This window comes from Streptomyces sp. NPDC053076, assembly GCF_044546845.1.
In the GTDB taxonomy this organism is placed as follows: domain Bacteria; phylum Actinomycetota; class Actinomycetes; order Streptomycetales; family Streptomycetaceae; genus Streptomyces.
The window spans coordinates 446,919-560,596 of the sequence record NZ_JBITZL010000005.1; the positions used below are offsets into that span (position 1 = coordinate 446,919).

Below are 113,678 nucleotides of genomic sequence, written 5' to 3' on the forward strand. Positions count from 1 at the left end.
CGTTCTCAGTCTGGCAAGGGCGTTTCGTGGGGTTCGCCGTGGCATGGCGGCTCCTAGCGACTGGGGTGGCCGAACGTTACCGCCGGTATCCCCCGGTTTAAAGATGAACATGCGTCACTTTCGGGAGTCAGCAAGCGCAGACGGAGAAGCGATGGAGCCGAATCGCCTGTCGATACGTCTATTCGGCGACGTCCGTGCGACGACGCCGAAGTGACCGAAGTGCAGGTGCAGGTGTGACGGAGGTGCAGGGCGATGGCAGGTTTCCGGAGTCTGGCGAGACAAGTACGCGATCCCCGCTGCGATCTGGCGCTGCGGCGCTACTCGCTGCGCAAGTGCCTGGAGAAGTTCGCCCCTTACGGGCATCGGGCGACCTGGGACCATCTGTGCTCCCGGGCGGGTTTCGGGCCCGAGGACCGCTCCCCCGATCCAGCGCGGCTCGTGGCCGCGCTGGAGGAGCTGGAGGAGGCGCGTGACGTCTGGCTCGCCTACGAGACCGACTTCACCGAGCGGCGGCGGAAGGAGAAGCACGACGGGCTGCGCCGGCCGGGCAGCGTGGACGACTGGCACCGGATGACCTGGGGCGGGTTCGGGGTCGCCTGGTGCGACGACCCGCGGGTCCACCCCGAGGAGCCGCTCGCGGAGGTGCTGCGACGGCTGATCGCCGCGCTGGAGCGGGAGCCGGGTTCGTCGTGCCCGGTCTGCGGCGGGGAGCGGCTGGTCTGGAAGTACGGCCTGGACCACGAGCCGTCGTCCGGACCGGTCTGCGCGGACTGCGGGATCCTGGTGCCGCGGCCCGTCCTCAGCCCGCGGGTCCTGCAGTACGCCAGGCGGGAACGCCTGTTGATGTCGGCCTGAGCGGCCGGGTGGGCACCGCGTGCGGCTCGAGTGGCGGGCCGGCACCGGTGCGGGGGTGCGCCGGGGATGCCGCACCCCTTCCGCGGATCGTTCCTGGGCCCGTTGTCATTTCCGCGGGATTCCCCGGGGCCGTTGTCCGTGGGGACTGGCACCATCGAGGCATGGTGCAGGTGTGTCTCAACGGGCGCCGCTCGGCCGCCGACGGTGCGGGGGTGCCGATGTCCCCGGAGGGCCTGGCGCGTTCCGCCGTGGAAGCGGTGGCGGCCGGTGCCACCTCCGTCCATGTCCATCCGAAGACGCCGTGCGGCCACGACAGTCTCTCCCCGCGCGTGCTCGCGCCGGCGCTGGAGGCGCTGCGCGCGCAGGTACGGGTCCCGGTCGGGGTGACCACGGGCGCCTGGGCCGAACCGGACCCGGCGGCCCGGCTCGCCCGGGTGCGTGCCTGGTCGCCGCTGCCCGACTTCGCCTCGGTCAACTGGCATGAGCCGGGCGCCGAGGAGGTCGCCGGTGAGCTGCTCGCCCGGGGCGTGGCGGTGGAGGCGGGCATTTTCTCCGGCACCGACGGCGCGAGCCGGTTCGCGGCCTCGCCGCTCGGGCCGAGGGTGCTGCGGGTGCTGGCCGAGGTGACCGACCCGGGCCCGGCGACCGCCGAGGCGTCGGCGCGGGCGCTGCTGGCCGAGCTGGGCACGGCGCACGGCCGCCCGGTGCTGCTGCACGGCGAGGAGGGCGGCACCTGGCCGGTGCTCCGGCTGGCGGGCCGGCTCGGCCTCGCCACCAGGATCGGCCTGGAGGACACCCTGCTGCTGCCGGACGGCCGCCGGGCCGGGTCCAACGCCGAGTTGGTGGCGGAGGCACTGGTCCAGTACGGGTGAGCCCGGCACTCGACGCAGGGGAAACCCGTCGGCTCGGCGCAGGGCAGACCCGTCGGCTCGACGCAGGGCAGAACCCGTCAGCTCGGTTCGGCGCGGATCCCGGTCGGCGGGGGCCGAGGTTAGCAGCCTCGAATTCCCTCGCTCCAGCGCTTTCCCGTCCGGACAGTAGGGGGCGATGAGACCGGACCGATGAACGGGGAACTCCCATGTCCACGCTGCGCGTCACCGCCGAAGTGCTGACCGTCCACGAGCATCCGAACGCCGACGCACTGGAGCTGGCCCAGGTGGGCCTGTACCGGGCGGTCGTCGCCAAGGGCGCGTACCGCACCGGTGAGGCCGCCGTCTACATCCCGGAGCAGGCCGTCCTCCCGGCCGGACTGATCGAGGAGCTGGGGCTGACCGGGCGGCTGGCGGGCGGTGAGGCCAACCGGGTCAAGGCGGTGCGGCTGCGCGGCGAGCTGTCCCAGGGCATCGTGTGCCGGCCGAGGGCACTCGCCGACGTCGACCTGGTGCGGGCGGCGGCCGAGGGGACCGACTTCGCGGAGCGGCTGGGCGTCACCAAGTGGGTGCCGCCGATCCCGCCCACCATGAACGGCGAGGTCGAGTCCGCGCCCGAGCTGCTGCCCTGGGTCGACATCGAGAACATCCAGCGCTATCCGGACATCTTCCTGCCGGGCGAGCCGGTCGTCCTGACGGAGAAGCTGCACGGTTCGGCGTGCCTGCTGACGTATGTCGCCGAGGAGGGGCGGGTGCATGTCTCCTCCAAGGGCTTCGGCGCCAAGTCCCTGGCGCTGCAGGAGGAGCCGCGCAACCTGTACTGGCGGGCGGTGCGCGGGCACGGGGTCGCCGAGGCTGCCGCGCGGCTCTGCGAGCGGCTGGGTGCCACGCGGGTCGGCGTCTTCGGCGAGGTGTACGGCGCCGGGGTGCAGGATTTGACGTACGGCGCGGACGGGCGGCGGCAGACGCTGGGGTACGCGGCGTTCGACGTCTCGGCGGAGGTGGACGGGACCGTGCGGTGGCTCGACCCGGCCGAGGTGCTGCAGGGCGAGGTGCCGACGGTGCCGCGCCTGTTCGCCGGGCCCTACGACATCGAGCGGGTACTGGAGTTCGCCTGCGGCCGGGAGACCGTGTCGGGGCGGGAGCTGCATCTGCGGGAGGGCGTGGTGATACGGCCCGCAGTGGAGCGGTACAGCGCGGTGACGGGTGGCCGGGCCATCGCCAAGGCCATCAGCCCGGCATACCTGACACGCAAGGGCGGCACCGAGTTCGAGTGAGGCACCGCCGGCTACGTCCGCAGTCACTCACCGGCGCCCCCAGGGCCGCGGAGAACTGCACGAGCGCCCACCACACCCCCCGGTCACCCGGCACCACCAGTTCCCCACAACCCACAGCACCACCACCCCCCAGGGGCGCGAGGAACGGCGCGACCAACCACAACAGACCCGCACCCGGCAGACGGCACAGAAGCCCCCCACATCCGCCGAATACCCCAACCGACAGCACCCCACAACCCACAGCACCACCACCCCCCAGGGGCGCGAGGAACTGCGCGACCAACCACGACGGACCCGCACCCGGCAGACGGCAGACGGCGGACGGCGGTGCCGGCGGCAGCCGTCAGCGCCGCTCCGCCATAAGGCGCGACCCCGTCAGCCGTTCGCCGAACACGTCGTCCGGGTTGGACAGCACACACGTCTCCAGCGACAGGCACCCACAGCCGATGCAGTCGGTGAGATGGTCACGCAAACGGTTCAGCTGCTGGATCCGCTCGTCCAGTTCCGAACGCCACTTCTCCGACAGCCGCGCCCAGTCCTCCCTGGTCGGCGTCCGTTCCTCGGGCAGTTCGGCCAGGGCGTCCCGGATCGTGGCCAGCGGGATGCCGACCCGCTGGGCCGCGCGGACGAAGGCGACCCGGCGCAGGGTGTCACGGCTGTACCGGCGTTGGTTGCCGGAGGTGCGCCGACTGGAGATCAGCCCTTTGGACTCGTAGAAGTGCAGGGCGGACACCGCGGCTCCACTACGCGCGGCCAGTTGGCCGACGGTCAGCTCGTGGATCTTCTCAGGAATCTGGGGCACTCCCCAGAGATTACAGAGACCTCTCGGGCCGCCCGGCCGGTCATCCGTTGACATCGACCCCCCGCCCGACCATGCTAAGCAGTTGCTTAGAGACGCGAGCGAGAGGCCGGGAACATGGCAGAACCGAGGACCTTCACCTCCCCCGACGAGCTGAAGGCGGCCGTGGGCGAACAGCTGGGCACGACCGACTGGCTGGAGGTCGACCAGAAGCGGATCGACCTGTTCGCCGAGGCGACCGGGGACCACCAGTGGATCCACGTGGACCCCGAGAAGGCCGCCGCCGGCCCGTTCGGGACCACCATCGCCCACGGCTATCTCACCCTGTCGCTGCTCCCGATCTTCGGGCCGCAGCTCATCCGGGTCGAGGGCGTGAAGATGGGCGTCAACTACGGAACGAACAAGGTCCGCTTCCCTTCCCCCGTCCCCGTCGGGTCCCGGCTGCGCGCCACCGCGAAGATCACCGGCGTCGAGGACGTCACCGGCGGTGTGCAGGTGGCGCTCGCGTTCACCGTGGAACGTGAGGGCGGCGAGAAGCCGGTGTGCGTGGCGGAATCGGTGGCCCGTTACTACCTGTAGCCCCTGCGGGCCGTGGCCGGCCTACCCGGCCCCGACCATGCGCAGCACGAGGTCGGCGTAGAGCGCGCCGACCTCCTCGGGGGTGCGCGGGCCGTCCACGGTGAACCAGCGCGCCACGTCGATGCACAGCGACAGCACGGCGAGCGTGGTCCCGTGCACGTCCAGGACGTCGAACTCGCCCGAGGCCACGCCGTCCTCGATGATCCCGCGCACCTCGGCGTCCACCTGGCGGCGCAGCGCGACGATCTCCGCGCGGGCGTCGGGTCCGAGGGCGTCGAGCTCGTACTGCACGACTCGGGCGGTGGTGCGCCGGCCGGCGTGCCAGCGGACGAAGGAGCTGACCGCGTCGGCCAGCCGCTCCCCGGCTCCGCCCTCGCGGCGGGCCGCGGTGCGCAGGATGTCGAGGGCCTTGTCGTGGCCGATCCGGCTGATCCGGTGGAGCAGCTCTTCCTTGGTCTTGTAGTGGATGTAGAGCGCGGCCGGGCTCATGCCGGCGCGGCCCGCGATGTCCCGGGTCGTCGTCGCGTGGTAGCCACGCTCGGCGAAGGCATCCACGGCGGCGACCAGCAGCCGCCGGGCCGCGTCAGGGGTGACCTCTTCCCACGGCTCCACTTCGCCGCCGGTCGTCTCCTCCGCCGTACTCATCGCTCGCTCGCCCCTCTCGGTCAGGAGCACCACCATACCGCCGACGATGAGCGAGCGCTTAGCGCGGCCGGGCAGAGCTTTCCGGCGGGGCGGCGGGCGGAGCCTTCCACCGGGGCGCGGTGACGGGCGGCGGACGTCAGAACGCCGAGACCCCCGTCAGGGAACGGCCGATGAGCAGCTTCTGGATCTGGCTGGTGCCCTCGTAGAGCGTCATCACGCGGGCGTCGCGCAGCAGTTTGCCGGCCGGGTACTCATCGATGTAGCCGTAGCCGCCGAAGACCTGAAGGGCGTTGTTCGCGGCGCGGACGGCGGCCTCGGAGGCGAACAGCTTGGCCTTCGAGGACTCGACGGCGAACGGCTCGCCGCGGTCGATCAGGTCGGCGACCCGCCAGGTCAGCAGCCGGGCCGCGTCCACGTCGACGGCGATGTCGCTGATCAGCTCCTGCACCAGCTGATGACGGGCGATGGGCTTGCCGAACTGCTCGCGCTCACCGGCGTACCGCACGGCCGCGTCCAGCGCCGCCTGGGCTATCCCGACACAGCCGGCGGCCACCGACATCCGCCCCTTGGCCAGCGCGGACATGGCGACGGAGAAGCCCTTGCCCGCCTCGCCGAGCATCGCCGAGGCGGACACGCGCACGTCCTGAAGCACCAGCTCGGCGGTGGCCTGGCCGCGCAGGCCGAGCTTGCCGTGGATGGTACGGCGGGTCAGGCCGGGGGTGTCGGTGGGAACCAGGAAGGCGGACACGCCCTTGTGGCCGGGGGCGTCGGTGGAGCGGGCGAAGAGCAGGACGACGTCCGCCCAGGTGCCGTTCGTGATGAACATCTTGGTGCCGTTGATGACGTAGTCGTCACCCTCACGCACGGCCCGGGTGGTGAGGTTGCCGGCGTCGGAGCCGGTGCCGGGCTCGGTGAGCCCGAAGCAGCCGACGTACTCACCGGCGGTGAGCCCCGGCAGCCAGCGCCGCTTCTGCTCCTCGGTCCCCCAGGCGGCGATCGACTTGGCGACGAGCCCGAGGGAGACGGAGACGATCCCGCGGACCGAGGAGTCGCCGCGCCCCAGTTCCTCGGTGACCAGGCAGTAGGCCAGGTGGTCGCCGCCGGAGCCGCCGTACTCCTCGTCGACGGTCAGCCCGAGGAAGCCGACCTCACCGAGCTTCTTCACGATGCCCCGGTCGACCTCCTCGGCACGGTCCCAGGCGACCACGTGCGGGGCGATCTCGCGCGCCACGAAGTCCCGGGCGAGCTGCCGTACGGCCGTCTGCTCCTCGCTGAGCCCCAGGTTCACCACGAGATCACCCCATACCAAACGGATCCATCGCCGGATCTTGAAAACCGTACATTTAAATTAGCACTGCTAGTTTCTGTCCGCAGCCCTACTATGTGCGCCATGGCCCGACCACGCAAGCCCCTCCTCAGCACCGACCGGATCGTCGAGACGGCCCGGGAGCTCGTGGACCGGGAGGGCCTCGCGGCCGTCTCCACGCGCCGGCTCGCGGCCGAGCTGGGGGTGAGCGGGCCCTCGCTCTACAACCACTTCCGCACCAAGGACGACATCCTGGAGGCGGTCGCGGACTCGGTGAGCGCACTGGTCGACCTGTCGATGTTCGAGGACGGCCGCGCCTGGCGCACCGCGCTGCACGACTGGGCCGTGTCCTACCGGGCCGCCCTGCGCGACCACCCGAACATCGTCCCCGTCCTCGCCCGCGGCCCCGGCCGCCGCCCCGCCGCGCTGCGTCTTGCCGACGCGGTCTACGGCGCGATGGTCGACGCGGGCTGGCCACCGGCGCAGGCCACCTCCATCGGCGCGCTGATGCGGTACTTCATCATGGGGTCGGCGCTCGGTTCGTTCGCCGGCGGCTTCGTGGACGACGCGAGCGCGTACGACCCCGCCGACTACCCCCACCTCGGCCAGGCCCACCTGCTCGCCGAGCAGCAGGAGAAGATCGACGAACGGGCCTTCGAGACGGGGCTCGGCGCGCTGCTCGACGGGCTGGCGCAGCAGTACGAGCAGGTACGGGTGTGAGGACGCTTCGGCCGTCACCGAAGCGTCGATGCCGCATGCTGAACGCATGGGAATCGAGAACCCCCAGGCCGCGGGCCTTGCCGCGCTGGCCGGGCTGATCGCGGACCGGACCCGGGCAGCGTGTCTGCTGGCACTGCTGGACGGCCGGGCGTGGACGGCCGGTGAGCTGGCCCGGCATGCCTCAGTCGCCGCGTCCACCCTCAGCGAGCACCTGGGCAAGCTGGTGACCGGCGGCCTGCTCACCGAGGAACGCCAGGGCCGGCACCGGTACGTCCGGCTGGCCGACGCGCGCGTGGCACAGCTGGTCGAGGATCTCGCCGCGCAGGTGTCTCCGGCGGTGGCGCGGCACGCTCCACGCGGCCTGCGGGAGTCCGGCGCCGGGGCCGCCATGGCCCGGGGCCGTACCTGCTACGACCATCTCGCCGGGCGGCTGGGCATCGCGGTCACCGACGCGCTGACCCTGCGGGGGCTGCTGCGCCAGGACACCGGGTTCGCGCTCACCGACGCCGGGGTCGAGTGGTTCGGTGCGGCGGGCATCTCCCTCGACCTCTCCGGCCGGCGTCCCCTGGCCCGCGCGTGCCTGGACTGGACGGAGCGGCGGCCTCATCTCGCGGGGTCGGCGGGGGCGGCCTTGTGCGGGCATGCGCTGGACGCGGGGTGGTGTGTCCGGATCGGCTCGCAACGGGCCGTGAAAGTGACTCCGCCGGGAGAGCGTGCGCTGTCCGACCTGCTGGGCATCCCGCCCAGCGCCCTGCGCTGAGTGCGGCCACCAGGGCGGCCGCACGCCCGTATGCCGGGCGCGGGCCGGCCGTCCGGCCGGTGCCGGGTGCCGGTCCGGGCGCAGGCCCGGGGCCGTCCGGCCGGTGCCGGGTGCCGTGGCCGATCGCGTGGTTCCCACGCCCTGGGCGGCTCGTCACCGCGACCCCGCGGCACCGGGCGCCCCGTCCGCCACCCGCCAGCCGTGAGACCTGTTCGTATCTAACCTCGGGAGCATGATGAGCACCGACCGGAACCGCCCCCGCATACTCGCCACCGGCGCCGCCGCCGTCACCGTCGTGCTGTGGGCCTCCGCCTTCGTGTCGATCCGGAGCGCGGGCGACGCGTACTCCCCCGGTGCGCTGGCCCTCGGCCGGCTGACGGCGGGCGCCCTCGCCCTGGGAATCGTCTGGGCCGTACGCCGGGAGGGACTGCCGCCCAGGGCCGCCTGGCGCGGGATCCTGCTGTCCGGGGTGCTGTGGTTCGGTTTCTACATGGTCGCCCTCAACTGGGGCGAGCAGCAGGTGGACGCGGGGACGGCGGCGCTGCTGGTGAACGTCGGCCCGCTGCTGATCGCCCTGCTGGGCGCCCGGCTGCTCGGCGATCCCATGCCGCCGAGGCTGGTCGCGGGGATGGCGGTGTCCTTCGCGGGCGCGGTGACGGTGGGGCTGTCGATGTCGAGCGGTGGCGGGTCCTCCGTGCTCGGCGTGGCGCTGTGTCTGGTCGCGGCCGTCGGGTACGCCTTCGGTGTCGTCGCGCAGAAGCCCGCGCTCGGCCGGGCGAGCGCGCTCCAGGTGACGACGTTCGGGTGTCTGGTGGGCGCCGTGGCCTGTCTGCCGTTCGCCGGGCAGCTGGTGCACGAGGCCGCCCACGCCCCCGTGTCGGCGACCCTGAACATGGTCTACCTGGGCGTCTTTCCGACCGCGCTCGCGTTCACCACCTGGGCCTACGCGCTCGCCCGCACCACCGCCAGCCGGATGGGCGCGACGACGTACGCCGTGCCCGCGCTGGTGGTGCTGATGTCGTGGGTCGCGCTCGGCGAGGTGCCGGGGGTGCTCACGCTGGCGGGCGGTGTGCTGTGTCTCGCCGGGGTGGCGGTGTCGCGGTCCCGGGCGCGCCGCGGTCGGGCGGCGGCTCGGGCCACGGCCCCGGAGCCGCGGCCCGAGAGGGTGCCCTGAGCGTCAGAAGACCACCAGCGCCCGGCCGCCCTTGCCCGCGAGCATGTTCTCGAAGGCGGCCGGAATGCCTTCCAGGCCGATCCGTTCCGTGACCAGCACGGACAGGTCCAGGCGTCCCTCGCGTACGTGCGCGGCGAGAACCGGCAGGTCACGGGCCGGGTCGCTGTTGCCGTAGACGCAGCCGGACAGTGTGCGGCCCCAGTGGAAGATCTCCAGGGCGTTGAAGGTGACCTGCTGGTCCTTGCCGCCGATGCCGACGACCGTCGTACGGCCGCCCCGGCGGGTGGAGTCCCAGGCCGCGCGGATCGACACGGCGCGGCCCACGCACTCCACGGCGACGTCGACGCCCTGCTTGCCCGTCAGGGCGCGGATCTCCCGGGGGGTGTCCTCGGAGGCGAGCACGTAGTCGGTGGCGCCGGCCGCGCGGGCCAGCTCCTCCTTGCCGGGCGAGACGTCGACCGCGATGATCCGGGACGCGCCCGCGATGCGGGCCGCCTGGAGGGTGGCCAGGCCGACCCCGCCGGCACCGAACACGGCGACCGTCTCGCCGGGTCGGACGCCGGCCGAGTGGTGGACGGCGCCGTAGCCGGTGAGTACCGCGCAGCCCAGGAGGGCGGCGTCCACCAGCGGCACCCCCTCGGGCAGCGGCAGCACACAGGACGCGGAGACCACCGTCTCCTCGGCGAACGCGGCGACGTTCAGGCCGGGATGCAGGTCGGTGCCGTCGGCGGTGCGGGCGTACACGTCGGCGGCGCCGTTCAGCGCGTTGGCGCACAGCCAGACCTCACCGAGCGTGCAGGCGTGACAACTGCCGCAGGACGGAGCCCAGTTGAGGAGGACGGGGGCGCCGGGTGAGACATGGGTGACGCCCTCGCCCACGGCGACGACCGTGCCGGCGCCCTCGTGCCCGAGGACGGCCGGGACCGGCACCCGCATGGTGCCGTTGGACAGCGACAGGTCGGAGTGGCAGACACCGGCGGCGGCGAGGCGGACCCGGACCTGACCGGGACCCGGATCCGGAAGGTCGATGCCGGTGATCTCCAGCGGCGCGCCGATGGCGGGAAGGACGGCGGCTCGTACGGCCATGGGTCTCGGACTTCCTTAGAACTGGAGGGACTTGGTCTGGAGGTACTCGGCGAGTCCGTGCGAGCCGAGTTCCCGGCCGACGCCGGACTGCTTGTAACCACCGAAGGGCGCGAGGGGGTTGAACCGGCCGCCGTTGATGTCGACCTGGCCGGTGTCCATGCGGCGCGCGAAGGCCACCGCCTCGGCCTCTTCGGCGGCCCAGACGGCGCCCGCGAGGCCGTACACCGTGCCGTTGGCGATGCGCAGGGCGTCGTCCTCGTCGTCGTACCGCAGGATCGACAGCACCGGGCCGAAGATCTCCTCCTGGGCGATCGTCATCTCCGGGGTGACGTCGGCGAACACGGTCGGGCTGACGTAGTAGCCCTGCTCGCGCGGGGCTTCGGGGCCGCCGGCGACCAGCCGGGCGCCCTCGGCGAGGCCCTTCTCGATGTACCCGCGCACCCGCGCCTGCTGCCTGGCGCTGACCACCGGCCCGATGCGGTCGCCGTACTTGGCGGCGGCGGCTCCGGCCAGCTCGACGGCCTCGTCGTACCGGTCGCGGTGCACCAGCATGCGGGTCCAGGCGCTGCACGTCTGGCCGGAGTTGGACATCACGTTGGCGACGCCGACGTTCACCGCCTTGGCGAGGTCGGCGCTCGGCAGGATGACGTTGGCGGACTTGCCGCCCAGTTCCAGGGCCACCTTCTTCACGGCCGCGCCGGCCACCGCGCCGATCTGCCGGCCGACCGCCGTGGAGCCGGTGAAGGAGAGCAGGTCCACGCCCGGGTGCTCGGCGAGGGCCTGCCCGGCGACCGGGCCGAGGCCGGTGACCAGGTTGAACACGCCCGCGGGTACGCCCGCCTCGTGCACCGCCTCGGCGAACAGCTGGGCGGTGAGCGGGGTGTCCTCGGCGGGCTTGAGGACGACCGTGCAGCCCGCGGCGAGGGCCGGGGCGACCTTGGCGACGATCTGGTGGAGGGGGTAGTTCCAGGGAGTGATGGCGCCGACCACGCCGATCGGCTCGTGCAGGACCGTGGAGTTGCCGACTTTCTCCTCGAAGGGGTGGGTCGCGGCCAGCTCGGCGTAGGAGCCGGCGACCGCGATCGGTACGCCGGCGTGCACGGCCTGGGAGAACTGCGGGGGCGAGCCCAGTTCGGCGGTGACCGTCTCGGCGATCTCGTCCTTGCGTGCCACGAGGGCGTCCCGCAGGGCGGCGAGGCGGGCGGCGCGCTCGGCCGGGGGCGTGGCGGCCCAGGCGGGCAGGGCGGCGCGCGCGGCCCGGACGGCGGTGTCGACGTCCAGTGCCCCGCCCGCCGGGACGCGGCCGATGACCTGCTCGTCGGCGGGGTTGACGACCTCGATCACGTCCCTGCTCTCGGCCGGGCGCCAGGCCCCGTCGATGTACAGGCCGTCATGTGCCTTCATGCTGTTTCCTCCCGGCGGATCCGCGTCGTCCGGCACAACAAACTAGCGGTGATAGTTTTGTTGCGCCAGACATTCCTGGGCCGCGGACGTACCGGGACATCATCCCGAACGGCCCGGCCGGTGCGGGCACCGCGTCCGCACCGGCCGGTCCACCGGTCATTTCGTGGCGGTGAGATGGGCGAAGACCACCACATTGCTGGTGTAACCGGTGCGCCGGCTGAACAGGCCACCACAGGTGATGACCCGCAGCTCCGGGCGCCCGGTCGCGCCGTACACCTCCTTGTCGGGGAAGCCGAGCTTGTCGAAGACCTTCACCCGGTCCACGGAGTAGACGGCGGTACGCCCGTCCACGCGTCCGACCTCGACGGTCTTGCCCGGCTTGGCCTGGGCGAGCCCGGCGAACACGGCCGGTCCGGTCCTGGTGTCGCGGTGGCCGACGGCGATCGCGGTGCCGGCTTCACCCGGCGTGGGGCCACCCTCGTACCAGCCGACCAGCTTGGGTCTGTCGACGGGCGGCGTCTCCAGCTGCCGGTCCCGGTCGAGCCGGAGAGGGATGACCGGGGCGTCGATCCCCAGGGAGGGCACACGGAAGGACGTCGGCCGGGACCGGGGCAGCGGGCGGGGCGGCGGCGGAGGAGGGCCGGTGGGCGTGGGGTCGGCCGTGCCGGACCCTTCCCGGCCAGCGGCCCGGCCGGAGTCCGCGCCGGCGGCCGCCACGGTGTGGCCGCCCGCCCGGCCGGGCCCCGCCGGCCCGCACCGGGACCACATGGTCGTCAGGACGACGACCAGCACGGCCGTCCTGGCGAGGCGGTAGGCGCGGGTCCGGTACCAGGGCCTGCGTCGATACCTACGCTGCACCATGGGGACGCCGGCGGATCAGCCGGAAGTACACGGCACCGCAGACGGCGACCAGACCCACGGCCGCCGCCGCGGCCACCGGCGAGTACGCGGCGGCCGTGTCGATGAGGCCGCCGCCGCCCGCGTGCACGCCGCCCTTCGGGGGCTGCTGGTCGTTCTGCCCCCAGGTGCCGTTGCCCTGCTGGTGGTCCTCGATCTGTCCGCCCGGGCCCTGAGCGCCGTCGTGCTCGCCCTCGCGGCAGTTGACCCGGAAGACCTTCTCCTTCACGGCGGCCGGTGTCCCCACGGTCCAGCTGATCTTGTACTGCCCGTCCGCCAGTCCGAGCGCGTCGGTGTGCCCCGCACCGCCGGCGAGCTGGATGACACCCGTCACGGTGGCGGCGGTGGGCAGCGGGGGCTGCGGCGTGACGGTGTAGGCGATGGTGGTCAGGTCGTCGAAGTTGACGGCCTCGAGGAAGAACTTGCAGACGACCGGGTCGTCCTTCGACGAGCCCGTGAGCGACGTCACGAAGGGCACGCGCGCGTTGTGGATCCGGATGTCGCCGTTCTCCCCCTGGGCCACCGCGCTCGGCGCCGCCACCCACGACGCGCCCGCCGCGGCGAGGGCGGCGAGGACGACTGTGGAGCCCGCGCGGGAGCCGATGGCACGTGGGGGTGTCAGGGTGGGCATGCGCAATCCTCCGAGTTCAGACGATTTTCATACAAATCGCTCTTTCGCCTGGACTCTCCTTCATGGGCCGCGCAGCCTCCGGCAGCGACGCCCGGCGCGCCGTCAGATTTCGCTCGCGCGGCGCAATCCCGGGCGCTGGGACCGCTCCCGCGTCACCCGCTCGGACGCGTCCTCAGGGCGTCCCGGCGACCGCAGCGACACGCCCGACGACACCAGCAGCAGGGCTCCCAGCATCACGAACGGGGCCGCCACCCCCGCCAGACCGGCGAGCAGACCCGCGGCGGCGGGAGCGGCGACCTGGCCGAGCCGGTTGCCGGTCAGACGCAGGGCGAGGGCGGTGGAGCGGGCCTCTGCGGGTGCGGCCCGCACCACCGTCGTCATCGACAAGGGCTGGCCCACACCCAGACAGAAGCCGAGGACCGTCAGCAGCGCGCCGAGCGCCCACACCGGCACCGGCAGCGCGACCGACGCGCACAGCAGGGCCGCCAGCAGGCAGGTCACGGTGAGCAGCGCGGACCGTCCGAGCAGCCGGAGCAGCGGGGTGAGGACGAGCCGGCAGGCGATGGTGGCGCCGGCCCGGAGGCTGAGCAGGACGCCGATCACCGAGGGCGCGATGCCCCGGTGCTCGCCGACCACCGGCAGATAGGCGGTGAGGACGTCGGTCGCGGACAGCGCCGACAGACTGATCAGCATGCCCGCGGGCACGCCCCGGGCGCGCAGGATGCCGGCGACAGGAACGCGTCCGCCGTGCGGGGAACGGGAGTTGACGGCCGTGGGGTCCTCGATGCGCCACAGCGAGGTGAACGCGATCGCCGCGCCCACGCCCGCCGTGACAAGGGCGAGCGCGCTGCTGTGCGCCATGTCGGAGCCGCCGATGAGGCCGCCCGCGGCCACGGGTCCGACGAGCTGGCCGAGCGAGGCGCCGATGGTGAAGTGGCCGAAGTTCCGGTCCTGTTCGCGCGGTGCGGACTGGCGGGCCACCAGCGACTGGGCGCCGATCACGAAGCACAGGTGGCCGAGTCCCATCACCCCGCTCCACAGCGCCATCGCCCACAGGGAGTTCACGACTCCGCTGAGGACGCAGCCGCCGGCGATGAGGACCACGCCCGCCGGCAGGAGGGGCGCGCAGCGACCGTGGTCGGTGCGGCGGCCGAGCGGCACGGCGGCGAACAGCGGCAGCAGGGCGTACACACCGGCGATCACCCCGACCGCCCGTTCGTCGGCGCCCAGCGCGAGGGCCCGGTAGGAGACGGCGGGCCGGGCCATCGACACCGCCCCCTGCGCGCAGCCGAAGGCGATGACGAGACGGAGCAGCCAGCCGCGGTTCCCGCCGGGCGCCATGGGTGAGGTCCTTTCCGGAGGCTCAGACGATGCCGAACAGGATCCCCGCCCCGAGGACCACCAGTGAGGTGAGCGCGGCCCACTTGACCACGAACCGGGTGTGGTCGCCGAACTCCACCTTGGCCATGCCGACCAGGACGTAGACGGCCGGGACGAGCGGGCTGGACATGTGCAGCGGCTGGCCGACGATCGAGGCGCGGGCGATCTCGAGGGAGGAGACGCCGTGCGCCTGGCCCGCCTCGGCGAGCACCGGCAGGATGCCGAAGTAGAAGCCGTCGTTGGACATGAAGTACGTGAGGGGGATGCTCAGCACGCCGGTGACGAAGGCCATGTGCGGGCCCATGCCGGCGGGGATGTTGTCCACCAGCCACTTGGCCATGTGGTCGACCATGCCGGTGCCCTGCAGGACGCCGGTGAAGACGGCGGCGGCGAAGACCATGCCGGAGACGTTGAGGACGTTCTCCGCGTGGGCGGCGATACGGGCCTTCTGGTCCGGCATGTGCGGGAAGTTGACCGTCAGGGCGAGGGCCGCGCCGATCAGGAACAGTACCGGGATCGGCAGCCACTCCGTGATCATGGCGGTGAGCAGGGTGACCGTGAGCAGCGCGTTGAACCAGTACAGCCCGGGGCGCAGGGTGGGGCGGTTCGGGTCGAGGCCCTGGAAGCCGTCGCCCTCGGGCTCGCCGGCCAGGTCCACGCCCGGGCCGTGGCCGCCGGCCTGCTGCGTCTCCTGGCCCGAGCCGCCGGCCTGCTGCGCCTCCTGGCCGGAACGGGCGGCCGGCTGCGCCTCCTTGCCGGAACCGGCGCCGACCAGCACCGGCTCGGTCTCCTCCACCAGCACCGCGTCCAGCGTGAGCACGCCGAGCCGCTTGCGCTCGCGGCGGCCGAGGACGTAGGCGAGGACGAGGACGAACACCAGGCCCATAGCGAGGGCCGGGATCATCGGCACGAAGATGTCGCTCGCGTCCACCTTCAGCGCGGTGGCGGCCCGGGCGGTGGGACCGCCCCACGGCAGCGTGTTCATCACGCCGTTGGCCATGGCGGCCACACCCGTCATCACGACCAGGGACATCTTCAGACGCTTGTACAGCGGGTACATCGCCGAAACGGTGATCATGAAGGTGGTGGAGCCGTCGCCGTCCAGGGAGACGATCGCCGCGAGCACCGCCGTACCGACCACGATGCGCAGTGGATCGGCCTTGCAGAACTTCAGGATGCCCCGCACGACCGGGTCGAAGAGGCCGACGTCGATCATCACACCGAAGTAGACGATCGCGAACATGAGCATCGCCGCGGTGGGGGCGAGGCCGGTGACACCGTCGATGACGTAGTCGCCGAGCCCGGCGCCCTTGCCCACGAACACGCAGAACAGCGCGGGGACGAGCACGAGCGCCGCGATCGGCGACATCTTCTTCAGCATGATCAGGACCAGGAAGGTCGCGATCATGACGAAGCCGAGGATGGTCAGCATGAATGGATACCTAACGTTCGCCCTTGAACATCCCACCTGGGGGTCGGCGGTGCGATGACGTTAGGTCCGTTCGCACGGCGTTAACAAGATGTTGACGCGCGAGCAATAAGCGCAAAAGTCCAGGTCACGGCGATGCCACGGATGCGGTCAGCTCGACGGGGACGCCGTTGAGCACCGCGTTGCCCGAGAGCGGGTCGAGCAGACTGCCGTCGAGCAGCTGGTTGACGTTGACGCCGGGGTCGGCGCCGGCGTGGCGCAGCCGGGTGCCGGGCCGGTCGTGGCCCCAGCCGTGCGGCAGGCTCACCACTCCGGGCCGGACGCCGTCGGTGACCTCGGCCGGAACCACCACCTCTCCCCCGGCGCCCTTGACGCGCACGTCCGCGCCGTCCCGGATGCCGAGGCGGACGGCGTCCTCGGGGTGGATGTGCACGGTGCAGCGGTTGCTGCCGCCGGTGAGGGCGGGCACGTTGTGCATCCAGCTGTTGTTGGAGCGCAGATGGCGGCGGCCGACGAGGACGAGGCCCGCGGGCCGTTCGCGCAGGGCCGCACGGAGCCGGGGCAGATCGCCGGCGATCGGCTCGGGCAGCAGCTCGACCTTGCCGCTGCGGGTCCTCAGCGGCTGCGGCAGACGGGGGCGCAGCGGGCCGAGGTCGATGCCGTGGGGGTGGTCGAGCAGCCTGGCCAGGGTCAGCCCGTCGGGCCGGGCGCCGAAGCCGTCGCCGTACGGGCCGAGGCGCAGCATCAGGTCGAGCCGCCGTTCGGGGCCGTTGTCACCGGTGAGCCGGGCCGCGAGGTCGTGCGGGTCGCGGCCGTGCACCGGCGAGTGCTCGTCCCGGACGGCCTTGCCGAGGGTCTGATCGATGACCATGGTGTCGACGGCGGCCGGGTCGGTGCCGTGCATCCCGCTCGCGGCGAGGATCAGCCGGGCGAGGATCTCGCTCTCCGCCATGCGGCCGGGCTCCAGCGGGACCGCGGGGCGGGTGTAGCGGACCTGGTTGCGGACGGCGAGGGTGTTGAAGGCGAAGTCGTGGTGCGGGCTCTGGGCGGGCGGCGGCGGGGGCAGGACGACGTCGGCGTGGCGTGCGGTCTCGTTCAGGTAGGGGTCGACGCTGACCATGAAGTCCAGGGAGTCCAGGGCCTTGTCGAGCCGGTCGCCGTCGGGCGCGGACAGCACGGGGTTGGCGGCGACGGCGATCAGGGCGCGGACCGGTGTGCCCGTGTCGGTCGCGGTGTCGATCTCCTCGGCCAGCGCGGAGAGCGGCAACTCCCCCTTCGCCTCGGGGTGTCCGCTCACCCGGGAGTGCCAGCGGCCGAGCGCGAAGCCGCGGCCCGGGCCCGCCGGACGGGGTGTCCGGTCGGTGGCGGCCTGCGGGAAGAGGGCGCCGCCGGGGCGGTCCAGGTTGCCGGTGAGGATGTTGAGGACGTCGACCAGCCAGCTGGCCAGGGTGCCGTGCGGGACAGTGCAGCTGCCGATGCGGGCGTAGACGGCGGCGGTGGGCGCGGCGGCGAGTTCGCGGGCGAGGGTGCGGATGACACCGGCGTCCAGGTCGCAGGCGGGGGCCACGGCTTCGGGCGTGAAGTCGGCCAGTGCCTCGCGGAGTTCGCCGAGACCCTGGACGTGCGGGGCCAGGTCCTTGAGGTCGGCCAGGTCTTCCGCGAAGAGGGTGTGCGCCATCGCGGCGAGCAGCAGGGCGTCGGTGCCGGGACGGATCGCCAGGTGCCGGTCGGCGAGCCGGGCGGTGCGGGTGCGGCGGGGGTCCACGACGGTGAGCCGGCCGCCGCGGGCCCTGAGGGCCTTGAGCTTGCCGGGGAAGTCGGGGGCGGTGCACAGACTGCCGTTGGACTCCAGGGGGTTGGCGCCGATGAGGAGCAGGTGGTCGGTGTGGTCCAGATCCGGTACGGGGATGGCGTTCGCGTCCCCGAACAGCAGGCCGCTGGAGACGTGCTTGGGCATCTGGTCGACCGTGGAGGCGGTGAACAGGCTGCGGGTGCGCAGGGCGCCGAGCAGGACCGGCGGGTAGAGGGCGCCGGCCACGGTGTGCACGTTGGGGTTGCCGAGGACCACGCCGACGGCGTCGGGGCCGTACCGCTCCACGACCGGGCGCAGGCCCGCGGCGACCGCGTCGAACGCCTCTTCCCAGGTGGCCTCGCGCAGTTCCCCGTCCGTGCGGACGAGGGGGCTGCGCAGCCGGTCGGGGTCGCCGTCGACGGCACCGAAGGAGGCGCCCTTGGGGCAGATGAACCCCTTGCTGAAGACGTCCTCCCGGTCGCCGCGGGCGCCGGTGACGCGGGCACCCTCGATGGTGAGGGTCAGCCCGCAGGTTGCCTCGCACAGGGGGCAGATTCGCAGGGCGGTGCGGGACACGGGTCCTCCCGGAGGTCGGCGGCGGGCTCGCCCGAGCGCGGACAGGCCGGGGGTGAGCATACCGACCGGTATGGATGCTGGGGAGGCCCTTGAGCGGGACCGTTCAGTCCAGCAGGCGTCCCAGATAGGCGCGCAGCAGTTCCCGGGTCTCGGCGATGATCGCCTCGTCCCCCTGCGGATCGACCCGGAAGGCCAGCTGGACGAGGGTGTCGGCGCTCTCCACGGCGATCAGGAAGGCCCGCCGCAGGTCCGCGTCCGGGGTGCGGGCGAGGTAGCCGGCGAGCAGATCGATGAGCCGGTCGGCGACCCGGGTGTTGGGCTCGCCGTGGCGGGAGCCGACCGGGATCTGATTGCCGAAGTCCACCAGGGAGAAGCCGGGCGCGGTCCGCTTCATGGCGAGGTACTCCTCCAGGACGGCGTCCATCGCGGCACGCCAGTCCCCCTGGCCGGTCTCCTTCAGCCGATCCGTGACGCGCTCGACGTACCGCTCCAGGTTGCGCTGGGCGAGGGCGCCGGCCATCTCCCGCTTGTTGCCGAAGAAGCGGTAGACCGAGCCGATGGGGACCTGGGCGCGCTGGGCGACCGCGCGCGTGCTCAGGGCGTCGTAACCGACCTCGTCGAGGAGGTCGGCGCAGGCGTCCAGGATCCTGGTCAGCCGTTCGGCGCTGCGCCGCTGGACGGGCGCGCGGCGGAGCGATGTCGCGTGGGGCACGGGCTTCATGATGCCTTTCCGCCGGGGCCGGGTGAACCTCACCCCACGGTACGAAGACGGGTGGCCTGTGCACTCATTCGCCGGTGGCCCTCGTTCACCGACGGTCCTCCCTTGCGGACACTCCCCGTTCACCGGCCGCGCTCATTCCCCGTTGACCGGCCGCGCTCATTCACCGACGACGGCGGACGCGGCTGTGGCCGGCGGCTCCGCGGCGTCCGTCTCCACGTCGGACACCGTGATGTCGGCGGTGCTCTGGACCGGTTTGCCGCGCACGGCCCACACCGTGCCGTCGTCGGCGTACAGGCGGGCGGTGATCTGGTGGGTGCCGTGCGGGACGAGGCCGGCGGCCAGATGGTAGGCGGGGGTGCGCAGCCGGGCGATCCGGCGGCCGTCCACGAAGAGGTGGGCGAGCCCGCGGCCGATGGCCGCCGCCGGCCGGGCGCCGGGCGCGGAGCACCGGAAGTGACGGAACGCCAGCCGGACGTCCCAGCCTCCGGCCGAGTCCGGGGTGACCTCGACGGCGACCTCGGGAGCGTTCCGCTTGGGCACCTCGCGCAGATTGCGGCCGGTCTCGTCCGTCTCGTCCAGGACCTTTCCCACGGGCGAGGGCGAGACCGTACCCCCGTGCGCCTCACCGGTTGAGCAGGCCACCGCTCCGCACGACAGCAGGACGCACACCGCGAGCGCGGCGAGAGGTCCACGCCTCCATTTCCTCCACGACATGACCGGGAGCGTAGAACAGCGCCCCGTCACCCCGGATCCCCCTGAAGTCTGGTTCGCGCCCTACCCCGCCGGGGGGACGCCGGGCCCCCTTGCGCGGACCTCCGCTGATTCCTACGGTGTCGCATAGGAATCGAAAGCACGAGGAGCGAGCATGAGCGGGGACGCACGGAAGACCGCCGAGGGGCTGTCGTATCTGACCGGCTTCGGTAACGAACACGCCTCGGAGGCGGTGCCGGGCGCCCTGCCCGAGGGCCGCAACTCGCCACAGCGCGCGCCGCTCGGCCTGTACGCCGAGCAACTGAGCGGTACGGCGTTCACCGAGCCGCGGGCGGACAACCGGCGCTCGTGGCTCTACCGCATCCGTCCGTCGGCCGCGCACCCGGCGTTCATCCGCACCGACAACGGCGCGCTGCGTACGGCCCCCTTCGCCGAGACGGTGCCCGACCCCAACCGGCTGCGCTGGAACCCGCTGCCGGAGCCCCCGGCCGGCACCGACTTCCTCGGCGGCCTGTGGACGCTGGGCGGCAACGGCGACGCGGCCCAGCGCTCCGGCATGGCCGTGCACCTGTACCACGCCAACGCCTCGATGGACCGGGTCTTCTCCGACGCCGACGGGGAGCTGCTGATCGTGCCCGAGCGCGGCGGGCTGCTGCTGCACACGGAGTTCGGTCGGCTGCATGTGGAACCGGCACATGTGGCGTTGATCCCGCGCGGGGTGCGCTTTCGTGTGGAGCTGCTGGACACCACAGCCGAGGGCGGGCAGGGCCCGACGGCCCGGGGCTATGTGTGCGAGAACTATGGGGCGCCGTTCCGGCTGCCCGACCTCGGGCCGATCGGCGCCAACGGGCTCGCCAACGTCCGGGACTTCCGGGCGCCGGTCGCCGCGTACGAGGACGTCGAGGGCCCGGTGGAGGTGGTGAACAAGTTCTGCGGCAACCTCTGGACGGCGACCTACGACCACAGCCCCCTGGATGTGGTGGCCTGGCACGGCAACCATGTGCCGTACGTCTATGACCTGCGCCGTTTCAATGTGATCGGCAGCATCTCGTACGACCACCCGGATCCGTCCGTCTTCACGGTCCTGACCTCCCCGTCGGACACCCCGGGCCTGGCCGGCGTGGACTTCGTGGTGTTCGCGCCGCGCTGGCTGGTGGGCGAGGACACCTTCCGGCCGCCGTACTTCCACCGGAACGTGATGAGCGAGTACATGGGCCTGATCGAGGGCGCGTACGACGCCAAGGCGGAGGGCTTCGTGCCCGGCGGCGGCTCACTGCACAACATGATGTCGGCACACGGCCCGGACCGGGAGACCTTCGACAGGGCGAGCGCCGCCGAGCTGAAGCCGCAGAAGATCGACGACGGCCTGGCCTTCATGTTCGAGACCCGCTGGCCGGTGACGCTCACCCCGCACGCGGCCCGGGCGGACCATCTCCAGCAGCGCTACGACGAGGTGTGGCGGGGGCTGGAACGCCACTTCCGGGCATGACGGCAGCGTTGCGCCGGATGTTCTTCGCCAGGTACGGATAGCCGCGTGACCTCTTTCGCTCCGGATTCGATCGTCCTGAACCGCAAGCTGCCGCTGTGGTACCAGGTGTCGCAGTCGCTGCGCGCCTCGATACTGGGCCGCTCGCCCGAGGACCCGCTGCGTCTGCCCACCGAGGAGCAGCTGGCGGAGCACTACGGCGTGAGCGTGCTGACCATGCGGCAGGCACTGAAGGAACTGGAGGACGAGGGCCTGATCAGCCGGCACCGGCGGCGCGGCACCTTCATCGAGCCCGGGGTCCGGCGCGGGGCACCGGTGCGGTTGCTGGGCTCGGTGGACGCCATCGTGGCCCAGCAGTCCGGGATGACGACCGAGCTGCTGGACCACGGCCGGGTGCCGGTACCCGCCGGGCTCGCCGAGTACTTCCCGGACCTCGCGGAGGTGGCGGCGTACCACCGCCTGCGCAGCGACGAGAAGACCGGCGAGCCGACCAACCACGCCGTCAACCACGTCCGTCCCGATCTGGCCGAGCGCATCGACCCGGACGATCTGGTCCGCTGGCCGATGACGAAGGTGCTGCGGGACGTGGTGAAAGCGGACATCAGCCGGATCACGGACACCGTGGAGGCGCGGCTCGCCGACCCGGAGACGGCCCGGCTGCTCGAAGTGCCGTTGCTCAGCCCGATCCTGCACTACACGGGCGTGACGTACGACACCGAGGGCCGGGTGCTGGACGTGGCGGTCATCCACTACCGGGGCGACCGCTTCTCGTTCACCGTGACCTTGGAGGCGTGAGCGCTCCGCCGGTGCGGCGCCTCGTGGAGAGCGCTGCCGTACCATGCCGAGCGTGACGCACGACGACGCTCCGCCGCTGGCGGACCTCATGCCGTGGTCCGTCGCCCCTCTGCGGCTGGGCCGCGCCTGGCCGGCGGCACCCGATCCGGCCTCGCCGAAGGCTCGCTGGGACGCCCTGCTGAAGGCCGAAGGCCCGGATCGGGAGGCCCTGTTCGAGCCGACCCGCGCCCGCACGCTCCAGTCCGCGGTGGGCCAGCTGCCCGGCCAGTCCACCGGTACGCGGCGGCTCGCACGCGCCGAGGGGCCCTGCGCCGAGCCGGTCCGGGTGCTGGCCGCCCCGTTCGACGAGCAGTGGCTGATCCCGGACCACCGGCTGATCGACACGGCCCGGCCGGAGCTGTGGCGGGTGGCGGACGCCCGTCAGGTCTTCACGGTCGAGACGGGGGACGCCGACCTCCCGCTGCTGGCGACCGCGCTCCTGCCCACCCTGCGCACCGGCCGCGTCCGCCCGCTCCACCGCCGCCCCGGCGGCAGGGAACCGAACCTCGCCCCGGGCCTGCTCGACCATCTGTCGGCCCGCCTGGGCGTGCGCCCCACGGCTCCGGACGTGCTGGCCTGGATCCTGGCGACGGCACGCCCGGACCTCACCGTCCCGCTCACCGACGACCCCAGACTGTGGGCGTCCGGCGTGGAGCTGGGCCGCCGGGCACGGTGGCTGATGCTTCGCGACGGCGAACGCCCCAGGCTGCCGGGCGGTCGCCGGCCGTACGTCCGCGCACCCCTGCCGAGCCGTCCTCTCGGCCTGCGCTACGACCGGGACGAGGAGACCCTGCACCTGGAAGAGGGCCGTGTCTCCCCCGTCCCGCCCGAGGCGTGGGACTACCAGGTGGCCGGAGCCCGGGTGCTGGAGTCCTGGTTCGCGGCCCGCACCGGGCCGGCCGAACTGGGCACGCTCGCCGCCATCCGCCCGCTGACCTGGCCGCAGAGCTGGACGTCGGAACTGCTGGAACTCATCACGGTCCTGACCCTGCTGGCGGAACTGCGGTCGGCCCGGGCCGACTTGACGGTGACGTCGTCGGTCACGGCGGCCGACCTGCGGCAGGCGGGCGTCCTGCCGGTAGCGGAGTCGTCCCGCCGTCCCGCCTCGGTCCTGGACCATCACGAGGAGGGCCCGGACGGGCAGTTCGCCCTGCTCTAGGGCCTGTCGTCCGCCGACGGCCGCGGTCACCCGGCCCGCCGCACCTGCCCGGCTAGCGCGGCGCGAACGCGTCGAGGACCCGCTCCACCGCCCGCTCGAACACCGCCTCCAGATCGATCGGCCCGGCATCCTCCCGGAACGCCGCCGCCATCCGCGGGTACGCGCCGGAGGCGAGCCGGCCGCCCAGATAGGCGATGCGTACCGCGTTCTCGTCCTCCTCCGACCAGGGCAGGGTACGGGCCCGCTCGGCGGTGTCGAGTTCGTTGCGGACGTACGTCGTCACGACGCCGTTCAGCATGGCGATCAGCTCGAACTTCGTGCCGTACGCGCCCCCCAGCGGATCCAGGCAGGCCAGGCAGTGTTCCAGGAAGCGCAGGGCGTGCGGGCTGAAGCCGTAGACCGGGGACATCAGGCGCGGCACCCACGGGTGGCGCCCCATCAGCGCGCGGGTCTGGTACGCCACCCGGCGCAGATCGGCCCGCCAGTCGCCGCTCGGCTCCCACAGTTCGTGCTCCGCGCTGACCGCGTCCACCATCAGCTCGTACAGGTCCTCCTTGCGGGGGACGTAGTTGTACAGCGACATGGTGCCGCAGCCCAGCTCGGCCGCGACGTGCCGCATCGACACCGCGTCGAGCCCCCGCGCGTCGGCGATCCGCACGGCCGCGGCGGCGATGTCGTCGCGGGTGTACGCCGGCTTCGGGCCCCGGCCGGTGCGCTCGGGGCGCGCCCAGATCACCTCGGGGACGGCCCCTCGATCTGCCATCGGTCATCACCTCGGTCACCATCCTAGTTACGTACAGCGTACGTAGTGCGCTATGGTGCCCGCATGACTACTACGTACGCCGTACTTAGTGAGGGTCTGGAGAAGCGCTTCGGTGCCGTGCACGCCCTGCGCGGGCTGGACCTGGCCGTCGCCGAGGGCACGGTCTGCGGGCTGCTGGGGCCCAACGGGGCGGGAAAGACGACGGCGGTGCGGCTGCTGACCACGCTGCTGCGCCCGGACGGCGGGTCGGCCCGGGTCGCCGGGCACGATCTCGTCCGGGAGGCGGCGGCCGTGCGCCGCCGGATCGGGGTCACCGGGCAGTACGCCTCGGTCGACGGGGACCTCACCGGCCGGGAGAACCTGCGCCTGTTCGCCCGGCTGCACCGGGTACGCGGCCCGGCCGGCCGCGCCGAGGAACTGCTGGAACGCTTCGGTCTGACCGAGGCCGCGAACCGGAGGGCGTCGACGTACTCGGGCGGCATGCGGCGCCGCCTGGACCTCGCCGCGAGCCTGGTCCGCCGCCCCGACGTGCTCTTCCTGGACGAGCCGACCACCGGACTCGACCCGGCCAGCCGCGCCCGCATCTGGCAGGCGGTGCGCGAGCTGAAGACGGACGGCACCACCGTGCTGCTGACCACCCAGTACCTGGAGGAGGCCGACCGACTCGCCGACGGCATAGCCCTGGTGGACCGGGGCCGGGTCGCCCGCACCGGCTCGCCCGCCGAACTGAAGGCGCTCGTCGGGTCGCATGTGGAGGCGGTCGTCGCGGACGCCGGCGCGCTGCCGCGGGCGGCCGCCGTGCTCGACCGCCTGACCGGCCGGGAGCCGGTGTTCGACCGCGAGCGGAACGCCGTCGGCGCGGTCACCACCGATCCGACCCTGACCCTGCCCCGCCTGGTGCGCGAACTCGACGCGTCCGGCGTGCCCTTGCTGGACGCGGGCATCCGGCCGCCCACCCTCGACGACGTCTTCCTGCGGCTCACCGGGGAGACCACCGGCAGCAAGGAGCGTGTGGCATGAGCGCGCTGGCGTACGACGGACTGGCGATGACGGGCCGCCAGCTGCGGCGGGTCCGCAACAATCCGGGGCTGGCGATCCTCACCCAGATGATGCCGGTCAACATGCTGCTGTTCTTCGGCTACGTGTTCGGCAGCGCCCTGGCGATGCCCGGCCGCGAATACCGTTCCTTCCTCGTGCCCGGGCTGCTCGTCGCGACCGCGGCCGGCGGGCTGATGACCGGCATGTTCCAGGCCGCCCAGGACACCCACCGGGGTGTGACGGACCGGTTGCGCACCATGCCGGTGAGCCGGGCCGCCGTACCGCTCGGCCAGGCCGTCGCGGATCTCGTCGTGACGGCCGTCGGGACCGTGCCGCTGCTGCTGGCCGGGCTCGCGGTGGGCTGGCGGATCGAGGGGTCCCCGGCCGCGGCGGCCGGTGCCGTGGGGCTGCTGCTGCTCTTCCGGTTCGCCTGCACCTGCGCCGGCGTCTTCCTGGGTCTGCTGACCCGCAGCGAGGAGGCCGCCGGACAGCTCGGCGCCTCCTCCTTCGTGCTGCCGCTGCTGTCGAACGCCTACATCCCGACGGACGGTCTGCCGGGCTGGCTGCGCACGCTCGCCGAGTGGAATCCGATCAGCGCGGTGACCACCGCCCTGCGGGACCTGTTCGGCAACGCGCCCGTCCCGGCGGGCGCCGCCTGGCCGGTGGCCCACCCGGTCGCCGGGGCGCTCGGCTGGTGTCTCGTCCTGACCGCCGTGTTCCTGCCGCTCGCGGTGCGTGGGTACGCGCGGGCCGAGTGAGCCGGCACCGCCGGCGCACTGCTGACAGAACCGCCGCTCAGGGGCCATGATCCGGTCATGGATCAGCCGATGGATCAGCCCGTGCGTCAGCAGCCCCTGCCCCTGGAGGGCATCACCGTCGTCGCCGTCGAACAGGCCGTGTCCGCGCCCTTCGCGACCCGGCAGCTCGCCGACCTGGGCGCTCGGGTCATCAAGGTGGAGCGGGTCGACGGCGGCGACTTCGCACGCGGATACGACACCGCGGCCCGCGGTCTCGCCTCGCACTTCGTGTGGTGCAACCGTGGCAAGGAGTCCCTCGCTCTGGACCTGAAGGACCCGCGCGGGCTGGACGTCGTGCGGCGGCTGGTCGCGGACGCGGACGTGTTCGTGCAGAACCTCGCGCACGGGGCGGCGGCCCGGCTCGGCCTGGACGCGGCCACGCTGTGCGCCACGCACCCGCGGCTGATCGCCGTGGACATCTCGGGCTACGGCGGCTCGGGACCGTACGCGGACAAACGGGCGTACGACATGCTCGTGCAGTGCGAGGCGGGGCTGGTGTCGGTGACCGGGACCCCGGAGCAGCCGGTGAAGGCGGGCATCCCGGCGGCGGACATCGCGGCGGCCATGTACGCGTTCTCCGGTGTGCTGGCCGCGCTGGTGCGGCGCGGGACGACCGGGCGGGGCGGGCCGGTGGAGGTGTCCATGCTGGAGGCGCTCGCCGAGTGGCTGGGCCATCCGCTGCACCATGCGATGCACGGAGGCGAGCCGCCGGCCCGGACCGGTCTCGCGCACGCCGTCATCGCCCCGTACGACGCCTATCCGACGGCGGACGGCGGGCGGGTGCTGCTGTCCGTGCAGAACGACCGGGAGTGGCGGCGGCTGGCCGAACAGGTCATAGGCCGCCCCTCGTTGGCCACGGACCCCGCCTACGCGACCAATGCCGCGCGAGTGGCGCACCGGGAGCGGACCGACGCCCTGGTGGCGGAGGCGCTGCGAGTCCTGGGCACCACGGAGGCGCTGGCCCGGCTGGAGCGGGCCGGGATCGCCTGTGCCCGGCTGCGGGATCTGCACGAGCTGGCGGAGCATCCGCAGCTGGCGGCCCGGGGGCGATGGCGCCAGGTGGGATCGCCGGCCGGACCGCTGAAGGCGCTGCTGCCCCCCATCACACTGCCGGGCGGGGGCGAGGCACGGATGGGTGACGTGCCCGCGCTCGGACAGCACACCGGAGCGCTGCTGCGTGCCGTGGGAATGACAGACGACGAGATCGCAGCGCTACGCCGGGACGGTGTGGCAGCCTGAGCGCGGGCATCCCCGCGCGGGGTGACCGGTCGGTGACCCTGTTCGGCAGCCGGTCAGTGATCGCCGAACAGTGAACGGCGCAGCCTGCGCAGCGGCGCGAAGAGGGAGACGCGGCTGACCCGCCTGCCCCGGTCGCTGCGCTCGTGCACGGAGTCACGCGCTGTCAGCTCGCGCATCAGCGAGGTCGCCTCGATCGTCTCCCGCTGCGGTATGGCGGGACCCGCCAGCACCGACAGATGGCGGTCGAGACGCGAACTGGTCGCGCTGCTTCCGCAGGTGATCGCAGGGACCCTGGCCCTGCTGCGCACTGTTATCTGTTCCATGTCACTCCCCACCCGTACGAGTCACCCGGCCCGGGCAGGGTAACCCTATCGCCCCATGGGGGCACGCGTGTATCTCGGCCACAGGATTCACCTTCCCCGTAAGGGTGTTGACCATCCCCTTACGACTACTCTCCGAATCCAACCGATTTCAGGGTGAGTTGGACAAGCGGCTGGCTGGTCGGTTGTGCTGAGCCGCCGTCCGGCTCGACGGTTACGGCGAGTGACGTCGAGGAGGTGTCGAGACCCTTCGCCACCAAGGGCGTGTCGCCCGCGAGCAGGCCCAGGGAACGCGGTTGTGCACGGGGGCGCATGAGCCAGAGCTGGTGTACGTGCCCGCCGGGCGGGGTGCCGTATCCGCTGAGGGTGACGACTGCCTCGTGCGCGGAGGCGGAAGCGATCACTCCGATACTCCGGCCGCCTCCGTCCTCGCTGCTCGCCGTGCGGGCGTCGGGAGCGGCCAGAACGTGGGCGATCTCACGTGCCCGGGCCTGCTCGGCGGTGAGCCGGTCCTCGGTGCGGTGCGCCTGGACCGCGAAGAGGGAGGCGACGACGAGGGCCGCGGCGGCGGTGGCCGTGGCGAACGGGGCGAAACGGGGGCGCCCCCGGGGCGTACGCACGCGTCCCGGCGGGGGCTGGGTGCCCCAGACATGCGGCGGCAGCCGGCGCGCGCCCCGCCGGGCCGGCGCCTGCTCCTGCGGGGTGGCGCGGTTCCCGGCCGGCGCCCGCTCCTGCGGGGTGGCGCGTACGGCGGCCAGCACCCGGTCGCGCAGGGCGGCGGGCGCGGGGGCGGCGGCGGACCAGGCGAGGCGGACCGCGTCCTCGGCCAGGTCCCGTATCTCGGCGGCACAGCGGTCGCAGCGCGCCAGGTGCTTCTCGAAGCGGCGCCGCTCGTCCGGTTCGAGGGCGTCGAGCGCGTAGGGCGCGGCGAGGGAGTGCGGATCCTCCCGGCGCAGCAGCCGGCCGAGGATGCTCATGCGGCGCCTCCCAGGCACTGGCGCAGCCGGGTGAGTCCGTCGCGCATTCGCGTCTTGACCGTACCGAGCGGCAGCGAGAGCCGTTCGGCCACCTCACGGTAGGTGTAACCGTCGTAGTAGGCGAGGGTCACCGACTGGCGTTGCAGGGCGGTGAGCCGGTTCAGACACCGGCGCACCCACTCGCGTTCCAGACCGGCCTCGACCTCCTCGGCCACCTGGTCGAACGCGGGTTCCCCGGCGCGCAGGGCCTCGCGCTGCTCGCGTTCCCCGGCCGCGCGGGCGCTGCGCACCCGGTCGACGGCGCGGCGGTGGGCGAGGGTGAGGATCCAGGACAGGGCGCTGCCCCGGCCGGGATCGAACCGGGCGGCGGAGCGCCACAGTTCCAGCAGCACCTCCTGGGCGACCTCCTCGGACTGGGCGGGGTCGCGCACCACCCGGCGTACCAGCCCGAACACGGGCCCGGACACCAGTCCGTACAGTTCCTCGAACGCCCTCTGGTCGCCGTCCGCCACGAGGACCAGCAGTTCATCCGCCTGTCTGCCGGCCCCCTCTCGGTGGCCGCAGCCGGCTCTTCCCCGCGTACCGCGCATCCGCACCGCACACACCTCCCCGAGGTGATACGGATCTGCGGGCCGAAAACGCGGGTCCGGGACAGGGAAAAAGTTTTTCTCCGCGGACCAAACCGATCGGCGGCCCCGCTCCGTATACCCGTCCGTCAAAGGCAAGTCGGCACTGAGGACGGACGGCATGACACCTGTTTTCTCCAGGAGCGGCACGGGACGTGCGGGCCTGGTCACGCTCATCTGCGGCGCGCTGGCCGCCGGAGGGCTCACGGCCGCCGGCGTCGCCACGCTGGCACCCGGGGCGGCCTCCGCCTCCTCCCACCGCGAGGCCCCGCTGATCTCGGGCACCCCGCAGTACGACAACACCGACCTGTACGCGTTCGTCAGTCCGGACAAGCCCGACACGACGACGATCGTGGCGAACTGGATCCCCTTCGAGGAGCCGGCCGGCGGTCCGAACTTCTACACGTTCGCCGACGACGCCCAGTACGACCTGCACATCGACAACAACGGTGACGCGCAGGGCGAGTTGGTGTTCCGCTACACCTTCAAGACCCACACCAAGAACGGTGACACCTTCCTCTACAACACGGGTCCGGTCACCAACCTCGCCGACCCCGACCTCAACATCACGCAGACCTACGACCTCGACCTCATCCACCTGAAGAACGGGCACGAGATGTCGAGGACGAAGCTCGCCGACGACGTGCCGGCCGCGCCGTCCGACGTCGGCAAGGCGTCCATGCCGGACTACGGCAAGCTCCGCTCGCAGGCCGTCTACAAGACGGCGGGAGGCACGACGACCTTCGCCGGACAGGCGGACGACCCGTTCTTCCTGGACCTGCGGGTCTTCGACCTGCTGTACGGCGGGAACCTCAGCGAGGTCGGCCGGGACACCCTCAAGGGCTACAACGTCAACACCATCGCCCTCCAGGTGCCGAACGACCTGATCCGGGAGTCCGCCCACCAGCCGATCGTCGGCATCTGGTCGACCACCCAGCGCCGTAACGCGCAGGGCTACTACAGCCAGGTCTCGCGACTGGGCAATCCGCTGGTCAACGAGGTCGTCAACCCGCAGAAGGACAAGGACAGGTTCAACGCCTCGGAGCCCGCGTACGACGCGCAGTTCCTGAAGAACGTCACCAACCCCGAGCTGCCGAAGCTCATCGAGTCCATCTACAAGATCAAGGCACCCGCCGAGCCGCGCAACGACCTGGTCGACGTGTTCCTCAAGGGCGTCAAGGGCCTCAACCAGCCGCCGAACGTCAAGGCTTCGGAGCAGCTGCGGCTGAACACCTCGGTCAAGCCGAGCATGCATCCCAAGCGGCTGGGTGTGCTGGACGGCGACAACGCGGGCTTCCCGAACGGCCGTCGGCTCACCGATGACGTGATCGACGAGGCGCTCCAGGTCGTGGAGGGCGAACTGGTGGGGTCCAAGAACGACTTGGGTGACGCCGTGGACAAGAACGACAAGAAGTTCGAGAAGTACTTCCCATACGTCGCCGAGCCCACGGCCGGTTCGCGCGGCCGGCTCGCCAAGGGCACGACTGCGGGCACGGACGTGCGCAGCCAGCTCGGGGACGCCCTCCAGCCGGCCGGGTCGTCCGCCGGTGGCTCCGGCAACACCATGCTGATCGCCGCCTCCGCGGCCTCCGGTGCGGCCGGGATCCTGCTCATCGGCACCGCCTTCGCGTGGTGGCGCCGGCGCATGCAGCGCGCGTACTGACCCCCGCACCCACCGAGACCGGCGCGGCCCGCTTCCCCCCGCCCCCACGACGGGCCGCGCCTTCACCCGACCGACGGAGGAGAAGGCATGGGCCCGCGCGGGCAGAACGACGAGCAGGACGGACAGACGGCACGCACGACCGGGGACGGCCTTCCCCAGCCGCCTTCGACTCCGCACCCGGAAACCGCTGGCACGCGCCCGGGCCACGACGAGAGCAAGGATCCCCGTGAGCACGCGACCGGCTACGGGAGCGAGGGTGCCCGCGAACACACCACCGCCGACGGGAGCGAAGGCGCCCGAGAGCACCAGACCGGTGACGAGAGCGAAGGCGCCCGCGAACACACCACCGCCGACGAGAGCGAAGGCGCCCGAGAGCACGAGACCGGTGACGGGGGCGAGCCTGCCGCCGGCGAAGGGGACATGCCCGGGGGCGAGCCTGCCGCCGAGGAAGGGGGCGGGGCCGGGGGCGAGCCTGCCGCCGAGGAAGGGGACCGGGCCGGGGGCGACGAGCGCGTCGCCGCCGTCCGTCGGGTCGGTGCCGTCGGGCGCCGCCGACGAGCCGCGCAACTGGCCGTCGGCGCGGCCCTGTTGGCGGTCGCCATGACCGGTGGTGCCATCGCGCTCGGGGCCGACCGGGGGCCGGCGTCCCAGCCGGTGGCCGCCGGCGCGGTCGACCCCGGTGTGCTGGGCGGCGCGAACCTGGACGCGAGCATCACCGCGCTCCAGGCCCATCTGCGCTCCCAGCCGAAGGACGCCGGCGGCTGGGCCACCCTCGGCCTGGCCTACGTCGAGCAGGCGCGCACCAAGGGCGACCCGGCCCGCTACCCACAGGCGGAGCAGGCGCTGCGACGGTCCCTGTCGCTGGCGCCGGACAACGACCAGGCCCTGGCCGGCCGCGCCGCCCTCGCAGCCGCCCGGCACGACTTCAGCAACGCCCTGACCTTCGCGGACGCGGCCCTGCGGCGGAACCCGTACAGCGAGCGCGCGCTGTCCTCCCGGATCGACGCCCTGGTCGAACTCGGCCGGTACGCCGACGCGTCGAGGGCCGCGAAGACCGCCGACGCGCGCAGGCCGGGCGTGCCGGTGTTCACCCGGTACGCCTATGTGCACGAGCTGGCCGGCGACGTGACCACGGCACGCCGCGTCCTCGAACAGGCGCTGGCCGCCGCCACCTCACCGGGCGACACGGCGTACGTGGCCGCACAGCTCGGCCAACTCGCCTGGAACCAGGGCGACCACAAGACCGCACTCGCCTACTACGCCCGTGCCCTGGCCGCCGACGACGGCTACCTCCCCGCGCTGGAGGGCCGCGCCCGCGCCCGGGCGGCCGGCGGTGACCGGGCCGCGGCGATCAAGGACATGGAGGCGGTGGTGGCCCGCGCACCGCTGCCCGGTCCGCTGGTCGAGCTGGGCGAGCTGTACGAGGCGCGGGGAGCGGCCGGCGACCGCGCACGGGCCCGGCGGCAGTACGCCCTGGTCGACGCCTGGACCGCGCTGGCCCGCGCCAACGGCGTCGATGCCGACCTGGACACCGCGCTGGCCGCCGCCGACCACGGCGACAGGCCGGCCGCCCTGCGCGCGGCCCGTGCCGAGTGGGCCCGGCGGCACACGGTGCACACCGCGGACGCCCTCGCCTGGGCCCTGCACGTCAACGGCCATGACGAGGAAGCCCTCCCCTATGCGCGCCGGGCCACGGCCACCGGTTACCGCAACGCCGCCTTCCGCTACCACCGGGGCGTGATCGAACTGGCCACGGGCCACCGGGCGGCCGGCCGCGCCTCGCTCGCCTCCGCGCTGAGGCTGAACCCCGGTTTCTCCCCGCTGGGCGCCGCACGGGCCCGTGAGGCACTGGAGGGATCCGCGTGAAGCCGCGTCTGCTCTGCGTCCTCCTCGCCGTGTCCGCCCTGGCGCTCCTCCCGGCCGGCACCGCGAGCGCGCACCCCCTGGGCAACTTCACCGTGAACCGCTACGACGGCCTGGTCGCCGCCCCCGGACAGCTCCGCGTGGACCACGTGGAGGACCTCGCCGAGATCCCGGCGACGCAGGCGAAGCCCGAGGTCGAGCGGCTGGGGCTGAACGCGTGGGCCCGGCAGCGGTGCGCACGGGCCGCCGTCGGCAGCGGGCTCAGTGTGAACGGGCGTACGACCACCCTGACGGCCGCCCGCAGCAGCGCGCGGCTGCGCCCCGGTCAGGCCGGTCTCGACACCCTGCGCGTGGAGTGCCGGCTGACCGCGCCGCTCCCCCGCGGTGCCACCGTCACCCTCGGCTTCCACAGCGCCGGGGCCGCCGGCGGGCCGGGGTGGCGGGAGATCACGGCGCGGGGTGACCGGATGACGCTCACCGCGACGGACGTACCGAGGGCGTCGGTCTCCCGGGAACTGACCGTCTATCCCAAGGACTTGCTGTCCTCCCCCGCCGACACCGGCACGGCGTCCCTGCGGGTGCGGCCCGGCGGGCCTGCGCTCACGGCGGACGCGGAGCGGCAGGAGGCGCCGGCCGCCGGCGTGCTCCCCCGGGGTGCCGACCGCTGGACCCAGGCCCTGGACGACCTCGTGGCCCGGCAGGACCTCACCGTCGGCTTCGCCGCGCTGGCCCTGCTCATCGCCCTCGTGCTGGGCGCGATGCACGCCCTCGCACCGGGCCACGGCAAGACGCTGATGGCCGCCACGGCGGCGGCGCGCGGGGGCCGGGCCCGGCCGCGGGACGTGCTGCCGCTGGCCGCCTCGGTCACCGTGACCCACACCCTGGGTGTGGTCGCCCTGGGCCTCCTCGTCACGGCCGGCTCCGCCGCCACGCCCACGGTGATCTCCTGGCTGGGCATCGCCGGCGGCGCCCTGGTGCTGGCAGCCGGCGTGACGCTCGTACGCCGCGCTTGGCCCAGCCGCGCGCACACGGCGGTCGCGCCCTCGGCAGAGGTCGTGCCGAGGCAATTGGCGACGGTGGGCGCCGGCCACGGCACCACCCACCACCACCACCACAACGATGGGGACCACACCCATGGGGGCCACATCCACGGGGGCCACACCCACGGGGGCCACACCCACACCCACGACGGCCACAGCCACACGCATGGGGAGCGCAGCCATAGGGAGCACGCCCACGGCGGCCACACCCACACTCACGGCGGCCACACCCATACGCACGGCGGTCACACCCACACCCACCCCACCGCCCCGACCCTCCGCGGCACGATCCTGCTCGGGTTCGCCGGCGGCCTGGTGCCCAGCCCCTCCGCCGTCGTCGTGCTGGTCGGTGCCGCGGCGCTGGGCAAGGCGTGGTTCGGGCTGCTGCTCGTCGTGGCGTACGGGGCGGGTCTCGCGCTGACCCTCACCGCCGCCGGTTTCGCCGTCGTCCGGCTGGGCGCGGGGGCGGCGCGGATGCTGGAACGGCGCCCGCGCTGGACCGGCCACCCGCTGACCGCCCTGGTGCGCCGGACCCTGCCGCTCGTGTCGGCGCTGGTCGTGCTGGCGCTGGGCACGGGATTGGTGCTCAAGGGGGCCGCATCCGCGCTCGGCTGAGCTACTTTTGTGGAGAATTCGCGCGAGATGCCGTGGGGGGCGCCCGTGTCCGAAGAGCCGGGCCGTGAACGTGTGATCGCGGGCCGCTACCGTCTGCTGTCCCCGCTGGGCGAGGGCGGCATGGGGACTGTGTGGCGCGCCCTGGACGAGGTGCTGCACCGCGAGGTGGCCGTCAAGGAAGTGCGGGCTCCGGCGGGGCTGCCCGGCCCCGAGATCGAGCGGATGTACGCGCGCCTGGAGCGCGAGGCATGGGCGGCGGCCCGGGTCGCGAACCGCAACGTGGTCACGGTGTACGACGTCGCGATGGAGGGCGGACGGCCATGGATCGTGATGGAGCTGGTGCGCGGGCTGTCCCTCGCCGACCGGCTGGAGGCGGAGGGGCCCCTGCCGCCGGCGCACGCCGCGCGCGTCGGCGCCGAGGTGCTGTCCGCGCTGCGCGCCGCCCACTCCGTGGGGGTGCTGCACCGGGACGTGAAGCCGGCGAACGTGCTGCTGGCCGATGACGGCCGGGTGGTCCTCACCGATTTCGGGATCGCCACCGTGGAGGGCAGTTCGGCGCTGACCATGACCGGCGAGATGGTCGGCTCACCCGAGTTCCTGGCGCCGGAGCGGGCGTTGGGCCGGACGCCGGGCCCCGAGTCGGACCTGTGGTCGCTCGGGGTGCTGCTGTACGCGTCCGTCGAGGGCATCTCCCCGTTCCGGCAGGACACACCGCTCAGCACGCTGCGGGCCGTGGTGGACGAGGAGTTGCCACCGCCGCGCCGGGCGGGGCCGCTCGCTGCCGTCATCAGGGAACTGCTGCGCAAGGACCCCGCCGAGCGGCCGGCGGCGGAGCGGGTGGAACGGGAGCTGCGGCTGGTCGCGGCGGGCGGGGCGGCCCGGCCGGACACGGCGGCACCGGTGTCGCCGTACGTGCCGACGACGATGTCCTGGGCTTCGGAGCCGTCCCGCACCCCGCCGGCGCCCCTGCCCGGCGGGTATGCGAACCCCGGCGCCACGGCCGTCGAGCCGGACCGGCGGCCCGAGCGCCACCGCCGCGCCGGCATCGTGCTGGTCGCGGGTGTGCTGGCCGTTGTGCTGGCCCTGGCGGGACTGACGTACGCGTTGCTGAACCGCGACGACGGCACCAAGCGGGGGGACGACACCGCGAGCACCGGACGGGCCGGCGGCGGGGCGCACTCCCCGACGCCGAGCGGCGGCAGCGGCGGCAGCGGCAGCGGCAGCGGCAGCGGCAGTACGGAGACGGACTCGGACACCGCGGCGCAGTCCCCCACGCACAGCGGCGCCTCGGGGAGCGGACAGCCGGTCCAGTCGGTGCGTGTGACGCTGACGGGGGCGCACACGGAGTACTCCGGGAGCTGTCCGCCGCCGGCCGCGCAGGCACCGGCGTTCACGGCGCAGTTCACGGTGGGGCGGTTGCCCGCGCAGGTCGAGTACCGGTGGGTGCTCGGGCACGGATCGGTGTCGGACCCCGGCTGGAAGACGCTGCCGTTCCCGGCGGAGGGCCCGCGCACCCGTCGACAGCAGGTGACGGTGACGACGTACGCCACGGGCGGGACGATCGAGAACGAGATCAGCGTGGAGGTGCGCGGTCCGGTACGGGCCACGTCGGACTCGGTGCCGTTCTCGGTGACCTGTACGACGGCGGCGGAGACCCCGACGGACGGAGCCTCCGCCTCACCGTCGGGCTCGCCCTGAGGAACCACCGGGGGGAACGGCCCGGGAGACAGCCCGGAAGGTTCACCTGGAAGAGCGGGCCCGTACGGGTCATGCCGCGTTCGTGAACACCGGCAGGTAGCCACCGGACTGACCGGACGCGGTCGGGTGGTAGGACTCGCCGATGTTGAGCCAGTTGACGCTGTGCAGCCAGGAGTTGCTGGAGCAGATCTCGTGGCCGGCGAACGTGGTGCGGACGTCGCCGAAGACGAAGTTGTGGGCGGTGGCGCGGGCCTTGATGGCGGCGTCGATGAGGTCGGCGGCGTCGTTGATCGCGGACCGCTTGGTCTCCGAGAGGCCGAGGCACGACTGGCCGAGCAGGTAGAAGCGGGGGTAGCCGATGACGACCACCCGGGCGGACGGTGCTTTGGCGCTGATCGCGTTGTAGACGGTGTCCAGCTTGCCGGGAAGCGTGTTGGCGACGTACGCCCTGGCGGTGTCGATCTTGGAGATGCAGGAGCTGTCGGACTGGAGCACACAGGTCGTCATGACGTCGGAGAAGCCCGCGTCGTTGCCGCCGATGCTGATGGACACCAGTGAGGTGGAGGAGTTCAGCGAGCCGAGCTGACCCGAGAGCACGTCGTCCGTCGTCGCGCCCGAGCAGGCGTTGAAGGCGAACGAGGAGGGGCTGTGGGCGGCGTTCCACAGGTAGGGGTACGCCTTCGTGCTCCGGTTGCAGCTGCCGCTTGAGCTGATGTAGCTGCCGGAGCCCACTCCGGAGGAGTAGGAGTCGCCGAGAGCTACGTAACCGCCGGCCGCGGCGGTCGAGGACGCGTGCGCCGAAGCGGCCCCGGTGAGTCCGAGGCCGGCGGCGAGGAGGAGCGAGGTCACGAATCCGGTAAGTCGGGAACGTCTCATGGAACCTCCCTTTAGCAGGATCTCTGCCTTGACTTTCGTATCAACTACGCGTGTTGACGGGAAGTGTCCATGCCAAGACTTTTTCTCTCTCAACAGGATCAACTCAAGACGTTCACGGCTCATCTATTGCGCGTGCACGTCGCATCCGTTGACCACCCGTCACCTCACCCGCCCCGTACGGCCGCCTGGCGGCCGCGGGGGAACACCTGTGCCCGGGAGGACGTCGTCTTGACGGCCTGCCGGTGGCTGCGCCACATTGAAGCCCGGCATCCGGCGCGTCGGGGGGCAAAGTCGCCAATGCAGACCATAGGTAGCAAGACACCTTCACCGGACGACGCCGAGGCGGACGCCGACGGGACGCGGCCAGGGCCGGGGAGGGGCCTGTCACCGCTGCTCGCCGGAGCCGCGACCGCCGTCTCGGCGGCCGGCGCGTCGCTCGCGTTCATCGACTCCGACTCACCCCTGCGCGCTCCCTGCGCGCTGCTGTTCCTGCTCGCGGCGCCGGCCGTGGCGATCGCCACGGCGCTGCGCGGGCTGGATCCTCTGGGCCGGGCGGTCACCGCTCTGGCCGGCGCGATCGTCGCCGACATGCTGATCGCCCAGGGCATGTTGGCGGTGCACCGCTGGTCGGCCCGGGGCGGGGTGGTCGCGGTGGCCGTACTGAGCCTGCTGATCCTGCTGTCGACCCTCTTCCGGACACGAAAATCCGGAAATCGCACACAAGACTGAACAAGACGGGGCAAGGTTGTGCAATGGTCAAACAACTGGAAAAGTAAGGCAGACTTCCCGGTCTTGCCCTTAAGGTGCAACCGTCAATACCGTCTACATCTCACCCGCACCGGTGCGTCGCACCAGGCTCCAGGGAGGGGTTCAGGAGCCGTGGCGTTTCCGGGGCGGGGCGCGGTAGGGGGGTGCCGTGCTCGGTGACCGCAACTGTGACCGAGCCGTGCCGCGCGGCCGGCTGCCGTCTTTTCCCGGCAACCCGGCCAGCTTTGCCAGCTCGTCAGCGGAAACGGAGATCTCCACGGACCTCGGTCCGTGGGCCGGTCTGCCGTGCCGAAGACGAGAACCCCCCTTTCGAACCGGACACAGAGCCGGGCCGCCCCGGGCGGGCGGTCCACCGGACGAGAGGGAAAAAGACGCATGAGTTCCGTTCTGCATCCGCCTGGTTCGGGTCGGGATCCCCTGATCACCACCCGCTACCAGCCCATCTCCTCTCACCTGGCGATCACTCCGCCGGTGAGCGTGGTGATTCCCGCGATGAACGAGGCGGAGAATCTGCCCTACGTCTTCAAGACCCTGCCGGGCTGGGTACACGAAGTGGTCCTGGTGGACGGCAATTCCAGGGACGACACCGTCGAGGTGGCGCGTTCCCTGTGGCCGGACGTCAAGGTCGTCGGGCAGCGGGGCAAAGGCAAGGGGGATGCCCTGATCACCGGGTTCGAGGCATGCACCGGTGACATCATCGTGATGGTCGACGCGGACGGCTCGGCCGACGGCGGCGAGATCGTCTCGTACGTCTCCGCCCTGGTCTCCGGGGCCGACTTCGCCAAGGGGTCGCGGTTCGCCAACGGCGGCGGCACGGACGACATGACCTTCATCCGCAAACTCGGCAACCGGGCACTGTGCGCCGTCGTCAACGGCAAGTTCGGCGCCCGCTACACCGACCTGTGCTACGGGTACAACGCCTTCTGGCGGCACTGCCTGGACAAGATCGACCTGGACTGCACCGGCTTCGAGGTCGAGACGCTGATGAACATCAGAGTGGTCAAGGCGGGGCTGAAGGTGCAGGAGATCCCGAGCCACGAGTACCTCCGCATCCACGGCACCAGCAACCTGCGGGCCGTCCGGGACGGGCTGAGAGTACTGAAGGTGATCCTGAAGGAGCGGTCCAACCGGCGTGACCTGCGCCGCCGCATCCACCACTCCCCGCTGCTGCGCACCGGGCAGGGAGAGGTCTCTTGACGGATCCCGGCATCTCCGTCGTGATCTGCGTGTACACCGAGGACCGCTGGGAGGACATCCTCGCGGCGGTCTCCTCGGTGCGCGCGCAGTCGTACCCGGCGCTGGAGACACTCCTCGTCGTCGACCACAACCCGGCCCTGCACGACCGGCTGGCCCACGAGTACAAGGAGAGCGACGGCGTCCGTGTGCTGCCCAACGCCGGGCCTCGCGGCCTGTCCTCCGGGCGCAACACCGGCATCACCGCCTCCCGCGGCGAGGTGATCGCCTTCCTGGACGACGACGCCGTGGCCGAGCGGGACTGGCTGCGCCACTTCGCCGCCGGGTACGCCGACCCGCACGTGCTGGCGGTCGGCGGCCGGACGGTGCCCAGCTGGGCGTCGGGCCGGCGGCCGGCCTGGTTCCCGGAGGAGTTCGACTGGGTCGTGGGCTGCACCTACCGGGGACTCCCGCCCGGCCGGGTCCGGGTCCGCAACGTCCTCGGCGGCAACGCCTCCTTCCGGCGTACGGCGTTCGAGGCGGCGGGCGGCTTCGCCACCGGCATCGGCCGCGACGGCGACCGCCGGCCCCTGGGCTGCGAGGAGACGGAGTTGTGCATCCGCCTCACCCGCGCCCGCCCCGACGCCGTCCTGCTCATCGACGACCGGGCGGTGATCCACCACCGGGTGCCCCGGCCCCGGGAGCGCTTCGCCTACTTCCGCACCCGCACCTTTGCCGAGGGGCTGTCCAAGGCCCTGGTGGCGCGCAGCGTCGGCGTGGACAAGGGCCTGGAGTCCGAACGCCGGTACACCACCCGGGTGTTGCCGACCGGGATCGCCCGGGGCCTCAGGGACGCCCTGCTCGGCCGGCCGGGCGGAGCGGGGCGCGCGGGCGCGATCGTCGCCGGGCTGCTGAGCGCCGCCGGGGGCTACGCGGCGGGCAGTCTGCGGGCACGGCGCGGCGGCACGACGTTCTCCTCGGCACCGATCCGGACGCCGCTCCCGGCACCCGACCGGACTCCGGGCCAGGCACCCGACCGGACTCCAGCCCAGGCACCCGACCGGACTCCGGCCCAGGCACCGATACCAGGGGGCGCCCATGAGTGACACGCCCGTGCCCATCCTCATGTACCACTCCGTCGCGGCCGACCCCAGCGACGCCACCCGGGCCCTGTCGGTCGCGCCGGAGGCGTTCGCCGAGCAGATGGCGCTCATCGCCGCCCTGGACCTGACCCCGCTCACCACCGCGGACCTGGCGTCCCGCTGGCGCTCGGCCCGCCCACTGCCCGCCCGGCCGGTGCTGATCACCTTCGACGACGGCTACGAAGGAGTGCACCGGCACGCCCTGCCCGTGCTCGCCGGGCACGGCTTCCCGGCCACACTGTTCGTCTCCACCGGATGGCTCAGGGGCGAGCACGACACCGGGGGCGGCCCGGACACCATGCTCGACTGGCGACAGGTGCGCGAACTGGCCGCCGCCGGCGTCGAGATCGGCGGGCACAGCCACACCCACCCGCAGCTCGACCAGCTGGACGACGCCGGGCTGCGCGCGGAGCTGAGCCGCTGCACGCGGATCGTCAGTGCCGAACTCGGCGCGACCCCGGTGTCGTTCGCCTACCCGTACGGCTACTCCAGCCGCCGGGTGCGACGCGCCGTGCGCGCTGCCGGGTACGCCCAGGCGCTCGCCGTCGGCAACGCCCTGGCCCGCCGCCGCCAGGGCCCGTACGCCCTGGAGCGGGTCACGGTCCGCCGGAGCACCGGCGCCGAGGAGTTCGAGCGGTTGCTCCTCGGCCGGTCCGTCGCCCGCACCTTCGCCAGGGACCACGCCCTCACCAAGGGGTACGCCCTCGTCCGCAGAGCCCGCCAGGTCCGCCGGAAGGCCATCCGAACCCGTGTCTGACACGACCACCACGACCGAGACCGAGACGCCGGACACCCCGGTGCCCGCGAGGACCGGGCGCCGGCTGCGGCTGCCCGGCAGCGGCCGGTCCGGCGGCAGCCCGCTGTTCCGCAACGCCTATGCGCTGATGCTCAACACCGGCATCTCCGCCGTCCTCGGGCTCGGCTTCTGGCTGGCCGCGGCACGCTACTACTCCGACTCGGCGGTCGGTCAGGGGTCGGCCGCCATCGCCGCGATGAAGTTCCTCGCCGGGCTGACCGCGGTGACCCTGACCGGTGCCCTGGCCCGTTTCATCCCGGTGGCCGGGTACCACACCGGCCGACTCATCTTCCGTACGTACGCGGGCAGTTCACTGATCGTGGTGCTGGCCGCCGGTGTCTTCCTGCTGACGCTGGACGCGTGGGGGCCGTCGTACCGCTTCCTGCACGGGACCCTCAACGGGCTCGGATTCCTCGTGGCCGTCGCCGCCTGGAACCTGCTCACCCTGCAGGACGGTGTGCTGACCGGGCTGCGCAGCGCGCCCTGGGTGGCGGTCGGCAACACCGCGTTCTCGGCGGTGAAACTGGCCCTGCTGGCCGCGTTCGCCGTCGCCCTCCCCACCAGCGGGGTCTTCGTGTCCTGGGTGGCCGCCATCGCCACCTCGGTGGTACCGCTGGGCTGGCTGGTGTTCCGGCGGCTGGTGCCCCGGCACGTCAAGGCGACCGAGGACCATGGCAGGCCACCGACGGTCAAGGAGATGGGCAGGTTCCTGGCCGGGGACTACACCGGCTCGCTGTTCTCGCTCGCCGTGGTCTACCTCGTACCGGTGATCATCGCGGCGCGGGTCAGCTCCGAGGAGAACGCCTACTTCTACATCGCCGCCACCATCGGCGGTACGACCGACCTGCTGGCCGTCAACATGGGCGCGTCGCTCACGGTCGAGGGGTCGCACGACCCGGCGCGACTGGCCGCCAACACCCGTGCCGCGCTGAAGCGGATGGCCCGGATCATGCTGCCGGTGGCGGGGGTGCTGTTCTTCGGCGCGCCCTGGATCCTCGGCGTGTTCGGTGAGGGCTACGCGCAGGCGGCGACCCCGCTGCTGCGCTGGCTCGCCGTCGGCTCGGTGCTGCGGGTCGTGATCGAGACGTACTTCGCGGTGCTGCGCGCACAGAGCCGCACCGCCGGACTCGCCTGGCTCCAGGGTCTGTTGTGCTTGCTGGCGCTCGGCCTGACCCTGCTGTTCCTGCCGCGTACGGGCCTGACCGGGGCGGGCATCGCCGAGGCCGTCAGCATCGCGGTGATCGTGGCCATCACCGCGCCTAGGCTGTGGCGGACGGTCCGGGCCGCACCGGGCAAGGTGCCCGAGGCGGCGGCACCGGACGGGGACCTGGCCGACCTCGGACCGCTCCCCCGCTCCCCGCTGCTCACCCGCTCCCGGCCGCGGCCGGACGGGGGAATCCCGGTGGGTGGGGGGACCGACACCGTCGCGGCCTCCTCTCCGGCGCACCGGCAGGGTCCCGCCTGGGCCCTGGACGCCGACACTCTGGCGCTCGGCGTCCAGGCGGACTTCGACCACGCGGAACGCCGGCCGGACGTCCGCCCGGGCCCGGGCACCCGGCCCGCGGGCACCGCCGTGCCGCTGTCGGCGGCACGGACGGAACCGGTGGCCGAGCCCGAGGACGCCGTCCCCGTGGGCGCCCTGCCGAAGGACGCCGTACCGGAAGACGCCGTACCGGAAGACGCCGACCCGGAAGACGCCGTACCGGAAGACTTCGTGCCCGACGATGCCGTACCCGACGATGCCGTACCCGACGGTGCCGCACCGGAAGACGCCGTACCCGAAGACGCCGTGCCGGAAGAGCCGCCGCGAGTCAGGCGTGGCCGGTGGCTGCCCACCCGTGCCGGAGTCGTCCTCGGCTGTCTGCTCGTCGCCGCGCTGCTGCTGTACTGGGTGCCGGCGCTGCGGCTCGGCGAGGCCGACCTGGACCGGATGGGCGGGCTCGGGCTGGTCTCCGTGCTGCCGCCGGCGACGACGGCCGGGGCGGTCCTGCTGATCGCCGTCTTCGCCGCGCTGCTCCGGCTGCGCCGCGAGCACCGGGCGCTGTTGCTGCTCACGCTGCTGGCGACGGTGGTGTCCCTGCACGCGCTGCCCGCGGTGATCGAACCCGAGCCGCGGTTCCCGACCGCCTGGCAGCACCTGGGGTTCATCGACTACATCGACCGCACCGACTCCGCCGTCCCGGACCTGGACGCGCGCTGGAGCTGGCCGGGCTTCTTCGCGGTGGCCGCGTTCGTCGGCCGGGCCTGCGGGATCACCGACTTCACCGAGGTCATCCGCTGGTGGCCGACCGCCGTCCAACTCGCCTATCTGGCACCGATGTTCCTGCTCACGCGGGCGCTGCGGGCGAGCTGGCGGGCGAAGTGGACCGGTCTCTGGCTCTTCGTGCTGAGCGGTTGGGTCGGCCAGGACTACTTCTCCCCGCAGGGCTTCACCTATCTGCTGTACCTGGTGTTCGTGGCGGTCCTGCTGGTCTGGTTCCGCCCGCCACGGGTGATCTGGACGAGGTTCCGTCCCGGCGAGGCCGAGGTGGAGCCGGCCGGCCGACGGCAACGCGCGCTGCTGCTGCTGTTGTTGATCGGCCTGTACGCCGCGAGCGTGCCCGCGCACCAGCTCACCCCGTTCGTGATGCTGGGTGTGCTCACGGCCCTGGTCCTGCTCGGCCGGTCCGAACTGCGCGGTCTGCCACTGCTGTGCGCGGTGCTGGTGGCGGTCTGGGTGGGCTTCATGGCCGAGCCGTACTGGTCCGGGCACTTCGACGAACTGTTCGGGGGGGTCGGCGGGGTCGGCAGCAACGTGTCCACCTCGGTCTCCGGCCGTATCCAGGGCGGGAGTTCGACCCACAAGCTGGTGCTGTACGCCCGGGTGCTGCTGGCCGGGTCGGTGCTGGCCCTGGCCTGCTGGGGCTGGTGGCGGCGGCGCTCGCACCGGTACCGCGAACGGTGCCTGCCGGTCCTCACCTTCGTGCCGTTCCTGGGCTTCGGCATGCAGTCGTACGGCGGTGAGATGGCGCTGCGCGTCTTCATGTTCGCGGTGCCGGGTGCGGCCCTGCTCGGCGGGCTGGCGCTCTTCCCGCGCACCGGTGGCGCCGCGACAGCGCGTCGGCCGCTGCTGGCGCCGGTGGCAGCACTGCTCGCCGGGGTGCTGCTGATGGGCGGCTTCCTGGTGGCTCGCTGGGGCAACGAGCCGTTCGAGCGGACCCGGCCCGGTGAGGTCGCGGCCATGGACTGGGTGTACGCCCACGACAGGCCGTCGGTCCGGTTGCTGTGGCTGACCCAGGACCCGGTCAACGACGTGACGCCGGCGCTGCCGTGGGGCGCGCGGGACATGGAGCGGGTGAACTATGTGCCGACACAGGCGCCGGCCGACCCGGTGCTGGTGGCCGGCCTGGTCAAGGCGCTCAAGGGCGCCGGTCCGAACTCGTATCTGATGATCAACCGGAGTCAGGTGACGTACCTGGAGCTGGACGCGGGTTACCCGGCGACCTGGGAGCCCCGGCTGATCGGGAACCTGGACGGCCGGCCGGAGCTGACGCGGGTCCTGGTCAACGCGGACGTGACCGTGTACGCGCTGCGCACCGCGCCGCCGGGCCCGGTGCCGAAGCCGGATCCGGGGCCGATCGGACCGCAGGTGACCTGGACATCGTGGTCGGTGGTCGGTGCGCTGGCCGCCGTGGTCCTGGTCCTGCTGTTGTCCGCCCGCGAGCTGGTGCGGGTCGCGGCCCGGCCGAGCGTGCGCCGACTACGGCTGCTCCAGGGCTCTTTCTGGTTCTCGCTGCCGCTGCTGGCGGTGGTCCTGGCCTCACTGGTGCAGCGGTTCCTGACCATGAAGTGACGGTGGGGTGGCTCAGCGGTCGAGCCACTTCACCTCGTACGCGCTCATCTCGAACCGTTTGCCGTCGACCCGCGCGCTGATCGCCCGGTCGAGGGTGTTGACGACGAGGACGGTCCTCTCGGTGGCCAGCACGCGGACGTTGGGCACGTCGTCGGGGGCGACGGACACGGTCTCGTACCGCGTGCCCGGCGGGAACGCCTGGCCGAACCGGGACAGCAGGCCGTACATGGGCAGTGCCCCGCCGCCCCGGGCGCTGTCGGTCGGGGACCACAGGCAGCCGGGGCAGCGGCCGGTCTTCTCCTCCGGGTTCCAGTAGAAGCCGGATTCGGCGCCGCCCTTGGCCATGGCGATCAGTCCGGCCGCGTGGACGGCCAGGCGATGGGTCTCGGACCAGCCCCTGCGTTCGTCGCTGCCGTCGGCGGGCTCGACGTAGTACTCGGCCCACCACAGGGGCAGGTCGTGGGTTCGCCGCCGTACCCACTCACCGACCGCGGTGAGCTTGTCGGTGGCGCCGAACTCGTCGGGCAGCAGGTCGTCGTCATCGGTGTAGCTGGAGCCGTCGACGACGACGAAGTCGGCGCCGGCCTTGTGGCGGTTCCAGTAGTCGAAGGCGTCCAGGACCCGCTGGTCCATGGCTCCCCACGGGCCGCGGAACGTGGTCGAGGCGTTCTCCCGCTGCCGCGGGTCGACGCTGCCCATCCCGAGGTAAGGACCGCCGACCATGATGTCCTTGTCGACCCTCTTCAACGCCTTGTAGACGAGGTTGTACATCGCCGTGTAGCCCTCGTAGTCCCAGCGGCCCTCGGCGTTGTTCCAGAAGCCCTTGAACTCGTTCCACACGATGAAGTGCCGCACGTCGGGATAGCGCCTGGCGACGGTGGCGGCGAGATCGGCGAAGTCCCGGTAGTGGCCGGGGGTGGGCGCGGTCTCCAGCGCGGTCTGGCTCCAGTCGGTGTTGCCGACGCCGGGCCGGCCGCCCTTCATCCAGTCCGGCGAGCAGCACAGCGTGACCACGGGGGTGCCGCCCGAACCACGGACGAAGTCGATCCGGCGGTCCATCGCGCCGAAGTCGTAATGGCCCTTCACCGGCTCGGGATTGTCGGCGCCCCAGCCCATCAGGGCCTGGTCCTGGGGCAGCCCGCCGTCCTGCGACAGCAGCCGCTCGACCCGCTCGGTGGCCGTGCCGCTGCCCACGTCGGCGCTGTACTGGGTGTGGGTGAATCCCCAGCCCACCGCCGGCTCCGCCCGTCCGGACGGGGTGGCCGGCGTGCCGTGCACCTTGTCACCGCCGCGCGAGGTGCCGGCGGTGCTCGCCCCGTCGCCGGGCAGGTCGGCCAGGGTCACCACCAGGGCCAGAGCGGCCACGGCCACACCGAACAGGGCGGTGAGCCGCCATCGCCCTACCCCCGTATACCACCCATGACGTCGCATCATGGACAACAGTAGTGGCGGAGACCGCTCGGGGGGCAGGACTTGAGGACACCTGTGCCCGGGCCCGTTCCGGCACGCGGCTCGGCCCCTCCGGGGCCGGGCGCGCCCGGGAACCCGGCGAGCGACCGGCGGCGAACCGGCCCAGGGGTGAAGAACCGCTCCTCCGGAGGAGCGTTCGGCTGCGGAAATGTCGTGCGCGGAGGGCATCGGTGCCGGATCATGGCGGCATGTCTGCTAACCCACACGACGCTCTGCCGATCCGGCTCCACGTCGACGACTCCGACTCGCCGTCCGACGTCGTCGACGCGCTGTTCCTCGGCCGCTTCGCGACGGGCGAGCAGCCGTACTCGCACGCGCTGAACATCGACCGTGTGCGTTCCGGTGTGACCCTGCTGCCGGACGGCGCCCACGTGCTGCGGGTCGCCCGCGACGACGACCGCAGCGCCACCCTCGCCGAGGGTGACGGCTGGACCCTGCTGGTCTCCCGCTGGAGCCGGGGCGCGGACGTCACGGTCACCGCGACCAGCGCCGAACTGGCCAAGCGGATCCTGGACCAGGCCACGGACGGCGCGGCCGACGAGCCGGAACCGCAGCCGGAGAACGTGACGATGGGGTTCTGGTACGTCTCCCCGCGGCGCGGCCCGCACCGCACCACCCGGCAGATCTCCGCGGGCACCTGGGACGAGGTCCGGCCCAACTACACGGCACCGGTGGCCGAGGCCATGGACCGTCTGATGGGCACGACCCCCGAGGACATCGCGGGACGGCTGCTCCTGCTGCACGGGCCGCCGGGCACCGGCAAGACCTCCGCCCTGCGCACGCTGGCCCGTTCCTGGCGGGACTGGTGCCAGGTGGACTGCGTGCTGGACCCCGAGCGCCTCTTCTCCGACGTCGGCTATCTGATGGACATCGCGATCGGCGAGGACGACGGCGCGGGCAAGGGCCGCTGGCGCCTGCTGCTGCTGGAGGACTGCGACGAGCTGATCCGCGGCGAGGCCCGGCACACGGCGGGCCAGGCCCTGTCCCGGCTGCTGAACCTCACCGACGGCCTGCTGGGTCAGGGCCGCAACGTCCTGGTCGGCGTCACCACCAACGAGGACCTGGAGCGTCTGCACCCGGCCGTGGTCCGGCCCGGCCGCTGCCTCGCCCGCATCGAGGTGGGCCCGCTGACCCGCAACGAGGCGGTGGACTGGCTCGGCACCGAGCAGGGCGTCGGCCGGGAGGGTGCGACCCTGGCCGAGCTGTACGCGCTGCGCCGGGGCACGGCGCCGACGTCGGTGCCGGGGGCCCGGGAGGGAGCGGACGCGGGTCTGTACCTGTAGTGCTTTCATGAGGATATGACCCTGCATGTCGGCACGTCGGGCTGGCAGTACAAGGACTGGCGGGACCACGTCTATCCGGCCGGGGTGCCGACGCGGCTGTGGCTGGAGGAGTACACCCGGCTGTTCGCGACCGTGGAGATCAACAACGCGTTCTACCGGCTGCCGTCGTACGACACGTTCGCCGTCTGGCGCGACCGGGTGCCGCCGGACTTCGTGGTCGCGGTCAAGGCCAGCCGGTATCTCACCCACATCAAGCGCCTGAAGGATCCCGCGGAGCCGGTGGAGCGTCTGATGAGCCACGCTGCGGGCCTCGGTGACCGCCTGGGCCCGGTCCTCCTCCAGCTGCCGCCCACGCTGCGCGCCGACCCGCCCCTGCTGGACGCCTGCCTGGCGTGTTTCCCGCCCGGTACGCGGGTCGCAGTGGAGCCCCGCCACGACTCCTGGTGGACCCCGGAGCTACGGCGCGTCCTGGAGTCCCGGGGCGCGGCCCTGTGCTGGGCGGACGTGCTGGCCCGCCCGGTCGTCCCGCTGTGGCGCACCACCGACTGGGGTTACGTCCGCTTCCACCAGGGCCGCGCCCAGCCCTGGCCGCGCTACGGCAGGCGTTCGCTGGAGACATGGGTGGACCGCATCGCCACGACGTGGACCGACAGCGAGGACGTGTACGCGTACTTCAACAACGATCCCGGGGGCGCGGCCGTGCGGGACGCGGTGGCGTTCGGCCGGGCGGCGAGAAGAGCGGGCCTGACGGCGACCCGCACACCGGAGCCCGCGAGATCAGGCTGACCGTCCACGATGACTGACGATCCTCAGCGGCACCCCCACGACCGGTGCGACGGGGCCCGGCCGAACGACACACGCGGCCGGCACGCGGGGGCGCCCGGCCGAACGCCACCCCCACGCCCGGCACGACGGCTCCCGGCCGAGTGGCACACTCCACGACCGGCGCGACGGCGCCCCGCCGGGCGGCACCTCCGCGGTCGGCGTGGCGGCGCCCGGCCGTGACCACGGGATACGGCGGTGCCGGGCGTTCTTCAGCCCGACCCCAGGGAGGACTGTGCTACTCCCCGTAAGCCGCCCGCAGGGCATCCCGCACGGCGGCCAACGCGTCCGACTCCCCCAAGCCCAGCCGCCGCACCCGCTCCACGTACGCCTGCGCGGCCGACGACGCCTCACGCACCGCGGCCGAGCCGGCGGCGGCCACGAACGTGCCGTTGCGCCCGCGCGTCTCGATCACCCCGTCGCCCTCCAGCGCCCGGTACGCCTTGGCCACCGTGTTCACAGCGAGCCCCAGGGACTCGGCCAGTCCCCGCACGGTCGGCAGCCGGTACCCCACCGGGAGCACCCCCGACCGCGCCTGCTCGGAGATCTGCGCCCGCACCTGCTCGTACGGGGGCGCGCTGTCATCGATGCGGATCTTCAGGCTCACAGGCCCGATTGTCGCGCACCCGCCGGAAAATGGGAGGCAGCCGGATCCGCCCGGCCTCTACGGTGCGTTCTCATGACAGTCCTCGTACGCGACCTGCACCCCGACGTCCCCGCGGACGCCGAGGGCTTCGCCCGTGTCCGCCGGCTCGCTCTGCCGTACCTCCTGTTCACCCCGGAGTCGGTCCGGCACACGGCCGCCCACATGCACCCCGGCGCCCGCTACCGGCCGCTCGTCGCGGAGGAGGACGGCGAGGTGATCGGCACGGCGCAGGTCCATCTGGTCCCGGACAGCCGCGAGCCCGGCCAGGCATGCCTGAACGTCTACGTCCGCCCGGACCGGACCCACCGCGGCGCCGGCCGGCTGCTGGTGGAGGCCGGCGAGGAGTACCTGACGTCCCTGGGCGCGACCAAGCTGTTCGCCTGGGCCCTGGACGAGCCGGCCAACCGGGCGTTCGCCGAGCGGCGCGGCTACCGCCTGGGCCGCTCCGCCCACTTCCTCCGGCTCGACCTGGCCTGCGGCACCCTTCCGCCGCTCACGGAGGTGCCGGCCGGCGTCGAACTGCGTACGGCCGCCGACTTCGCCGACGATCCCCGGCCGCTGTTCGAGCTGGACGCGGAGACGCTGCTCGACGAACCGAGCGACGTGTCGTACGAGTTCACGGACTACGACGCCTGGCTCAAGGAGACCTGGAACCATCCGCTGCTGGACCGGGAGCTGACCACGGCCGCCTGCGTCGACGGCCGTCCGGTCGCCTTCACCACGGCCTACACCGACGGCGACGGCCGTTACTCCACCGCGATGACCGGTACCGCCCGCGACCACCGCGGCCGGGGTCTGGCCAAGCTCGCCAAGCTCCACTCACTGCACCGGGCCCGGACGGCCGGCCTCACCGAGGCATTCACGGGCAACGACACCGGCAACGACGCCATGATCGCGATCAACAAGTGGCTCGGATACGAGATCCGCGCGACGGAGGTGCGCTATGTCCGCGAACTCGGCTGAACCGGTGGGCCGGCTGGAGGTCGTGCTGGTCAAGGCGGGCCGTACGAAGATCCGTTATCCGGCGGAGCTGCTCCAGGACGACGGTACCCGGATCGCCGTACGCGCCCCCTGGGCGGGCTCCGGGGTGCGCGACTTCGGCTTCGTGCGCTTCGAGCCGGGTGATGTGTTCACCGAGTACTACTGGCGGGACCGGTGGTACTCGGTGAAGGAGGTCCGCGCCGCGGACGGCTCGGTCAAGGGCTGGTACTGCGACATCACACGCCCCGCCGTCCTCCGTGACTCCCGGGCGCGCTCGGGCGGAGGGACCCCCAGCGGCACGGAGCTGGTCGTGGAGGACCTGGACCTGGACCTGTGGCGCTCCGCGGACGGGCGGGACGTACGGCGTCTGGACGAGGACGAGTTCGCCGAGAGCGGGCTCACCGAGACGGACCCGGAGGCCGCGTCCGCCGCTCTCGCCGCTCTCGACGCGCTGGAGGCGCTGGCGGTCGGCGAGGGCGGCTTCGAGGAGCTGCTGGTCTGAGCCGCCCGGGGCGGCACGGTGTCACACGGTCGCGACCACCGCGTACCGCTCGTCGTCCACCTCCTTCCCCCACAGCAGGGGGTGGCCGGACAGCCGCTCCACGCGTACGTCCCGGACCAGCGGTGCGACGAGGGCGGTGAGCCGCCCGGCGGGTACGCCGACCGGGGAGAGGGTTCCCCAGACGCCCTCGACCAGCACGAACCGGCCCCCGGGCCGCAGCAGGGCCCGCCAGCGCCGCAGCACCCCGGCCGGGTCCGGCAGGGCCCACAGCACATGCCGGACCAGGACCACGTCGAAGCGCTGCTCCCCCACCGGCGGGGCCGCGGCGTCCCCGCACAGGATCGTCGCGGCGTGCCCGGCGAGCTTCGTCCGGGCCCGCCCTGCCATCGCCGGGGACCGGTCGACGCCGGTCACCCGGTGCCCCTGTTCGACGGCGAGGAGTGACAGGCTGCCGGTCCCGCAGCCGAGGTCGAGGACGTCGGCGGGGTGTTCGGGAAGCCAGGCACGGAGCCGGTCCGCCCAGGCCGCGCGGACCCCGGGGTCACGCAGGCCGTGGTCCGGTTCGTCGTCGAAGGCGGCGGCCCGTGCATCCCAGTCCTCTTCCGGGGCAGTCGCATCTGTGTGCGTGTTCTCGCTCGTCATGCCCGGAGATTGACACACGCCACTGACAATGCGGACGTGACCGCCGCCACTGACATCCCGGCACCGATGAGGAACTCTCCCCACAAGCGTCTGCCTCCGTGACAAGGCGGAACCCGGCAGCCACTGAAGGAGGCAGCCATGCGCCGCATGACCGTGCAGAAGCCGCTGAAGAGGACGGACAGCCGCCGGATCCGCGAGAAGGCGGACGAGCGCCCGGCGGGTCGCCCCGAGGTGCGCAAGGACATCGCGCGCACCTGGTGGCCCGACGGCTGAGGCCGGGACGCCTCAGTTCAGCCGCTTGCGGTAGTGGATGCGGTCGTACGGGCCGTCGGTCCGGCGCTCCACGATCTCGTAGCCGTACCTCGGGTAGATCTCCTGGTTCTCCCACATCATCGCGTTCGTGTAGAGCCTGATCTCGCCGAGGTCCAGTGCACGCGCGCGTGCGTCGACGAAGTGCAGCAGCCGCCGTCCGACGCCCGTGCCGCGGGCCGCGGGACGGACGGCGATGCTGTCCAGGAACAGATGGCCGGCGAACGCCTCCAGCACCACGAGCCCGTCGACGGGCTCCCCGGTCACGAACACCCTGCCGGCCGCCACGTCCGCCGCGTGGTCCGCCTCCATGGGCTGCGGCACCACACCGATGCGCTCGACGTAGGGGCGGTAGGCCGCGTCCGTCACCGCGCGCACGGCCGGCACGTCCGCCGCGACGGCGGGCCGGACCCGTTCCGTGTCCGTCTGGTCGATCATGCGTGCACGCTAGTACCTGAGCGCAGTCTGAGCACCCCCTTAAGCGCACCATAAGGATCTCCCCCACCGGCTCCCAGCAGGGGATTTCACGGCCCCGCGGGACTAGCTTCGGATCACCCCCACGGGATCAGGCCCGCCCCGAGGACCGTTCCGAGGAGTCCCCCATGCCCGCACGCCGCAAGGCCGCCGTCGCCGCCGCGCTCGGCGTCACCGCACTCGCACTCTCCGCCACCCCCGCGTCCGCGCACGGCTCGATGGGCGACGGGATCAGCTGCCGATGCCGCCCGGCCGCGTCGCCGGTCCGGATGCCGTTCCAGTCATATAGGGCCTGTGCGCCGCTCCTGTCGGTGCGGCGGCGCGCGGCGGGCGGCGGCCACCGCCGGTGAGGGTTCCGGGGCCTGTCCGGCGGCTCAGGCCGGACAGGCCCCGGCGGCAGGTCAGCTGAACACCGACGCGCAGGTGGTGGCGGTGGCGCGGGCCGGGTCGAGCGCGTTGGCCACCTCGTGGAAGGCGATCCGGTCGAGCAGGCCGATCGCGACGTGTTCGGAGAGGTCGACCGAGCACAGGTCCTGGAGCTTGACGTTGTGGACGTCGGAGCCGCTCAGGTACTGGGTGCGCCAGGGTGTGACCACCTCGTCGTGCGTGGTGGCGATGACCGTGTAGTGCACTCCGGGGACGGTGTCGCCACCCGCGTTGAGCTTGGTGAGGAAGGCGGAGCCGGTGATCTGGTCGGCGAGACCGGGGGTGGTGGCCTTGAGCAGGTCCTCGGCGCCGGGGAAGTACGGCAGCAGGTGGGCCAGGCCGTCCAGGTCGGTGCCGTGGTTGTCGGGGGCGATGCCGACGAGGGCGTTGACCTTGCCCGCTCCGCCGAGGAACTTCAGGTACCAGCGGGGCATCATGCCGCCCTGGGAGTGACCGACCAGGTCGGCCTTGGCGGCCCCGGTCGCGGCGAGCACCTTGTCGACGAAGGCGGACAGCTGCTCGGCCGACTTGTCGATGGGGCCGAGGCCGTGGAAGAGGGGGACGCCGGGGAGCTGGCCGTAGTCGAGGGAGTAGACGCAGTAGCCGCGGCTCGTCAGGTAGGGGGCGAGGCCGAGCCAGTTGTCGACCGAGTTGCCCAGCGTGCCGTGGACCAGGACGACGGGGCGGGGGTGGGCGGCGGAGGGCTTGCAGGAGTAGTCGTTCCAGCCCCTGCTGGGGGCGTCGGAGGCGCTGGCGGTGGCGGCCGGGACGGCGGCGACGGCGGCGGTGAGGAGCAGCGCGGCGAGGGGTCTGAGCAGTCGGTTCCAGGGCAGCATCGTGTGATCTCCTTGCGGCTCAAGGGAGGTGCACGGCCTAACCCTGTGATCCGGATCACGGGATGCTGTTCATTCGTCAAGTTACGGTCGAGTAGTGCAAGTGTGAAGTTACGCGTCAGTAAAAACTCCCAGTGTTAACCAGGGGCTCACTCGGCTCTGAGGCGGCATCACCAGCCAGGCCGGATCGGACCGTAGGACGCGATGGGCGTCACATGATCCCGCAACGCGCGCACTTCACCCTCGCCCAGCAGTTCGGCCCCTCCCCCCACCGCTTCGCCGGCAGCTCCTCCGCCACCCGGGGCAGCCCGACCGCGCTCGGTCGGCACGAACGGCGAGCAGGGCGACGGAGAGGGCCATGGCTCCTGGGTCACCACCTCCATCGGCCTGGAGGCGCGGCTCGCCGACGGCACCCGTGTCTCTCCGCCCTGGGCCAACTGACCTGGCCCGGGCCGGAGTCACGCCGCCAGCGTGCCCGGCATCACCGCACGCGGCCCGAACCTGGCCCGCGCTCGGTCCGCGACCTCCTCGATGCGGCGGACCTTCTCGTCCACGGGGTCGAAGGTGAGCTGGTGGGCGGCCTGGTCGGCGGGGGCCAGGCTCTCCGCGCGCAGGGCGAACGCGCGGACCCGGGCACGTTGCAGGCCGAGCGCCTCGTACATGCCGTAGGCAGCCCGGGTCAGGTTCGCCGAGTGCGCGGTCGGCTCCTTCAGGGTGCGGCTGCGGGTGGTCGAGGAGCGGTCGGCATAGCGCACGGTCAGGGTCAGGGTGCGGCAGACCTTCTCCACCGCGCGCAGCCGGGCGCCGATCTCCTCGGCGGCCGACAACAGCGCCTTACGGTGCTGTCCTGGGTCCAGCTCGTCGATGCCGAAGGCCCGTTCCGTCATCAACGACCGCGAGACGGCGTTCGGCACGACCCGACCGCGGTCGACGCCGCCCGCCTTCTCGCGCAGTTCGCGGCCGGCCTTCGCGCCGATCAGCCGCTGGAGCGTGGCAAGCGGCGCGGCGGCGACCAGGCCCAGGGTGTCCAGACCGTACTCGCCCAGGGTGCGGGCGGTCGCCGTACCGACGCCGGGCAGCGCGGACACCGGCCGCCCGGCGAGGAACTCCGCGATGCCGTCCGGCTCCTCGGGCACCGCGCAGGTCACCCCCGGCCGGGCGTCGCGCAGCGCCACGCGGGCCAGCATCGGGCCCGGCCCGGCGCCGATCACGCAGTCGACCCCGTAACGCGCGAGGGCCCGCACCCGGATCACCGAGGCCAGCTCCACCGCGCCGCGTCCGAAGTACCGTTCGGCGCCGCGCAGATCGGCCAGCGCCCCGTCCGGCGGCAGCGCCTCCACGACCGGGGTGAACTCCTCCAGCAGCCCGAGCAGCCCCGGCAGGGCCGCCTCGTACATCGGCGGCAGCTGGAAACGTACGCAGAGGATGGTCATCCCGCACTCCCCGGACTCTGATGCCACAACTTCCTGATCGCCGCGGGGCCTTGTGAGGCGTCCTGGCCCGCGGGGCGCAGATCGGCCCAGGGGTGCATCTCGTACCCCGTGGGCATGCGGATCGTCCGGCCCTCCATCGGGTCACGGGCCGCGGAGCCGGCCGGCGCGGGCAGCCCGTCGGAACCGGCCAGCCGGGCCCGGGACGGACCGCCGTCGCCTCCCGCCGAGGGCCCGTTCCCGGCCGGGCCGGCCGGTTCGGCCAGCCGGGCCGCGACCCCGTCGAGCCCCTCCTCGTCCCGCACCTCCACCAGTTCGGCGAGGTTCCAGGCGGCGGCGCCCACCACGCTGAGGCTGCGCGGGCCGCGCCGCTGCACCACTCCGCGCACCAGCAGCAGCCAGGAGTGGAAGACGGTGTGGGCGCAGGCGTCGTGCGAGTCGTCGAAGAACGCGAGGTCGACCAGGCCCGTGCCGTCGTCCAGGGTGGAGAAGATGACCCGCTTGCCGGAGCGGATCGGCGGGGTCTGGGTGGCCGCCTTGGCGCCCGCGACCAGCACGGTCTCCCCGTGCCGGGCATCACGCAGCCGGCGCGCGGAGACCACGCCCAGCTCCCCCAGGAACTCCCGGTGGTCGTCCATCAGATTGCGCGAGGCGTCCATGGACAGCACGCCCAGCTCGGCGCTGAGCTTCTCCGCCGACGTGAGGTCCGGCAGGCCCGCCGGTGCGGTCTTCCTGCCTCCGGCCAGCCGGAGCTGGCCTCCTCCACCGCCCCGGGCGCCCCGGTGCAGCTCGGTCAGATGCAGTTGCAGATCACGCCGGTTGGCGCCGAACGCGTCCAGCGCGCCCACCTGGGCGAGCCGTCCCGCCAGCGGCCTGCTGGGCCGGGCCCGCTCCCAGAAGTCCAGCAGGGAAGCGTACGGCTGCCCGTCCGCGATCCGCTTCGCCTCGGCCTCGCTGATGCCGTGGACGTCGGAGAGGGCGAGCCGCAGCCCCCACACCTCCGGCGATTCAGACACCAGTTCGATCCTGTGTGCGATCCCGGACGTGTTGACGTCCAACGGCAGGATCGGCACCCCGCGCCGCCGGGCGTCGGCCAGCAGCAGCCGCTTCGGGTACATCCCGGGGTCGTGCGTCAGCAGCCCGGCGTAGAAGGCGGCCGGGTGGTGCGCCTTCAGCCACGCCGACTGGTAGGTGGGCACGGCGAAGGCGACGGCGTGCGCCTTGCAGAACCCGTACGACCCGAACGCCTCGACGATCTCCCAGGTCCGCTGGATCGTCTCCGCGCCGTATCCCCTGGCCGCCGCCTGCTGGGCGAACCACACCCTGATCCGCCCCTGCGACTCCGGGTCGGACAGCCCGCGCCGCACCCGGTCGGCCTCGCCCCGGCCGCAGCCGGTCATGATGGCGACGATGTCGATGACCTGCTCGTGGAAGACGACGACCCCGTACGTCCCCCGCAGCGGCTCCTCCAGGTCCGGGTGCGGGTAACGCACGGGCGCCCGCCCGTGCCGCGCCTCGATGAAGGGCCGCACCATGTCGGCGGCGACCGGGCCGGGCCGGAAGAGAGAGATGTCGACGACCAGATCGTGGAAGCCGGCCGGCTGGAGGCGTCCCACCAGGTCCCGCTGACCCGGCGACTCGATCTGGAAGCAGCCCAGCGTCTCGGTGGACCGGATCAGCCGGTACGTCTCCGGATCCCCCGGCGGGACCGCGTCCAGATCGATCCGCCGCCCGGTCACCCGCTCCGTCTCGGCGACCGCGTGCGCCATCGCCGACTGCATCCGCACGCCCAGCACATCCAGCTTGAGCAGCCCGAGGTCCTCCACGTCCTCCTTGTCGAACTGCGCCATGGGCAGCCCCTCGCCGCTGGTCGGCACCACCGGCGTACGGGCGAGCAGGGAGGCGTCGGACAGGAGCACCCCGCACGGGTGCATGGCGACCCCGCGCGGCAGGGCGTCGAGGGCCTCCACCAGTTCCCACAGCCTGCCGTACCTCTCCTTCTCCCCCGCGAGTTGCTTCAGCTCGGGCAGTTCCTCCAGCGCCGCACGGGCATCACGGGCCCGGATGTGCGGGAAGGACTTGGCCACCCGGTCGATCTCGGCGGGATCCATGGACAGAGCGGCACCCACGTCACGGATCGCATGCCGCACCCGATAGGTCTCCGGCATGGAGACCGTCGCCACCCGCTCCGTACCGAACCGGTCGATGATCGCCCGGTACACCTCCAGCCGGCGCGCGGACTCCACGTCGATGTCGATGTCGGGCAGGACCACACGCTCCTTGGAGAGGAAGCGCTCCATCAGCAACCCGTGCTCGACCGGATCGGCGTGCGCGATCCCGAGCAGATGGTTGACGAGCGACCCGGCACCGGAACCGCGCGCGGCCACTCGGATACCCATCTCTCTTACATCGTCCACCACTTGAGCGACCGTCAGGAAGTAGGAGGCGAAGCCGTGATGGCCGATGATGTCCAGCTCGTGGTGCATCCGCTCCCAGTACGCACGCCGGTCGCCGTAGCCGAACCGCAGCATCCCGGCGGTCGCCCGCGAGGCGAGCGCCCGCTGCGCGGCGCGCCGGCCGGCGCCGACGAGGTGCGGCTCGGGAAAGTGGACGGTGCCGATGCCGAGGTCGTCCTCGGGGTCGACCCGGCACTCGGCGGCGGTGGCCCGGGTCTGCTCCAGCAGCCGGTGGGCGGTGTCCCGCCGGTACCCGGCGGCCTCCACCACCCGCTCGGCCACCTGGAGCATGGCCGGCGCGTCCTTCAGCCAGCCCTCACCGGAGTCCAGCTCCCCACGGGGGGCGATCGGGACCAGGCGGCGCGCGGCGTCCAGCACGTCGGCGACCGGCCCCTGACCGGGATCGGCGTACCGGACGGCGTTGCTGAGAACCGGGCGCACCCCCTGCTCGGCGGCGAATCCGACGGTACGGGCGGCCAGCCGCAGGGAGCCGGCTCCCGTGCCCGTCCGGCCGTGCCAGACGGCCTCCAGCCGCAGCGCGTCGCCGTAGACCTCGCGCCACGGGGCGAGCAGCCGCACCGCCCGGTCGGGCCGCCCGGCGGCGAGCGCGCGCCCCACGTCCGACCCCGGACCGAGCAGGACCAGCAGGCCGTCGCCGTGGTTGCCGGCCCAGGGCAGCAGCGGGGCCGCCTCGGCCGCGTGCGCCGCCGTGACGAGCCGGCACAGGTCGGCCCACCCGCGGGCGCCGTCCCGGGCGAGGAAGGTCACCCGGGGGGCCGACTCGTCCACGAAGGCGCCGCCGCGCACGGGGGTACGGCGCCTCTCCCGCCGTACGGCCTCCTCGGCCGCCACCGCCAGATTCACCCCGAACAGCGGACGGACGCCCGTCCCGGCGCATGCCTTGGCGAAGCGCACCGTGCCGGCGAGGGTGTCGCGGTCGGTCAGGGCGAGGGCGTCCATGCCCCGCTCCGAGGCGCGCTCGGCCAGCCGCTCCGGATGGGACGCCCCGTACCGCAGGGAGAACCCGGAGACGGTGTGCAGATGCGCGAAGCCCGGCACACGCACCTCCCGCACTCGTGAGCCCCGAACGGCTCTCGAACATCAGTTCCCAACTCCCTCCTCCACCATACCCCCATTCTCGAACATGTGTACGACATCGGTTCGAGCGCCTCCGGCCTGCGCAAACGTCATCGCGACCGGACGACGAAGCCCCGCCCCGGACGACCCGGGGCGGGGCTTCGAGCAAGATCAGGTCAGCGCCAGCCGGTCTGGACTCCCGTGCCGGACAGCGCCTCGGTGACCGGCTGGAAGAAGGTCTCCCCGGGTGGTCGAACCACTGCGGTGACCTTCATGCCCACGGTGGCCTCGTCCTGCGGCTCAGCGCCTCGCCGTCAGGGCAGGGTGACGCCGTAGTAGCTCAGTGCCTCGGTCACCGGCTGGAAGAAGGTCGTACCGCCGGAGGAGCAGTTGCCGCTGCCGCCGGAGGTCAGGCCGTAGGCCACGCTGCCGCCGTAGAGCGGACCGCCGCTGTCACCGCCCTCGGCGCAGACCGTGGTCTGGATCAGGCCGTAGACAACGTCACCGCTGCCGTAGTTGACGGTGGCGTTGAGCGCGGTGACCCGGCCGCTGTGCGTGCCGGTGGTGGAACCGCGCCGGTAGACGGTCGTCCCCACGGACGGGGTGGCCGCGCTGCTGATGGTCTGGCTGCCCACCGCGCTCGGGTGCGCGACGGAGGAGTTGGTGTACCGCACCAGAGCGAAGTCGTTGCCCGGGAAGCTGTAGCCGACGTTCGTGCCGAGCACCGTGGTCTTGCTGGAGTTGCTGTACCACGTGGAGGCGACCTCGCCGCAGTGGCCGGCGGTGAGGAAGTAGTAGGTGCTGCCGCTGTGCACGTTGAAGCCGAGCGAGCAGCGGTAGGCGCCGCCGTAGATGGCGTCGCCGCCGGTGATCAGCTTCTTGAACTTGCCGGGGGTGTGCTTGATGGTGAGCGCGCCCGCGTTGCCGCCGGCCTGCTGCCTGATCTTGGCGATCTCGGCCTTGGACACCGTGCTGTCGACGGTGACCACGACACGGTTGGTCTTGCCGTCCACCGCCCAGGCCGTACCGGGGATGTCGGCCTTGAGGACGGAGTCGCTCGCCTTGGTGAGCTGGGCGGCGCTGAACGTGGGGGCGTCGCTGGCGTTCGCGGTGGGGGCGGCGAACGCGGCTGCGGCCAGGAAGCCGGTGGCCACGGCCGTCAGCCGGGTCCGTCTCGCGGTGCCGCCGAGGGGAGTGGTGCGCTTGATCCTCACGTTTCGTTCCCTCCAAGGGAAGTCGGGGGCCCGCGTGGGGTCGGGGCCCGTGAGGCGCAGCCAGGGACCCGACCGAATTCGAATATGCATGCCCCTGACAAGCGCTGGGGGGAGTATTCGGCCGAACGGCCGGTCGGCACAAGGGTGCCTTTCGGCCGTCGGACCGGAAGCACCCGAACGCATCAAGGTGCGCGGGCGCCGACCCGGCGCCCCGGGTACAGGTCGGCGCACCCCGGGCACCTCTCGGGCCCCGATCGCTCAGGCCGGCCCGGGTCGGCTCAGGTGACGCTCCCCCGCCTCGATCGGTACCTCCAGCGTGTTGCCGGGGGCCGGGAAGGGGCAGATGAAGTGGTCGGCGAAGGCGCACGGCGGGAGCTGGGCGCGGTTGAAGTCGACGGTCGTGCGCCCTTCGGCGTCCGGGGCGGGCGGGAGGAGGAAGCGGAACCGGAAGGTCGTGTCACCACTGGTGGCGTCGGCGAACACCGCCCACAGCGACCCGTCCCGCTGTCGGGCCACCTTCAGCGTGTGCTCCTGGCCGGCCAGCGAGAAGGTGAGTTCGCCGGCGAGCTCGAACCCGCGTGCCCGGCCGTCCGCGTTGCCGAGCCGGACGGTGCGCGTGCCGTCGTACGGGGTGAACCGCCCCGGCAGCGACCAGCGGGGGTCGTAGGGGGTTGCCTCGATGCCCCGGAAGGCGCGCCGGGCCGCGGACTCGGGGTCGTACACGCGTACCCCCCATACGCCCTCGCGCACCAGGACGACCAGTCGCTTCGCGCCCAGTGCGACCCGCGCCGCGGCCTCCGGACCGGTGTCCGCGGCCAGCCTGACCTCCCCCGAGAAGGACCGGCCGGCCACGGTCAGGCCGTCGGCCTCGGCGGCGGTGAGCACCACACCCTCCTTATCGGCCACCCAGACCCCGGGAATGTCCGGAAGTCGACCCTCCGGATGCTCTTCGATCCAGTGCGTCGCGGTCAGCGCGAGCGGCCCGTAGGGCGCCGAGACCGTCTCCACGCGCTTCTCGTGCCACTGCTTCCAGGCATCGGACGCGTCCGTCGTCATGAAATCGCTTCCTCTCCTCTGTGGTCGGCGTTCCCTGCCCCGGCGTGGCCGGCGCCCGGGAACACGGTCGGCGGACGCGGTCGCCGCCGTGCCCGGGATCACGGTCGGCGGACGCGGTTGCCGCCGTACGGTCATGCCGTCCCCCCGCTCACCGCGTACCGGTCGACGGGCCGGGGAAGGCCCAGGTGCTCGCGCAGGGTGCTGCCCGGATAGAAGGTGCGGAACAGACCGCGGTGCTGGAGCAGCGCCACCGTGCCGTTGACCAGCCGCTCCAGATCGCGGCGCGGTTCGACGGGGATGAGGTGGAAGCCGTCGGCGACACCGTCGGCGTGCCAGGCGGCCACCAGCTCCGCGAGGTCGACCGGGCCGCCCCGGTACAGCGGGCCCCGCACGGTGGGCCGCGGACCACCCCCGCCGTGTCCCGGCCGGGCCGCCCGCTCGCCGTCGCCGAGATCCACCAGCAGGCTCACCAGGACCCGTAACGAGTGCGGGCTCCGTCCGAACGAGCCCGCCTGCTCCCGCAGTCGGTCCCGGAGGCCGGCGGCCTGCGCCGGGGTGGTGGCGCGCACCAGCGCGACATCCGCGTACCGGGCGGCGACCGTACGGGCGTGGTCGTCGGTGGCGTCGACCACGCGGACGGGATGACCCTGCGGCGGCCGGGGCACGGTCGACGGAGCCCGGACCGAGAAGGCACTGCCGGTGAAGTCGACGCGGTGCGGCCGGTCCCGGTCGGGGAACCGGCCGGTGGCCGCGTCCCGGATCTCGGCGCCGCTCTCCCGGCTGTCCCCCGGATGCCCGGCCACCTCGGTGCCTTCGCCCGCATCCTGCCGGAGCGTCCCGGCCGGCCGGGGTCCCCCCTGCTCCGGCGGAGCCGAACGCTCGGGACAAGCGTGCCGGCGGCCGGAGAGCCGGGGCTCCTCCTCGGTGGCGGACATGTCGATCCGCCAGCCGGCCCGGCCCCGGCTGACCCGGTCCAGGATGGCCACGGCAGCCCGCACCTGGACGGGCTCGGGGTGACTGGTGGCGACCGTCGGCACCAGACCGATCCGCCGGGTCGCGGGCGCCACCCGGCACAGCACGCCGAGCGCGTCGGGCCCCGGGCGGGCGAAGGAGTCGTCCAGCGTCACGAAGTCCAGTCCGCCGCGCTCGGCGAGCCGGGCCAGTTCGAGGCAGGAGCCGGCGTCGGGAACCCCCGGTTGATCGAGAGCGGCGGCGAGATGCAGCAGCCCACCGCCGTACCGCGCGCTCACGTCGGCACCCCGGGCTGCTCCGCCACGCCGTCCGGCCGCCCCGCCCGGCACCGCTTCCCCCCACACCCCGGCACCACAGCCCGGCACCGCCTCCCCTCACACCCCGGCACCACGGCTCGGCACCGCTTCCCCTCACACCCCCGCGCCACGGCCCGCACCCTCACAGCACCTTCGCCAGGAACGTCCGGGTCCGCTCCTCCCGCGGAGCGCCCAGCACCTCCTCCGGCGGTCCCTGCTCCACGATCCGCCCGTCGGCCATGAACACCACGGTGTCGGCGACCTCCCTGGCGAACGCGATCTCATGGGTGACGACGATCATCGTGGTGCCCTGCGCCGCCAGGTCCCGGATGACGTCCAGCACCTCCCCCACCAGCTCGGGATCGAGCGCGGAGGTCGGCTCGTCGAACAGCAGCAGCTTCGGCTCCAGCGCGAGCGCCCGCGCGATGGCGACCCGCTGCTGCTGCCCGCCGGACAGCTGCCGCGGATAGGCACCGGCCTTGTCGCCGAGCCCGACCCGCTCCAGCAGCCGGTGCGCGCTCTCCACGACCTCCCTCCGGGACCGCTTCAGCGCGGACACCGGTGCCTCGATGACGTTGTCGAGGACGGTGAGGTGGGGGAAGAGGTTGAAGTTCTGGAAGACGAACCCGATCCGGGTGCGCTGCCGCAACACCTCGCGCTCGGGCAGCTCGTACAGCTTGTCCCCGGCCCGCCGGTATCCCATCAGCGCACCGTCCACGCTGATCTCGCCCCGGTCCACCTTCTCCAGGTGGTTGATGGTGCGCAGCAGCGTGGACTTGCCCGAGCCGGAGGGGCCGAGCACGACGGTGACCTCACCGGCGGCCACCTGGAGGTCGATGCCCCTGAGGACGTCGAGCGAGCCGAAGCTCTTGTGCACGGACCGGATGTCGACCATGACGCTCATCGCGCGGGTTCCTTTACATGTGAGGCGGTCAGGAAGGACAGCACCGCCCGGGCGGTCGCGTCGTTCTGCCGGAACGCGGGGCCGCCGGTGCGCGGGCGGGTGAACGCGCCGGGGGCCCGGGCGTCGGTGTACGGGCCGAGGGCGAAGCGCCGCGGGTGCGGGCGGCCGGCGCGGTCGAGGATCCGGCCGTCACCGGGGTCCACCCGGAGCAGCCCGTCGGGGGTCTCGGCGGCGCCGTCGGCGTGCAGTTCGCGCAGCAGGCTGTCGCGGGCGCGCCCGACGGCGGGTTCGGGCAGCCGGGCCTCGACCAGCGCGCGGGCCTCGACACGGAAGCCCGGCACGGTGGGACTGGTGGCCCGGAACACCCCGTCCTCGGCGGTGACGGCCATGCCGGCCCCGACGAAGCGGAGCACGCCGGCCCGGGACAGCGCGAGCATCTGCCGCAGCCGGGGTCCGGGCGGTCCGGACGCCAGGTAGCTGAAGAAGCCGTGCCACCAGGGCCCGATGCCCCCGAGCCGCACCAGTTGTCCGTAGACGGAGAGCAGTCCGAGGAAGACGGCCAGGTCGGGGCTGTGCGAAGGATCGTGCCTGCGGTCCAGGTCCGCCTCGATGTAATCCCCGAGCGCTCGTTGGAAGTCGTCGTGCGAGGCGTACCGCACTCCGTCCAGCGGGCGGTCGAGCGCGGCGAGGTCGAGCCGGTCGGCCGGATCCGGCACGGCGCCGGCGACCAGCGCCTGCATCTCGGCCGGGTCGCCGGCCGCCGCGTACTTCTCCTCGAAGTCGGCCCAGGCCATCGTCGTACGCCCGGGGTGGGCGGTGAGGAGCCGGTGGTAGTGGGCGAAACCCAGCTCCTTCTCGACCAGCGGCCACACATCGCGCCGGAAGTCGAAACCCCCCGGCCTGGCGCGCAGTTCGTCCACCTCGGCGGGGCCGAGGAAGCGGGGCAGCGGCGGTCGGTCGCCGGTCCAGTCGTAGCCGATCTTCGAGTGGTACGGCACTCCGCGCCGGGAGCCGACGTACAGCACCGGCTCCCGCCCCGAGGGGAGGTACCTGCCTGACTCGTACCGTCCGCCGCGCCCCTCGGTGAGCAGCACCATCAGGTCGACGAAGGCGAGTCCGAAGCCGCGGACCAGGACGGGTTCGCCCGCCCTCAGCGCGGAGAGGTCGCTGTCGGCGGTGAAGTCGGGCGGCAGGTGCACCAGGCCGAACTCCCGGGAATAGGCGCTCAGCCGGGCCTGCTCGGGGTCGAGGTCGCTGTCCAGGTGGCCCACGGCGAGGATCACCAGGTCGGCCAGGAGCGGGCGCGGGCGGCCCTCCAGCCACACCTGCTGACGGCCCTCGCGCGGGCCGCCGATCCGCAGGGCCCGCCGCGGGTGGTGGCGGACGGTGATCTCCGGGGGCAGCTCGGCCAGGGCCCGTTCGTACACCCAGCGCAGATAGCGGCCCTGGAGCTGCCGGTCGGCGAAGGTACGGCCGTGCAGCCCGGCCCACTCGTGCAGGGTCGGGCCCTCGCGCACCGGGCCGGCCATGGCCACCGTCTCGTCGGTGAACATGGTGACGTCCTCGGCGTGCGAGTTCATCCACAGCAGCGGCGACTGCGCCTGCCGCCAGATGCGTCCGCCGCCCGGTGGATGGGGGTCGACCAGGTGGATGTCGAGGCCCGGACCGGTGTACGGGGCGGGCACGTTGGCGGCGAGGCGTTCGAGGATGCCGGTCCCCCGCGGTCCGGCACCCACGATCACCAGTTGCCGCCTCACCGGGCGCGCTCCGTGCCGCGCGCGTAGTACTTCTCGACGTAGTGCTGGCCGACGCCGAGCAGCGAGGTGACCACGGCGTACCAGAGGGTGGCGACCATCAGCAGCGGAATCACCTGGTACGTGCGGTGGTAGATCAACTGGGCGGAGAACAACAGGTCGTTGACGGCGATGACGCTGACGATCGAGGTGCCCTTGAGGGTGCCGATCAGCATGTTGCCCGCGGGCGGCACGATGGAGCGCATCGCCTGCGGCAGCACGATCCGCCACCAGCGCCGCCACCGGCTCAGCCCGAGCGCCTGGGCGGCCTCGATCTGGCCACGGTCGACGGAGAGGATGCCGCCCCGGACGACCTCGGCGGCGTAGGCGGCCTCGTGCAGGGTGAGGCCGACGATCGCGACGGCGACCGGGCTGAGCAGGTTGACGGTCTTCACCCCCAACACCTGCGGGTACAGCGCCCCGATGTTGAACCACAGCAGCAGCTGCACCAGGATCGGGATGGACCGGAACAGCCACACGTACCCCCAACCGACCGCGCGAAGGACGGGGTTGGCGGACAGCCGGAGCGCGGCGAGCAGGGTGCCGAGGGCGAAACCGAGGACCATCACCACCGCGGTCAGCCACAGGGTGAGCCACAGTCCGCGCAGGACGGAGTCCGAGGTGAAGTACTCGGCGACGACGTCCCATTGGAACGCCTCGTTGCGCAGGACGGAGTTGACGGCGAACCCGAGCAGCGCGAGGACGACGACGGCCGCCGTCCACTGGCCGTAGCGGCGCTGCGGGACGATCCGCGGGGCGTCCGCCGGCTCGGGTATGTCCGGTGCGGTGGGGACTTTGGCGAGGGTGTCGGATGACATGCGAAGGCTCCGTGACGCGAGTCGTCGATACGGGGTGATGCCTTCACACGGACGCGCCGCGCGGCGCGGATACGGCCGAGCCCCTCAGCAGGGCCGTGCGTCGAGAGTACGGGGGCGTTTCGGTCCGCTGTCAAGGCTGTCCGTACTGTGAGCCGTAGATCTCAAGTCGGTTGACGCGGAACCGAATGCCTGTTCCACTTGCCCCATGCATCCGCAGCAGTGGCTGGTCACCCGCTCCCACATCGACTTCGGTCGCGTGTGGTCCTGTTCCTGTTGAGCTGACCCCCTGCGTGCCCCCGCCCTCGCGGCGGTCCTGCGCGCGTTCTCTTGCTGTTCTCCGCCTTCACACGCGCACCCCTCCCCTCGCGTTTCCGCACGTTCTTCCGCTTCAGGAGACCGCTGACCGATGCGTACGCCCTTTTATCGCTATTTCATGCCCTTTACCGCCATCACGTCGGCCGCTCTGCTGCTCACCGCCTGCGGCTCCGGGACCGGGGGTTCGGGCGGTACGGACGCCTCCGGAGTGGCGGCCAAGAACGGAGAGGTGCCCACCACGGACGTCGTCTCCGCCGTGCGGAAGGACGAGGCCGCGGCGAGGCTGCTGCCCGCCGGCACCACGAGCCTCACCGTCGCGGTCAGCGTCGGCGGCACACCGCCCGGCACCACCTACCTCGGCGACGGCACGACCCTGACCGGCCAGGACGTCGACTTCACCAAGGCGGTCGCCGGGGTGCTGGGCGTCAAACTGAAGGTGGAGCAGGCGAGTTTCGAGGCGATCCTGCCCGCCCTGGACAGCGGCAAGTACGACTTCGGCGCGAGCAACTTCGGTGTCACGGACGAGCGCCGCAGGACCATCGACTTCGTCACCTACATCAACGACGGCCAGGGCTTCGCCACCCGCAAGGACAGCAAGCTCTCCCAGGTCACCGATCTGAAGCAGCTGTGCGGCCTGAACGTCGCGACCAGCGCCGGCACGACGTTCGAGGCCACGCTGGAGCAGAACAAGCACGTGTGCACCGACGCGGGCAAGAAGGCGTACCAGGTGCAGACGTACGCCGAGCCGAGCGCGGTCTGGTCCTCTCTCCAGCAGGGCCGCAGCGACATCGTGATGTCCACGATCAACGGCCTGCGCTACGCCGTCGCGCACCAGCAGGGTCTGAGGTTCCTCAACGAATACCACCGCCTGGACGTCGGCTTCGCCTTCAAGAAGGGCTCGAAACTGGCGCCGGCCTTCCGGGCGGCGGTGAACAAGCTGCTTTCCGACGGCACCTACGACCGAATTCTCGAGAAGTGGGGCACGTCGGGCTCGGCGATCAAGGAGTCCCGGATCAGCCCGCCGGAACTGAAGAATTAGCGGCGTCTAACAACCGTCGCAGGGGCAGCAGCAGTCGCAGCCGTCCGAGCAGGAACAGTCGCACCACTGGCAGCAGCCACTGCGTTTCTTCCGGGACCAGGGACCCTCGTATTCCTCGGCGCAGCACATCTTGCAGGAGCAGAACAGCGCGAAGAACATCCCGCAGCCCGCCCAGAAACCGCGCTTGCCCTTGGCGGGCTCGGGCCCGAATCCACCGCCGAATCCACCCCCGAACCCACCGCCGCCCCCGCCGAAGCCGTCACCTCCACCCGGATGACCGCCACCCGCATAAGGATGGCCATCCCCAGGGGGATTGCCGCCGGTATAGGCATTGCCGACGGCATGGGGATTGCCGCCCGTATGGGCATTGCCGCCCGCATAGGGATGGCCGCCCACCTGAGGGGCACCGGCGCCGTACGGATGCCCACCGCCGTACGGCCCCGGCGGCACTCCCGGCTGATGGACCGCGCACACCGGCGCGGTGCCGAACGCCCGGTCCACCGAGCGCCGCAGTTCGTGGACGAGGAGGAGGTGGACGAGCCCGCCGTCGTGGAACTCGGCCTCGCGCAGGGCGAGCCGGATGCCGTGCAGGGCGTCGTCGGCGAGCCGGCGCGCCTCGGCGAGGGACGTACCGGTGGCGGTGATCGGGTTCCAGGCACCCGACAGGGCGTCAGTTCGCCGGTCCTCCACGGCGTCCAGCAGATGTGCGAGCCGACCGAAGAGCCGACCGGCCTCCGCCAGGGGCTCGGCGTTGCCCGGTCGCCCGGCCAGCACCGCGGTGTGCGCGAAGGCCGCGGCGGTCGCGGTCTCGGTCGGCTCGGTGATCGTCAGGATCGGGGTGCCGGGCCCGGCCAGGGTCTCGATGCCGAGCTGCCGGTCGACGGCGTCGACCAGGACGCCGGTGTCGAACCCGACCGCCGCCCCGCCGCGCTCCCCTGCCCGGCCCCAGCCCGCGGCGACCCGGCGCGCCGCGGCGGCGGCCGGCCCGCGGGCCAGCAGTCCGTCCCGGTCGGCGACATGGTCGCGGACCTTCGCCGAGGCGAGCACCAGCGAGACGGCGGCGGCGAGCCGCGCCCCCTCACCCTGTGCGACGGACGCGGTCCGCATGCCACGCAGCGCGCACGGCCCCGCCGTACGACGTGTGCCGCTCACCAGGCCGGTCTGAGCTTCTGTCAGAACCGATACCAGGAGCCCGTCATAGTTCGTCACGACCCGTGCGAACTGGCCGTGGTCCCGGCGCAGCGCCAGACAGAGCCCGCACAAGTGCGCCATCCAGTCGGCCTTGAGCCTCTCGCCGAGCCGGTGAGAACAGGGCCTCACGATTCCGAACACAACATCCCCCGTACGGTGATACGACGTTGGCGTTCACCCGTACGCACCGGGCGTCACCCGTCCGCCGCGTACAATCATATTTCACTCTCAGTCAGCAGCCGTATGAGTCGCGTCCCTTGGGGCACAAGGACTCTCGACGGATCCGCTGTGCACCAGTACCGTCACAAACCCCCCGCGCGGCGTCTATCCACTTGGCGCGCCGTCCGCATCATGGATGACCATAGGGATGCGGAAAGCAAGAAAGACCGCTGTGAGAGGAGGCGTCCATGGGATCGGTACGCAAGGCGAGTGCATGGCTCGGCCTCGTCGACGACAACGATGACGAGCGCTATTACGACGACGACTACTCCGAGGGCACCGAGCCCGGGGACGCCTGGGTCACCGACCCGCGAGTGAAGGTGGCCACGGACACGGCCGAGGAGAAGGGCCGCCGGATCGGCACGGTCACCCCGGACAGCTTCCGGGACGCCCGCGCCATCGGCGAACTGTTCCGGGACGGCGTCCCGGTCATCATGAACCTCACCAACATGGAGCCCGGCGACGCCAAGCGGGTCGTGGACTTCGCGGCGGGGCTCATCTTCGGTCTGCGCGGCTCGATCGACCGCGTGTCCAACCGCGTGTTCCTGCTGACCCCCGCCGACACCGAGATCATCAGTGGTGAGGCGTCCGCGCACCGCTCGGACGGCTTCTTCAACCAGAGCTGAGGCAGGGCCGCCCGCCGGCCCTGCCTCCGACCGGGCTCACCGGAAGGCGTCGAGCCCGGTGAGCGCCTTGCCCAGCACGAGCTGGTGCATTTCCACGGTGCCCTCGTAGGTGAGCACCGATTCCAGGTTGGTCGCGTGCCGCATCACCGGGTACTCCAGGGAGATCCCATTGGCCCCGAGGATCGTCCGCGCCGTACGGCAGATCTCGATGGCCTCGCGGACGTTGTTGAGCTTGCCGAAGCTGACCTGCTCGGGACGCAGGCGGCCGGTGTCCATCCGGCGCCCGAGGTGGTGGGCGAGCAGGATCCCCTTGTGCAGTTCCACCGCCATGTCGGCGAGCTTGGCCTGGGTCAGCTGGAAGCCGCCGATGGGCCGCCCGAACTGTTCCCGTGACTTCGCGTAGTCGAGGGCCGCCTCGAAGCTGCTGCGGGCGGCGCCCATCGCGCCCCAGACGATGCCGTAGCGGGCGTGCGAGAGGCAGCTGAGCGGTCCGCGCAGCCCGGTGACCTCCGGCAGGACGGCGGTGCCGGGCAGCCGCACGTCGTCCAGGACGAGTTCACTGGTCACGGAGGCGCGCAGGGACCACTTGTGCTTGATCTCCGGCGCCGAGAAGCCGGGGGTGTCGGTGGGCACGACGAAGCCGCGGATGCCCTCCTCGGTCCGCGCCCAGACGACGGCCACCCCGGCGACCGAGCCGTTGGTGATCCACATCTTGCGGCCGTTCAGCACCCAGTCCCCTCCGCCGTCCCGCTTGGCGTGGGTGCGCATGGCGGCGGGGTCGGAGCCGTGGTCGGGCTCGGTCAGCCCGAAGCAGCCGATCACCTCGCCGGCGGCCATGCGCGGCAGCCACTCCCGCTTGTGCTCCTCGCTGCCGAACCGGTGGATGGCGTACATCGCGAGGGAGCCCTGCACCGAGACCAGGGACCGGATGCCCGAGTCGGCCGCCTCCAGCTCGAGACAGGCCAGCCCGTACTGCACGGCCGTCGCGCCCGCGCAGCCGTATCCGGTGAGGGACATCCCGAGGGCGCCGAGCGAGCCGAGCTCGCGCGCGAGGTCGCGGATCTGCGGCAGCTCGCCCTTCTCGTACCAGTCGGCGACGTACGGCAGCACGCGGTCGGCCGCCCAGCCGCGCACGGTGTCCCGGATGGCCAGGTCCTCCGGCTCCAGCAGGTCGTCGATGCCGAGCGGGTCGGCGGCATCGAACGGGGGCAGCTTCGCGGACGCGGACATGGGACACCCTCCGGAACACGGGACATCGGCAAAACTAGCAGCGCTAGTTACGGCTCTCCGGCCGACGTTACGGTGCAGTGTCCCGCACGTCCAGAGGAGGTCAGGCCGTAACCCGCGACTTCCCGGCCGGCACCTCGGTCTTCGCCTCCGCCTCCCGCGGCGCCGGCAGCCCCACCTCGCCCCCGGCCGGCTCCTCGCCGCACTGCATGGCCCACGGCAGCCGCAGCGCCATCACCGCGCCCAGCAGCAACAGCCCCGCGCTCACCAGCAGCGTCACATGCAGCCCGTGCACGAAGGAGTCCCGCGCCGCCCGGCGCAGCGCGGCCCCGGTGGTGCCGCCGAGCCGGCCGGCGACCTCGTACGCCTCGCCGAGCGAGTGGCCCGCCGCGTCCGCCGCGCGCCGCGGCACGCCCGGCACCGAGCGCAGCCCCGGGGCGTAGGCCCCGTTCATCACGCTGCCCAGCAGCGCGATGCCGATGCCGGCACCGAGCTGGTACGAGGTCTCGCCGATCGCCGCGGCGCCGCCGGCCTGGTCGGCCGGGGCCTCGCTGAGCATCGACTCGTACGCGCCGAAGAGCGTGGTCTCCAGACCGAAACCGAGCAGCACGAAGCCGGCCAGGAGCAGCGTCGTGTCGGCGGTGCCGCCCATCGACGTCAGGGTCAGCACCGCGGCCGCCGTCAGGCAGAAGCCGAAACACACCATCCGGCGCGGGCCGAAGCGGCGCAGCATGCGCGCGCCCGCCAGGCCGGCCGCCATGGCCGCGACGGTCAGGGGCAGCAGCCTGAGGCCGGTCTGCAGCGGGGACAGGCCGAGCACCAGTTGCAGGTACTGGGCGGCGATCAGCTCCAGCCCGACCAGCGCGAGCATGGCCAGCACGATGCAGCCCACCGAGGTGCTGAACGCGGGCCGGCCGAACATCCGCAGGTCCACCAGCGGATGCGGGTGCCGTCGCTGGCGCCGTACGAAGAAGAAGAGGAGGGCCGCGCCGATCAGCAGCGGAAGCACGGTGAAGGGACTGGCCACCGCCTCCCCGCCGCCGAGCCGCTTCACCCCGAGGACGACACCGAAGAGCCCGCCCGCCGCCATCAGCGCGCCGGTCACGTCCCAGGGACCGTTGTGGTCGCCCCTGGACTCGGGCAGCAGAACCCGGCCCACCGGGAGGCTGACCAGCATCAGCGGGATGTTGACCAGGAAGACCGCGCCCCACCAGAAGTGCTCCAGCAGGAAGCCGCCGAGCAGCGGCCCGACCGCCGCGCCGACCGCCGCCACCGCGCTCCAGATGCCTATGGCGAGGGCGCGCTCGCGCCGGTCGGGGAAGACCTGGCGGAGGATCGACAGGGTCGCCGGCATGATCATCGCGCCGCCGACGCCGAGCAGCGCGCGGGCGAGGATGAGGGTCTCGGCGCTCTGTGCGCACGCGGCCGCGGCGGAGGCGACACCGAAGAGGGCGTAGCCGAGCAGCAGGACGCGTCTGCGGCCGATCCGGTCGCCGAGTGTGCCGAAGAGGATCAGCAGCGAGGCGCAGACCAGTGGATAGACGTCGACGATCCAGAGCAGTTCCATGGCGCCGGGCCTGAGGTCCTCGGTGACGGCGGGGACCGCCACGTGCAGCACGGTCGCGTCGAGTGCGACGAGCAGCAGGCTGACGCAGAGGACGACGAGGACGACCCAGCGGCTCGCACCGGCCTGGGCCGCCCGACGGCGCGGCCGTACGGCAGCCGTGGTCGTCCCGGACATGTACGTACCTCCCAGATGATCCCTCGCGTGGGGCGGACCGACGGGGTGGGGACGCCCTGTCGTACGGCCGGAGCGAGCGGTGTCTCCGGCCCGCGCAAGCCCTCGCGGGTGACTCGTCAGCGTACGCGAGTTCACCGCGCGGTCACGTGGCGGACCTCTCACACGCACGACGGAACCCATGTGGCGTACACCACGCCACCTCCCCTCGACCGTGACCCGCGAGCGGTCCCGGCCGCCGCGCCGTCGATAATCGAGCCCGTGACCGATCTTGAAACGCGCGTGGCCCCACCCCGCGCCCCCCTCCTGCGCCGGGCCGTTCCGGCCCTCCTGGGCTATGCGGCGGTCCGTGCCCTGGGGCTGGCCGTGCTCGCCGTGTGGAGCGCCGCGCGCGGCAAGAGCGCGTCCACCCTGCTGACCGCACGCTGGGACTCGCTCTGGTACACGCGGGTCGCCGAGCTGGGCTACGGCTACCAGGTGCGGCTGCCGAACGGTGACGTCCACTCCAACCTGGCGTTTTTCCCGCTGCTGCCGTGGCTGGAGCGGCTGCTGCACGCGGTCACCCCGCTGTCGTACGCGGACGCCGGGTTCGTGGTGAGCCTGCTGGCCTCGCTCGCCGCGGCGGCCGGGATCTTCGCGGTGGCGGAGCGGGTGTACGGCTCCCGGGTCGGAGTCTGTGCCGTACTGCTGTGGGCCGTGCTGCCGGTGGGGATCGTGCAGTCGATGGCGTACAGCGAGTCGCTGTTCACCGCGCTCGCCGCCTGGTCGCTGTACGCGGTGCTGACCGGGCGGTGGGTGAGCGCGGGCGCGCTGGCGGCGCTGGCCGGGCTGACCCGGCCGGTGGGGGTGGCGGTGGTCGCCGCGGTGTGGACGGCGGGCGTGATCTCGTTCGGGCGAGAGCGGAGCGCCAAGCGCACTCCGGGCGCACTCCCTCCCCTGCACGCCCCCCGCCGGCGCCGCGCGCTCGGCATGGTGCTCGCTCCGCTCGGTGCCGCCGGGTACGTGTTCTGGGTGGGCCACCGCACCGGCAAGGGCCCGCTCGGATACCTGGACGTTCAGGCCGGGTGGCGCAACGGCTTCGACGGCGGCTACGCCTTCGCCCGCTTCGTGGCCGACAAGTTCACGTCATTTCCGTCCGCCCTGGCCGGCCTCGGCCTGATCGTCGGCGTCGCCCTGCTCATCTGGCTGTACGTCACCGGCGTGCGCGAGCGTCAGCCGGTCGAGCTACTGGTGTACACGGGCGTCGTGCTCGCCCTGGCCCTGTGCGCGTCGAGCTACTTCGGCTCCAAGCCGCGGCTGCTGATGCCGGCCTTCCCGGTCCTGCTGCCGCTCGCCCGCGCCCTGGCCCGGCCGCGCACACTCCGATCGGCCCTGGTCACGGCCGGATCGGCGGTGGCGGCGGCGGCCTACGGGGCGTTCTGGCTGAACGGCTCCGGGCCCCCGTGATCAACTCGGCCGTCCGATGACGCCCCGGAGAATTCCACGCCAGGGCCGGGTTAACGCATTCATAAGCGCCATATAAACAACACCCGGCATGATCAGAGGAATTGACCCGAGCGCTCTCACCGGATTGCGGAATCCAGGGAATTCGGCCCACCCTTGAGACCTTTCCCACATCACATCGTCATCACAAAGCCGCTGTTTCGCCCGGGAACACAGCTCACTCGCTGTAACGTCGATTGGGTGCGTACCGAACGAAACCTCACCCGGCGTCTGGACCGGGTGTTCGCCAGACTGGACCGTGAGCCGGAACGACCGGCCCACATCGATGTGCCGAGGATGAGCCGGCACCGGGTCGTCCTGTTCTCGGCGACCCTGGCTTTCTACCTGGCGATCGTGTGGGCCGTGGTGACCACCTCCTGGCTCGTCCGGCTGGACTGGCAGGTCATGTTCTTCCGGCCCTACCAGCAGTGGCCGCAGATCCACGCGTTCCTCGACTACTACGTGGTGCTCGGCCAGCGCGGCCCCACCGCCGTGATGGTCTCGGCCTGGCTCGGCTGGCGCTCCTGGCGGCAGCACACCCTCCGCCCGCTCATGACCCTGGCCTCCTCCCTGCTGCTGCTGAACATCACGGTCGGCGCGGCCAAGCTCGGGATGGGACGCCTCGGTCCCCACTACGCCACCATCATCGGCTCGAACGAGATGGGCCTCGGCGGCGATATATTTCCCAGCGGCCACACCGCCAACGCGGTCGTGACCTGGGGAATCCTGGCGTATCTGGCCTCCAGCCCGAGAGCTCGCCGCTGGCTGTCGGCGCTCTCCGCGGTCACCTCGCTCGGCGTCGGCCTCACCACCGTCTACCTCGGTACGCACTGGCTGAGCGACGTGCTGCTGGGCTGGGCCGCCGGCCTGCTGATCCTGCTCGCCCTGCCCTGGTGCGAACCGCTGGTGACCAAGGCCGAGAACGCGCTCTTCGACCTGCGCGACCACTGGCGCGCCCGTCGCGGCCGGCCCGTGTCCGGGCCCGCCGTCCCGGTCACCCCGGTCGTGCTCACGCCGCGCATCACGCCGGCGGAGCAGCCGGCGCCGGCCCGCGAGCCGGTCTCCTCGACCCGGGCCTCCCGGGGCGTGGCGCACCTGGCGCCCGGAACGCACACGGCCCGTTCGGAACGCCCGGTCACGCCGGCGGGCAGCCGGCGCCCGCCGCACGCCGACCGTGTCCCACGCGGCACGTCCCAGCCGGCCCGCCCCCTGACAGGCGGCTGACGGCGGGAAGGGCAACGGGGTTTCCGGTACGCACCACCACCCCCGTGCCACGGCGAGGGCCCCGCTCCCCCGGAGGGAGCGGGGCCCTCGCCGTACACGCGTCCGGACGACGGGCCGTCATCCCTTCCAGGCGCGGGCCACCCGGCCCTCCCGCACCTCGAAGTTCAGCCGTCCGGTCCGGTACTCCATGGTGATGATCGCGCCCGGTGGCAGCGACCGCACCGTGGACCAGCCGCGCTGCCGGGCGAGCCGCTCGGCGTGCGCGGCATCGAGACCGACGTACCCGTCCGGGCTGTCCTGGGGCTCCGCTGACGGAGTGGGAATCGGTGCCATGCGGCCACGCTAGCCGGGCACGGCCGGGTAAGAGAAGCATCCGGCCACCGTCACACTTCTGTCACAGCTTCCCGAGCCGTGCTTGCGTCGAACTCCGTCACACGTACGGGGGTTTCCGTACGGCTCACCGGGGTAATCGAACGAAATTCATGTGTGCCCAGCAGCCTCTTCGAATTCCCCGCGCAAAGCCCCCCAGCCGGCGGTGGGGGCGGCTCCGGGGCGTGATTCCCCGCGCAATCCCGCGGACTGTCAGCGCACCTGACGCCGCATAGGAATTTCACCGATTCACCACACAATCGCCGGACGCCCCCTGTCGGCGCCGCGGCCAGGCGAGCATCATGACGTCAGCTCGCGGGTACGCGTGCCGCGGGCCGGGGGTTGACCCCGAGGGCGGACCCGGGCGCGACGATGCGAAGGGCTGGGCGAGCGAGGGGAACCGAGACCGCGAGAGCGACGGCGCGACCGGTGCGGCGCCGACGGGGCGGGTGACCGGTGGTGGACTGGCTCACCACCACCGACCACAAGAACAGCCGCCGTCCCCGCCGGGACGGCGGCTGCCCGGTGCGTCGTGTCCGGAGTTCAGAGCACGAGGCGCTGGCCGGGCACGATCAGATCGGGGTCGCCGCCGATGACGGCCTCGTTGGCGGCGTAGATCCGCTGCCAGGTGGTCCCGTGGCGGGCGGCGATGATGCTCAGGGTGTCGCCCTCGCGGACGGTGTAGTCACCGCGGGAGGCGCTGCGCCCGGTGGTGGCCGCCGGGCGTTCCGGCGTCTTCGCCGGGGCGGACCTGGTGGGGGCGGACCTCGTCGGGGCGGACTTCTGCGTCGCGCCGCCCGTCGAGGCCGGCGTACCGGACGAACCGGTGCGGGCCGCCGCGGGAGCGGCGCCCGAGGCTCCGGCCCGGGCCGAGCAGACGGGCCAGGCGCCCCAGCCCTGGGCCTGCTGGACGTTGGTGGCGACGGTGATCTGCGCGCTCCTGGATGCCTGGTCGGCCGTCGGGGCGTAGGCCGTGCCGCCGTACGCGCGCCAGGTCGAGGCGGAGAACTGGAGCCCGCCGTAGTAGCCGTTGCCGGTGTTGATGTGCCAGTTGCCGCCGCTCTCGCACTGGGCGATGCGGTCCCACACCCCGTTGTCCGCCGCGGCGGCGCTGCCCGTCGCGGCCAGCAGTCCCAGCGGGGCCAGCAGGGCGGCTCCGGCCAGCGCGGCCGTGGTACGGCCCTTGCGGGCGCTGTCGGGACGGGCGGTGTTGCGGGTGGTATCGGCACACTCGGACATGTAGTTCCCTCTCCACGGACCCGGGCTCCCCCAAGGCGGAGCGCGCCTCACCGCGTATGGCCGCGGTTCCTCGCGCCCGCCCCGTCCGCCGTGACCGGTGCCGGCGGTCGTGCTCTGCCTGGTGCCGGTCGGCGGACGTTCCCGAGCGGTGCTCGTTGCACACGGCGGAGGAATCTAAGGAGGGCGAGCAGCCGGAATCAACCAACTCACCGTTGTTCCAGACCACTTGCCGGTTACCGCGGGTATCAGCGATTTCCGGACACCCACTACATCGTTTGATTTACCGATTTTTCGACCACTCATGGAAGCGATCTGTGACCCACTTCACCCGTTCAAGTTCCGTGGCACTGCTCGAAGTTGACGGTGTGTGGCCAATTCCGCACCAAAGGTGACCCAGCGCGGTGGAAGGTTCGAACCGGTCCGTCTCGGGGCGTGACCCCCACCACAGAACGTCCGTTGTCTTCTTCATGAGCCCGCAACCCCGGGGGCTCATCGGCCGGGAGCCACCCGGCCGACCCCCAGCACCGCATCCCGAGGGAGCCACCCGTGCCGCGCATGCTCGACGTCAGTGACGCCGTACGCGCCGAGATCGGCGACGAAGAAGCCGACCGGCTGCTCGCCGGAGAGAACGCCCCGGGCAGTTACGACTGCACGTCCTGTCGCACCCCGGGCGACTCCGAGCAGGAGCGCACCAGCACCGTTCTGTTCGTCGGTGACGAGACCGCCGTCCTCGCCTTCGCCCACGCCGGCTGCCTGCCCTCGCAGGTCGTCCAGGTCACGGAGGAGCAGTTGCAGGGCGCCGTCCGGTCCATCGGCACCGCTGACGGTGACATGGCCGGCGGTGCGCCGCACAAGGCCGTGGCCGAGCAGGCGGTGCTCGGCGTGACCAGCGGACTCGTCCTCATCGACGGAGAGTTGCACCCCGCGCTCGTCGTCGAGCCGACCTCGCCGATCGTCCGGCCGGGCACGATCGGGGCCGGCGACGACTTCCTTCCCCTGCTCATCGAACAGGGCTTCATGCCGGTGACCGAGCTGGCCTCCGTCCCTCCGGTGCTGCACGGCTGGTCCGTCCTGCTGGCCATGGGCCAGCTGCACGCGGTGCTCCAGCCGGGGAACTCCGGCGGGCAGCCGGTGGCCTGGTGGCAGGCGCATCAGCCGCTCCAGGTCACGGACAGCTGGCGGGCGGCGGCGAACAAGCATCAGCAGGTACTGATGTTCGCGGCGCCGGTCGGGTCCATCGGCCGGCAGCCCCGCGAGGACCTGCTGCGGGACGCGCTGGACAAGGCCGCGGCCAACGGGAAGCTGGTCGCCGCGGCGCTGCCGCTCGCCGGCACCTGAGCCCCGGGCACCGGTCCGACCGCATCCCTTTGGATTCCCGGTCGTTTGGACATACGTGCACGCATACGACACCCCTCCCCGCCGGTCGTCCTTCACCTCCGTCCCCTCCGCGAGGACGGCGCAGGATCCCTCCGGCGGACCGTCGGCCACGCCGATCTACGACTCGCTCTACGCGGAGTGGGTGAAAACCTTCCGCACACTGCCCGGGGACCGCAGCGGTGAGGAGGGGCTGAGGTTCAGCGCCTTCGGGGAGTTCCCCGACGGTACGGGCACGTACGGCGGCCACCGGGCGGGGTCGTTCAGCAGCTCGTACAGCGCCTACAGCGCGGGGGCCTACAGCGCCCGGCAGCAGTCGCAGTGGCAGCGGGTCGGCACCCTCGGACGGCAGCACGACACCGGGATGAGTTACGTCCCGGCCGCCGCCCTGCCGCCGGGACCACGCCGTGGCGTGTGACGGGTACACGGACGTGAAGGGCGGCCCCTGGAATTCCAGGGGCCGCCCTTCACGTCGTACCGTGCCGCTCGGGCCGCGGCTGCCTCGCCGCGCCGTTACTTCTTCTTCGCGCCGCGCTTCTCGCGCACCCGGACCGAGATGTGGATCGGGGTGCCGTCGAAGCCGAACTCCTCGCGCAGCCGGCGCTCGATGAAACGCCGGTAGCCCGCCTCGATGAAGCCGGACGCGAAGAGCACGAACCGCGGGGGCTTGGTGCCGGCCTGGGTGCCGAACAGGATGCGCGGCTGCTTTCCGCCCCGGACGGGGTGCGGGTGGGCCGAGACCAGCTCGCCGAGGAAGGCGTTCAGGCGGCCGGTGGGCACGCGGGTCTCCCAGCCGGCGAGGGCGGTCTCGATCGCCGGGACGAGCTTCTCCATGTGGCGGCCGGTACGCGCCGAGACGTTCACCCGCGGGGCCCACGCCACCTGGGCCAGCTCGGTCTCGATCTCCCGCTCCAGGTAGTAGCGGCGCTCCTCGTCGAGGGTGTCCCACTTGTTGAAGGCGAGGACGACCGCGCGGCCCGCATCGACCGCCATGGTGACGATGCGCTGGTCCTGGACCGAGATGTTCTCGGAGGCGTCGATCAGGATAACGGCGACCTCGGCCTTCTCCACGGCGGCGGCCGTGCGCAGGGAGGCGTAGTAGTCGGCGCCCTGCTGGAGGTGGACGCGCTTGCGGATGCCGGCGGTGTCCACGAACTTCCAGGTCACACCGCCGAGCTCGATCAGCTCGTCGACCGGGTCGCGGGTGGTGCCCGCCTGCTCGTTGACGACGACGCGCTCCTCGCCGGCGACCTTGTTCAGCAGGGAGGACTTGCCGACGTTCGGGCGGCCGATCAGGGCGATGCGGCGCGGGCCGCCGACGGCCGTGCCGAAGGACTGCACGGGGGCGTCCGGCAGGACTTCCAGGACGGCGTCGAGCATGTCGCCGGTGCCGCGGCCGTGCAGCGCCGAGACCGGGTGCGGCTCGCCGAGGCCGAGGCTCCACAGGTAGGACGCATCGGCCTCACCGCTCTGGCCGTCGACCTTGTTGGCGCAGAGCACGACCGGCTTGCCGGCCTTGCGCAGCAGCCGCACGACCGCCTCGTCGGTGTCGGTCGCGCCGACCTTGGCGTCCACCACGAAGACGACCGCGTCGGCGGCCTCGATCGCGTACTCGGCCTGCGCGGCCACGGAGGCGTCGATGCCGAGGACGTCCTGCTCCCAGCCGCCGGTGTCGACGACCTTGAAGCGGCGGCCGGCCCACTCGGCCTCGTAGGTGACGCGGTCGCGGGTGACGCCCGGCTTGTCCTCGACGACCGCCTCGCGGCGGCCGATCATCCGGTTGACCAGGGTCGACTTGCCGACATTGGGGCGGCCGACGACGGCGAGCACGGGCAGCGGACCATGGCCCGCCGCCTCGATGGCACCCTCGACATCCTCGATGTCGAAGCCCTCTTCCGCGGCGAGCTCCATGAAGTCCGCGTACTCGGCGTCGCCGAGAGCCCCGTGCTCGTACTCGTGCTCGGCCGAGCCGTCGGGCTGGATGTCGTCGTTCATGAAGTCCGTACCTCGTTGTTCATTCGTGGTGGTCGGTGGATCGGACCGGTTTCTCCCGGCTGATCCACTACTCAAGTGTCGCCCGGCGCCCGGTCAGGCGCCTGGCGTTTTCCAGGTGGCTGGTGAGCTGCTTCTGGATGCGCTCGGTGGCCTCGTCCAGCGCCGCGCGTGTACGCCGCCCGCTGCCGTCGCCCGCGTCGAAGGGGTCGCCGAAGACGACGTCGACGCGGGAGCGCAGCGGGGGCAGCGCCTTTATCAACCGTCCGGGCCGCCCGGAGCTTCCCAGCACCGCCACGGGAACGATCGGAGCACCGCTGCGGACCGCGAAGTAGGCGAGCCCGGCACGCAGCGAGGCGAAGTCGCCCTCGCCCCGGGTGCCCTCCGGGAAGATGCCCAGCACTCCCCCGGCCGCCAGCAGGCCGAGGGCCCGGCCGATGGCGGTGCGGTCGGCGGAGGCGCGGTCCACCTTCAGCTGGCCGATGCCGGTCAGGAAGGGGTCCAGCGGGCCGATGAAGGCTTCCTTCTTGATCAGGAAGTGCGTGGGGCGGGGCGCCACGCCCATGACCATCGGGCCGTCGATGTTGTGGGAATGGTTGACCGCGAAGATCACCGGGCCGGTCGCGGGCACCTTCCAGGCACCGAGCACGCGCGGCTTCCACAGGCCGTACATGAGGCCGACGCCGATGCGCCGTCCGACCTCGGCACCCTTCTCCGAAGGAAGCGGCGGCTGGGTCACTTCCCCGCCCGCTTCTCCTCGACCAGGGTGACGACGCACTCGATGACCTGGGCGAGGGTGAGCTCGGTGGTGTCCACCTCGACCGCGTCGTCGGCCTTGGCGAGCGGCGAGGTCTTACGGCTGGAGTCGGCCGCGTCCCGCTTGATCAGGGCCTCGCGGGTGGCCGTCACGTCGGCGCCCTTCAGCTCGCCGCTGCGGCGGGCCGCGCGGGCCTCCGGCGAGGCGGTGAGGAAGATCTTCAGGTCGGCGTCCGGGAGGACGGTCGTACCGATGTCCCGGCCCTCCACCACGATGCCCTGCTCCGCGGCGGCGGCCAGCGAGCGCTGGAGCTCGGTGATCCGGATGCGCACCTCGGGCACCGCGCTGACCGCGCTGACCTGGGAGGTGACCTCCTGGGAGCGGATCGGGGCGGCCACGTCGACGCCGTCGACCGTGATGGTCGGGCCGGCCGGGTCGGTACCCGAGACGATCTCCGGCTTGCCGGCCACGGCGGCGATGGCGGTCGGGTCCTCCAGGTCGATGCCGTTGTTCACCATCCACCAGGTGATCGCCCGGTACTGGGCACCGGTGTCCAGGTAGCTCAGGCCGAGCTGCGCGGCCACGGCCTTCGACGTGCTCGACTTGCCCGTGCCGGAGGGACCGTCGATCGCGACGATCACGGGCTTGGCGGTCGGGGCGGCGCCGTATTCCACGGGGGACACCTTCCTGGTGAAGGGTGGTGAGCGGGGGTCCGGGGCGCGAGGACGCCCCGGACAAGGTTACTGGCTCGCGGGAGGCGCCCTCACCGGACGTTACTGGCGCAGCGCCCAGCCCCGCTCGCGCAGCTCCTCCTTCAGGGACGCCGCCGCCTTCGGCTCGACCATGAGCTGCATCAGACCGGCCTGCTGTCCCGTCGCGTGCTCGATGCGGACGTCCTCGATGTTGACGCCCGCCCGGCCCGCGTCCGCGAAGATGCGGGCCAGCTGGCCGGGCTGGTCGTCGATGAGGACGACGACGGTCTCGTACACCCGCGGGGCGCTGCCGTGCTTACCGGGTACCCGCACCTGGCCGGCGTTCCCGCGGCGCAGCACCTCCTCGATGCCGGTGGTGCCCTCGCCCCGCTTGGCCTCGTCGGAGGACTGCAGGGCGCGCAGCGCCTGGACCGTCTCCTCCAGATCGGCGGCGACGTCGCAGAGCAGGTCGGCGACCGGACCCGGGTTCGCGGACAGGATGTCGATCCACATGCGCGGGTCGGAGGCGGCGATCCGGGTCACGTCCCGGATGCCCTGCCCGCACAGCCGTACGGCGGCCTCCTCGGCATGCTCCAGGCGCGCGGCGACCATGCTGGACACCAGGTGGGGCATGTGGGAGACGAGGGCGACGGCGCGGTCGTGGGCGTCGGCGTCCATGACGACCGGGACGGCCCGGCAGTGCGAGACCAGTTCCAGGGCGAGGTTCAGCACCTCGGTGTCGGTGTCCCGGGTCGGGGTGAGCACCCAGGGGCGGCCCTCGAACAGGTCACCGGTGGCGGCCAGCGGGCCGGACTTCTCCCGGCCGGACATGGGGTGCGTGCCGATGTACGCCGACAGGTCCAGGCCGAGCGTCTCCAGTTCCCGGCGGGGGCCGCCCTTGACGCTGGCGACGTCCAGGTAGCCGCGGGCCACGCCCCGGCGCATCGCGTCGGCGAGCACCCGGGCGACGTGGGCGGGCGGGGCGGCCACGATGGCCAGGTCGACCGGCCCGTCGGGCGCCTCGTCGGTGCCGGCCCCCAGTGCGGCGGCCGTGCGGGCCTGCTCGGGGTCGTGGTCCTCGAGGTGGACGGTGACCCCGCGCTGGGCGAGCGCGATGGCGGCGGAGGTGCCGATCAGTCCGGTTCCGATGACGAGCGCGGTTCTCACTGGGCGATGTCCTTGCGCAGGGCCGCGGCGGCGCCGAGGTAGACGTGGCTGACGTCGGCGCGGGGCATGTCCGACTCGATGTGCGCGAGGATCCGCACGACCCGCGGCAGGGCGCCCTCGACGTCCAGCTCCTGGGCGCAGATGAGGGGGACGTCCACGATGCCCAGCTTGCGCGCGGCGGCGGCCGGGAAGTCGCTGTGCAGGTCGGGGGTGGCCGTGAACCAGATGCTGATCAGGTCGTCGGTGGTCAGCCCGTTCCGCTCCAGGACGGCGGTGAGCAGCGCTCCGACCTGCTCCTCCATGTGACCGGCCTCGTCCCGCTCCAGTTGGACGGCCCCCCGGACCGCTCGTACCGCCACGGCGCTGCTCCTCGCTGACATGTGCGTCTGTTTCTTGGTCCGTCCAGCGTAGTCAGCCCGCGCGGTACGGGCGCGCGCCGCCCGCTCGCTGAGACGATGCGAAAGATCCGGTATTCACTGTTTGAGACGTTTGTACGGAGGTCTGACATGACCCAGTCCGCCACACGGCGCGCGGTTCTCGCCACGGGCGCCGGCGCGCTCGCCCTGGGATGCGCGGGGTGCGGCGCCGGCAAGGACGGCGGCTCCACGGCGTCGGCGTCCTCGGCGTCCCCCTCCATCCCGGAGGTGTCCCACTCCGGGATGGAGATGTCCCCCTCCGGGATGGAGGCTTCGCGCTCCGGGACGGAGACGTCCACCGTCGCCCGGGAGGCGTCCCCCGCCGGGAAGCCACTGGCGAGGACCGGTGACATCCCGGAGGGCGGCGGCAAGGTCTTCGCGGAGCAGAAGATCGTGGTCACCCAGCCCAAGAAGGGTGACTTCAAGGCGTTCTCGGCGGTCTGTACGCACCAGGGCTGCACGGTGAGCCGGGTGTCGGACGGCACCATCGACTGCCCCTGCCACGGCAGCAGGTTCCACATCGCCGACGGTTCGGTGGCCCACGGTCCGGCGACCCGGCCGCTGGGCAAAAAGTCGATCACGGTGTCGGGAAATTCGATCCACCTGGCCTGAGGAGGCCGCGTACGCTCCTGGGATGCAGCCGCAGGACCTGGTACGCGACCACACGATCTACGCCTGCGTCATGGGCTCCCGCGCCTTCGGCCTGGCCACGGACGCCAGCGACACCGACCGGCGCGGGGTGTTCCTCGCCCCCACCCCGCTGTACTGGCGGTTCGAGAAGCCGCCCACGCACGTGGAGGGGCCGGGCGAGGAGCGGTTCTCCTGGGAGCTGGAACGGTTCTGTGAGCTGGCGCTGCGCGGCAACCCGAACATCCTGGAGTGCCTGCACTCCCCGTGGGTGGAGCACGTGGACGACACCGGCCGCGAGCTGCTGTCCCTGCGCGACGCCTTCCTGTCACGGCAGGCCCACGGCACCTTCTCCCGCTACGCCCTCGGCCAGCGCAAGAAGCTGGAGGCCGACGTCCGCACCACGGGCGGCCCCCGCTGGAAGCACGCGATGCACCTGCTGCGGCTGCTGATGTCCGCGCGGGACCTGCTGCGCTCCGGCGATCTGCGCATCGACGTCGGCGAGCAGCGCGAGCCCCTGCTGGCGGTGAAGCGCGGTGAGGTGCCGTGGGCGCGGGTGGAGGCGTGGATGGCCCGGCTGGCGGCCGAGGGCGAGGAGGCTCTGCGGGGCAGCCCGCTGCCCCCGGAGCCGGACCACGCGCGCGTGGCCGGCTTCCTGCACCGGGTGCGCCGGGCCTCGGCCCTCCGGCCGGAGGCGGACCACCGGGCCGTGCGGGCCGGCCTGGGTGCCGGACGCGTCGGGCAGGGCTGAGCCGGCCCGCGCCTGGTCGGCGGCAACGGGCCCGCTCGTCCCGCGACCGCCCGAACCGGGTCGAAGCCCAGGTGGTCCGTCCTGGGCCTAGGCGTCCCAGAGGGCTCCCAGGGTCAGCAGGTCCCCCCGGTACTCGATCCGCTCGGCCCAGTCGGCGGGCCAGGCGTCCGCGCCCAGCCAGGCGCCCGCGAAGGCGCCGGTGAGGCAGGCGATGGAGTCGGAGTCGCCGGCCGTGCAGGCGGCCCGGCGCAGGGCGGTGACGGGCTCGTCCGGGAAGAGCAGGAAGCACAGCAGCCCGGTGGCGAGGGCCTCCTCGGCGATCCAGCCCTCGCCGGTGGCCAGACAGGGGTCGGTCTCCGGGGAGACGGTCCGCAGGGCGTCCCGCAGCCGGCCGAGGATCGCCAGGCACTCGTCCCAGCCGCGCGCGATGAAGTGCTCGGGGCCGGGGTCCTGGGAGCGGGTCCACAGGTCGCCGAGCCAGGTGTGGTGGTAGCGGGTGCGGTTGTCCAGCGCGTAGGAGCGCAACTGCCCCACCAGGCCGGCCGGGTCGGTGCCCTGGGCAAGCAGGTGCACGGCGTGGGCGGTGAGGTCGGAGGCGGCCAGCGCGGTGGGGTGGCCGTGGGTGAGCGCGGACTGCAACTGGGCGGCGCCGGCACGCTGTTCGTCGCTCAGGCCGGGGGCGAGACCGATCGGGGCGACGCGCATGTTGGCACCGCACCCCTTGGAGCCGGCCTGGCTGGCGTCCTGCCAGACGCGCCCCTCCTCCTTCAGCAGGCCGCACGCCGTCAGGCAGGTGCGGCCCGGGGCACGGTTGTTCTCCGGGGACTGGTACCAGTCCACGAACTCCGCGCGCAGCGGCCGCTCCAGCCGCTTCGGCGCGAGGAGACCGCGCTCCATCGCCGTCCGGAGCGCGCGCCCGAGCGCGAGGGTCATCTGCGTGTCGTCGGAGACGAAGGCGCGCGGCGGCAGTTCCATCTCCCGCCAGGGCCCGCACTTGGCGAGGATCGAGGGCACGTCGTTGAACTCGGTCGGGAAGCCGAGGGCGTCTCCCAGGGCGAGGCCGAGAAGTGATCCGGTTGCGGCACGTTTCGACACGCGATTCACCATCCCCTTTTATCGTCACTCTGACAATAAAGGGGGATGGTCATCACGGCAAGGCGCTTTTAGAGGTCGACTTCCTGCATCAGCATGCCGACCTCGGTGTTCGACAGGCGGCGCAGCCAGCCCGACTTCTGGTCGCCGAGGGTGATCGGGCCGAAGGCCACGCGGACCAGCTTGTCGACGGGGAAGCCCGCCTCCGCCAGCATGCGCCGCACGATGTGCTTGCGACCCTCGTGCAGCGTCACCTCGACCAGGTAGTTCTTGCCGGTCTGCTCCACGACCCGGAAGTGGTCGGCGCGCGCGTACCCGTCCTCCAGCTGGATGCCGTCCTTCAGGCGCTTGCCGAGGTCGCGCGGGATCGGGCCGACGATGTGCGCGAGGTAGGTCTTCTTCACGCCGTACTTGGGGTGCGTGAGGCGGTGTGCCAGCTCACCGTGGTTGGTGAGCAGGATGACGCCCTCGGTCTCGGTGTCGAGCCGGCCGACGTGGAAGAGCCGCGTCTCGCGGTTGGTGACGTAGTCACCCAGGCACTGGCGGCCCTCCGGGTCCTCCATGGTGGAGACGACACCGGCGGGCTTGTTCAGCGAGAAGAACTGGTACGACTGGGTCGCCACGGTCAGGCCGTCGACCTTGACCTCGTCCTTCTCCGGGTCCACGCGGCGGCCCTGCTCCAGGACGATCTCGCCGTTGATCTCGACCCGGGCCTGCTCGATCAGCTCCTCGCAGGCGCGCCGGGAGCCGTAGCCCGCGCGCGCGAGGACCTTCTGCAGCCGCTCGCCCTCCTGTTCGGCGCCGGGGAAGGTCTTGGGCAGCTTGACGTCCTTCTTGCCCGCGTACCGCTCCCGGTTGCGCTCCTCCACCCGCGTCTCGTACTCACGCGAGCGGGCCGGCTCCGTACGGCCGCCCTGCTGGGGCCGCTTCGGGCCGCCCTTGGCGCCACCACGGGCCGCGCCGCCGCGCCCGGCCTTGGGGCCGTCCTGGGTGGCCCCGGGGCCCACGTCGTAGCGGCGCTCCTCGGGGCGGGGCTTGCGAGGACGTCCCTGCCCCTGCTTCTGGTCCCTGTCGTTGCCGGCACCGCGGTAGTTACCGCGCCCGCCGCTCTTGCCGCTGCCGCTGCTTCGCATCAAGGTTTCCGTCTTAGTCGTCTGCGTCCTGACCGCCGGGCGCGTCGGGCGCGTCCGGGTCGAACGACAAAACGCCTTCCTGGGTCTCGGCCTCGATCGCCTCCGCCTCGGGAAGGAAGGGCGCGAGCTCCGGGAGCTCGTCCAGGCCACGCAGGCCCATCCGCTCCAGGAAGTAGTTCGTCGTCCTGTACAGGATCGCACCTGTTTCGGGTTCCGCGCCCGCCTCCTCGACCAGACCGCGTTGGAGGAGGGTGCGCATGACACCGTCGCAGTTGACTCCGCGCACGGCGGAGACGCGGCTGCGGCTGACCGGCTGGCGGTAGGCGACCACCGCGAGGGTCTCCAGTGCCGCCTGGGTCAGCCGGGCGGTCTGGCCGTCCAGCACCAGCCGCTCGACGGCGGGCGCGTAGGCGGCGCGGGTGGAGAAGCGCCAGCCGCCGGCCACGAACCGCAGCTCGAAGCCGCGGCCCTGCACGGTGTACTCGTCGGCCAGCTCGCGCAGCGCGTCCGCGACCTGCCGTCTCGGCCGCTCCAGCAGCTTCGCCAGGTGTTCCTCGGCCGCGGGCTCGTCCACGACCATGAGCATCGCCTCCAGGGCGGGCTTGAGGTCGAGGTCGGCCACGGTCCGCGGCCCGGCCGGGGTCTCGGCGGTCTCCTCGCTCATGTCTTCTTCTCCTCCTCGCGCTTCTCGGGCGGCCGGTCGAACTCGTCCGTGACCATGGGTGCCGTGTCCGCGTCCCCGCCGGTCCAGCGCACCGTCAGTTCCCCGAGCGCGGCCTCCTGCTCCAGGGCGACGGCCTTCTCCCGGTACAGCTCCAGCAGGGCGAGGAACCGGGCCACGACGGTGAGCGTGTCGTCGGTGTCCTCGATCAGTACCCGGAAACTCGCCTCGCCCAGCTCCCTGAGCCGCGCGACCACGAGCCCCGCCTGCTCCTGCACGCTGACCAGCGGGGCGTGGATGTGGTCGACGTAGACCTGCGGCCTGGGCCTGGGCTGCATCGCCTTGACCGCGAGCCTGGCGAAGCCCTCGGGGCCGATGCTGATGACGACCTCGGGCAACAGCTCGGCGTGCTCGGGTTCGAGGCCGACGGTACGGGGATGACGCCGGGCCTCCTCGTCGAGCCGGTCGTTGAAGATGTCGGCGATGCGCTTGTAGGCGCGGTACTGCAGCAGCCGCGCGAACAGCAGGTCCCGGGCCTCCAGCAGCGCGAGGTCGGCCTCGTCCTCCACCTCGGCGGCGGGCAGCAACCGGGCGGCCTTGAGGTCGAGCAGGGTGGCCGCCACGACGAGGAACTCCGTGGTCTGGTCCAGGTCCCAGTCGGGACCCATGGCCCGGATGTGCGCCATGAACTCGTCGGTGACCTTCGACAGGGCGACCTCGGTGACGTCCAGCTTGTGCCTGGAGATCAGCTGGAGGAGCAGGTCGAAGGGACCCTCGAAGTTGGCGAGACGGACCGTGAAGACGCCGTCGGGGGCTTCCTGGGACGCCGCGGCTCCCGACTCGCCCTCGTCGGCCCGCCCCTCGTCCTCGGGCAGCTCGGGCCCGCGCTGGGCGGTCCGCGCCCCGTCCTCCGGGACCGCCGGCTCCTGCCGGGAGCCGAGCGGCTCGCGCTCGGGGACCTCAGGCCCGCGTTCGAAGGCTCCCGACCCGTCGCCGGGAAGCTCGGGCCCGCGCCCGGATGCCTCAGGCTCACGCGCCGCAACCCCCGGCTCGGTCTGCGGGTCGTTCTCCGGCTCGGACCGGGGAGCCTCCGGGCCTCGCCCCAGCGCACGCCGACGGCCGGCAGGTGCGCCGGGGGCAGGGGCTCCGTTCGAGGTCATAGCCCCCGCAGGCTACCGCTACCGCCCGCGCAGCCGTCGTACGAGGATGCTCGCGTCCCCGCGGGACTCCAGGTCGGCCAGGACCACGGCCACCGCCTCGCGGACGATCCGCCCGCGGTCCACCGCGAGCCCGTGCTCACCGCGGAGCACCAGGCGCGCGTGCTCCAGGTCCATCAGTTCCTCCGCCGAGACGTACACGGTGATCTTCTCGTCGTGCCGCTCGCGCCCGCTGGGCCGCCGGGCCGCCGCCCGCCCGCGCTTGCGCGGCTGTTCGGCGGCCGAACCTTCCTGCGCCGACTGGCGGCGTGCCGGGCGGGTGCGGGACTCGGCCCCTTCGGCCTCCGCCGCCGCGTGCTCCGCGCCCTCTCCGTCGCCGCCCCGCACGGGCACCGACTGCGGTGCGTCCTCGGTGGCGGCCGCCTCGTCGCTCTCCCCTGCGGGAGCCGGCACCCGGGCCTCACCGTTGGCCGCGCGCCGGGGAGTCGACGGCTGGAGCGCCATCCCCCCTGTCGTACGGAAGAGTTCGTCGGCCCCCGGCAGACTCACTCGGCGTGACACCGGGCGAGCACCTCCCTGGCGAGCTGGCGGTAGGCGGCGGCACCGACGGAGTTGGAGGCGTACGTGGTGATCGGCTCACCGGCGACCGTGGTCTCCGGGAAGCGGACCGTGCGCCCGATGACCGTGTGGTAGACGTGGTCGTCGAACGCCTCGACGACCCGCGCGAGCACCTCACGGCTGTGCACGGTGCGCGAGTCGTACATCGTGGCGAGGATGCCGTCCAGTTCCAGCTCGGGGTTGAGCCGCTCCTGGACCTTCTCGATGGTCTCGGTCAGCAGGGCCACACCGCGCAGCGCGAAGAACTCGCACTCCAGCGGCACGATCACCTTGTGGGCGGCCGTCAGCGCGTTGACGGTGAGCAGGCCGAGCGAGGGCTGACAGTCGATCACGATGTAGTCGTAGTCGGGCAGCAGCGGCTTGAGCGCGCGCTGCAACGTCGACTCGCGGGCGACCTCGGAGACCAGCTGGACCTCGGCGGCCGACAGGTCGATGTTGGAGGGCAGCAGGTCCATGTTGGGGACCGCCGTCTTCAGCAGGACCTCGTCCGCGGACATGCCCCGCTCCATGAGCAGGTTGTAGACGGTGAGGTCCAGCTCCATCGGGTTGACGCCGAGACCGACCGACAGCGCGCCCTGCGGGTCGAAGTCCACGAGCAGCACGCGCCGGCCGTACTCCGCGAGCGCGGCACCCAGATTGATGGTCGACGTCGTCTTGCCGACGCCGCCCTTCTGGTTGCACATCGCGATGATCTTCGCGGGGCCGTGGTCGGTCAGCGGGCCCGGGATCGGGAAGTACGGCAGCGGGCGTCCGGTGGGGCCGACGCGCTCACGGCGCTGGCGGGCGGCGTCGGGCGCGAGCGTGGCCGCGTACTCGGGATCGGGCTCGTACTCGGCGTCGGGGTCGTAGAAGTGCCCCTCGGGCAGTTCGTCGTAGTCGGCGAAATGGTTGTGGGGCGCGCCACTTCCGTCGCCGGCCATGGCGTTCACGTGATGGCCATCCATGCTCTGGTGTGCTCTCCGGACCGTCTGCGGACCCGGACTCTGGTGGGCTGCGAAGGTGCGCACAGCTACGGAGCCGACAGCCTCGAATCCCGCGGACCCCTGGCCCCGTGCAGGCATTCCTGGTTGACCACCCCCGGGAGAAAATGTCGACTCATTCACAAGTCGTCTTACCTCCTTGGTGACCAGGAAACTTCTAGACAAGGTCAGCGTGGCACCATGCCGACGGTTGGCGACTCTATGGCGTGTCGGCGGTCCGCAGCAACACAATCCGCCGGACCCGGCAGGATGTGTCGGCAATGAAACATCTCGCTGTCAAGGGCGTAAGGCCGTCGCACGGCAGGTTTCACCGGTGTGCGAATCGGTCGAAGGGTTACGTTCGAGGCGAGTTGACCGAGAGCCGCAAAGTGACCATACACACATCCGGCCGGACCTTGTCGGGCAAGGTCCGGCCGGGCGCGTGCTGTTGACGACGTGTGTTGACGAATCGCCTTTTACTCGATGGTGACTTAGCGACCCACCAGGTCACAGGGGTCGGTCGGGGTTCAGCCGAGCAGGGTCTCGATCTCGACGTGGTCCAGACCGTGGGCCTCGGCGACCTCCTTGTAAACGACCTTGCCGTCATGCGTGTTGAGACCCTTGGCGAGCGCGGCGTCACGGCGCAGCGCCTCCACCCAGCCGTTGTTGGCCAGCGAGACGATGTACGGCAGCGTCGCGTTGGTGAGGGCGTTGGTGGAGGTGTTGGGCACCGCGCCCGGCATGTTGGCCACGCAGTAGAAGACCGAGTTGTGCACCTGGAAGGTCGGCTCGGCGTGCGTCGTGGGGTGCGAGTCCTCGAAGCAACCGCCCTGGTCGATCGCGATGTCGACAAGAACACTTCCGGGCTTCATGCGGGCCACCAGCTCGTTGGTGACCAGCTTCGGCGCCTTGGCGCCCGGGATGAGGACCGCGCCGATGACGAGGTCGGCGTCGAGGACGGCCTTCTCCAGCTCGAAGGAGTTGGACATGATCGCCTTGACCTTCGTACCGAAGATCTTGTCGGCCTCGCGCAGCTTGTTGATGTCGCGGTCGAGCAGGGTCACGTCGAAGCCCATGCCGACGGCGACCTGGGTGGCGTTCCAGCCGGAGACGCCGCCGCCGATGACCACGGCCTTGGCCGGGGTCACGCCCGGGACACCGCCGGGCAGCACGCCACGGCCGCCGGCCGCACGCATCAGGTGGTAGGCGCCGACCTGCGGGGCCAGCCGGCCCGCGACCTCGGACATCGGGGCGAGCAGCGGCAGGGCGCGGTTCGGCAGCTCGACGGTCTCATAGGCGATGGCCGTGGTGCCGGACTCCAGCAGCGCGTCCGTGCACTCCTTGGAGGCGGCCAGGTGCAGGTAGGTGAAGAGGATCTGGTCCTTGCGGAGGCGGTGGTACTCCTCCGCGATGGGCTCCTTGACCTTCAGCAGCAGGTCGGCGGTGGCCCACACCTCGTCGGCGGTGTCGAGCAGGGTGGCACCGGCCGACACGTACTCCTCGTTCGTGATCGAGGAGCCGAGGCCGGCGCCCCGCTCGATGACGACCTGGTGGCCGTTGCGCACCAGCTCGTGCACACCGGCGGGGGTGATGGCCACCCGGAACTCGTTGTTCTTGACCTCGCGGGGGATGCCGACCTTCACGTCGATCACGGTCCTTGGCTCAGAGGGTATGGGGGTGCATTACAGACGTACCCAGACATGCGGGGGCATACCGGGAGACACCGCAGGGGGACGCGGCAGAGCCAGTCTAATGAAGGTGTTCCGGCTGTCTAGCCTTTCATTGCATCAATCTCCGCTGGATGCGCTACGGATTTCGCAGGCGTTAGCGTCCTGTTCCGGGCCTGCGTCGTCCTTCTGCGTCTCCTCACCCAGCATGCGCTCCGCCGCCGCGCGGTGCAGGCGCGCGGACGCCGGGTCACCGAGCCGGTCCAACGTGTCGGCCAGGCGCAGCTGGAGCGCCGCCTGCAGCCGGGCGTCCTCGGCACGCCGCGCCCACTCCACGGCCTCCTGGCAGGTGCGCAGCGACTCCTCCGGCCGCCCCGCGTACTCCTGCACCCGGGCGATCTCGCTCAACGCCCGCGCACTCGCGGCCACATCGCCGACCCTGCGGTAGCCGGCGAGGGCGGCCCGCCAGTTCCTGAGCGCCTCGCCGTAGCGGCCGGCGTAGGTGTGGGCGGTGGCGATCCGGCCGTACAGCCGGGCGGCCTCCGGGATCTCTCCCCGGGCCAGCCGCTCGGCCAGGGCCCGGCCGAACCAGTCGGCGGCCCGGTCGTAGTCCCCGAGCTCCTGGTGGGCACCGCCTACGGATTCCATCGCGCGGCCGGTCGCGTACGGGTCGTTCGCCTCGCGTCCAGCGTCCAGGGCGCCCCGGTAGCGGGCCAGCGCCTCCCGGGTGCGGCCGGTCTGCGCGTCCAGATCGCCCAGGTTCAGCAGGGCCGCGGCCTTCTCCCGGGGCAGCCCCCGCCGCTCGGCGACGTCCAGGACGAGGCCGTGCACGCCGTACAGGTCGGGGGCGGCGGCCTGCGTGCCGATATGCGCGGCCAACGCCCTGACCAGCTGAGACATCAGTCGGCGGGCGAGGGTGTCCAGCTCGCCGTCGGCCACCGCCAGGCGCACGGACGCCAGCAGGGCCGGCCGCCGCATGCGCAGCCAGTCGGCGGCGGCCCGCGGGTTCGGGAAGCGCAGCGCCCGGGGCATGCCGCTCAGCTTCTCCCGGGCCTGCGGGCTGTCCGTCTCGGTGATCGCCCGGCAGGACTGGAGCAGCCGCACCGTCCGTTCCAGCATCCGGGCCCGGGCCAGCTGGAGTTCCGCGGGCCGCTCCTGGCTCTCGGCCAGGGCGCACAGCAGCGGGTGCAGGCAGCCGGGGACCTCGTACTGGGGCAGCGGGGAGTCCACCGCTCGCAGCAGCCCCAGGGCGACCAGGTCGTCGAGGACGGCGCGGGCGGCGTCGACGGAGCAGCCGGCCAGGGCCGAGGCGGTGTGCGGGTCGGCCAGGCCGGCCGGGGCGAGGGAGAGCAGCCGCAGCATCCGGGCGGCCGGACCGGGCAGCTGGTCGTACACGAACCGGAAGACACGGGACAGCGGGGTGCCGTCCGCGCCGTCGGCGCCGTCCGCGAGCTCCGCGTGCAGCCGCTTGGTGAGGTCGGACACAGCGGCCTTGGGACGGGCGGCGAGCCACCCGCCGGCCAGCACCAGCGCGGTCGGATGGCCCTGGCACGCCTCCACCAGGCTCTCCGCGGAGCGCGGGTCGACGGTCACGCGGACCGCTCCGGTGTGGCCGGTGAGCAGCTCCACCGCGGACTTGGTGTCGAGCCCGCCGAGCGTGCAGGGGCGCACGTCCGCGATACCGGTGAGCGGCCCCCCGGACACGGCCACCACCAGGCAGTCCGGGGTGTCCGGGAGCAGCGCGTCGACCTGTTCGGCGCCGGCCGCGTCGTCGAGCAGGAGCAGCATCCGCCGGCCGGCGAGGGCCGTCCGCAGAGCCGCGGTGAGGTCGTCCTCGGCGGCTCCGGCGGGGGCGGGCAGTTCCAGCGCGGTGAGCAGATCGCGGGCCACCTGCTCCACGGGCACCGGCGTGCCGCCGGGTTCGCTGAGCCGGGCCCGCAGCACTCCGTCGGGGTAACGGCCGCAGACCCGCCGGACGAGTTCCTCGGCGAGCCTGGTCCGGCCGGAGCCGGGGCGGCCCGCGATGAGGAGCACGCGCGCGCGGGGCGCCTTGCGGCCGGAGAGCGTGTCCAGGCCGGCGCGCTCGATGTCGGCGCGCAACTCCTTCAACTCCCGTGCCCGGCCCAGGAAACGTCCCATCGTGACCGGGTGCGCGGACACCTCCGCGCCGTCCGGGTCCACCGCCTGATCCGTCACGGGCCACACTCCCGTCCCACCGCACGCGCAAGCCCGCCGGTGTCTTCCGGTACGGGCGTTCAGAGCCTAGTTCAGGCTCTGCTACGTACCCGGAGGAGCGCGGCGGACAGATCGCCCGATCGGATCAGGCGATCGTCACACCAGTACGCCGGACGGGTCGGGCTGGACTCGACGGGTCGATCTCAGGACGCGACAGGCCCGGCTCAGGACTCGAAGGGACGCGCGGGCCACGGCGCGTCGGCGGGGCGCAGCGCGTCGAGGCCGTCCCCGCCCCGCGCCGCCACCAGGGAGAGGACCCCGACGGCCAGGCAGGTGTTGTGCAGGTCTCCGGCCAGGATCCGGCGCACCAGTTCCTCGACCGGCACGCGCGCGTGCTGCATGTCGGTCTCCTCGTGCTCCGCCTCGAAGCGCTCGCCCTCGGCCTCCGACAGCTCCCGGGCGAGGAAGATCCGGATGGCCTCGTCGCAGCCGCCGGGGGTGGTGTACACGTCGGTCAGCACCCGCCAGTCCTCGGCCTTGACGTGCGCCTCCTCGTACAGCTCCCGCTGTGCGGCGTGCAGCGGGTTCTCGCCGGGCACGTCCAGCAGTCCGGCCGGGATCTCCCACAGCTTGTGCCGCACGGGGTGGCGGTACTGGTTGATCAGCAGGACCCGGTCCTCCTCGTCCAGGGCGAGGACGGCCACGGAACCGGGGTGGACCTGGTAGTCACGGCGTGCCACCGAGCCGTCGGGCATGACCACGTCGTCCGTGCGGACGGAGGTCTTGTTGCCGACGAAGGGGGTCTCCGTCGCCCGGATCTCCCACTCCTCCGGGGTGTCCTTGATCGTCATGCCCTGTCCTCCCACGCGCTTTCTCAAAAGACCGGCGAAAAAAGAAACCGGGGTGCCCACCTGTGAAGGTATGCACCCCGGCCACCGTACAACTGGTGTGTTACTTGGAATTCTTCCGCTCGACCGATGCCTTCACGAGGCCGGCGAAGAGCGGGTTCGCACGGGTCGGACGCGAGCGCAGCTCGGGGTGCGCCTGCGTGGCGACGAGGTACGGGTGGACGTCACGCGGGTACTCCACGTACTCCACGAGCTTGCCGTCCGGCGAGGTGCCGGAGAAGAGGATGCCGGCCTTCTTCTCCAGCTCCGCGCGGTAGGCGTTGTTGACCTCGTAGCGGTGCCGGTGGCGCTCCTCGACGTACTCCTTGCCGTCGTAGACCTCACGGACGATGGAGCCCTCGGCGAGCTTGGCCGGGTACATGCCCAGGCGCATCGTTCCGCCCATGTCACCCTCGCCGGCGACGATGTCGAGCTGCTCGGCCATGGTGGAGATCACCGGGTGGCCCGTCGCCGGGTCGAACTCGGTGGAGTTGGCGTCCGGGATGTCGGCCAGGTTGCGCGCGGCCTCGATCACGATGCACTGCAGGCCCAGGCACAGGCCCAGCAGCGGGATCTTGTTCTCGCGGGCGTAGCGGATGGCGCCGACCTTGCCCAGCACACCGCGGTCGCCGAAGCCGCCGGGGATGCAGATGCCGTCGACGTCGCCGAGCTGGGCCTTGGCACCGGCCGGGGTCTTGCAGTCGTCGGAGGTGACCCACTTGATCTTCACGCGGGCGCGGTTGGCGAACCCGCCGGCCCGCAGCGCCTCGGTGACCGACAGGTAGGCGTCGGGCAGGTCGATGTACTTGCCGACCAGGGCGAGGGTGACCTCGTGGTCGGGGTTGTGGACGCGGTCCAGCAGGTCGTCCCAGGTCGTCCAGTCCACGTCGCGGAAGGGCAGGTCGAGCTTGCGCACGACGTAGGCGTCCAGGCCCTCGGTGTGCACGACCTTCGGGATGTCGTAGATGGAGCGGGCGTCGGGGCAGGCCACCACGGCCGCCTCGTCGACGTCGCACATCAGGGAGATCTTCCGCTTGATCGCGGTGGGAACCTCGCGGTCGCAGCGCAGCACGATCGCGTCCGGCTGGATACCGATGTTGCGCAGGGCGGCCACCGAGTGCTGGGTGGGCTTGGTCTTCAGCTCGCCGGAGGGGCCGATGTACGGCAGGAGCGAGATGTGCACCACGAAGACGTTGTCCCGGCCGACCTCGTGGCGGACCTGACGGACGGTCTCCAGGAACGGCAGCGACTCGATGTCGCCGACCGTGCCGCCGACCTCGGTGATGACGACGTCGACCTCGTCCGTCGCCATACGGCGGATACGGTGCTTGATCTCGTTGGTGATGTGCGGGATGACCTGCACCGTGTCGCCCAGGTACTCGCCGCGGCGCTCCTTGGCGATCACCGTCGAGTACACCTGGCCGGTGGTGACGTTGGCCGAGCCGTCCAGGTCGCGGTCGAGGAAGCGCTCGTAGTGGCCGATGTCCAGGTCGGTCTCGGCGCCGTCGTTGGTGACGAACACCTCACCGTGCTGGAAGGGGTTCATCGTGCCGGGGTCGACGTTCAGGTACGGGTCGAGCTTCTGCATCACGACACGCAGGCCGCGGGCCTTGAGCAGCATGCCCAGGCTGGAGGCGGTCAGACCCTTGCCGAGCGAGGAGGCGACGCCCCCGGTGACGAAGATGTGCTTGGTCGTCGTGGCTGTGCTCGATCGAAAAGCGTGGGGCTGCATGGCCAAGAGGGGGCTCCCGTGGTCGCTGTCTGTGATGCGGGGCGGCTGATGATCCGGCGGTTTCCGGAGGTGCCGTCGCTGCGGTTCGGGGGTTTGTCTCCCACCGGTCCACGGGCTACCAGCGTATCAGCGCCTGGACGGGATGGCTTCCGGCCACGCTCCGCACTCGCCCGGGCACTACGTGGCCCCACATGTGTCGCTCGTGTTTCTTCCGCCACCACGCGGACACACGGTCACCACTCGCGCTCACTCGTTCGGCCCACACCGGTTGCCCGGAGCGGCACGCAGATCATCTACGTGCGTCGTATCCTGCTCGGACACTCGCTGCCGAGCCCGGCCGGAACGACGGCACACCCCCGCCTGCACCACCCGGAACAACGAGAGCGCGGCAGTTCGTTGAGCAAAGACTGTCGTTTTGCCTCATGGCTCGGCGGGCTGCTTTGCTTCACCGCTCAACGACGCACAACAACGACCCCTTGACCGCACTAGCGACAGCCCCCCTGTGCGGGGGTGACGTGGCCGTTCGACTGGAGTTGCACGTGGCCGGGCGCATCGAAGACTACGCACTCATCGGAGACATGCAGACCGCGGCGCTGGTCTGCCGGGATGGCACGGTGGACTGGCTGTGCCTGCCCCGCTTCGACTCGCATGCCATCTTCGCCGGCCTGCTGGGCACCGAGGAGCACGGCTTCTGGCGGCTCGGCCCCGCGCACGCCGCCGACTCCGAGCCACCCACGGCCACCCGGCGGGGCTACCGCGGCGACTCCCTGATCCTGGAGTCGGAGTGGGACACCCCGCGCGGCACCGTTCGCGTGACCGATTTCATGCCCCCGCGTGACGGCGCCCCGCAGCTGATCCGGATCGTGGAGGGCGTCACCGGCCGGGTACCGATGCGCTCGGCCCTGCGGATGCGGTTCTCCTACGGCCGGGTGGTGCCGTGGGTGCACCGGCACGAGGGCCGCACGGTGGCCGTCGCCGGGCCGGACTCGGTGTGGTTCGACACGGAGGCCGAGACCTACGGGAAGTCGCTGACGACGTACGCGGACTTCACGGTCGCTCCGGGTGACCGGATCGCCTTCACGATCTCGTGGCAGCCCTCGCACAAGGAGCCGCCGCCGCTGCCGGAGCCGGAGACCTCGCTGGAGGCCACGGAGGACTTCTGGCGCGAGTGGGTCGAGCACTGTACGTACCACGGGCCGTACCGCGAAGCGGTGGTCCGTTCGCTGATCACCCTCAAAGCGCTGACGTATGCCCCCACGGGCGGCATCGTGGCGGCCCCCACCACCTCCCTGCCGGAGGACATCGGGGGTGTGCGCAACTGGGACTACCGCTACACCTGGCTGCGGGACGCGGCGATCACGCTGTCGTCGCTGCTGCGCACGGGCTACCGCGAGGAGGCCCGCGCCTGGCGCGAGTGGCTGCTGCGGGCGGTGGCCGGTGACCCGGAGAACCTGCAGATCATGTATGGCATCGCGGGTGAGCGCGAGCTGGGCGAGGCGGAGCTGGACTGGCTGCCGGGCTACGAGGACTCCGCCCCGGTCCGGGTCGGCAACGGCGCCGCCCACCAGCTCCAGCTGGACGTGTACGGCGAGGTCACCGAGGCCCTGCACCTGGGCCACATGACGGGCCTGGCACGCAACGACTACGCCTCCCTGCTCCAGCTGAAGCTGATCCGCTACCTGGAGGACCACTGGCAGGAGCCGGACGAGGGCATCTGGGAGGTGCGCGGCCCGCGCCGGCACTTCGTGCACTCCAAGGTGATGGCCTGGGTCGCGGTGGACCGCACGATCAAGCTGATCGAGTCCGGGGACGCGGACGGCCCGCTGGAGCGCTGGCGCGAGCTGCGCGACGACATCCACCGGGACGTGTGCGAGAAGGGGTACGACAAGGAGCGCAACACCTTCACCCAGTCGTACGGCTCCCAGGAGCTGGACGCCTCGCTGCTGCTCATCCCCCAGATGGGCTTCCTTCCCCCGGACGACAAGCGGGTGATCGGCACGATCGAGGCGATCCAGCGGGAGCTGTCGACCTCGGACGGGTTCATCCTGCGTTACCCGACGGAGGGCGACCACGCGGGCGTCGACGGCCTGCCGGGCGACGAGGGCGCCTTCCTGGCCTGTTCCTTCTGGATGGCGGACGACCTGGCGATGATCGGCCGGGTGGACGAGGCCCGCAAGCTGTTCGAGAAGCTTCTCGTGCTGCGCAACGACCTCGGCCTGCTCGCCGAGGAATGGGACCCGCGCCTGAAGCGCCAGGTGGGCAACTTCCCGCAGGCGTTCAGCCACGTCCCGCTGATCGACACCGCCCTGCGGCTGACCGCCTCGGGGGCGTACGGCGGCTAGCGCTCCGCCGGGGCCGCGCGGGGCGGCGATCGTCCGGCGCCGCGCGGCGCGGCGATCGTCCGGCGCCGCGCGGCGCGGCGATCGTCCGGGGCCGCGCGGGGCGACGGTCGTCCGCGGGCCCGTCGTGGCCGGACGCGCCGTCCCCGCGCCCCCCCTCGGGGCGCCGGCTCCCCGCGTAGGCTGGATACCCCATTTCCCGGAACGGGGGCGGCCATGGCTTCCCTGTCGAAGGCGGGCGCGGCCCTCGCCGCGCTCCGCGAGGACCTGGTCGGCGATGTGTTCGCCCCGGGGGACCCGGGCTACGACGAGGCTCGTACGGTCTTCAACGCCATGATCGACCGTCGGCCGGCGGTGATCGCTCAGTGCGCGCAGGTGACCGATGTGGTGCGGGCCGTGCGCTTCGGCCGGGAGCTGGACCTGCATATCGCGGTCCGCGGCGGCGGGCACGGCGTGGCCGGTACGGCGCTGGGGGACGGCGCGCTCGTGGTGGACCTGCGCCGGATGCACCACGTGACCGTGGACCCGGCTGCCGAGGCGGTCCGGGTCGAGGGCGGCGCGACCATGAGCCATCTCGACCGGGCCACCGAGCCGTACGGCCTCGCGACCACCGGCGGCCGGGCCTCCACCACCGGAGTCGGCGGCTTCGTCCTCGGCGGCGGCACCGGCTGGCTGGACCGCGCCTTCGGCCTTGCCGTCGACAACCTCCTCGGCATCGAACTGGTGACCGCCGACGCCGAGCGGGTGCACGCGAACGCCGACGACAACCCCGAGCTGTTCTGGGCGCTGCACGGCGGTGGCGGCAACTTCGGCGTCGCCACCGCGCTCACCCTGCGGCTGCACGAGCTGCCGGAGTTCTCGATCGCCCTGCTGCTGTACCCGCCGCGGCTGGGACCGGACGTGGTCCGCGTCTTCCGTGAGATCGTCCAGGGCGGCCCCGACGAACTGGGCGGCGCCGTGCTGTATCTGACCGGCCCGCCCGTGCGGTTCGTCCCCCCGGAACTGGTGGGCAAGCTGGTGTGCGCCGCGGTGCTGACCTACGCGGGCGGCGAGAGGGGCCTGCGCGGGCTCGCCGCGCCGCTGCTGGCGCTGCCGCACGAGGCCGAGGTCGTCGGCGCGATGCCGTACACCGACGTCCAGTGCATGCTGGACGTTCCCACCGGCCTGCGGAACCACTGGTCGGCGGAGTACGTGAGGGGTCTGCCCGACGAGCTGGTGGAGGTCTTCTGCACCCGGGCGGCGAGCATGCCCGTCCCCACCGGCTCCCAGCATGTGCTGTTCCCGCAGGGCGGCGCGATCGCCGGCGGTCCGCACGAGTACCCGGTGCCGTACCGGGACGCGCCGTGGGCGATGCATCCCTTCGCCGTCTGGCACGACCCGGCCGACGACGAGCGGGCGATCGCCTGGGTGCGGGACGCGTGCACCGGCGCCCGGCCGTGGAGCACGGGCGCCGTCTACCTCAACTTCATCGGCGAGGAGGGCCCCGAACGGGTCCGGGCGGGCCTGGGCGAGGGGAACCTGCTGCGGCTGGAGAAGGTGAAGCGGGCCTATGACCCCGACAACGTGTTCCGCTTCAACCACAACATCCGTCCGGTGTAGCGCGAAGCTGTCGTGTGGGCGTTTGCGCAGGTAGCGTCCGCTGCATGGACAGCCGTACGGACCACCGATCCGACACCCAGGGCGCGGGCATCACCGTGCAGCGGGCCCTGGAGCTGCCGGGCCTGCGCAGTGGGCTGCCGGAGATCCTGGCGGGCGCCGACCGGCTCGGCCGCACCGTCCGCTGGGTGCACGCGGGCGAGGTCCCGAACATCGCCTCGCTACTCAAGGGCGGCGAGCTGCTGCTCACCACCGGCTACGGCCTCGGCACCCGTCCGGCCGAGCAGCGCGCGTTCGTCCGCACCCTGGCCGAGCGGGGTATCGCCGCCCTGGTGGTGGAGCTGGGCCCGCGCTTCGCCCGGCTGCCCGCTGCCCTGGTGGACACGGCACGGTCGGCCGGCCTGCCGCTGGTCCAGCTGCACCGCGAGGTGCCGTTCGTCACGGTGACCGAGGAGATCCACACCGAGATCGTCAACGGTCACTACGCCCTGCTCCAGCGCGCGGAGGAGGTGCACCGGCGCTGCACCGAGGCCCTGCTGGGCGGCGGTGGGGTGCCGCAGGTGCTGGGCATCCTCGCCGGCTTCTGCGGCAATCCGGTGTTCCTGGAGACGGCCGACGGCCGGCTGCTGTACGCGGCCGGGGAAGGGCCCGAGGGGGCCGACCCGCTCCAGGTGTGGGAGGGGCTGCGCGGCCCGCACAAGGAGGCGCCGCCGCCCGCGGGCTCCGTGCTGGTGGACGTGCCCGGCGGCGGCCCCGGTACGGCGGGCTCGGTGCGCGCCCGCCTGGTCCTGCTGCCGGTCCGCGCACCGCTGGCCCCGGTGCACCGGATCGCCGCCGAGCGGGCCGCGGGCATCCTGGCCGTGGTGCTGATGCAGGCCCGGCAGGAGGAGGAGCTGGCGGCGCGCGGGCGCGGTGACTTCCTCACCGATCTCGCCGAGGGCCGCATCGCGGCGGGGGACGCCCCGGCGCAGGCCCGGGTCCTCGGCTTCAAGCCCGGCGACAGTCCGCTGCTGCCGGTGGTGATGCGGATCGGGGACACCCTCTCCCCCGGCGGGGGCTGGGCGGTACTGGCCCGGGCGGTCTCGGAGGAGCTGGCCGCGGTGGGCGTGCCCGTGCTGCTGGGGGTGCGGCCGGTGGAGGGCCGGGTCCTGGTGCTGCTGGGGCTGCGCTCGGAGTCGGAGCGGGCGGCGGTCGCGGACCGGGTGGCGGCAGCACTGCGGGCCGGGGTGGACCGGGCCGGGATGCGGCGGCCCGGCTCCCCGCCCCCGGTGGTGGTCGTCGCCGCGGCGGGCGGCTGGGCGGCGGCCTCGGCGGGGCTGCGGCACGCGGCGGAGACGGCGACGGCGGCCCAGGGCCTGACCGACCGGCCCTGGTACGACGCCCGGCGCCTCGACATCGACCTGCTGCTGTGGCGGCTGCGCGACCATCCGGACCTGGCGGCCTTCGTGGACCGCGCGATCGGCCCGCTGCGCGACCACGACCACCGCTCCAAGCCGCCGCTGCTGCCGACCCTGGAGACGTATCTCGCGCACGCCGGCCGCAAGGCGGAGACGGCCCGCGAACTGCACCTCAACCGCCAGACGCTGTACAACCGCCTTGCCCGCATCGGCGAGTTGCTGGGCACCGACCTCGACGATCCCCAGACGGTCCTTGCCCTGAGCCTGGCCCTGCGCGCCCGCCGCCACGTCCTCTAAGGCAGCGGCCGGGGCTGGGTCAACTCGTCGTACACGCTGAGCACCTGGGCGACGGTCTCGTCCTCCGTCGGCCAGCTCGCGGCCTGCCGCAGTCCGCGCTCCCGCAGCAGCGCGCATCGCTCCGGGTCCGCGAGCAGCCGCACGACCGCATCGGCGAGCGCCACCGGATCGCCGTACGGGACCAGTTGGGCCGCGTCGCCGACGAGGTCCGGGACGCCGCCGACCTGGGTCGCGACGAGCGGCACGCGCGCGTGCAACGCCTCCTGCGCGAGGACGGACCGCGACTCCCGACTGCTCGTCAGGAGCGCCAGGTCGGCGGCGGCGAGCAGCTCGGCCACGTCCTCGCGGCGCCCGATGAGCCGCACCGGCAGTTCCTCGTCCTCGATCCGCCGCTGAAGCACCGGCCGCAGCGGCCCCTCCCCCGCGATCACCACCAGCGGCACCGGGTCCAGGTCCCGCCAGCGGCGCGCCGCGTCGAGCAGGACGTCGTAGCCGCGGTGGCGGTCCAGGGAGCCGACCGCGATGAGCAACGGGCGGCCGGTGGCACCGAGTTCGGCCCGGACCTTGGGGCGTTGCCGGTCGGGGTCGTTCAGGACGACGGGCCGCCGCTGCCCCGGCAGGCCGACGGCCGCGAGCCGGGCGTCCCGGGCCCCCGTCAGCCTGGCCCGCTCCACCAGGTCCGAGCTGGTGCCGAGGACCACGGCCGCCGTCCGCACCACACGCCGCTCCAGCACGCGCAGCAGATGCCCGCGCGGCCCCTCCGCCTGCGCCCGGTTGTGCCAGGTGACCACCAGCGGGGTGGTGCGCCCGCTGAGCGCGAGCACCGTCCGGAAGGAGGCGTGCAGCCCGTGCGCGTGCACCAGGTCGGCGTTGGCGCAGGCCGTGCGGAGCGCGGCCACGGAGACGGGGTCGCTGCTGCGGGGCACGTGCACATGGTCGGCGCCGGACCCGGTGAAGTCGTAGACGCGGTCGGCCTCCATGGGGGCGCACACCGTGACCCGCACGCCCCTCGCCACCAGCCCCTCGGCCAGCGAACGCACATGCGCGCTGCTGCCGGCGTTGCCTCCGCCCAGCACCTGCACGGTGCGCAGCGGCGACTGGCCGTGCGGTGCGTTGCTGCTCAGGGGGCTCACGGGCCTGCGCTCCTGGTTCGGCGTGGGCGGTCACGAGGAAACGTACAGAAGGTAGCGGGCTCGGAGGGGCGGAAAGACGTACCCCGCGCGCCTCCCGGGCGGACCGTGTTCCCTCAAGCATGCCAGGGTGAACGGCCGTTACGGGAAATCCGGAGGGCGCACAGTGCGGCGGGCCGGGGCAATGCGCCGGAGCACGTCACCCACACGGGTGAGGAAACCCCGGCACGCCGACCCTGATGCGGCAGCGTCCGGCGAGGTCAGACGGTCACAGGGAGCGCGCCCACGCGGTGACCCGGTCTCCGTGCACGGCGGCGGCCACGACGGCGGCGGCGTGCACGAGCAGCCCCGGGCGCCGGTTCCCCGCCACGACGGCCGCCCCCAGCGCGGCACCGAGGGGCGTGCGCCCCCGTGTCCCCGATCATGGCGCGCTCGCCGAGGTCCTCGCGCAGCACGGCCGCCGCACCGCCCACCGCGACGGCGGCCAGCCCCCCGCCCGGTCCTTTCCGCAACAGCCCCGGCACCCCGACCGCGAGCACCACGCCGAGCACCCTGCCCGGCCGTACGCGTTCAGGCAGTGGGGCAGCATCGCAAGGCGGAGGAGGGCGTCGTAGCGGAGCCATGGCAACCGGCGACAACGCGGCGAGGCGCGGTGCCAGGGCCCGCGAGCCCGGCGTGGTCCGAACGAGGCCCTAGTGCTGTGGCCGGAAAGGTTTGCCGGAAAGCTCGCGGCGTCCGGTGCGGTGCATCGCAAGGCGGAGCATCACCCGCGTACTGGATGTACTCGGGTGATGCGACAACGCTGCGAGGTGCCGTGCCGGGCGCCGCGAGCCGGTGAACCTTTCCGGTCACAGCACTAGATGCCGCTAGAGATCCGCCCGCGCCGTCGCCAGCAGTTCCTCCGCGTGTGCGCGGGCCGTTTCGGAGTCCTCCTGACCGGCCAGCATGCGGGACAGTTCGCGGATGCGTTCCTCGCCCTCCAGCACCTTCACGCCGGAGCGCGTGACCGACCCGTCGCTGGTCTTCTCCACCAGCAGCTGACGGTCGGCGAACGCGGCGACCTGGGGCAGGTGGGTGACCACGACGACCTGCGCGGTCTTGGCGAGCTTCGCCAGGCGCCGGCCGATCTCGACCGCCGCCTTGCCGCCGACACCGGCGTCGACCTCGTCGAAGAGATACGTCGGCACGGGGTCCGTCCCCGCGAACACGACCTCGACGGCGAGCATCACCCGGGACAGTTCACCGCCGGAAGCGCCCTTGGCGATGGGCCGCGGCGGGGCACCCGGGTGCGGGGCGAGGAGCAGTTCGACCTCGTCCACGCCCGACGGGCCGTAGGCGACCGGACGGCCGCCGACCTCGACGCCCTCAGGGTCCTCGGTCTGCCGGATGTCGAAGGACACACGCGCGTGGGGCATCGCCAGCGAGGCCAGCTCGGCGGTCACCGCCGCGGCGAACCGCTCGGCGGCCTCGGTCCGCGCGTCCGTCAGCGCCTGCGCGAGACCGCCCAGTTCGGTGCGCAGCGCGTCCCGCTCGGCGGTCAGCTCCCCGGTCCGCTCGTCGTCGCCGTCCAGCTCGGTGAGCCGGGCGGCGCCCTGCTCGGCCCACGCGAGGACGGCGTTCACGTCGGCACCGTACTTGCGGGTCAACGCGGTCAGCGCGGCCCGGCGCTCCTCCACGGCGGCCAGCCGCAGCGGGTCGGCGTCGAGATCGTCGGCGTATCCCGCCAGCTCGCCCGCCACGTCACCGAGCAGGATGCCGATCTCGCCGATCCGGTCGGTGAGCGCGGCCAGCGCCGGATCGTGCGACCGCACGGCCTCCAGGGCCCGCTGGGCGCCCGCGACGAGCGTGGCGGCGTCGATCCCCTCGGGGTCCTCGGGGTTGCCCGCGAGCGCGGCGTGCGCGGCCGTCGCGGCGGACGACAGCGCCTCGGCGTGCCCCAGCCGCTCGGCCTCCTCGGCCAGCTCCACGTCCTCGCCGGGCCGGGGCTCCACGGCGGCGATCTCGTCGAGCCCGTACCGCAGCATGTCGGCTTCCTGCGCCCGCTCACGCGCGCGCGTGGTGATCTCCTCCAGCTCGGCGGAGACGGCCCGCAGCCGCTTGTACGCGCCCGTGTACTTGTCGAGCGGCACGGCGACGGCGTCGCCGGCGTACCGGTCCAGCGCCTGCCGCTGCCGGGACAGCTTCAGCAGCCCCTGCTGGTCTGTCTGCCCGTGCACGGCAACCAGGTCGTCGGCCAGCTCGGCGAGCAGCCCGACGGGCACGCTGCGCCCGCCCAGATGCGCCCGGGAGCGGCCCTCGGCGGAGACGGTGCGGCTGATCAGCAGGGCCCCGTCGTCCAGCTCGGCCCCGGCCTCTTCGGCGCGTACGACGGCGGCGGCGCCGGAGGGTACGGCGACCCGTCCCTCGACGACCGCCTTCTCGGCCCCGATCCGCACGAGCCCCGGGTCCGCCCGGCCACCGAGCAGCAGCCCGAGGCTGGTGACCACCATGGTCTTGCCCGCACCCGTCTCACCGGTGACGGCGGTGAACCCCGGCGACAGCTCGACGACGGCATCGTCGATGACCCCGAGCGACCGTATCCGCATCTCCTCCAACACGGAACAGACCATACGAGGTCCGGGGCGGGGAGCGCACATGGCCCGCCCATGTCACTCCGGAGAGTGGCCGTGCCTGAGGGGCGCGGGGAGCCGCGCGAGCGACCCCGAGGAGACCCGCAGCCCCGCTCCCGGAGCCACCGGTCCCCACGGTCGGCCAATGCGGCGCTTCCCCGCCGGCCGGTGGCGGGCAACGCGAACAGTCATGCGGCGCTCCCCGCGACCCGGTGGCGGGCAACACGAACAGTCATGCGGCGCTCCCGCCAGCCGGTGGCGGGCAACGCGCACGCTAATGCGGTGCTCCCCGCCAGCCGGTGGTGGGCAACGCGAACTTCGCCACCAACCGGTCCGTGAACGACGAATGGTGCAGCCGGGCCAGCCGCACCGGCACGGCCCCCCGCCGCACCTCCACCCGCGCCCCCGGCGGCAGCTCGACCGTCCGCCGCCCGTCGCACCACAGCACCCCCGGCGGGATGTGCGGCAGCACCTCCACCGCGAGCACCGAGTCCGGCGAGGTGACCAGCGGCTTGGCGAACAGCGCATGCGCGCTGATCGGCACCATCAGCAGCGCCTCCACCTCCGGCCAGACCACCGGTCCCCCGGCGGAGAAGGCGTACGCCGTGGATCCGGTGGGCGTGGAGAGGACGACCCCGTCGCAGCCGAAGCCCGTCACCGGCCGCCCGTCGATCTCCAGCACGACCTCCAGCAGCTTCTCGGCACCGGCCTTCTGCACGGCCGCCTCGTTCAGGGCCCAGTCGGTGTGCACGATGTCGCCGTTGCGGTGCACGACGACGTCGACGGTCATCCGCTCCTCGACCTCGTACGACCGGGCCACCACCCGGTCCACCACCCGATCGAGGTCGTCCCGCTCGGCCTCCGCGAGGAAGCCCACGCGCCCGAGGTTGACGCCGAGCATCGGCACCCCGGAGGCCCGCGCGAACTCGGCGCCGCGCAGCAGCGTGCCGTCGCCGCCCAGCACGATCAGCAGCTCGCACCCGTCCAGGCACTGCGGGGTCGCCTCCTTGACGAGGGCCACCTCGTCCGGGAGCGGCAGGTCGCGTGCCTCCTCCTCCAGCACCCGCACGCCGATGCCATGCCGCAGCAGGCCCTTGACGACGAGTTCCGCGCTGCGGATCGCCGCGGGCCGCCCGGTGTGGGCGAGCAGGAAAACAGTACGCGCCAGGTTCTGTGTCAACGCGGCCCCTCCGCCACTGCACGTTCGACGTCGGCCGGGTCCACCTTGGGTGCCCCCGCCCGCAGCCAGAGAAAGTACTCGACGTTCCCCGAGGGCCCGGGCAGCGGACTGGCGGTGACCCCTCGCACCCCGAGCCCCAGCTCCCACGCCTTCTCGGCCACTCCCCGCACGGCCTCCGCCCGCAGCTGCGGACTCCGTACGACACCTCCGCTGCCGAGCCGCTCCTTCCCCACCTCGAACTGCGGTTTGACCATCATCACCAGATCGGCGTCCGGCGTCACGCACCGCTTCAGGGCGGGCAGCACCAGCCCGAGCGGGATGAAGGACAGATCGCCCACGACAAGATCCACAGGTTCCCCATCGATCGCCTCAAGCGTCAACTCGCGTACGTTCGTACGGTCCTTGACGGTGACGCGTTCATCGTTCCGGAGAGACCAGGCGAGCTGTCCGTAGCCGACGTCCACCGCGACGACGTGGGCGGCGCCCGCGCGCAGCAGGACGTCGGTGAAGCCGCCGGTGGACGCGCCGGCGTCCAGGGCGCGCCGGCCCTCGACGACGAGCCCCTGCGGCACGAAGGCCGCCAGCGCGCCGGCCAGCTTGTGGCCGCCCCGGGAGACGTAGTCGGGATCACCGTCGTCGGCCTGGACGACGATCGCCGCCGCCGTCTCCACCTGGGTGGCCGGCTTGGTCGCGACGGTCTTGCCGACGGTCACCCGTCCGGCGACGATCAGCTGGCTGGCGTGCTCGCGTGAGCGGGCGAGCTTCCGGCGGACCAGCTCCGCGTCCAGACGGCGGCGTGCGACTCCTGCCACGTTCGGTTCAGCTCCTGTTCCCGTGCTGTGCTGGGGGCGCCGGAGGTCCCGGGCGGGCGTCGAGCGCGGTGAGCGCGTCGCGCAGCCCCCTGTGTACATCCTCGTACACCTCGATGTGTCCGTCGGTGGCGAGGTGGTCGGCGTCGGCCAGCCGCTCCAGCTGCGCGTCCACCTCGGCGTTGCCGGTGGGGGTGCGCGGGACGTGCAGGGGGGCCGGGGCGGCGGAGTCGTACGCGGACTCGGCCACGGCTTCGGCGGGGGGCTCGGACACGGACTCGCTCATGCCCAGACGCTACCGCGAACCGCTGGGGTACCGTCGTGGGCGATGGCCACGATGAAGGAGTGCCGCGCCGCACTGGGCAAGCTCTCGGACAACATGCAGGGCGCCGAGGGCGACGTCCGCGCGGCTGCCGCCCTGGACCGCTCGGTGAGTTGCCACATCACGGACCTGGACGTCACCTTCGTCGGCCGGATGACCGGCGGCCGGATCGAGGTGGACGAGACCCACCCCGGCCCACCCCGCGAGAAGGCGCGGATCCGGCTCGCCCTGGCCGGGGACGACCTGGTGGCCCTGGTGGACGGCGGGCTGAACTTCGCGACCGCCTGGGGCTCGGGCCGGGTCAAGCTGGAGGCGAGCCTGCTGGACCTGTTCCGGCTCAGGAAACTGCTGTAGGGGCGCCTGGTCAGGCGGCCGTGGCCCGCTCCGCCCGGGACTTGCGCGCGGCCGGCACCACCAGTGGGGTCCCCGTCTCCGGGTCGTCGATGACCTGACAACGCAGCCCGAACACCTCCTCGACCAACTCGGCCGTGACGATGTCGTTCGGGGCGCCCTCGGCGATCACCGTGCCGCCGCGCAGGGCGATGAGGTGGGTGGCGTAGCGGGCGGCGTGGTTGAGGTCGTGCAGGACCGCGACCAGGGTGCGGCCCTGGGTCTCGTGCAGCTCGGCGCACAGGTCGAGGACGTCGATCTGGTGCTGGATGTCCAGATAGGTGGTCGGCTCGTCCAGGAGCAGCAACGGGGTCTGCTGGGCCAGCGCCATGGCGATCCACACGCGCTGCCGCTGCCCGCCGGACAGTTCGTCCACGTACCGCTCGGCCAGCTCGGCGACCCCGGTCTGCCGCATCGACTCCTGGACGACCCGCTCGTCCTCCGCCGACCACTGCCGCAACAGGCCCTGGTGCGGGTAGCGGCCCCGGCCGACGAGGTCGGCGACCGTGATGCCGTCGGGCGCGATGGACGACTGCGGCAGCAGGCCGAGGGTCCGCGCGACCTTCTTCGCGGGCATCGACTGGATGGCCTCCCCGTCGAGCAGCACCCGGCCCCGGCTGGGCTTGAGCATCCGCGACAGCGCCCGCAGCAGCGTCGACTTGCCGCACGCGTTCGGCCCGACGATCACCGTGAAGGAGTTGTCGGGAATCTCCACCGACAGCTGCTCGGCGATGACGCGCTGGTCGTAGGCGAGGGTGACGTTCTCGGCGGAGAGGCGGTTCACAGTGCTCCTCAGGGTGTTCATGTTCATGCCGCTCATATCCGGCCGGCCCGGCGCTCGGCGACCAGCAGCCACAGCAGGTAGGCGCCGCCGAGGACGCCGGTGACCACGCCGACGGGCAGCTGATCGGTGCCGAAGGCGCGCTGCGACGCCCAGTCGGCGGCGACCAGCAGGGCCGCGCCCATGCAGAGGGAGGGCACCAGGTTGGGCCCCGGCGAGCGGGTCAGGCGGCGGGCGAGCTGCGGCGCGGTCAGCGCGACGAAGCTGACGGGGCCCGCGGCGGCCGTGGCCGCGGCGGTGAGCAGTACGGCGGAGACCATGAGCAGGAGCCGGACCCGCTGCACGCGCACCCCGAGCGCGTTCGCGATGTCGTCGCCCATCTCCGTCATCCGCAGGCCGCGGGCGTGGGCGAGGACCAGCGGGAGCAGGACGGCGCACAGTCCGAGCAGCGGCCAGACCTGGTCCCAGTCCCGCCCGTTGAGCGAGCCGGTCATCCACACCACCGCACGGGTCGCGTCGACCAGGTCGGCCTTGGTGAGCAGATAGCCGTTGACCGCCGTCATGATCGCGTTGACGCCGATACCGACCAGTACCAGCCGGTATCCGTGCACGCCCTGCTTCCAGGCGAGCACATAGATGGCGAGACCGGTCGCCAGGCCACCGACCAGTGCGCCCACGGTCACCTGGGCGGCGCCGCCGGACATCAGCACGATCACGATCAGCGCGCCGGCCGTCGAGCCCTGCGAGAGGCCGAGCACGTCCGGGCTGCCGAGCGGATTGCGGGAGACGGACTGGAACAGCGCGCCGCCGAGGCCGAGCGAGGCACCGGCCAGCAGGCCGACCAGGACCCGCGGCAGCCTCAGTTCGTTGACGATGAAGTCCTGGTAGGCGCTGCCGTTCCCGGCGAGTGTCCGCAGCACGTCGGCCGCCGGGATCTTCGCGTCGCCGGTGCCGATCAGCGCCACACCGGCGGCACAGGCGGCGGCCAGCAGCAGGACGACGACGATCAGGGCACGCGGGTCCAGGCGCAGGGAAAGCCCGCCGGGAGTACGTACGGCACGGCTCGTGGAGTGGGTCTTCACAGCTGGGCCGTCCTCCGCCGTCGTACGAGAAAGATGAAGACCGGCCCGCCGATGATCGCGGTGACGATGCCGACCTGAAGCTCGGCGGGGCGGGCCACGACCCGGCCGACGACATCGGCGCCGAGCAGCAGCACGGGCGCCAGGACCGTGGCGTACGGCAGGATCCAGCGCAGGTCGGGACCGGTGAAGGAGCGCACGGCGTGCGGCACCATCAGGCCGACGAAGACGATCGGGCCGCAGGCGGCGGTCGCGGCACCGCTCAGCACCACGGCGGCCAGCATGGCCAGCGCCCGGGTGCGGTCGAGGTTCGCGCCGAGGGCGCGGGCGGTGTCGTCGCCCATCTCCACGGCGTTGAGCGGCCGGGCCAGCGCGAGCGCGAGGACCGTGCCGACCGCGAGGAACGGCAGGACCTGCGTGATGGTCGAGTAGCCGGCCGACACCAGCGAACCCACGGTCCAGAAGCGCATCTTGCCCAGGGCCGCGCCGTCCATGATCATCACTGCCTGGAGGTAGCCGTACAGGGCCGCGCTGATCGCCGTGCCGGCGAGCGCGAGCCGCACCGGGGTGGCGCCCCGGCTCCCGCCGAGGAACCACACCAGCGCGCCGACCGCCGAGGCGCCGAGGAACGCGAACCACACATAGCCGGTGAGGCTGGTGACGCCGAAGTAGGTGATGGCCGTGACGACGGCGGCCGAGGCGCCCGCGTTGATGCCGAGCAGACCGGGGTCGGCCAGCGGGTTGCGGGTCAGCGCCTGGAGCACCGCGCCCGAGAGCCCGAGCGCGGCTCCGACCAGCAGGCCGAGGATCGTGCGCGAGAGCCGCTCGTCCACGACCACGTCGCCGTAGGTCCCGGTGTCCTGGAACAGTCCGTGCCAGACCTGGTCGAGCGACAGTCCTTTCGCCCCGATCGCGATGCTCGCCAGAGCGACGAGCACCAGGAGCACGACCGAGAGCAGGAGCCCAACGCCCCTGACCGCCTGGCGGGTTGGGGGCGCGGGGGCGGTCTTCGCGCGCTGTTCCGGGGGACTGTCGACCAACACGAGGTTAGGTTAGCCTACCCTCGCACTGATCTCGATCCCCGGTGTCCGTGCACCTCGGCCCGGTCCCGTTCGCGGGCCGCCGCGGAGGCGTCAGAATCCCAGTCTGGCCAGTGCCTTCTGCCCCTCCAGCGCGCAAGAGCCGTCCCCCGCCGCCGTCCAGGCCGCCGCGCACAGCGCGCGCAGCCCGTCCAGCGCCTCGCCGTCACCCGCCAGCTCCAGCCGGTCGGTCGCGGCCGTCGCCGTCCAGCCACCGCATGCGAAGCCATCACCCTCCTGGGTGACTTCCGGCTGCCCGGTGAGCAGCCCGCGCAGATCCGCGTCCACATACGTCGGCCGGTGCCGCGGCGGTGCGGCCAGCAGCTGTGCCCCGTCGGTGACACCGGTCAGCACCAGCAGCGAGTCGACCCCGCCGTTGAACGCGCCCTCGATGTCCGTGTCCAGCCGGTCCCCGACCACCAGCGGACGCTCGGCACCGGTCCGGATGATCGTCTCGCGGTGCATCGGGGGCAGCGGCTTGCCCGCGACCTGCGGCTCGGCGCCGGTCGCGATCCGTACGACCTCCACGGCCGCCCCGTTGCCCGGCGCGATGCCCCGCCCGCTCGGGATCGTCAGATCGGTGTTGGACGCGAACCACGGCACACCCCGCCGGATGGCGTACGACGCCTCCGCGAACCGTCCCCAGGGCAGATCGGGCCCGCCGTAGCCCTGCACGACCGCCGCCGGGTCGTCGTCGGCGGACTCCACCGGCGTGAGACCGCGCTCGCGCAACGCCACCCGCAGCCCCTCCCCGCCGATCACCAGCACCCGCGCCCCGGCCGGCACCTGCTCGCCGATCAGCCGCGCGACGGCCTGCGCGGAGGTGATGACATCCTCCGCGCCCGCCGGTATGCCCAGCTCCGTCAGGTGTCCGGCCACCGCGTCCGGGGTCCGCAGCGCGTTGTTGGTGACGTACGCGAGACGCATACCGCCCGTCCGGGCGACCTCCAGCGAGTCGACCGCGTGGGCGATCGCGCTCCCACCCGCGTACACCACCCCGTCCAGGTCGAGCAGCGCCGTGTCGTACGCCTCGTTCAGGGGCTGCCCACTGCCCTCGGGCCTCGTCCTGACTCGCTGGCTCATGTCCACATCGCTCCTCGTTCACTCGCCTTTCCCCCGATCATCCCCCACGGCACTGACAGACGTACGATGCCGGGATGGACACAGCAGGTCACCCGGAGGCGACGCCGCCCCGCGGCCTGGAACTCACCCCGTTCCGCGGCCTCCGTTACGACCCCGACCGGGTCGGCAGCCTCGCCTCTGTCACTTCTCCTCCCTACGACGTCGTCGTACGGCCCGACGGCCTGCATCACCTCCAGTCGGCCGACCCCCACAACATCGTGCGGCTGATCCTGCCCCAGGCCGGTACCCCGAGTGCCCGCACCGAGCAGGCCGCCGACACCCTCCGCCGCTGGCTGGACGAAGGCATCCTCACCGCCGACCCGGAGCCCTGCCTGTACGTGTACGAGCAACGGGACGGTGACGGCATGCTCCAGCGCGGGGTCATCGGCACCCTGCGGGTCTCGGAGCCGGGAGAGGGTGTGGTGCTGCCGCACGAGGACGTCATGCCGCCCGTGGTCGCCGACCGGGCCGCCCTGATGCGCGCCACACGCGCGAACCTCGAACCGCTGCTGCTGACGTACCGGGGCGACGGCACGGCCGCGGAGGTCGTCGAACGCACCGCGGAGAAGCCTGCGCTGCTTGCCACGACCACCGAGGACGGCTTCCGGCACCGCCTGTGGTCCATCACCGACCCGGACGACCTGGCCCGCGTGCAGACCGACCTCGCCGGCCGCCAGGCCCTGATCGCCGACGGCCACCACCGCTGGGCCACGTACCGGCGGCTGCGCGCGGAACACCCCTCGCCCAGCCCCTGGGACTACGGCCTGGTCCTGCTGGTGGACACCGCCCGCTATCCGCTGCGCGTGCGGGCCATCCACCGCCTGCTGCACGGTCTGCCGGTCGCCGACGCGCTGAGGGCGGTGGAGGGTCTGTTCCGGGTACGGCACCTCGACGTTCCTCTGGCGGACGCCCTGACGGCCCTGGGGGAGGCGTGCCGGGCGGGCAACTCCTTCCTGCTGGCCGGCGACGGCGCCTTCCACCTGCTCGACCGCCCCGACCCGGACCTGCTCGCCCGCACGATTCCGGCGGACCGCCCGGCCGCCTGGCGCTCCCTGGACGCCACGGTCCTGCACGCCACGCTGCTCGAGCACGTCTGGCACATCCCGGAGGACTCCCCGGCCCACATCGCCTACATACACCACACGGCCGCGACGGTGGAGAAGGCGGAGCGCGACGGCGGTACGGCGGTCCTGATGCACCCGGTCCGCGAGGAGGTCGTGCGCGATCTGGCCCGGCAGGGCGTGACGATGCCCCGCAAGTCGACGTCGTTCGGCCCGAAACCGGCCTCGGGGCTGGTGCTGCGGGCGCTGGAGATCTGAGCCGACCGCACACGAAAGAGGGCAGGCTCCGTCGGAGCCTGCCCTCTTTCCGGTGACTGGGGTCAGTCCTTGTCGCCGTCCTCCAGCGAGGCGTCCACGGCCTCGCCGGCGTCATCGACGTCGTCGGCCTTGTCGATCTCGGCCTCGGCCTCGGCCTCGGCCTCGTCGGTTCCGTCCTCGACGAGGGCGTCGACGAACTCCACGCCGTCCAGCTCGGCGAGCCGGTCGGAGGCGTCGGTGCTGCCGTCCCGGTCGGCCTCGACGGCCTTCGCGAACCACTCCCGTGCCTCACGCTCCCGGCCGGCGGCCAGCAGGGCGTCGGCGTAGGCGTAGCGCAGGCGCGCGGTCCACGGCTGCACCGAGTTGGAGGCCAGCTCCGGACTCTGCAGGGTCACGATGGCCGCTTCCAGCTGGCCCATGTCACGCCGGGCACCGGCGGCGACGAGCCGCATCTCGACCTGACCGGCCTTGTCCAGCTTGTGCACCTCCGGGGCGCCGGCCATGTCCAGCGCCTTCTCCGGCCGCCCGAGCCCGCGCTCGCAGTCGGCCATCACCGGCCACAGCTCCACGCTGCCGGTCATCCGCCGGGCGGCCCGGAACTCGCCGAGGGCCTCGTTGAACTTCTGGTTCGCGTACGCGGCGAACCCGGCGGCCTCGCGTACGGCGGCCACGCGGGACGCCAGGCGCAGGGCCACCTTGGAGTAGCCGTAGGCGCCCTCGGGGTCCTCGTCGATCAGCCGGGCGACCATCACCAGGTTCCTGGCGACGTCCTCCGCGAGCGTCTTGGGCAGGCTCTGCAGTTCCTGCCGGACGTCCTTGTCGATCTCGTCGCCGGTGACGTCCTGCGGGATCGGCAGCCGCTTGATCGGCTCCCGGTCCCGGTCGCGCTCATCGCGGAACCGGCTGCCACCACGGTGGTCGTCACGCCGGTCGTCACGCCCTCGGAAGCCACCCGGCCGACCGCCGCGGTCGTCCCGGCGGGG

Annotated in this window: 102 protein-coding genes and 2 pseudogenes (1 of these 104 only partly in view); 42 read left to right on the forward strand and 62 right to left on the reverse strand. The window is 72.6% G+C overall.

Going from position 1 to position 113,678, the window contains the following annotated elements; genetic code table 11:
- Positions 1-45, reverse strand: the 5' portion of a protein-coding gene (locus ACIGYR_RS23360) for a penicillin acylase family protein (protein WP_399601118.1). Its footprint begins 2,745 nt before the window's first position; only the first 45 of its 2,790 coding nucleotides appear in the window; it begins with the start codon at positions 43-45; its stop codon lies beyond the left edge, outside the window.
- Between the two features lie 207 nt (positions 46-252).
- Here ACIGYR_RS23360 and ACIGYR_RS23365 point away from each other — a divergent pair, with 207 nt between their 5' ends.
- The 3 genes from ACIGYR_RS23365 (at position 253) to ACIGYR_RS23375 (ending at position 3,001) form a co-directional block, all read left to right on the forward strand.
- Positions 253-855: a hypothetical protein gene (locus tag ACIGYR_RS23365; RefSeq protein ID WP_399601121.1), complete on the forward strand. Its 603-nt coding sequence runs from the start codon at positions 253-255 to the stop codon at positions 853-855.
- A gap of 161 nt (positions 856-1,016) precedes the next feature.
- Positions 1,017-1,727 carry a 3-keto-5-aminohexanoate cleavage protein gene (locus ACIGYR_RS23370; protein ID WP_399601124.1) on the forward strand — a complete coding sequence of 237 codons (711 nt, stop codon included), beginning with the start codon at positions 1,017-1,019 and terminating at the stop codon, positions 1,725-1,727.
- 206 nt (positions 1,728-1,933) lie between these two features.
- A complete protein-coding gene (locus ACIGYR_RS23375; protein ID WP_399601127.1) occupies positions 1,934-3,001 on the forward strand; it encodes an RNA ligase (ATP) in 1,068 nt (355 codons plus the stop codon).
- A 343-nt stretch (positions 3,002-3,344) separates the two neighbouring features.
- Here the strand turns inward: ACIGYR_RS23375 and soxR are convergent, their stop codons facing one another.
- Positions 3,345-3,803 (reverse strand): redox-sensitive transcriptional activator SoxR, encoded by a 459-nt coding sequence (gene soxR / locus ACIGYR_RS23380; RefSeq protein WP_201821671.1) that lies wholly within the window; start codon positions 3,801-3,803, stop codon positions 3,345-3,347.
- Positions 3,804-3,917: 114 nt separating this feature from the next.
- Between soxR and ACIGYR_RS23385 the strand changes: the two genes are divergently transcribed.
- Positions 3,918-4,379, forward strand: a complete 462-nt coding sequence (locus ACIGYR_RS23385) for a MaoC family dehydratase (RefSeq protein WP_399601132.1) — start codon at positions 3,918-3,920, stop codon at positions 4,377-4,379.
- 21 nt (positions 4,380-4,400) lie between these two features.
- On the opposite strand, the gene ACIGYR_RS23390 is transcribed toward ACIGYR_RS23385, so the two are convergent.
- On the reverse strand, positions 4,401-5,024 hold the full coding sequence (locus tag ACIGYR_RS23390) for a TetR/AcrR family transcriptional regulator (RefSeq protein ID WP_391844919.1): 624 nt from the start codon (positions 5,022-5,024) through the stop codon (positions 4,401-4,403).
- Between the two features lie 136 nt (positions 5,025-5,160).
- The gene (locus tag ACIGYR_RS23395) at positions 5,161-6,312 is read right to left on the reverse strand and encodes an acyl-CoA dehydrogenase family protein (protein ID WP_399601368.1); all 1,152 of its coding nucleotides are present in this window, start codon (positions 6,310-6,312) and stop codon (positions 5,161-5,163) included.
- Between the two features lie 102 nt (positions 6,313-6,414).
- On the opposite strand from ACIGYR_RS23395, the gene ACIGYR_RS23400 reads away from it, so the two are divergent.
- The 3 genes from ACIGYR_RS23400 to ACIGYR_RS23410 all read left to right on the forward strand — a co-directional run bounded on the left by ACIGYR_RS23400 (position 6,415) and on the right by ACIGYR_RS23410 (position 8,984).
- A complete protein-coding gene (locus ACIGYR_RS23400) occupies positions 6,415-7,050 on the forward strand; it encodes a TetR/AcrR family transcriptional regulator (RefSeq protein ID WP_399601135.1) in 636 nt (211 codons plus the stop codon).
- Positions 7,051-7,096: 46 nt separating this feature from the next.
- The gene (locus tag ACIGYR_RS23405) at positions 7,097-7,810 is read left to right on the forward strand and encodes an ArsR/SmtB family transcription factor (RefSeq protein WP_399601137.1); all 714 of its coding nucleotides are present in this window, start codon (positions 7,097-7,099) and stop codon (positions 7,808-7,810) included.
- 232 nt (positions 7,811-8,042) lie between these two features.
- The gene (locus ACIGYR_RS23410) at positions 8,043-8,984 is read left to right on the forward strand and encodes a DMT family transporter (protein ID WP_391844284.1); all 942 of its coding nucleotides are present in this window, start codon (positions 8,043-8,045) and stop codon (positions 8,982-8,984) included.
- A 3-nt stretch (positions 8,985-8,987) separates the two neighbouring features.
- Here the strand turns inward: ACIGYR_RS23410 and ACIGYR_RS23415 are convergent, their stop codons facing one another.
- The 9 genes from ACIGYR_RS23415 to ACIGYR_RS23455 form a co-directional block, all read right to left on the reverse strand.
- Positions 8,988-10,070, reverse strand: a complete 1,083-nt coding sequence (locus ACIGYR_RS23415; protein WP_399601142.1) for a Zn-dependent alcohol dehydrogenase — start codon at positions 10,068-10,070, stop codon at positions 8,988-8,990.
- A 15-nt stretch (positions 10,071-10,085) separates the two neighbouring features.
- Entirely contained in the window at positions 10,086-11,474 is a 1,389-nt protein-coding gene (locus ACIGYR_RS23420; RefSeq protein ID WP_399601145.1) for an aldehyde dehydrogenase family protein, read from the reverse strand.
- Positions 11,475-11,630: 156 nt separating this feature from the next.
- Positions 11,631-12,335 (reverse strand): class F sortase, encoded by a 705-nt coding sequence (locus ACIGYR_RS23425; RefSeq protein ID WP_399601148.1) that lies wholly within the window; start codon positions 12,333-12,335, stop codon positions 11,631-11,633.
- Positions 12,322-13,002 (reverse strand): hypothetical protein, encoded by a 681-nt coding sequence (locus tag ACIGYR_RS23430; RefSeq protein WP_399601151.1) that lies wholly within the window; start codon positions 13,000-13,002, stop codon positions 12,322-12,324. Before ACIGYR_RS23430 ends, ACIGYR_RS23425 begins: the two co-directional genes overlap by 14 nt.
- 102 nt (positions 13,003-13,104) lie before the next feature.
- A complete protein-coding gene (locus tag ACIGYR_RS23435; RefSeq protein ID WP_399601153.1) occupies positions 13,105-14,343 on the reverse strand; it encodes an MFS transporter in 1,239 nt (412 codons plus the stop codon).
- Between the two features lie 22 nt (positions 14,344-14,365).
- Entirely contained in the window at positions 14,366-15,814 is a 1,449-nt protein-coding gene (locus ACIGYR_RS23440) for a CitMHS family transporter (RefSeq protein ID WP_399601155.1), read from the reverse strand.
- Positions 15,815-15,938: 124 nt separating this feature from the next.
- A complete protein-coding gene (locus ACIGYR_RS23445; protein ID WP_399601158.1) occupies positions 15,939-18,179 on the reverse strand; it encodes a molybdopterin oxidoreductase family protein in 2,241 nt (746 codons plus the stop codon).
- A 103-nt stretch (positions 18,180-18,282) separates the two neighbouring features.
- A complete protein-coding gene (locus tag ACIGYR_RS23450) occupies positions 18,283-18,900 on the reverse strand; it encodes a TetR family transcriptional regulator (protein WP_399601160.1) in 618 nt (205 codons plus the stop codon).
- Between the two features lie 156 nt (positions 18,901-19,056).
- Positions 19,057-19,614, reverse strand: coding sequence for a hypothetical protein (locus ACIGYR_RS23455; protein ID WP_399601162.1), 558 nt, complete (start codon positions 19,612-19,614; stop codon positions 19,057-19,059).
- A gap of 151 nt (positions 19,615-19,765) precedes the next feature.
- Between ACIGYR_RS23455 and hmgA the strand changes: the two genes are divergently transcribed.
- From hmgA to ACIGYR_RS23470, 3 genes are read left to right on the forward strand one after another with little or no spacing between them, the layout of a single operon-like run.
- Positions 19,766-21,100 (forward strand): homogentisate 1,2-dioxygenase, encoded by a 1,335-nt coding sequence (gene hmgA / locus ACIGYR_RS23460; RefSeq protein ID WP_399601165.1) that lies wholly within the window; start codon positions 19,766-19,768, stop codon positions 21,098-21,100.
- 45 nt (positions 21,101-21,145) lie between these two features.
- Entirely contained in the window at positions 21,146-21,892 is a 747-nt protein-coding gene (locus ACIGYR_RS23465; RefSeq protein WP_399601168.1) for a GntR family transcriptional regulator, read from the forward strand.
- A gap of 43 nt (positions 21,893-21,935) precedes the next feature.
- Complete coding sequence (locus ACIGYR_RS23470; RefSeq protein WP_399601171.1) at positions 21,936-23,090, forward strand: type ISP restriction/modification enzyme; 1,155 nt, start codon at positions 21,936-21,938, stop codon at positions 23,088-23,090.
- A gap of 52 nt (positions 23,091-23,142) precedes the next feature.
- On the opposite strand, the gene ACIGYR_RS23475 is transcribed toward ACIGYR_RS23470, so the two are convergent.
- Entirely contained in the window at positions 23,143-23,853 is a 711-nt protein-coding gene (locus ACIGYR_RS23475) for a TetR/AcrR family transcriptional regulator (RefSeq protein WP_391844262.1), read from the reverse strand.
- 63 nt (positions 23,854-23,916) lie between these two features.
- Here ACIGYR_RS23475 and ACIGYR_RS23480 point away from each other — a divergent pair, with 63 nt between their 5' ends.
- From ACIGYR_RS23480 to ACIGYR_RS23490, 3 genes are read left to right on the forward strand one after another with little or no spacing between them, the layout of a single operon-like run.
- Positions 23,917-24,873, forward strand: coding sequence for an ATP-binding cassette domain-containing protein (locus ACIGYR_RS23480; protein WP_399601174.1), 957 nt, complete (start codon positions 23,917-23,919; stop codon positions 24,871-24,873).
- Positions 24,870-25,649, forward strand: coding sequence for an ABC transporter permease (locus ACIGYR_RS23485; protein WP_399601177.1), 780 nt, complete (start codon positions 24,870-24,872; stop codon positions 25,647-25,649). Before ACIGYR_RS23480 ends, ACIGYR_RS23485 begins: the two co-directional genes overlap by 4 nt.
- A gap of 57 nt (positions 25,650-25,706) precedes the next feature.
- The gene (locus ACIGYR_RS23490) at positions 25,707-26,927 is read left to right on the forward strand and encodes a CaiB/BaiF CoA transferase family protein (protein WP_399601180.1); all 1,221 of its coding nucleotides are present in this window, start codon (positions 25,707-25,709) and stop codon (positions 26,925-26,927) included.
- A gap of 53 nt (positions 26,928-26,980) precedes the next feature.
- Here the strand turns inward: ACIGYR_RS23490 and ACIGYR_RS23495 are convergent, their stop codons facing one another.
- From ACIGYR_RS23495 to ACIGYR_RS23505, 3 genes are all read right to left on the reverse strand, one after another.
- Positions 26,981-27,250: a hypothetical protein gene (locus tag ACIGYR_RS23495; protein ID WP_391844254.1), complete on the reverse strand. Its 270-nt coding sequence runs from the start codon at positions 27,248-27,250 to the stop codon at positions 26,981-26,983.
- Positions 27,251-27,375: 125 nt separating this feature from the next.
- Positions 27,376-28,224: an anti-sigma factor domain-containing protein gene (locus ACIGYR_RS23500; RefSeq protein ID WP_391844253.1), complete on the reverse strand. Its 849-nt coding sequence runs from the start codon at positions 28,222-28,224 to the stop codon at positions 27,376-27,378.
- Complete coding sequence (locus tag ACIGYR_RS23505) at positions 28,221-28,814, reverse strand: sigma-70 family RNA polymerase sigma factor (protein WP_399601184.1); 594 nt, start codon at positions 28,812-28,814, stop codon at positions 28,221-28,223. The genes ACIGYR_RS23500 and ACIGYR_RS23505 overlap by 4 nt, the downstream gene beginning before the upstream one ends.
- Before the next feature lie 157 nt (positions 28,815-28,971).
- Between ACIGYR_RS23505 and ACIGYR_RS23510 the strand changes: the two genes are divergently transcribed.
- The 4 genes from ACIGYR_RS23510 (at position 28,972) to ACIGYR_RS23525 (ending at position 35,729) form a co-directional block, all read left to right on the forward strand.
- Complete coding sequence (locus ACIGYR_RS23510; RefSeq protein WP_399601187.1) at positions 28,972-30,513, forward strand: DUF4331 domain-containing protein; 1,542 nt, start codon at positions 28,972-28,974, stop codon at positions 30,511-30,513.
- A gap of 87 nt (positions 30,514-30,600) precedes the next feature.
- Positions 30,601-32,379, forward strand: a complete 1,779-nt coding sequence (locus ACIGYR_RS23515; protein WP_400014296.1) for a hypothetical protein — start codon at positions 30,601-30,603, stop codon at positions 32,377-32,379.
- Positions 32,376-34,031, forward strand: a complete 1,656-nt coding sequence (locus ACIGYR_RS23520; RefSeq protein WP_399601193.1) for a nickel transporter — start codon at positions 32,376-32,378, stop codon at positions 34,029-34,031. The genes ACIGYR_RS23515 and ACIGYR_RS23520 overlap by 4 nt, the downstream gene beginning before the upstream one ends.
- 45 nt (positions 34,032-34,076) lie before the next feature.
- Positions 34,077-35,729: a serine/threonine-protein kinase gene (locus ACIGYR_RS23525; protein ID WP_399601196.1), complete on the forward strand. Its 1,653-nt coding sequence runs from the start codon at positions 34,077-34,079 to the stop codon at positions 35,727-35,729.
- 69 nt (positions 35,730-35,798) lie between these two features.
- Here the strand turns inward: ACIGYR_RS23525 and ACIGYR_RS23530 are convergent, their stop codons facing one another.
- Positions 35,799-36,605, reverse strand: a complete 807-nt coding sequence (locus tag ACIGYR_RS23530; protein WP_399601198.1) for an SGNH/GDSL hydrolase family protein — start codon at positions 36,603-36,605, stop codon at positions 35,799-35,801.
- A gap of 297 nt (positions 36,606-36,902) precedes the next feature.
- Here ACIGYR_RS23530 and ACIGYR_RS23535 point away from each other — a divergent pair, with 297 nt between their 5' ends.
- From ACIGYR_RS23535 to ACIGYR_RS23555, 5 genes are all read left to right on the forward strand, one after another.
- Positions 36,903-37,334, forward strand: coding sequence for a hypothetical protein (locus ACIGYR_RS23535; protein ID WP_399601201.1), 432 nt, complete (start codon positions 36,903-36,905; stop codon positions 37,332-37,334).
- 414 nt (positions 37,335-37,748) lie between these two features.
- Positions 37,749-38,570, forward strand: coding sequence for a glycosyltransferase family 2 protein (locus tag ACIGYR_RS23540; protein ID WP_399601204.1), 822 nt, complete (start codon positions 37,749-37,751; stop codon positions 38,568-38,570).
- Positions 38,567-39,652, forward strand: a complete 1,086-nt coding sequence (locus ACIGYR_RS23545) for a glycosyltransferase (RefSeq protein ID WP_399601207.1) — start codon at positions 38,567-38,569, stop codon at positions 39,650-39,652. The genes ACIGYR_RS23540 and ACIGYR_RS23545 overlap by 4 nt, the downstream gene beginning before the upstream one ends.
- On the forward strand, positions 39,645-40,445 hold the full coding sequence (locus ACIGYR_RS23550; RefSeq protein ID WP_399601210.1) for a polysaccharide deacetylase family protein: 801 nt from the start codon (positions 39,645-39,647) through the stop codon (positions 40,443-40,445). Before ACIGYR_RS23545 ends, ACIGYR_RS23550 begins: the two co-directional genes overlap by 8 nt.
- Positions 40,438-44,316 carry a lipopolysaccharide biosynthesis protein gene (locus ACIGYR_RS23555; RefSeq protein ID WP_399601213.1) on the forward strand — a complete coding sequence of 1,293 codons (3,879 nt, stop codon included), beginning with the start codon at positions 40,438-40,440 and terminating at the stop codon, positions 44,314-44,316. The genes ACIGYR_RS23550 and ACIGYR_RS23555 overlap by 8 nt, the downstream gene beginning before the upstream one ends.
- Positions 44,317-44,328: 12 nt before the next feature.
- Here the strand turns inward: ACIGYR_RS23555 and ACIGYR_RS23560 are convergent, their stop codons facing one another.
- On the reverse strand, positions 44,329-45,747 hold the full coding sequence (locus ACIGYR_RS23560) for a xylan 1,4-beta-xylosidase (protein WP_399601216.1): 1,419 nt from the start codon (positions 45,745-45,747) through the stop codon (positions 44,329-44,331).
- Between the two features lie 227 nt (positions 45,748-45,974).
- Here ACIGYR_RS23560 and ACIGYR_RS23565 point away from each other — a divergent pair, with 227 nt between their 5' ends.
- Together ACIGYR_RS23565 and ACIGYR_RS23570 are read left to right on the forward strand one after the other, a co-directional pair.
- The gene (locus ACIGYR_RS23565) at positions 45,975-47,069 is read left to right on the forward strand and encodes a DUF5925 domain-containing protein (RefSeq protein WP_391844230.1); all 1,095 of its coding nucleotides are present in this window, start codon (positions 45,975-45,977) and stop codon (positions 47,067-47,069) included.
- Positions 47,070-47,084: 15 nt separating this feature from the next.
- Entirely contained in the window at positions 47,085-47,855 is a 771-nt protein-coding gene (locus ACIGYR_RS23570; protein ID WP_391844228.1) for a DUF72 domain-containing protein, read from the forward strand.
- A gap of 274 nt (positions 47,856-48,129) precedes the next feature.
- Here ACIGYR_RS23570 and ACIGYR_RS23575 read toward each other — a convergent pair whose 3' ends face one another.
- A complete protein-coding gene (locus ACIGYR_RS23575) occupies positions 48,130-48,498 on the reverse strand; it encodes a GntR family transcriptional regulator (RefSeq protein ID WP_391844226.1) in 369 nt (122 codons plus the stop codon).
- Positions 48,499-48,570: 72 nt separating this feature from the next.
- On the opposite strand from ACIGYR_RS23575, the gene ACIGYR_RS23580 reads away from it, so the two are divergent.
- Together ACIGYR_RS23580 and ACIGYR_RS23585 are read left to right on the forward strand one after the other, a co-directional pair.
- Positions 48,571-49,500: a GNAT family N-acetyltransferase gene (locus ACIGYR_RS23580; RefSeq protein WP_399601222.1), complete on the forward strand. Its 930-nt coding sequence runs from the start codon at positions 48,571-48,573 to the stop codon at positions 49,498-49,500.
- Positions 49,481-50,020 carry a DUF402 domain-containing protein gene (locus ACIGYR_RS23585; RefSeq protein ID WP_399601226.1) on the forward strand — a complete coding sequence of 180 codons (540 nt, stop codon included), beginning with the start codon at positions 49,481-49,483 and terminating at the stop codon, positions 50,018-50,020. Before ACIGYR_RS23580 ends, ACIGYR_RS23585 begins: the two co-directional genes overlap by 20 nt.
- A 21-nt stretch (positions 50,021-50,041) precedes the next feature.
- Here the strand turns inward: ACIGYR_RS23585 and ACIGYR_RS23590 are convergent, their stop codons facing one another.
- Positions 50,042-50,662 (reverse strand): class I SAM-dependent methyltransferase, encoded by a 621-nt coding sequence (locus tag ACIGYR_RS23590; RefSeq protein WP_391844220.1) that lies wholly within the window; start codon positions 50,660-50,662, stop codon positions 50,042-50,044.
- Positions 50,663-50,800: 138 nt separating this feature from the next.
- Here ACIGYR_RS23590 and ACIGYR_RS23595 point away from each other — a divergent pair, with 138 nt between their 5' ends.
- Entirely contained in the window at positions 50,801-50,935 is a 135-nt protein-coding gene (locus tag ACIGYR_RS23595; protein WP_391844219.1) for a hypothetical protein, read from the forward strand.
- 12 nt (positions 50,936-50,947) lie between these two features.
- Here the strand turns inward: ACIGYR_RS23595 and ACIGYR_RS23600 are convergent, their stop codons facing one another.
- Positions 50,948-51,409 (reverse strand): GNAT family N-acetyltransferase, encoded by a 462-nt coding sequence (locus ACIGYR_RS23600; RefSeq protein ID WP_399601231.1) that lies wholly within the window; start codon positions 51,407-51,409, stop codon positions 50,948-50,950.
- A 164-nt stretch (positions 51,410-51,573) separates the two neighbouring features.
- Between ACIGYR_RS23600 and ACIGYR_RS23605 the strand changes: the two genes are divergently transcribed.
- The gene (locus tag ACIGYR_RS23605; RefSeq protein WP_399601234.1) at positions 51,574-51,795 is read left to right on the forward strand and encodes a hypothetical protein; all 222 of its coding nucleotides are present in this window, start codon (positions 51,574-51,576) and stop codon (positions 51,793-51,795) included.
- 51 nt (positions 51,796-51,846) lie between these two features.
- Here ACIGYR_RS23605 and ACIGYR_RS23610 read toward each other — a convergent pair whose 3' ends face one another.
- Complete coding sequence (locus tag ACIGYR_RS23610) at positions 51,847-52,707, reverse strand: esterase/lipase family protein (protein ID WP_399601236.1); 861 nt, start codon at positions 52,705-52,707, stop codon at positions 51,847-51,849.
- A 360-nt stretch (positions 52,708-53,067) separates the two neighbouring features.
- Between ACIGYR_RS23610 and ACIGYR_RS23615 the strand changes: the two are divergent.
- Positions 53,068-53,145 (forward strand): annotated as a pseudogene (locus ACIGYR_RS23615) (cupin domain-containing protein); the annotation flags it as partial.
- Positions 53,146-53,162: 17 nt separating this feature from the next.
- Here the strand turns inward: ACIGYR_RS23615 and ACIGYR_RS23620 are convergent.
- From ACIGYR_RS23620 to ACIGYR_RS23655, 8 genes are all read right to left on the reverse strand, one after another.
- Positions 53,163-54,137, reverse strand: coding sequence for a DNA polymerase thumb domain-containing protein (locus tag ACIGYR_RS23620; protein WP_399601239.1), 975 nt, complete (start codon positions 54,135-54,137; stop codon positions 53,163-53,165).
- The gene (locus tag ACIGYR_RS23625; protein WP_399601242.1) at positions 54,134-57,649 is read right to left on the reverse strand and encodes a DNA polymerase III subunit alpha; all 3,516 of its coding nucleotides are present in this window, start codon (positions 57,647-57,649) and stop codon (positions 54,134-54,136) included. The genes ACIGYR_RS23620 and ACIGYR_RS23625 overlap by 4 nt, the downstream gene beginning before the upstream one ends.
- 332 nt (positions 57,650-57,981) lie before the next feature.
- Positions 57,982-58,881, reverse strand: coding sequence for a S1 family peptidase (locus ACIGYR_RS23630; protein WP_399601245.1), 900 nt, complete (start codon positions 58,879-58,881; stop codon positions 57,982-57,984).
- 258 nt (positions 58,882-59,139) lie between these two features.
- Positions 59,140-59,937, reverse strand: coding sequence for a DUF1684 domain-containing protein (locus ACIGYR_RS23635; RefSeq protein ID WP_399601249.1), 798 nt, complete (start codon positions 59,935-59,937; stop codon positions 59,140-59,142).
- 131 nt (positions 59,938-60,068) lie between these two features.
- Positions 60,069-61,187, reverse strand: coding sequence for an LLM class flavin-dependent oxidoreductase (locus ACIGYR_RS23640; protein ID WP_399601252.1), 1,119 nt, complete (start codon positions 61,185-61,187; stop codon positions 60,069-60,071).
- Positions 61,188-61,347: 160 nt separating this feature from the next.
- On the reverse strand, positions 61,348-62,109 hold the full coding sequence (locus ACIGYR_RS23645; protein ID WP_391844203.1) for an amino acid ABC transporter ATP-binding protein: 762 nt from the start codon (positions 62,107-62,109) through the stop codon (positions 61,348-61,350).
- Positions 62,106-63,866, reverse strand: coding sequence for an FAD/NAD(P)-binding protein (locus ACIGYR_RS23650; protein WP_399601255.1), 1,761 nt, complete (start codon positions 63,864-63,866; stop codon positions 62,106-62,108). Before ACIGYR_RS23650 ends, ACIGYR_RS23645 begins: the two co-directional genes overlap by 4 nt.
- The gene (locus ACIGYR_RS23655) at positions 63,863-64,720 is read right to left on the reverse strand and encodes an amino acid ABC transporter permease (protein ID WP_391844199.1); all 858 of its coding nucleotides are present in this window, start codon (positions 64,718-64,720) and stop codon (positions 63,863-63,865) included. Before ACIGYR_RS23655 ends, ACIGYR_RS23650 begins: the two co-directional genes overlap by 4 nt.
- A 433-nt stretch (positions 64,721-65,153) precedes the next feature.
- Here ACIGYR_RS23655 and ACIGYR_RS23660 point away from each other — a divergent pair, with 433 nt between their 5' ends.
- Positions 65,154-66,074: an ABC transporter substrate-binding protein gene (locus ACIGYR_RS23660; RefSeq protein WP_391844197.1), complete on the forward strand. Its 921-nt coding sequence runs from the start codon at positions 65,154-65,156 to the stop codon at positions 66,072-66,074.
- 6 nt (positions 66,075-66,080) lie between these two features.
- Here the strand turns inward: ACIGYR_RS23660 and ACIGYR_RS23665 are convergent, their stop codons facing one another.
- Positions 66,081-67,406 carry a DUF5685 family protein gene (locus ACIGYR_RS23665; RefSeq protein ID WP_399601259.1) on the reverse strand — a complete coding sequence of 442 codons (1,326 nt, stop codon included), beginning with the start codon at positions 67,404-67,406 and terminating at the stop codon, positions 66,081-66,083.
- 266 nt (positions 67,407-67,672) lie between these two features.
- On the opposite strand from ACIGYR_RS23665, the gene ACIGYR_RS23670 reads away from it, so the two are divergent.
- Entirely contained in the window at positions 67,673-68,110 is a 438-nt protein-coding gene (locus ACIGYR_RS23670) for a cell division protein SepF (protein ID WP_161291769.1), read from the forward strand.
- A 36-nt stretch (positions 68,111-68,146) separates the two neighbouring features.
- Here ACIGYR_RS23670 and ACIGYR_RS23675 read toward each other — a convergent pair whose 3' ends face one another.
- Together ACIGYR_RS23675 and ACIGYR_RS23680 are read right to left on the reverse strand one after the other, a co-directional pair.
- On the reverse strand, positions 68,147-69,340 hold the full coding sequence (locus tag ACIGYR_RS23675) for an acyl-CoA dehydrogenase family protein (protein WP_391844193.1): 1,194 nt from the start codon (positions 69,338-69,340) through the stop codon (positions 68,147-68,149).
- A gap of 100 nt (positions 69,341-69,440) precedes the next feature.
- Positions 69,441-71,078, reverse strand: coding sequence for an MFS transporter (locus ACIGYR_RS23680; RefSeq protein WP_399601264.1), 1,638 nt, complete (start codon positions 71,076-71,078; stop codon positions 69,441-69,443).
- Between the two features lie 258 nt (positions 71,079-71,336).
- Between ACIGYR_RS23680 and ACIGYR_RS23685 the strand changes: the two genes are divergently transcribed.
- Positions 71,337-72,521, forward strand: a complete 1,185-nt coding sequence (locus ACIGYR_RS23685; RefSeq protein ID WP_399601267.1) for a glycosyltransferase family 39 protein — start codon at positions 71,337-71,339, stop codon at positions 72,519-72,521.
- A 237-nt stretch (positions 72,522-72,758) separates the two neighbouring features.
- Positions 72,759-73,781 carry a phosphatase PAP2 family protein gene (locus ACIGYR_RS23690; protein ID WP_399601270.1) on the forward strand — a complete coding sequence of 341 codons (1,023 nt, stop codon included), beginning with the start codon at positions 72,759-72,761 and terminating at the stop codon, positions 73,779-73,781.
- Positions 73,782-73,898: 117 nt separating this feature from the next.
- Here ACIGYR_RS23690 and ACIGYR_RS23695 read toward each other — a convergent pair whose 3' ends face one another.
- Together ACIGYR_RS23695 and ACIGYR_RS23700 are read right to left on the reverse strand one after the other, a co-directional pair.
- On the reverse strand, positions 73,899-74,114 hold the full coding sequence (locus ACIGYR_RS23695; protein WP_391844185.1) for an I78 family peptidase inhibitor: 216 nt from the start codon (positions 74,112-74,114) through the stop codon (positions 73,899-73,901).
- 579 nt (positions 74,115-74,693) lie between these two features.
- On the reverse strand, positions 74,694-75,389 hold the full coding sequence (locus tag ACIGYR_RS23700; protein WP_399601274.1) for a transglycosylase family protein: 696 nt from the start codon (positions 75,387-75,389) through the stop codon (positions 74,694-74,696).
- A 546-nt stretch (positions 75,390-75,935) separates the two neighbouring features.
- Between ACIGYR_RS23700 and ACIGYR_RS23705 the strand changes: the two genes are divergently transcribed.
- Positions 75,936-76,727 (forward strand): hypothetical protein, encoded by a 792-nt coding sequence (locus ACIGYR_RS23705; RefSeq protein ID WP_399601277.1) that lies wholly within the window; start codon positions 75,936-75,938, stop codon positions 76,725-76,727.
- A 55-nt stretch (positions 76,728-76,782) separates the two neighbouring features.
- On the forward strand, positions 76,783-77,181 hold the full coding sequence (locus ACIGYR_RS23710) for a hypothetical protein (protein ID WP_391844181.1): 399 nt from the start codon (positions 76,783-76,785) through the stop codon (positions 77,179-77,181).
- A gap of 95 nt (positions 77,182-77,276) precedes the next feature.
- On the opposite strand, the gene der is transcribed toward ACIGYR_RS23710, so the two are convergent.
- From der to aroH, 5 genes are all read right to left on the reverse strand, one after another.
- Positions 77,277-78,758 (reverse strand): ribosome biogenesis GTPase Der, encoded by a 1,482-nt coding sequence (gene der, locus ACIGYR_RS23715; RefSeq protein WP_391844179.1) that lies wholly within the window; start codon positions 78,756-78,758, stop codon positions 77,277-77,279.
- A 67-nt stretch (positions 78,759-78,825) separates the two neighbouring features.
- A complete protein-coding gene (locus tag ACIGYR_RS23720) occupies positions 78,826-79,428 on the reverse strand; it encodes a lysophospholipid acyltransferase family protein (protein ID WP_399601370.1) in 603 nt (200 codons plus the stop codon).
- A 62-nt stretch (positions 79,429-79,490) separates the two neighbouring features.
- A complete protein-coding gene (gene cmk, locus ACIGYR_RS23725; protein ID WP_391844177.1) occupies positions 79,491-80,186 on the reverse strand; it encodes a (d)CMP kinase in 696 nt (231 codons plus the stop codon).
- Between the two features lie 99 nt (positions 80,187-80,285).
- Positions 80,286-81,371: a prephenate dehydrogenase gene (locus ACIGYR_RS23730; protein WP_399601282.1), complete on the reverse strand. Its 1,086-nt coding sequence runs from the start codon at positions 81,369-81,371 to the stop codon at positions 80,286-80,288.
- Positions 81,368-81,730, reverse strand: coding sequence for a chorismate mutase (gene aroH / locus ACIGYR_RS23735; RefSeq protein ID WP_399601285.1), 363 nt, complete (start codon positions 81,728-81,730; stop codon positions 81,368-81,370). The genes ACIGYR_RS23730 and aroH overlap by 4 nt, the downstream gene beginning before the upstream one ends.
- Before the next feature lie 147 nt (positions 81,731-81,877).
- On the opposite strand from aroH, the gene ACIGYR_RS23740 reads away from it, so the two are divergent.
- A complete protein-coding gene (locus ACIGYR_RS23740; RefSeq protein WP_399601288.1) occupies positions 81,878-82,399 on the forward strand; it encodes a Rieske (2Fe-2S) protein in 522 nt (173 codons plus the stop codon).
- A gap of 22 nt (positions 82,400-82,421) precedes the next feature.
- Positions 82,422-83,165 carry a DNA polymerase beta superfamily protein gene (locus tag ACIGYR_RS23745; RefSeq protein ID WP_399601291.1) on the forward strand — a complete coding sequence of 248 codons (744 nt, stop codon included), beginning with the start codon at positions 82,422-82,424 and terminating at the stop codon, positions 83,163-83,165.
- Between the two features lie 87 nt (positions 83,166-83,252).
- Here ACIGYR_RS23745 and ACIGYR_RS23750 read toward each other — a convergent pair whose 3' ends face one another.
- The 10 genes from ACIGYR_RS23750 to ACIGYR_RS23795 all read right to left on the reverse strand — a co-directional run bounded on the left by ACIGYR_RS23750 (position 83,253) and on the right by ACIGYR_RS23795 (position 95,246).
- Entirely contained in the window at positions 83,253-84,272 is a 1,020-nt protein-coding gene (locus tag ACIGYR_RS23750; RefSeq protein ID WP_399601293.1) for an ADP-ribosylglycohydrolase family protein, read from the reverse strand.
- Positions 84,273-84,328: 56 nt separating this feature from the next.
- Positions 84,329-85,390: a pseudouridine synthase gene (locus ACIGYR_RS23755; protein ID WP_391844167.1), complete on the reverse strand. Its 1,062-nt coding sequence runs from the start codon at positions 85,388-85,390 to the stop codon at positions 84,329-84,331.
- Between the two features lie 13 nt (positions 85,391-85,403).
- Positions 85,404-86,054 (reverse strand): SMC-Scp complex subunit ScpB, encoded by a 651-nt coding sequence (scpB, locus tag ACIGYR_RS23760; RefSeq protein WP_391844165.1) that lies wholly within the window; start codon positions 86,052-86,054, stop codon positions 85,404-85,406.
- The gene (locus ACIGYR_RS23765; RefSeq protein WP_399601298.1) at positions 86,051-87,211 is read right to left on the reverse strand and encodes a segregation and condensation protein A; all 1,161 of its coding nucleotides are present in this window, start codon (positions 87,209-87,211) and stop codon (positions 86,051-86,053) included. Before ACIGYR_RS23765 ends, scpB begins: the two co-directional genes overlap by 4 nt.
- 18 nt (positions 87,212-87,229) lie before the next feature.
- Positions 87,230-87,769: a hypothetical protein gene (locus ACIGYR_RS23770; RefSeq protein ID WP_399601301.1), complete on the reverse strand. Its 540-nt coding sequence runs from the start codon at positions 87,767-87,769 to the stop codon at positions 87,230-87,232.
- Positions 87,754-88,887: a ParA family protein gene (locus ACIGYR_RS23775; protein WP_399601304.1), complete on the reverse strand. Its 1,134-nt coding sequence runs from the start codon at positions 88,885-88,887 to the stop codon at positions 87,754-87,756. Before ACIGYR_RS23775 ends, ACIGYR_RS23770 begins: the two co-directional genes overlap by 16 nt.
- 425 nt (positions 88,888-89,312) lie before the next feature.
- Entirely contained in the window at positions 89,313-90,428 is a 1,116-nt protein-coding gene (gene ald / locus ACIGYR_RS23780; RefSeq protein WP_391844913.1) for an alanine dehydrogenase, read from the reverse strand.
- Positions 90,429-90,572: 144 nt separating this feature from the next.
- Positions 90,573-92,648, reverse strand: a complete 2,076-nt coding sequence (locus ACIGYR_RS23785) for a tetratricopeptide repeat protein (protein WP_399601307.1) — start codon at positions 92,646-92,648, stop codon at positions 90,573-90,575.
- A gap of 203 nt (positions 92,649-92,851) precedes the next feature.
- Positions 92,852-93,478, reverse strand: a complete 627-nt coding sequence (locus tag ACIGYR_RS23790) for an NUDIX domain-containing protein (RefSeq protein WP_391844157.1) — start codon at positions 93,476-93,478, stop codon at positions 92,852-92,854.
- A 100-nt stretch (positions 93,479-93,578) separates the two neighbouring features.
- A complete protein-coding gene (locus ACIGYR_RS23795; protein ID WP_391844911.1) occupies positions 93,579-95,246 on the reverse strand; it encodes a CTP synthase in 1,668 nt (555 codons plus the stop codon).
- A gap of 539 nt (positions 95,247-95,785) precedes the next feature.
- Here ACIGYR_RS23795 and ACIGYR_RS23800 point away from each other — a divergent pair.
- The 3 genes from ACIGYR_RS23800 (at position 95,786) to ACIGYR_RS23810 (ending at position 100,875) form a co-directional block, all read left to right on the forward strand.
- The gene (locus tag ACIGYR_RS23800; RefSeq protein WP_391844909.1) at positions 95,786-97,588 is read left to right on the forward strand and encodes a glycoside hydrolase family 15 protein; all 1,803 of its coding nucleotides are present in this window, start codon (positions 95,786-95,788) and stop codon (positions 97,586-97,588) included.
- 213 nt (positions 97,589-97,801) lie between these two features.
- Positions 97,802-99,184 carry an FAD-binding protein gene (locus ACIGYR_RS23805; RefSeq protein ID WP_399601311.1) on the forward strand — a complete coding sequence of 461 codons (1,383 nt, stop codon included), beginning with the start codon at positions 97,802-97,804 and terminating at the stop codon, positions 99,182-99,184.
- A gap of 44 nt (positions 99,185-99,228) precedes the next feature.
- Positions 99,229-100,875 (forward strand): PucR family transcriptional regulator, encoded by a 1,647-nt coding sequence (locus ACIGYR_RS23810; protein ID WP_399601314.1) that lies wholly within the window; start codon positions 99,229-99,231, stop codon positions 100,873-100,875.
- Here ACIGYR_RS23810 and ACIGYR_RS23815 read toward each other — a convergent pair.
- The 6 genes and pseudogenes from ACIGYR_RS23815 to ACIGYR_RS23840 form a co-directional block, all read right to left on the reverse strand.
- A complete protein-coding gene (locus ACIGYR_RS23815; protein WP_399601317.1) occupies positions 100,872-102,008 on the reverse strand; it encodes a glycosyltransferase family 4 protein in 1,137 nt (378 codons plus the stop codon). The genes ACIGYR_RS23810 and ACIGYR_RS23815 overlap by 4 nt on opposite strands.
- Before the next feature lie 265 nt (positions 102,009-102,273).
- A pseudogene (locus tag ACIGYR_RS23820) lies at positions 102,274-102,571 on the reverse strand (hypothetical protein); the annotation flags it as partial.
- A gap of 300 nt (positions 102,572-102,871) precedes the next feature.
- On the reverse strand, positions 102,872-104,614 hold the full coding sequence (recN, locus tag ACIGYR_RS23825) for a DNA repair protein RecN (protein WP_399601320.1): 1,743 nt from the start codon (positions 104,612-104,614) through the stop codon (positions 102,872-102,874).
- A gap of 274 nt (positions 104,615-104,888) precedes the next feature.
- Positions 104,889-105,794: an NAD kinase gene (locus tag ACIGYR_RS23830; RefSeq protein WP_039651641.1), complete on the reverse strand. Its 906-nt coding sequence runs from the start codon at positions 105,792-105,794 to the stop codon at positions 104,889-104,891.
- Entirely contained in the window at positions 105,791-106,606 is an 816-nt protein-coding gene (locus ACIGYR_RS23835; RefSeq protein ID WP_399601323.1) for a TlyA family RNA methyltransferase, read from the reverse strand. The genes ACIGYR_RS23830 and ACIGYR_RS23835 overlap by 4 nt, the downstream gene beginning before the upstream one ends.
- Positions 106,607-106,613: 7 nt before the next feature.
- Entirely contained in the window at positions 106,614-106,889 is a 276-nt protein-coding gene (locus ACIGYR_RS23840) for a hypothetical protein (protein ID WP_399601326.1), read from the reverse strand.
- Between the two features lie 42 nt (positions 106,890-106,931).
- Between ACIGYR_RS23840 and ACIGYR_RS23845 the strand changes: the two genes are divergently transcribed.
- Positions 106,932-107,279 (forward strand): sterol-binding protein, encoded by a 348-nt coding sequence (locus ACIGYR_RS23845; protein ID WP_399601328.1) that lies wholly within the window; start codon positions 106,932-106,934, stop codon positions 107,277-107,279.
- Between the two features lie 10 nt (positions 107,280-107,289).
- Here ACIGYR_RS23845 and ACIGYR_RS23850 read toward each other — a convergent pair whose 3' ends face one another.
- The 4 genes from ACIGYR_RS23850 to ACIGYR_RS23865 all read right to left on the reverse strand — a co-directional run bounded on the left by ACIGYR_RS23850 (position 107,290) and on the right by ACIGYR_RS23865 (position 111,337).
- Positions 107,290-108,135, reverse strand: coding sequence for an ABC transporter ATP-binding protein (locus tag ACIGYR_RS23850; RefSeq protein WP_391844140.1), 846 nt, complete (start codon positions 108,133-108,135; stop codon positions 107,290-107,292).
- On the reverse strand, positions 108,132-109,178 hold the full coding sequence (locus tag ACIGYR_RS23855) for a FecCD family ABC transporter permease (RefSeq protein WP_399601331.1): 1,047 nt from the start codon (positions 109,176-109,178) through the stop codon (positions 108,132-108,134). Before ACIGYR_RS23855 ends, ACIGYR_RS23850 begins: the two co-directional genes overlap by 4 nt.
- Complete coding sequence (locus ACIGYR_RS23860) at positions 109,175-110,218, reverse strand: FecCD family ABC transporter permease (RefSeq protein ID WP_399601334.1); 1,044 nt, start codon at positions 110,216-110,218, stop codon at positions 109,175-109,177. Before ACIGYR_RS23860 ends, ACIGYR_RS23855 begins: the two co-directional genes overlap by 4 nt.
- Positions 110,219-110,308: 90 nt before the next feature.
- On the reverse strand, positions 110,309-111,337 hold the full coding sequence (locus ACIGYR_RS23865) for an HAD hydrolase-like protein (RefSeq protein ID WP_399601336.1): 1,029 nt from the start codon (positions 111,335-111,337) through the stop codon (positions 110,309-110,311).
- Positions 111,338-111,411: 74 nt separating this feature from the next.
- On the opposite strand from ACIGYR_RS23865, the gene ACIGYR_RS23870 reads away from it, so the two are divergent.
- A complete protein-coding gene (locus ACIGYR_RS23870; RefSeq protein ID WP_399601339.1) occupies positions 111,412-112,695 on the forward strand; it encodes a DUF1015 domain-containing protein in 1,284 nt (427 codons plus the stop codon).
- Positions 112,696-112,757: 62 nt separating this feature from the next.
- Here the strand turns inward: ACIGYR_RS23870 and ACIGYR_RS23875 are convergent, their stop codons facing one another.
- Complete coding sequence (locus tag ACIGYR_RS23875; RefSeq protein ID WP_399601375.1) at positions 112,758-113,552, reverse strand: hypothetical protein; 795 nt, start codon at positions 113,550-113,552, stop codon at positions 112,758-112,760.
- Positions 113,553-113,678: the final 126 nt, after the last annotated feature.

Coding starts and splice junctions, on each gene's coding strand:
- ACIGYR_RS23365 (WP_399601121.1), top strand. CDS start 253: ATGGCAGGTTTCCGGAGTCTGGCGAGACAAGTACGCGATCCCCGCTGC.
- ACIGYR_RS23370 (WP_399601124.1), top strand. CDS start 1,017: ATGGTGCAGGTGTGTCTCAACGGGCGCCGCTCGGCCGCCGACGGTGCG.
- ACIGYR_RS23375 (WP_399601127.1), top strand. CDS start 1,934: ATGTCCACGCTGCGCGTCACCGCCGAAGTGCTGACCGTCCACGAGCAT.
- ACIGYR_RS23385 (WP_399601132.1), top strand. CDS start 3,918: ATGGCAGAACCGAGGACCTTCACCTCCCCCGACGAGCTGAAGGCGGCC.
- ACIGYR_RS23390 (WP_391844919.1), bottom strand. CDS start 5,024: ATGAGTACGGCGGAGGAGACGACCGGCGGCGAAGTGGAGCCGTGGGAA.
- ACIGYR_RS23400 (WP_399601135.1), top strand. CDS start 6,415: ATGGCCCGACCACGCAAGCCCCTCCTCAGCACCGACCGGATCGTCGAG.
- ACIGYR_RS23405 (WP_399601137.1), top strand. CDS start 7,097: ATGGGAATCGAGAACCCCCAGGCCGCGGGCCTTGCCGCGCTGGCCGGG.
- ACIGYR_RS23410 (WP_391844284.1), top strand. CDS start 8,043: ATGATGAGCACCGACCGGAACCGCCCCCGCATACTCGCCACCGGCGCC.
- ACIGYR_RS23415 (WP_399601142.1), bottom strand. CDS start 10,070: ATGGCCGTACGAGCCGCCGTCCTTCCCGCCATCGGCGCGCCGCTGGAG.
- ACIGYR_RS23420 (WP_399601145.1), bottom strand. CDS start 11,474: ATGAAGGCACATGACGGCCTGTACATCGACGGGGCCTGGCGCCCGGCC.
- ACIGYR_RS23425 (WP_399601148.1), bottom strand. CDS start 12,335: ATGGTGCAGCGTAGGTATCGACGCAGGCCCTGGTACCGGACCCGCGCC.
- ACIGYR_RS23430 (WP_399601151.1), bottom strand. CDS start 13,002: ATGCCCACCCTGACACCCCCACGTGCCATCGGCTCCCGCGCGGGCTCC.
- ACIGYR_RS23435 (WP_399601153.1), bottom strand. CDS start 14,343: ATGGCGCCCGGCGGGAACCGCGGCTGGCTGCTCCGTCTCGTCATCGCC.
- ACIGYR_RS23440 (WP_399601155.1), bottom strand. CDS start 15,814: ATGCTGACCATCCTCGGCTTCGTCATGATCGCGACCTTCCTGGTCCTG.
- ACIGYR_RS23450 (WP_399601160.1), bottom strand. CDS start 18,900: ATGAAGCCCGTGCCCCACGCGACATCGCTCCGCCGCGCGCCCGTCCAG.
- ACIGYR_RS23455 (WP_399601162.1), bottom strand. CDS start 19,614: ATGTCGTGGAGGAAATGGAGGCGTGGACCTCTCGCCGCGCTCGCGGTG.
- hmgA (WP_399601165.1), top strand. CDS start 19,766: ATGAGCGGGGACGCACGGAAGACCGCCGAGGGGCTGTCGTATCTGACC.
- ACIGYR_RS23470 (WP_399601171.1), top strand. CDS start 21,936: ATGCCGAGCGTGACGCACGACGACGCTCCGCCGCTGGCGGACCTCATG.
- ACIGYR_RS23475 (WP_391844262.1), bottom strand. CDS start 23,853: ATGGCAGATCGAGGGGCCGTCCCCGAGGTGATCTGGGCGCGCCCCGAG.
- ACIGYR_RS23480 (WP_399601174.1), top strand. CDS start 23,917: ATGACTACTACGTACGCCGTACTTAGTGAGGGTCTGGAGAAGCGCTTC.
- ACIGYR_RS23485 (WP_399601177.1), top strand. CDS start 24,870: ATGAGCGCGCTGGCGTACGACGGACTGGCGATGACGGGCCGCCAGCTG.
- ACIGYR_RS23490 (WP_399601180.1), top strand. CDS start 25,707: ATGGATCAGCCGATGGATCAGCCCGTGCGTCAGCAGCCCCTGCCCCTG.
- ACIGYR_RS23495 (WP_391844254.1), bottom strand. CDS start 27,250: ATGGAACAGATAACAGTGCGCAGCAGGGCCAGGGTCCCTGCGATCACC.
- ACIGYR_RS23500 (WP_391844253.1), bottom strand. CDS start 28,224: ATGAGCATCCTCGGCCGGCTGCTGCGCCGGGAGGATCCGCACTCCCTC.
- ACIGYR_RS23505 (WP_399601184.1), bottom strand. CDS start 28,814: ATGCGCGGTACGCGGGGAAGAGCCGGCTGCGGCCACCGAGAGGGGGCC.
- ACIGYR_RS23510 (WP_399601187.1), top strand. CDS start 28,972: ATGACACCTGTTTTCTCCAGGAGCGGCACGGGACGTGCGGGCCTGGTC.
- ACIGYR_RS23515 (WP_400014296.1), top strand. CDS start 30,601: ATGGGCCCGCGCGGGCAGAACGACGAGCAGGACGGACAGACGGCACGC.
- ACIGYR_RS23530 (WP_399601198.1), bottom strand. CDS start 36,605: ATGAGACGTTCCCGACTTACCGGATTCGTGACCTCGCTCCTCCTCGCC.
- ACIGYR_RS23535 (WP_399601201.1), top strand. CDS start 36,903: ATGCAGACCATAGGTAGCAAGACACCTTCACCGGACGACGCCGAGGCG.
- ACIGYR_RS23540 (WP_399601204.1), top strand. CDS start 37,749: ATGAGTTCCGTTCTGCATCCGCCTGGTTCGGGTCGGGATCCCCTGATC.
- ACIGYR_RS23550 (WP_399601210.1), top strand. CDS start 39,645: ATGAGTGACACGCCCGTGCCCATCCTCATGTACCACTCCGTCGCGGCC.
- ACIGYR_RS23560 (WP_399601216.1), bottom strand. CDS start 45,747: ATGCGACGTCATGGGTGGTATACGGGGGTAGGGCGATGGCGGCTCACC.
- ACIGYR_RS23565 (WP_391844230.1), top strand. CDS start 45,975: ATGTCTGCTAACCCACACGACGCTCTGCCGATCCGGCTCCACGTCGAC.
- ACIGYR_RS23570 (WP_391844228.1), top strand. CDS start 47,085: ATGACCCTGCATGTCGGCACGTCGGGCTGGCAGTACAAGGACTGGCGG.
- ACIGYR_RS23580 (WP_399601222.1), top strand. CDS start 48,571: ATGACAGTCCTCGTACGCGACCTGCACCCCGACGTCCCCGCGGACGCC.
- ACIGYR_RS23585 (WP_399601226.1), top strand. CDS start 49,481: ATGTCCGCGAACTCGGCTGAACCGGTGGGCCGGCTGGAGGTCGTGCTG.
- ACIGYR_RS23590 (WP_391844220.1), bottom strand. CDS start 50,662: ATGACGAGCGAGAACACGCACACAGATGCGACTGCCCCGGAAGAGGAC.
- ACIGYR_RS23595 (WP_391844219.1), top strand. CDS start 50,801: ATGCGCCGCATGACCGTGCAGAAGCCGCTGAAGAGGACGGACAGCCGC.
- ACIGYR_RS23600 (WP_399601231.1), bottom strand. CDS start 51,409: ATGATCGACCAGACGGACACGGAACGGGTCCGGCCCGCCGTCGCGGCG.
- ACIGYR_RS23605 (WP_399601234.1), top strand. CDS start 51,574: ATGCCCGCACGCCGCAAGGCCGCCGTCGCCGCCGCGCTCGGCGTCACC.
- ACIGYR_RS23610 (WP_399601236.1), bottom strand. CDS start 52,707: ATGCTGCCCTGGAACCGACTGCTCAGACCCCTCGCCGCGCTGCTCCTC.
- ACIGYR_RS23620 (WP_399601239.1), bottom strand. CDS start 54,137: ATGACCATCCTCTGCGTACGTTTCCAGCTGCCGCCGATGTACGAGGCG.
- ACIGYR_RS23635 (WP_399601249.1), bottom strand. CDS start 59,937: ATGACGACGGACGCGTCCGATGCCTGGAAGCAGTGGCACGAGAAGCGC.
- ACIGYR_RS23645 (WP_391844203.1), bottom strand. CDS start 62,109: ATGAGCGTCATGGTCGACATCCGGTCCGTGCACAAGAGCTTCGGCTCG.
- ACIGYR_RS23655 (WP_391844199.1), bottom strand. CDS start 64,720: ATGTCATCCGACACCCTCGCCAAAGTCCCCACCGCACCGGACATACCC.
- ACIGYR_RS23660 (WP_391844197.1), top strand. CDS start 65,154: ATGCCCTTTACCGCCATCACGTCGGCCGCTCTGCTGCTCACCGCCTGC.
- ACIGYR_RS23670 (WP_161291769.1), top strand. CDS start 67,673: ATGGGATCGGTACGCAAGGCGAGTGCATGGCTCGGCCTCGTCGACGAC.
- ACIGYR_RS23675 (WP_391844193.1), bottom strand. CDS start 69,340: ATGTCCGCGTCCGCGAAGCTGCCCCCGTTCGATGCCGCCGACCCGCTC.
- ACIGYR_RS23680 (WP_399601264.1), bottom strand. CDS start 71,078: ATGTCCGGGACGACCACGGCTGCCGTACGGCCGCGCCGTCGGGCGGCC.
- ACIGYR_RS23695 (WP_391844185.1), bottom strand. CDS start 74,114: ATGGCACCGATTCCCACTCCGTCAGCGGAGCCCCAGGACAGCCCGGAC.
- ACIGYR_RS23700 (WP_399601274.1), bottom strand. CDS start 75,389: ATGTCCGAGTGTGCCGATACCACCCGCAACACCGCCCGTCCCGACAGC.
- der (WP_391844179.1), bottom strand. CDS start 78,758: ATGAACGACGACATCCAGCCCGACGGCTCGGCCGAGCACGAGTACGAG.
- ACIGYR_RS23720 (WP_399601370.1), bottom strand. CDS start 79,428: ATGTACGGCCTGTGGAAGCCGCGCGTGCTCGGTGCCTGGAAGGTGCCC.
- ACIGYR_RS23740 (WP_399601288.1), top strand. CDS start 81,878: ATGACCCAGTCCGCCACACGGCGCGCGGTTCTCGCCACGGGCGCCGGC.
- ACIGYR_RS23745 (WP_399601291.1), top strand. CDS start 82,422: ATGCAGCCGCAGGACCTGGTACGCGACCACACGATCTACGCCTGCGTC.
- ACIGYR_RS23750 (WP_399601293.1), bottom strand. CDS start 84,272: ATGGTGAATCGCGTGTCGAAACGTGCCGCAACCGGATCACTTCTCGGC.
- ACIGYR_RS23755 (WP_391844167.1), bottom strand. CDS start 85,390: ATGCGAAGCAGCGGCAGCGGCAAGAGCGGCGGGCGCGGTAACTACCGC.
- scpB (WP_391844165.1), bottom strand. CDS start 86,054: ATGAGCGAGGAGACCGCCGAGACCCCGGCCGGGCCGCGGACCGTGGCC.
- ACIGYR_RS23765 (WP_399601298.1), bottom strand. CDS start 87,211: ATGACCTCGAACGGAGCCCCTGCCCCCGGCGCACCTGCCGGCCGTCGG.
- ACIGYR_RS23775 (WP_399601304.1), bottom strand. CDS start 88,887: ATGCCTGCACGGGGCCAGGGGTCCGCGGGATTCGAGGCTGTCGGCTCC.
- ACIGYR_RS23790 (WP_391844157.1), bottom strand. CDS start 93,478: ATGACGATCAAGGACACCCCGGAGGAGTGGGAGATCCGGGCGACGGAG.
- ACIGYR_RS23795 (WP_391844911.1), bottom strand. CDS start 95,246: ATGCAGCCCCACGCTTTTCGATCGAGCACAGCCACGACGACCAAGCAC.
- ACIGYR_RS23805 (WP_399601311.1), top strand. CDS start 97,802: ATGGCTTCCCTGTCGAAGGCGGGCGCGGCCCTCGCCGCGCTCCGCGAG.
- ACIGYR_RS23810 (WP_399601314.1), top strand. CDS start 99,229: ATGGACAGCCGTACGGACCACCGATCCGACACCCAGGGCGCGGGCATC.
- recN (WP_399601320.1), bottom strand. CDS start 104,614: ATGGTCTGTTCCGTGTTGGAGGAGATGCGGATACGGTCGCTCGGGGTC.
- ACIGYR_RS23840 (WP_399601326.1), bottom strand. CDS start 106,889: ATGAGCGAGTCCGTGTCCGAGCCCCCCGCCGAAGCCGTGGCCGAGTCC.
- ACIGYR_RS23845 (WP_399601328.1), top strand. CDS start 106,932: ATGGCCACGATGAAGGAGTGCCGCGCCGCACTGGGCAAGCTCTCGGAC.
- ACIGYR_RS23850 (WP_391844140.1), bottom strand. CDS start 108,135: ATGAGCGGCATGAACATGAACACCCTGAGGAGCACTGTGAACCGCCTC.
- ACIGYR_RS23865 (WP_399601336.1), bottom strand. CDS start 111,337: ATGAGCCAGCGAGTCAGGACGAGGCCCGAGGGCAGTGGGCAGCCCCTG.
- ACIGYR_RS23870 (WP_399601339.1), top strand. CDS start 111,412: ATGGACACAGCAGGTCACCCGGAGGCGACGCCGCCCCGCGGCCTGGAA.